General features: G+C 60.9%; 103 protein-coding genes (2 of these 103 only partly in view). 60 read left to right on the forward strand and 43 right to left on the reverse strand.

The window, feature by feature from the left end; translation table 11 throughout:
* The 5 genes from MQW23_RS01950 to MQW23_RS01970 all read right to left on the reverse strand — a co-directional run.
* A protein-coding gene (locus MQW23_RS01950) for a carbohydrate ABC transporter permease (RefSeq protein ID WP_252106727.1) crosses the window boundary here: on the reverse strand, positions 1–490 show its 5' portion. Its footprint begins 350 nt before the window's first position; the window shows 490 of its 840 coding nt (coding positions 1–490); its start codon is at positions 488–490; its stop codon lies off the left edge, out of view.
* 13 nt (positions 491–503) lie between these two features.
* Positions 504–1388 carry a carbohydrate ABC transporter permease gene (locus tag MQW23_RS01955; protein WP_252106139.1) on the reverse strand — a complete coding sequence of 295 codons (885 nt, stop codon included), beginning with the start codon at positions 1386–1388 and terminating at the stop codon, positions 504–506.
* Between the two features lie 63 nt (positions 1389–1451).
* Entirely contained in the window at positions 1452–2723 is a 1272-nt protein-coding gene (locus MQW23_RS01960; RefSeq protein WP_252106140.1) for an ABC transporter substrate-binding protein, read from the reverse strand.
* A gap of 33 nt (positions 2724–2756) precedes the next feature.
* Entirely contained in the window at positions 2757–3881 is a 1125-nt protein-coding gene (locus MQW23_RS01965) for an ABC transporter ATP-binding protein (protein WP_252106141.1), read from the reverse strand.
* An 83-nt stretch (positions 3882–3964) separates the two neighbouring features.
* Positions 3965–5362: a sigma-54 interaction domain-containing protein gene (locus tag MQW23_RS01970; RefSeq protein WP_252106142.1), complete on the reverse strand. Its 1398-nt coding sequence runs from the start codon at positions 5360–5362 to the stop codon at positions 3965–3967.
* A 217-nt stretch (positions 5363–5579) separates the two neighbouring features.
* Here MQW23_RS01970 and speB point away from each other — a divergent pair, with 217 nt between their 5' ends.
* The 4 genes from speB (at position 5580) to MQW23_RS01990 (ending at position 11123) form a co-directional block, all read left to right on the forward strand.
* A complete protein-coding gene (speB, locus tag MQW23_RS01975; protein WP_252106143.1) occupies positions 5580–6530 on the forward strand; it encodes an agmatinase in 951 nt (316 codons plus the stop codon).
* A gap of 124 nt (positions 6531–6654) precedes the next feature.
* Positions 6655–8037, forward strand: coding sequence for a YjiH family protein (locus MQW23_RS01980; RefSeq protein ID WP_252106144.1), 1383 nt, complete (start codon positions 6655–6657; stop codon positions 8035–8037).
* A 9-nt stretch (positions 8038–8046) separates the two neighbouring features.
* Complete coding sequence (locus MQW23_RS01985; protein ID WP_252106145.1) at positions 8047–9681, forward strand: 5-guanidino-2-oxopentanoate decarboxylase; 1635 nt, start codon at positions 8047–8049, stop codon at positions 9679–9681.
* Positions 9678–11123: an aldehyde dehydrogenase family protein gene (locus MQW23_RS01990; RefSeq protein ID WP_252106146.1), complete on the forward strand. Its 1446-nt coding sequence runs from the start codon at positions 9678–9680 to the stop codon at positions 11121–11123. The genes MQW23_RS01985 and MQW23_RS01990 overlap by 4 nt, the downstream gene beginning before the upstream one ends.
* Here MQW23_RS01990 and MQW23_RS01995 read toward each other — a convergent pair.
* Both MQW23_RS01995 and MQW23_RS02000 read right to left on the reverse strand, forming a co-directional pair.
* Complete coding sequence (locus MQW23_RS01995; RefSeq protein ID WP_252106147.1) at positions 11120–12055, reverse strand: hydroxymethylglutaryl-CoA lyase; 936 nt, start codon at positions 12053–12055, stop codon at positions 11120–11122. The two genes, MQW23_RS01990 and MQW23_RS01995, sit on opposite strands and share 4 nt — an antisense overlap.
* 12 nt (positions 12056–12067) lie before the next feature.
* Positions 12068–13270 (reverse strand): CaiB/BaiF CoA transferase family protein, encoded by a 1203-nt coding sequence (locus MQW23_RS02000; protein WP_252106148.1) that lies wholly within the window; start codon positions 13268–13270, stop codon positions 12068–12070.
* Between the two features lie 152 nt (positions 13271–13422).
* Here MQW23_RS02000 and MQW23_RS02005 point away from each other — a divergent pair, with 152 nt between their 5' ends.
* The 13 genes from MQW23_RS02005 to MQW23_RS02065 all read left to right on the forward strand — a co-directional run bounded on the left by MQW23_RS02005 (position 13423) and on the right by MQW23_RS02065 (position 25012).
* The gene (locus MQW23_RS02005; protein ID WP_252106149.1) at positions 13423–14319 is read left to right on the forward strand and encodes a LysR family transcriptional regulator; all 897 of its coding nucleotides are present in this window, start codon (positions 13423–13425) and stop codon (positions 14317–14319) included.
* Positions 14320–14596: 277 nt separating this feature from the next.
* Positions 14597–15580, forward strand: a complete 984-nt coding sequence (locus MQW23_RS02010; protein ID WP_252106150.1) for a TRAP transporter substrate-binding protein — start codon at positions 14597–14599, stop codon at positions 15578–15580.
* 92 nt (positions 15581–15672) lie between these two features.
* On the forward strand, positions 15673–16212 hold the full coding sequence (locus MQW23_RS02015; protein WP_252106151.1) for a TRAP transporter small permease: 540 nt from the start codon (positions 15673–15675) through the stop codon (positions 16210–16212).
* On the forward strand, positions 16209–17504 hold the full coding sequence (locus MQW23_RS02020; RefSeq protein WP_252106152.1) for a TRAP transporter large permease: 1296 nt from the start codon (positions 16209–16211) through the stop codon (positions 17502–17504). Before MQW23_RS02015 ends, MQW23_RS02020 begins: the two co-directional genes overlap by 4 nt.
* 358 nt (positions 17505–17862) lie before the next feature.
* Entirely contained in the window at positions 17863–18192 is a 330-nt protein-coding gene (locus MQW23_RS02025) for a hypothetical protein (RefSeq protein ID WP_252106153.1), read from the forward strand.
* A 186-nt stretch (positions 18193–18378) separates the two neighbouring features.
* The gene (locus tag MQW23_RS02030; RefSeq protein WP_252106154.1) at positions 18379–19485 is read left to right on the forward strand and encodes an acyltransferase family protein; all 1107 of its coding nucleotides are present in this window, start codon (positions 18379–18381) and stop codon (positions 19483–19485) included.
* Positions 19486–19575: 90 nt separating this feature from the next.
* Complete coding sequence (locus MQW23_RS02035; RefSeq protein ID WP_319022792.1) at positions 19576–20682, forward strand: serine hydrolase; 1107 nt, start codon at positions 19576–19578, stop codon at positions 20680–20682.
* Between the two features lie 80 nt (positions 20683–20762).
* A complete protein-coding gene (locus MQW23_RS02040; RefSeq protein ID WP_252106155.1) occupies positions 20763–21041 on the forward strand; it encodes a peptidylprolyl isomerase in 279 nt (92 codons plus the stop codon).
* A gap of 87 nt (positions 21042–21128) precedes the next feature.
* Positions 21129–22064 carry an ABC transporter ATP-binding protein gene (locus MQW23_RS02045; protein WP_252106156.1) on the forward strand — a complete coding sequence of 312 codons (936 nt, stop codon included), beginning with the start codon at positions 21129–21131 and terminating at the stop codon, positions 22062–22064.
* Positions 22061–22822 carry an ABC transporter permease gene (locus MQW23_RS02050; protein ID WP_252106157.1) on the forward strand — a complete coding sequence of 254 codons (762 nt, stop codon included), beginning with the start codon at positions 22061–22063 and terminating at the stop codon, positions 22820–22822. The genes MQW23_RS02045 and MQW23_RS02050 overlap by 4 nt, the downstream gene beginning before the upstream one ends.
* A 46-nt stretch (positions 22823–22868) precedes the next feature.
* Entirely contained in the window at positions 22869–23882 is a 1014-nt protein-coding gene (locus MQW23_RS02055) for a nucleoid-associated protein (protein WP_252106158.1), read from the forward strand.
* 79 nt (positions 23883–23961) lie between these two features.
* The gene (locus tag MQW23_RS02060) at positions 23962–24426 is read left to right on the forward strand and encodes a tellurite resistance TerB family protein (RefSeq protein ID WP_252106159.1); all 465 of its coding nucleotides are present in this window, start codon (positions 23962–23964) and stop codon (positions 24424–24426) included.
* Positions 24419–25012 (forward strand): exopolysaccharide biosynthesis protein, encoded by a 594-nt coding sequence (locus MQW23_RS02065; RefSeq protein WP_252106160.1) that lies wholly within the window; start codon positions 24419–24421, stop codon positions 25010–25012. The genes MQW23_RS02060 and MQW23_RS02065 overlap by 8 nt, the downstream gene beginning before the upstream one ends.
* Before the next feature lie 9 nt (positions 25013–25021).
* Here the strand turns inward: MQW23_RS02065 and MQW23_RS02070 are convergent, their stop codons facing one another.
* Together MQW23_RS02070 and MQW23_RS02075 are read right to left on the reverse strand one after the other, a co-directional pair.
* Positions 25022–26026 carry a serine hydrolase domain-containing protein gene (locus tag MQW23_RS02070; protein ID WP_442908579.1) on the reverse strand — a complete coding sequence of 335 codons (1005 nt, stop codon included), beginning with the start codon at positions 26024–26026 and terminating at the stop codon, positions 25022–25024.
* Positions 26027–26358: 332 nt separating this feature from the next.
* Positions 26359–26670 carry a hypothetical protein gene (locus MQW23_RS02075; RefSeq protein ID WP_252106162.1) on the reverse strand — a complete coding sequence of 104 codons (312 nt, stop codon included), beginning with the start codon at positions 26668–26670 and terminating at the stop codon, positions 26359–26361.
* Positions 26671–27011: 341 nt separating this feature from the next.
* On the opposite strand from MQW23_RS02075, the gene fliD (MQW23_RS02080) reads away from it, so the two are divergent.
* From fliD (MQW23_RS02080) to MQW23_RS02155, 16 genes are all read left to right on the forward strand, one after another.
* On the forward strand, positions 27012–28367 hold the full coding sequence (fliD, locus tag MQW23_RS02080; protein WP_252106163.1) for a flagellar filament capping protein FliD: 1356 nt from the start codon (positions 27012–27014) through the stop codon (positions 28365–28367).
* A gap of 152 nt (positions 28368–28519) precedes the next feature.
* The gene (gene fliD / locus MQW23_RS02085) at positions 28520–29899 is read left to right on the forward strand and encodes a flagellar filament capping protein FliD (protein WP_252106164.1); all 1380 of its coding nucleotides are present in this window, start codon (positions 28520–28522) and stop codon (positions 29897–29899) included.
* A 221-nt stretch (positions 29900–30120) separates the two neighbouring features.
* Positions 30121–30963: a flagellin N-terminal helical domain-containing protein gene (locus tag MQW23_RS02090; RefSeq protein ID WP_252106165.1), complete on the forward strand. Its 843-nt coding sequence runs from the start codon at positions 30121–30123 to the stop codon at positions 30961–30963.
* 204 nt (positions 30964–31167) lie between these two features.
* The gene (locus MQW23_RS02095) at positions 31168–32022 is read left to right on the forward strand and encodes a flagellin N-terminal helical domain-containing protein (protein WP_252106166.1); all 855 of its coding nucleotides are present in this window, start codon (positions 31168–31170) and stop codon (positions 32020–32022) included.
* Between the two features lie 283 nt (positions 32023–32305).
* The gene (locus MQW23_RS02100) at positions 32306–33160 is read left to right on the forward strand and encodes a flagellin N-terminal helical domain-containing protein (RefSeq protein WP_252106167.1); all 855 of its coding nucleotides are present in this window, start codon (positions 32306–32308) and stop codon (positions 33158–33160) included.
* A 285-nt stretch (positions 33161–33445) separates the two neighbouring features.
* Positions 33446–34312 (forward strand): flagellin N-terminal helical domain-containing protein, encoded by an 867-nt coding sequence (locus MQW23_RS02105; protein ID WP_252106168.1) that lies wholly within the window; start codon positions 33446–33448, stop codon positions 34310–34312.
* Between the two features lie 204 nt (positions 34313–34516).
* Positions 34517–35377: a flagellin N-terminal helical domain-containing protein gene (locus tag MQW23_RS02110; protein ID WP_252106169.1), complete on the forward strand. Its 861-nt coding sequence runs from the start codon at positions 34517–34519 to the stop codon at positions 35375–35377.
* A gap of 274 nt (positions 35378–35651) precedes the next feature.
* Complete coding sequence (locus tag MQW23_RS02115) at positions 35652–37964, forward strand: glycosyltransferase (RefSeq protein ID WP_252106170.1); 2313 nt, start codon at positions 35652–35654, stop codon at positions 37962–37964.
* 17 nt (positions 37965–37981) lie between these two features.
* Positions 37982–39229 carry a hypothetical protein gene (locus MQW23_RS02120; protein ID WP_252106171.1) on the forward strand — a complete coding sequence of 416 codons (1248 nt, stop codon included), beginning with the start codon at positions 37982–37984 and terminating at the stop codon, positions 39227–39229.
* 4 nt (positions 39230–39233) lie between these two features.
* Positions 39234–40223: an NAD-dependent 4,6-dehydratase LegB gene (locus tag MQW23_RS02125; protein ID WP_252106172.1), complete on the forward strand. Its 990-nt coding sequence runs from the start codon at positions 39234–39236 to the stop codon at positions 40221–40223.
* Between the two features lie 8 nt (positions 40224–40231).
* The gene (locus MQW23_RS02130) at positions 40232–40873 is read left to right on the forward strand and encodes a DegT/DnrJ/EryC1/StrS family aminotransferase (protein ID WP_252106173.1); all 642 of its coding nucleotides are present in this window, start codon (positions 40232–40234) and stop codon (positions 40871–40873) included.
* Positions 40866–42029: a UDP-N-acetylglucosamine 2-epimerase gene (gene neuC, locus MQW23_RS02135; RefSeq protein ID WP_252106174.1), complete on the forward strand. Its 1164-nt coding sequence runs from the start codon at positions 40866–40868 to the stop codon at positions 42027–42029. The genes MQW23_RS02130 and neuC overlap by 8 nt, the downstream gene beginning before the upstream one ends.
* Positions 42026–43099: an N-acetylneuraminate synthase gene (gene neuB / locus MQW23_RS02140; protein ID WP_286086806.1), complete on the forward strand. Its 1074-nt coding sequence runs from the start codon at positions 42026–42028 to the stop codon at positions 43097–43099. Before neuC ends, neuB begins: the two co-directional genes overlap by 4 nt.
* Positions 43096–43743 (forward strand): acetyltransferase, encoded by a 648-nt coding sequence (locus MQW23_RS02145; protein ID WP_252106175.1) that lies wholly within the window; start codon positions 43096–43098, stop codon positions 43741–43743. Before neuB ends, MQW23_RS02145 begins: the two co-directional genes overlap by 4 nt.
* Before the next feature lie 28 nt (positions 43744–43771).
* Positions 43772–44824, forward strand: coding sequence for a nucleotidyltransferase family protein (locus MQW23_RS02150; RefSeq protein WP_252106176.1), 1053 nt, complete (start codon positions 43772–43774; stop codon positions 44822–44824).
* Positions 44821–45525 carry an acylneuraminate cytidylyltransferase family protein gene (locus tag MQW23_RS02155; RefSeq protein ID WP_252106177.1) on the forward strand — a complete coding sequence of 235 codons (705 nt, stop codon included), beginning with the start codon at positions 44821–44823 and terminating at the stop codon, positions 45523–45525. The genes MQW23_RS02150 and MQW23_RS02155 overlap by 4 nt, the downstream gene beginning before the upstream one ends.
* Positions 45526–45759: 234 nt before the next feature.
* Here the strand turns inward: MQW23_RS02155 and MQW23_RS19400 are convergent, their stop codons facing one another.
* Together MQW23_RS19400 and MQW23_RS02170 are read right to left on the reverse strand one after the other, a co-directional pair.
* The gene (locus tag MQW23_RS19400; protein WP_286086807.1) at positions 45760–47238 is read right to left on the reverse strand and encodes a flagellin N-terminal helical domain-containing protein; all 1479 of its coding nucleotides are present in this window, start codon (positions 47236–47238) and stop codon (positions 45760–45762) included.
* 215 nt (positions 47239–47453) lie between these two features.
* Complete coding sequence (locus tag MQW23_RS02170; protein ID WP_252106178.1) at positions 47454–49403, reverse strand: methyl-accepting chemotaxis protein; 1950 nt, start codon at positions 49401–49403, stop codon at positions 47454–47456.
* Between the two features lie 712 nt (positions 49404–50115).
* Here MQW23_RS02170 and thpD point away from each other — a divergent pair.
* From thpD to MQW23_RS02190, 4 genes are all read left to right on the forward strand, one after another.
* Entirely contained in the window at positions 50116–51102 is a 987-nt protein-coding gene (gene thpD, locus MQW23_RS02175) for an ectoine hydroxylase (RefSeq protein ID WP_252106179.1), read from the forward strand.
* A gap of 464 nt (positions 51103–51566) precedes the next feature.
* The gene (locus MQW23_RS02180; protein WP_252106180.1) at positions 51567–52061 is read left to right on the forward strand and encodes a ferritin-like domain-containing protein; all 495 of its coding nucleotides are present in this window, start codon (positions 51567–51569) and stop codon (positions 52059–52061) included.
* A gap of 513 nt (positions 52062–52574) precedes the next feature.
* Positions 52575–53345, forward strand: coding sequence for a Crp/Fnr family transcriptional regulator (locus MQW23_RS02185; protein ID WP_252106181.1), 771 nt, complete (start codon positions 52575–52577; stop codon positions 53343–53345).
* A 156-nt stretch (positions 53346–53501) separates the two neighbouring features.
* On the forward strand, positions 53502–54167 hold the full coding sequence (locus MQW23_RS02190) for a fumarylacetoacetate hydrolase family protein (protein WP_252106182.1): 666 nt from the start codon (positions 53502–53504) through the stop codon (positions 54165–54167).
* A 77-nt stretch (positions 54168–54244) separates the two neighbouring features.
* On the opposite strand, the gene speA is transcribed toward MQW23_RS02190, so the two are convergent.
* Both speA and MQW23_RS02200 read right to left on the reverse strand, forming a co-directional pair.
* Entirely contained in the window at positions 54245–56164 is a 1920-nt protein-coding gene (gene speA, locus MQW23_RS02195; protein ID WP_252106183.1) for a biosynthetic arginine decarboxylase, read from the reverse strand.
* A complete protein-coding gene (locus MQW23_RS02200; RefSeq protein WP_252106184.1) occupies positions 56164–57123 on the reverse strand; it encodes a homoserine kinase in 960 nt (319 codons plus the stop codon). The genes speA and MQW23_RS02200 overlap by 1 nt, the downstream gene beginning before the upstream one ends.
* A gap of 162 nt (positions 57124–57285) precedes the next feature.
* Here MQW23_RS02200 and polA point away from each other — a divergent pair, with 162 nt between their 5' ends.
* Positions 57286–60045 (forward strand): DNA polymerase I, encoded by a 2760-nt coding sequence (gene polA, locus MQW23_RS02205; protein WP_252106185.1) that lies wholly within the window; start codon positions 57286–57288, stop codon positions 60043–60045.
* A 220-nt stretch (positions 60046–60265) separates the two neighbouring features.
* On the opposite strand, the gene MQW23_RS02210 is transcribed toward polA, so the two are convergent.
* Positions 60266–61270, reverse strand: a complete 1005-nt coding sequence (locus MQW23_RS02210; protein ID WP_442908580.1) for a Fe(3+) ABC transporter substrate-binding protein — start codon at positions 61268–61270, stop codon at positions 60266–60268.
* A gap of 224 nt (positions 61271–61494) precedes the next feature.
* On the opposite strand from MQW23_RS02210, the gene MQW23_RS02215 reads away from it, so the two are divergent.
* Positions 61495–62601, forward strand: coding sequence for an ABC transporter ATP-binding protein (locus MQW23_RS02215; protein ID WP_252106187.1), 1107 nt, complete (start codon positions 61495–61497; stop codon positions 62599–62601).
* Here the strand turns inward: MQW23_RS02215 and MQW23_RS02220 are convergent.
* The 4 genes from MQW23_RS02220 to dctP all read right to left on the reverse strand — a co-directional run bounded on the left by MQW23_RS02220 (position 62567) and on the right by dctP (position 67404).
* The gene (locus MQW23_RS02220) at positions 62567–64240 is read right to left on the reverse strand and encodes an ABC transporter permease (protein ID WP_252106188.1); all 1674 of its coding nucleotides are present in this window, start codon (positions 64238–64240) and stop codon (positions 62567–62569) included. The two genes, MQW23_RS02215 and MQW23_RS02220, sit on opposite strands and share 35 nt — an antisense overlap.
* A 179-nt stretch (positions 64241–64419) precedes the next feature.
* Entirely contained in the window at positions 64420–65754 is a 1335-nt protein-coding gene (locus MQW23_RS02225; RefSeq protein ID WP_252106189.1) for a TRAP transporter large permease, read from the reverse strand.
* The gene (locus MQW23_RS02230; RefSeq protein WP_252106190.1) at positions 65738–66253 is read right to left on the reverse strand and encodes a TRAP transporter small permease subunit; all 516 of its coding nucleotides are present in this window, start codon (positions 66251–66253) and stop codon (positions 65738–65740) included. Before MQW23_RS02230 ends, MQW23_RS02225 begins: the two co-directional genes overlap by 17 nt.
* A gap of 56 nt (positions 66254–66309) precedes the next feature.
* Positions 66310–67404, reverse strand: coding sequence for a TRAP transporter substrate-binding protein DctP (gene dctP / locus MQW23_RS02235; protein ID WP_252106191.1), 1095 nt, complete (start codon positions 67402–67404; stop codon positions 66310–66312).
* Positions 67405–67728: 324 nt separating this feature from the next.
* Here dctP and MQW23_RS02240 point away from each other — a divergent pair, with 324 nt between their 5' ends.
* Complete coding sequence (locus MQW23_RS02240; protein WP_252106192.1) at positions 67729–69888, forward strand: tRNA(Met) cytidine acetyltransferase TmcA domain-containing protein; 2160 nt, start codon at positions 67729–67731, stop codon at positions 69886–69888.
* A 32-nt stretch (positions 69889–69920) separates the two neighbouring features.
* A complete protein-coding gene (locus MQW23_RS02245; protein ID WP_252106193.1) occupies positions 69921–71387 on the forward strand; it encodes an aminoacyl-histidine dipeptidase in 1467 nt (488 codons plus the stop codon).
* A 55-nt stretch (positions 71388–71442) separates the two neighbouring features.
* Here MQW23_RS02245 and MQW23_RS02250 read toward each other — a convergent pair whose 3' ends face one another.
* The 6 genes from MQW23_RS02250 to MQW23_RS02275 all read right to left on the reverse strand — a co-directional run bounded on the left by MQW23_RS02250 (position 71443) and on the right by MQW23_RS02275 (position 78177).
* The gene (locus tag MQW23_RS02250; protein WP_252106194.1) at positions 71443–72714 is read right to left on the reverse strand and encodes a M24 family metallopeptidase; all 1272 of its coding nucleotides are present in this window, start codon (positions 72712–72714) and stop codon (positions 71443–71445) included.
* A 4-nt stretch (positions 72715–72718) separates the two neighbouring features.
* The gene (locus MQW23_RS02255; RefSeq protein WP_252106195.1) at positions 72719–73591 is read right to left on the reverse strand and encodes a HalD/BesD family halogenase; all 873 of its coding nucleotides are present in this window, start codon (positions 73589–73591) and stop codon (positions 72719–72721) included.
* Positions 73592–73679: 88 nt separating this feature from the next.
* Complete coding sequence (locus MQW23_RS02260) at positions 73680–75260, reverse strand: BCCT family transporter (protein WP_319022793.1); 1581 nt, start codon at positions 75258–75260, stop codon at positions 73680–73682.
* 25 nt (positions 75261–75285) lie between these two features.
* Positions 75286–76170: a LysR family transcriptional regulator gene (locus MQW23_RS02265; protein ID WP_252106196.1), complete on the reverse strand. Its 885-nt coding sequence runs from the start codon at positions 76168–76170 to the stop codon at positions 75286–75288.
* Between the two features lie 223 nt (positions 76171–76393).
* On the reverse strand, positions 76394–76870 hold the full coding sequence (locus MQW23_RS02270) for a Dps family protein (RefSeq protein WP_252106197.1): 477 nt from the start codon (positions 76868–76870) through the stop codon (positions 76394–76396).
* A 158-nt stretch (positions 76871–77028) separates the two neighbouring features.
* Positions 77029–78177 (reverse strand): glycerate kinase, encoded by a 1149-nt coding sequence (locus MQW23_RS02275; RefSeq protein ID WP_252106198.1) that lies wholly within the window; start codon positions 78175–78177, stop codon positions 77029–77031.
* A gap of 208 nt (positions 78178–78385) precedes the next feature.
* On the opposite strand from MQW23_RS02275, the gene MQW23_RS02280 reads away from it, so the two are divergent.
* From MQW23_RS02280 to MQW23_RS02295, 4 genes are read left to right on the forward strand one after another with little or no spacing between them, the layout of a single operon-like run.
* Positions 78386–78931 (forward strand): hypothetical protein, encoded by a 546-nt coding sequence (locus MQW23_RS02280; RefSeq protein ID WP_252106199.1) that lies wholly within the window; start codon positions 78386–78388, stop codon positions 78929–78931.
* Positions 78928–79356 carry a hypothetical protein gene (locus MQW23_RS02285; protein ID WP_252106200.1) on the forward strand — a complete coding sequence of 143 codons (429 nt, stop codon included), beginning with the start codon at positions 78928–78930 and terminating at the stop codon, positions 79354–79356. The genes MQW23_RS02280 and MQW23_RS02285 overlap by 4 nt, the downstream gene beginning before the upstream one ends.
* On the forward strand, positions 79353–80018 hold the full coding sequence (locus MQW23_RS02290; protein ID WP_252106201.1) for a DUF1007 family protein: 666 nt from the start codon (positions 79353–79355) through the stop codon (positions 80016–80018). Before MQW23_RS02285 ends, MQW23_RS02290 begins: the two co-directional genes overlap by 4 nt.
* 2 nt (positions 80019–80020) lie before the next feature.
* On the forward strand, positions 80021–81160 hold the full coding sequence (locus MQW23_RS02295; protein WP_252106202.1) for a nickel/cobalt transporter: 1140 nt from the start codon (positions 80021–80023) through the stop codon (positions 81158–81160).
* A gap of 7 nt (positions 81161–81167) precedes the next feature.
* On the opposite strand, the gene MQW23_RS02300 is transcribed toward MQW23_RS02295, so the two are convergent.
* A complete protein-coding gene (locus tag MQW23_RS02300; RefSeq protein WP_252106203.1) occupies positions 81168–81587 on the reverse strand; it encodes an HIT domain-containing protein in 420 nt (139 codons plus the stop codon).
* Positions 81588–81760: 173 nt separating this feature from the next.
* Here MQW23_RS02300 and MQW23_RS02305 point away from each other — a divergent pair, with 173 nt between their 5' ends.
* Both MQW23_RS02305 and MQW23_RS02310 read left to right on the forward strand, forming a co-directional pair.
* Positions 81761–81892 (forward strand): entericidin A/B family lipoprotein, encoded by a 132-nt coding sequence (locus tag MQW23_RS02305; RefSeq protein WP_252106204.1) that lies wholly within the window; start codon positions 81761–81763, stop codon positions 81890–81892.
* Between the two features lie 128 nt (positions 81893–82020).
* Positions 82021–82431 (forward strand): I78 family peptidase inhibitor, encoded by a 411-nt coding sequence (locus MQW23_RS02310; RefSeq protein ID WP_252106205.1) that lies wholly within the window; start codon positions 82021–82023, stop codon positions 82429–82431.
* Here MQW23_RS02310 and MQW23_RS02315 read toward each other — a convergent pair.
* From MQW23_RS02315 to MQW23_RS02350, 8 genes are all read right to left on the reverse strand, one after another.
* Positions 82428–83039 (reverse strand): LysE family translocator, encoded by a 612-nt coding sequence (locus tag MQW23_RS02315; protein ID WP_252106206.1) that lies wholly within the window; start codon positions 83037–83039, stop codon positions 82428–82430. The two genes, MQW23_RS02310 and MQW23_RS02315, sit on opposite strands and share 4 nt — an antisense overlap.
* An 8-nt stretch (positions 83040–83047) precedes the next feature.
* Entirely contained in the window at positions 83048–84052 is a 1005-nt protein-coding gene (locus MQW23_RS02320) for an ion transporter (RefSeq protein ID WP_252106207.1), read from the reverse strand.
* Between the two features lie 36 nt (positions 84053–84088).
* A complete protein-coding gene (locus MQW23_RS02325; protein WP_252106208.1) occupies positions 84089–84607 on the reverse strand; it encodes an acyl-CoA thioesterase in 519 nt (172 codons plus the stop codon).
* Positions 84608–84677: 70 nt separating this feature from the next.
* Positions 84678–85988 carry a short-chain fatty acid transporter gene (locus tag MQW23_RS02330; RefSeq protein ID WP_252106209.1) on the reverse strand — a complete coding sequence of 437 codons (1311 nt, stop codon included), beginning with the start codon at positions 85986–85988 and terminating at the stop codon, positions 84678–84680.
* Positions 85989–86096: 108 nt separating this feature from the next.
* On the reverse strand, positions 86097–87404 hold the full coding sequence (locus MQW23_RS02335) for an MATE family efflux transporter (protein ID WP_252106210.1): 1308 nt from the start codon (positions 87402–87404) through the stop codon (positions 86097–86099).
* Between the two features lie 7 nt (positions 87405–87411).
* Positions 87412–87660 carry a YfhL family 4Fe-4S dicluster ferredoxin gene (locus tag MQW23_RS02340; protein ID WP_252106211.1) on the reverse strand — a complete coding sequence of 83 codons (249 nt, stop codon included), beginning with the start codon at positions 87658–87660 and terminating at the stop codon, positions 87412–87414.
* 46 nt (positions 87661–87706) lie between these two features.
* Entirely contained in the window at positions 87707–88204 is a 498-nt protein-coding gene (coaD, locus tag MQW23_RS02345) for a pantetheine-phosphate adenylyltransferase (RefSeq protein ID WP_252106212.1), read from the reverse strand.
* On the reverse strand, positions 88201–90090 hold the full coding sequence (locus MQW23_RS02350; protein WP_252106732.1) for a beta-ketoacyl synthase: 1890 nt from the start codon (positions 90088–90090) through the stop codon (positions 88201–88203). The genes coaD and MQW23_RS02350 overlap by 4 nt, the downstream gene beginning before the upstream one ends.
* A 203-nt stretch (positions 90091–90293) precedes the next feature.
* On the opposite strand from MQW23_RS02350, the gene trmB reads away from it, so the two are divergent.
* The 5 genes from trmB (at position 90294) to MQW23_RS02375 (ending at position 96910) form a co-directional block, all read left to right on the forward strand.
* Positions 90294–90989, forward strand: a complete 696-nt coding sequence (gene trmB, locus MQW23_RS02355; protein WP_252106213.1) for a tRNA (guanine(46)-N(7))-methyltransferase TrmB — start codon at positions 90294–90296, stop codon at positions 90987–90989.
* Between the two features lie 184 nt (positions 90990–91173).
* The gene (gene dacB / locus MQW23_RS02360; RefSeq protein WP_252106733.1) at positions 91174–92565 is read left to right on the forward strand and encodes a D-alanyl-D-alanine carboxypeptidase/D-alanyl-D-alanine endopeptidase; all 1392 of its coding nucleotides are present in this window, start codon (positions 91174–91176) and stop codon (positions 92563–92565) included.
* Positions 92566–92593: 28 nt separating this feature from the next.
* Positions 92594–92965, forward strand: coding sequence for a diacylglycerol kinase (locus MQW23_RS02365; RefSeq protein ID WP_252106214.1), 372 nt, complete (start codon positions 92594–92596; stop codon positions 92963–92965).
* Between the two features lie 54 nt (positions 92966–93019).
* Positions 93020–95968, forward strand: a complete 2949-nt coding sequence (gene glnE, locus MQW23_RS02370) for a bifunctional [glutamate--ammonia ligase]-adenylyl-L-tyrosine phosphorylase/[glutamate--ammonia-ligase] adenylyltransferase (RefSeq protein WP_252106215.1) — start codon at positions 93020–93022, stop codon at positions 95966–95968.
* A gap of 48 nt (positions 95969–96016) precedes the next feature.
* The gene (locus MQW23_RS02375) at positions 96017–96910 is read left to right on the forward strand and encodes an AEC family transporter (protein WP_252106216.1); all 894 of its coding nucleotides are present in this window, start codon (positions 96017–96019) and stop codon (positions 96908–96910) included.
* On the opposite strand, the gene MQW23_RS02380 is transcribed toward MQW23_RS02375, so the two are convergent.
* A complete protein-coding gene (locus tag MQW23_RS02380) occupies positions 96907–97257 on the reverse strand; it encodes a hypothetical protein (RefSeq protein ID WP_252106217.1) in 351 nt (116 codons plus the stop codon). The two genes, MQW23_RS02375 and MQW23_RS02380, sit on opposite strands and share 4 nt — an antisense overlap.
* 273 nt (positions 97258–97530) lie before the next feature.
* On the opposite strand from MQW23_RS02380, the gene MQW23_RS02385 reads away from it, so the two are divergent.
* Entirely contained in the window at positions 97531–99162 is a 1632-nt protein-coding gene (locus MQW23_RS02385) for a BCCT family transporter (RefSeq protein WP_252106218.1), read from the forward strand.
* A 44-nt stretch (positions 99163–99206) separates the two neighbouring features.
* On the forward strand, positions 99207–99374 hold the full coding sequence (locus MQW23_RS02390; RefSeq protein ID WP_252106219.1) for a hypothetical protein: 168 nt from the start codon (positions 99207–99209) through the stop codon (positions 99372–99374).
* Positions 99375–99508: 134 nt separating this feature from the next.
* Here the strand turns inward: MQW23_RS02390 and MQW23_RS02395 are convergent, their stop codons facing one another.
* The 3 genes from MQW23_RS02395 to MQW23_RS02405 are packed head-to-tail and all read right to left on the reverse strand — an operon-like array spanning position 99509 to position 102202.
* Entirely contained in the window at positions 99509–100777 is a 1269-nt protein-coding gene (locus MQW23_RS02395; protein ID WP_252106220.1) for a GGDEF domain-containing protein, read from the reverse strand.
* Complete coding sequence (locus tag MQW23_RS02400; protein ID WP_252106221.1) at positions 100774–101475, reverse strand: substrate-binding periplasmic protein; 702 nt, start codon at positions 101473–101475, stop codon at positions 100774–100776. Before MQW23_RS02400 ends, MQW23_RS02395 begins: the two co-directional genes overlap by 4 nt.
* Entirely contained in the window at positions 101468–102202 is a 735-nt protein-coding gene (locus MQW23_RS02405; RefSeq protein WP_252106222.1) for a substrate-binding periplasmic protein, read from the reverse strand. Before MQW23_RS02405 ends, MQW23_RS02400 begins: the two co-directional genes overlap by 8 nt.
* 182 nt (positions 102203–102384) lie before the next feature.
* On the opposite strand from MQW23_RS02405, the gene MQW23_RS02410 reads away from it, so the two are divergent.
* The 3 genes from MQW23_RS02410 to MQW23_RS02420 all read left to right on the forward strand — a co-directional run bounded on the left by MQW23_RS02410 (position 102385) and on the right by MQW23_RS02420 (position 104543).
* A complete protein-coding gene (locus tag MQW23_RS02410) occupies positions 102385–103740 on the forward strand; it encodes an MFS transporter (RefSeq protein WP_252106223.1) in 1356 nt (451 codons plus the stop codon).
* A 14-nt stretch (positions 103741–103754) separates the two neighbouring features.
* Positions 103755–104267, forward strand: a complete 513-nt coding sequence (locus tag MQW23_RS02415) for a retropepsin-like aspartic protease family protein (RefSeq protein ID WP_252106224.1) — start codon at positions 103755–103757, stop codon at positions 104265–104267.
* Positions 104268–104363: 96 nt separating this feature from the next.
* The gene (locus MQW23_RS02420; RefSeq protein ID WP_089713609.1) at positions 104364–104543 is read left to right on the forward strand and encodes a PLDc N-terminal domain-containing protein; all 180 of its coding nucleotides are present in this window, start codon (positions 104364–104366) and stop codon (positions 104541–104543) included.
* A 123-nt stretch (positions 104544–104666) separates the two neighbouring features.
* Here the strand turns inward: MQW23_RS02420 and MQW23_RS02425 are convergent, their stop codons facing one another.
* A complete protein-coding gene (locus tag MQW23_RS02425; protein WP_252106225.1) occupies positions 104667–104807 on the reverse strand; it encodes a hypothetical protein in 141 nt (46 codons plus the stop codon).
* Between the two features lie 259 nt (positions 104808–105066).
* Between MQW23_RS02425 and MQW23_RS02430 the strand changes: the two genes are divergently transcribed.
* Together MQW23_RS02430 and MQW23_RS02435 are read left to right on the forward strand one after the other, a co-directional pair.
* A complete protein-coding gene (locus tag MQW23_RS02430) occupies positions 105067–105774 on the forward strand; it encodes a winged helix-turn-helix domain-containing protein (RefSeq protein ID WP_252106226.1) in 708 nt (235 codons plus the stop codon).
* 47 nt (positions 105775–105821) lie between these two features.
* Positions 105822–107429, forward strand: a complete 1608-nt coding sequence (locus tag MQW23_RS02435) for an ATP-binding protein (RefSeq protein WP_252106227.1) — start codon at positions 105822–105824, stop codon at positions 107427–107429.
* Here MQW23_RS02435 and MQW23_RS02440 read toward each other — a convergent pair.
* The 3 genes from MQW23_RS02440 to hemB form a co-directional block, all read right to left on the reverse strand.
* Positions 107392–108330, reverse strand: a complete 939-nt coding sequence (locus MQW23_RS02440; protein WP_252106228.1) for a LysR family transcriptional regulator — start codon at positions 108328–108330, stop codon at positions 107392–107394. The genes MQW23_RS02435 and MQW23_RS02440 overlap by 38 nt on opposite strands.
* A 96-nt stretch (positions 108331–108426) precedes the next feature.
* Positions 108427–110619, reverse strand: coding sequence for a polyphosphate kinase 1 (gene ppk1 / locus MQW23_RS02445; RefSeq protein WP_252106229.1), 2193 nt, complete (start codon positions 110617–110619; stop codon positions 108427–108429).
* A 112-nt stretch (positions 110620–110731) separates the two neighbouring features.
* Positions 110732–111745: a porphobilinogen synthase gene (gene hemB, locus MQW23_RS02450; protein WP_252106230.1), complete on the reverse strand. Its 1014-nt coding sequence runs from the start codon at positions 111743–111745 to the stop codon at positions 110732–110734.
* A gap of 165 nt (positions 111746–111910) precedes the next feature.
* On the opposite strand from hemB, the gene elbB reads away from it, so the two are divergent.
* Complete coding sequence (gene elbB / locus MQW23_RS02455) at positions 111911–112582, forward strand: isoprenoid biosynthesis glyoxalase ElbB (RefSeq protein ID WP_252106231.1); 672 nt, start codon at positions 111911–111913, stop codon at positions 112580–112582.
* A 78-nt stretch (positions 112583–112660) separates the two neighbouring features.
* Here elbB and tatC read toward each other — a convergent pair whose 3' ends face one another.
* Both tatC and tatB read right to left on the reverse strand, forming a co-directional pair.
* Positions 112661–113461 carry a twin-arginine translocase subunit TatC gene (gene tatC / locus MQW23_RS02460; RefSeq protein WP_252106232.1) on the reverse strand — a complete coding sequence of 267 codons (801 nt, stop codon included), beginning with the start codon at positions 113459–113461 and terminating at the stop codon, positions 112661–112663.
* On the reverse strand, positions 113458–113705 hold the 3' portion of the coding sequence (gene tatB / locus MQW23_RS02465) for a Sec-independent protein translocase protein TatB (RefSeq protein WP_252106233.1). Its footprint extends 178 nt past the window's final position; only the last 248 of its 426 coding nucleotides appear in the window; the start codon falls outside the window, past its right edge — the gene reads right to left on this strand; the stop codon is at positions 113458–113460. Before tatB ends, tatC begins: the two co-directional genes overlap by 4 nt.

Genomic DNA, 113705 nt, shown 5'->3' on the forward strand with positions numbered 1-113705 from the left:
AGGTCTGGCGCAGCAGAAAGATACCGAAGGCGCTGGCCACGTAAGGCAGCCCCATACCGGCGATGGTGTCGATCAAGCCAAGGCCGCTGGCGATACGGTAGTTCTCGACGATCAGCACCTCGGGAAATACGAACAGCTGGATCAGCACCAGCAGAAACAGCGCGTTCTTGCCGGGCACGGGGAAGCGTGCAAACGCAAAGGCCGCCAGCGTGCACACCACAAACTGCGCCGCCACCACGCCGGTGACCAGTAAAAAGGTGTTGAGGTAGTAGCGCGCGAACGGCGCCTGGGCCCAGGCGGTTTTGAAGTTCTCAAGGCTCAATGGCGCGAAGAGCTCGAAGCGCACCATGAACGCCGGCGGGTGAAACGCCGCCCATACCGCGTAGAGCAGCGGAAAGATCCAGACGATGGCCAGAAGCCAGGCGGCCAGAGTGTCCAACGAAAGCGCCGGGACCAGGCGGCGGGGAAGGGCGGCGGCGAGCGTACTCATGGGCATGAAGTCGTCATTTATAGTGGGTTCGGCGGTCGAGAAGCGTGAACTTGAGAGTGGCCACCACGGCGAGCACCAGCAGGATCACCACGGTAATGGTGGCCGCGGTGGTGCGGTCGAAAAACGCGAAGGCGTTCTCGTAGACGTAGTAGAGCAGCAGGTTGGTGGCGTTGTTCGGCCCGCCCTTGGTGAGAATGAACAGGTGATCGACCACGCGCACGGCGTTGATCAGCGCGTTGATCAAAACGAACAGGGTGGTCGGCATCAAAAGCGGAAAGGTCACCCGCCAGAAAAAGCGCGCGCGGCTTGTGCCTTCGAGATCCGCCGCTTCCTTGAGCTCCGGCGGGATCGCCTGCAGCGCCGCCAGATAGAAGATCATGAAAAAGCCGGCCTCCTTCCACACCGACATCACGATGATCGAATAAAGCGCCACGCTCGGGTCGCCCAGCCAGTTCACTCCGGAAAAGCCGAGTGCTGCGAGCAGCGTGTTGAACAGCCCGATCTGCGGGGCGTAGAAGAACATCCAGATATTGGCCGCGGCGATCATCGGCAGGATCGTCGGCGTGAAGTAGGCCATGCGCACAAGCCCGCGGCCGGGAAGTCGCCGGTTGACCAGCAGCGCCATGGCAAGCGACAGCGCGATGGAGACCGGAATGGTGCCGAGCGCATAGATCAGGTTGTTGCGCGCTACCTGCCAGAATTTCGGATCCTCGAACAGGTACCGGTAGTTCTCGAGACCGACGAATGCCGGCGGCGCGCCGCGAAAGCCGGGCAGATAAAGGCTCTGGATCACCGTGGTAATCGTGGGCAGATAGGCGAACAGGCCAAGCAGCAGCGCGGCGGGCAGTAGCAGCAGTGCCCCGTAGAGCTGTAGCTTGCGGTGGGCGGTCAGCGTCATGATGAAGGCTCGCCGGTGAGTGAGCGCCGGGCCAAGGCCCGGCGCCTGAAAGGTCAGGCCGGCTTAGCGGACGTAGCGGCGCAGGATGCGGTCGGCCTCGGCTTGCGCCTGGGTCAGTGCTTCCTCTGGCGTCATCTGACCGGTGAGCGCGGCTTGAACGGCGTTATCGAGCGTGCGGCGAATGCGCCCGCCCTCATAGGTGGCAAGCTCGGCGGTGCCGAATTCCAGCTGATCGCGGGCGACCGCCGCCGGCGGGAAGGCCTCGACGTAGTCGCGCAGCGCCTCGGTCTCGTAGGCGGCGGGGCTCACGCCCATGTAGCCGGTTTCGATCGACCAGTCTGCGGCGCGTTCCGGAGCGGTCATCCAGCGGATGAAGGTCATCGCGGCGCGCTGCTCCTCGTCACTGGTATCGGCAAAGATGTAGAAGTTGCCGCCGCCGGTGGGGCTACCGCGCTGGGTTTTGGCCGGCAGCATCGCCACGCCGAAATCGAAGTCGGCATCGCTCTTCACGGCACTCAGATTGCCGGTGGTATGCCACATCATCGCCGTGGACTGCTCAAGGAAGTTCTGGCGAAGCGTGCCCCACTCGATGGTGCCGCCGGGCATGACGCCGTCTTCGGCCAGCGATACCCAGTACTCCAGCGCCTCGATGGCGGCCGGGTCGTCGAAATAGACCTCGGTGCCGGCGTCGTTCATCAGCCGGTGGCCGTTCTGGTAAGCGAAGGCCTGAAACATCCAGTACGGGTAGCCGGTAGAGGGCACCATGACGCCCCACTGATCGCCGCTGGCTTCGCGCACGGTCTGAGCCATTTCGGCCATTTCGTCCCAGTTCTGGGGTGGGGTGTCCGGGTCGAGCCCGGCGGCTTCAAACGCGTCCTTGTTCCAGAACAGCACGATGGTCGAGCGCTGAAAGGGAATGCCGTAGGTCTTGCCGTCGAGCTGGCCGTTCTCCATCAGTCCGGGGTAGAAGCCATCGAGCCACGCGCGCTCCTCGTCGGTCTCGACCAGGTCGTCGAAGGCGACGATGGCGTCCTGTTCGATCAGCTCGAACAGATCGATGGAAAACATCACCGAAAGCTGCGGGGTATCGCCGGCCTCAATGGCGGACATCGCGCGCACCCGGGTGTCGTCGTAGTTGCCGGCGTAGATGGCTTCGACATCGATCTCCGGGTGTTCGTCCTCGAACTCCTCGACCAGTTCGTCGATTACGTCGGTCAAGGCGCCGCCCACCGACACCGGGTAGTACATCGTAAGATCGACCGCGGCGCTGGCCTGGGTGGCGCTCAAAAGGCCGGCGGCCAACGCGGTAAGGGCAAAGGGAAGACGAGACAACATGACGAACTCCTTTTAGGTGGCGAGAGAGGTGAATCAGTGCTGGAACGAGCCCACCGTCGGCGGACGGGCAACGCTTTTCGGCGCGGCGGCGAAGGCGCGGGGCGTCAGGTGCTCGTGGCGCAGGCCGTCGGCGGCGAACAGGTGCGCCTTGTCCGGCGCCCAGTAGAGCCGGCACGCCGCGCCTTCGAGCGCCGGGCGGCCGTTGACGCGCACGCGAAGGGAGTGGCTGCCCACGCTCACGTGAACGACGGTGTCGGCGCCCAGGTACTCTTCACCGCTGATGCGCGCGGCCACGCCAGGCTCGCTTTCAGCGCGAAGCGTGATGTCCTCGGGGCGAACGCCGAGCTTTCCGCCGGCGGCTTCCAGCGGCGCGACGGGCGTGGTGTCGCCGTCGATCACGGCACCGGCATCACCGGCTATCAATGGCAGTAGATTCATCGCAGGGCTTCCTATGAAACTGGCGGCGAAGGCGCTCGCCGGGCGGTCGTAGAGCTCGCTCGGGGTGGCGTCCTGAACGATGCGGCCGTGCTGCATCAAAATGACCCGGTCGCCCATGCTCATGGCTTCCACCTGATCGTGGGTGACGTAGATCACCGTCATGTCGAGCCGGCGCTGCAGCGCCTTGATCTCGCGGCGCATGTCGGCTCGAAGGCGCGCGTCCAGGTTCGAGAGCGGCTCGTCCATCAGACAGATCGGATGCTCGGAAACGATGGCGCGGGCGAGCGCCACCCGCTGGCGCTGGCCGCCGGACAGATTCGCCGGCTTGCGGTCGAGATAGGGCGACAGATCGACCAATTCCGCCACTTGAGCCAGGCGCTTGTCGCGCTCGAGCCTGGGCACGCGGCGGCTCTTCAGGCCAAAGACGATGTTCTCGGCCACGCTCAGGTGGGGAAACAGCGCGTAGGACTGAAATACCATGGAGAGGCCGCGATCCCCGGGCGGGGCGCGGGTGACGTCGCGCTCACCGATATGAATCGCGCCACGCGTGGCCTCTTCGAGCCCGGCGATCATACGAAGCGTGGTCGATTTACCGCAGCCGGAGGGGCCCAGTAGGATGACGAACTGCCCCGGCGTCACCTCAAACGAGATGTCGTCGACGGCGGCGGTAGCGCCCCACTGCTTGGAGACGCCCGCCAGTTGAATACGCGATTGGCTCATGGCTTTCACCAACGGTGGGTCGTGGCCAATCACTGTGGGTCAAGGAGGTTGCCGTTGTGTGACGCTTGTGTGGCGAAAGCGTGTCAGCGAAGCGTCAGCCCGTGGCGCTTGAGCTTGCGCACCACGCTTGACTGGCTGATCCCCAGGTGCTCGGCGAGGGCGTAGGTGCTGGCGTGCGTGCGACAGCCGCGCTCGAGCAGCTCGCGCTCCAGGCGGGCCAGGTAGGCGGGCAGGGTTTCACCTTCGATAGGCGGTGGCGCGCTGGGCGCCTGTGGCGTGTGAGGGGCGCTGGCGGGCGAAGCGGGGGATTCGAAGCCTTCGATGCGATCGAACGCGCTCGAGAGCCAGGCACGCTCCAGCCAGTTCTCGAGCTCGCGCACGTTGCCGGGCCAGTCGCTGCCCATCAGCGTCGACCAGACGTGGTTGTCGAGAAACTTCTGCCGCCCGTAGTGGGCGTTGAGCCGGGCCAGGCACGCCTCGGCAAGCGCGGGAATGTCTTCGCGACGCTCGCGAAGCGCGGGCAGCGTCACGGGAATCACGTTGAGGCGGTAGTAAAGATCCAGCCGGAAAAGGCCTTCCTGCACGCGCGCCGCCAGGTCCTGATTGGTGGCGACCACCAGGCGGAAATCGACCCGGCGGGGGCGGGTGTCGCCCAGGCGCGTCATCTTGCCGTCCTGGATCACCTTCAAGAGCTTGGTCTGCATCAACAGCGGAAGCTCGCCGATCTCATCGAGAAACAGCGTGCCGCCTTCGGCCTGCTCCAGAAGCCCTGCCTTGCCCTGGCGGGCGGCGCCGCTGAACGCGCCGGGCTGGTAGCCGAACATCTCAGACTCGAACAGGTTCTCCGGAATGGCGCCACAGTTGACCTCGATGAAGGGGCCGCCCGCGCGCTCGCTCCAGCGGTGAAGCTGGCGGGCAAATGCCGTTTTGCCCACGCCGGACTCCCCCAGCATCAGCACGCTAGCCCCGGAAGGCGCCACGCGCTTTAGGAGCCTTGCGACCTCGCGCATCGCGTGGCTTCGCACCTGAAGCTCCTCCAGGGCGCTGTCGAGCGCCGGGTCGTCGGCCACGCTCTGGCCGCGCTTGACGTGCTCGTTGAAGCGCTTTTGCAGCAGCGCGTATTCGTCCTGGAGAAGCTGTAAATCGGTCATGTCCCGCGAGCGGCTGACGATACGCTCGAGCCTGCCGTTCACAAAGACCGGGTGGGCCTCGGCGATCACCCGCCGCCCGGTGCCGGTGACCTGCATCAGCTGCGCCGGGCGGTGGGTGCGCATGACCTCCATGCTGATGGAGGGTTTGAGCACGCCGTCGCGCTCAAGCTCCCTGACGTTGCTGCCCAGAAGCGCCTCGCGTGGCAGCCCATACACCGCCTCCGCGCCGGGGCTGATGTCCAGTATCTCGCCGTCACCACTGACGATGAAGAAGTGGTCGTTGGCGGTCTCCACGATAGTCTTGAGCACGCTGCGATCGATCTCGTCCACGCCGTTTTCCTCGAACCGATAGTGACTCGTCAATGCAAAATCGACTCGATACTACGCGTTTTTGAGTCGGTTTTGCATTAATCGAAGCGCAAGAAGGCCGATTGGCGGGGCGCCGCCCGCCTGGCACGTTAAATGCAGTAGCTGGGTAAACCCCATGATCGGGCTCGGTGTTCATGACGCTGGGCTCGAGAATCGCTACAAGGAAAGGAGAAGCGCAGTGAGTGACTTCAATCAGCCGCTGGGCGGCAACAGCGTGCCGCGCTTTGGCGGGCCGGCGACCATGATGCGCCTGCCCGCTCAAGAGAGCGCGAAGGGGCTCGATGCCGCGTTCATCGGCATTCCCATGGATATCGGCACCTCCAACCGGCCCGGCACGCGCATGGGGCCGCGCCAGATTCGCGACGAGTCGCGCATGCTGCGCCCCTACAACATGGCCACTCGTGCCGCGCCCTTTGAGTCCCTGCAGGTAGCGGACATCGGCGACGTACCGATCAACACCTTCCACCTGCCCAAGAGCGTCGACATCATCACCGCGTTCTTCGACGACGTGTTGAGCCACGACTGCGTGCCGTTGACCCTCGGCGGCGATCACACCATGACGCTGCCGATTCTGCGTGCCATGGCCAAAAAGCACGGCCCGGTGGGCTTGATTCATATCGACGCCCACGCCGACGTCAACGAGCACATGTTCGGCGAGGAGATCGCTCACGGCACCACCTTCCGCCGCGCCCAGGAAGAGGGGCTGTTGGCGAAAGAGAAGGTGGTGCAGATTGGTCTACGGGGCACCGGCTACGCCGCCGAGGACTTCGACTGGTGCCGCGACCAGGGCTTTCGCGTGGTCCAAGCAGAAGCGTGCTGGTACCAGTCGCTGGCGCCGCTGATGGAAGAGGTGCGCGCGCAGATGGGCGATACACCGGTGTACATCAGTTTTGATATCGACGGCCTCGACCCGTCGGTGGCGCCGGGCACCGGTACCGTCGAGATGGGCGGGCTGACCTCCCATCAGGGCCTCGAGATCGTGCGCGGCGCGGCGGGGCTCAACATCGTTGGGGGCGATCTCGTCGAGGTCTCGCCGCCCTATGACACCAGCGGCAATACCGCGCTGATGGGTGCCACGCTGTTGTATGAAATGCTCTGCGTACTGCCGGGAGTGAAGAAAGGAGAGTGATCGCGTTGGGCGCCGTTCGGGCGCCCGTCTGAACGCGATACGGATACTACAAAAAGGAAGGTCGAACCTTTCGTATAAACGCCGCCAGCCCACCTTCGATAATCATTTCCAACAGGTGAACATCATGTCCGACCCTCAAGCGATACGCGATGAGCGCGCGCCCGACGAGGCCATCCCGCGCCGCCATCTGCTCAAGTTCCTGATTCCCTCGATCATCGGGGTGCTGCTGTTTCTGGTGCCGTTTCAAAGCGGTGAGTCGGTCAACATCGGCATGGGGATGATGGCCGATGGCCTGCAGGCGCTACTCGGCGAGGCGCTGCCGCTGATCGCCATGGTGGTGCTGTGCGTGTCGGTCGTCGTCACGCTCTACGTGAAAGCCGCAAAACCCACTTGGGCTCAAGGCGGCCACTTTGGCGACATGTTCCAGGTCGGAATGATCTGGGTGGCGCTGCGCGTGCTGGGCGCCATTTTTGTGGTGATGACCTACTTTCAGGTGGGGCCTGAGTTCGTCACCGCCTCGTTTACCGGCGGTGTCATGCTCAATGACCTGGCGCCGGTGCTGCTGACGTTTTTCTTCTTCGCCGCGATTTTGCTGCCGTTTCTGGTCGAGTTCGGCTTCATGGAATTTATTGGAAGCCTGGTGCGCAAGCCGTTTCGCCTCATCTTCAACCTGCCGGGGCGTAGCGCCATTGATGCCACCGCCTCGTGGATGGGCTCGGGCACCGTGGGCGTGCTGATTACTTCGCAGCAGTACGAGCAGGGTTTCTATAGCGGCCGCGAAGCCTCGGTGATCGCCACCAACTTTTCCGTGGCGTCCATTGCCTTCAGCCTGCTGGTGGTCAACTTCGTCGATTTGAACCACCTGTTCGTGCCGTTCTACTTCACCGTGGTGGTGTCCGGGCTGATCGCCGCGATCGTCGTTTCGCGCATTCCGCCGCTGTCGTTGAAGTCCGACGACTACTACGAGCCGGTTGGCTGTCAGATTCGTGAAGAGAACACCGGCCGCGCCGGGCTTTTCCGCTACAGCCTGCAGCAGGCCACGCGCCGCGCCGCCGGTGCGCCTGGCCCCGCGCAGCTTGCCAAACTGGCGCTGATTAACGTCATCGACATTTTCCTGACGCTGCTACCGCTGGTGTTCGCGATCGGCACCATCGCGCTGATTCTGGCCGAGTTCACGCCGCTCTTTACCTGGCTCTCCTACCCGATGGTGCCGGTGCTGGAGCTTCTGCGTATTCCCGAGGCCCAAGCCGCCGCGCCCGCCACACTGGTCGGCTTTGCCGATATGTTCCTGCCCGCGGTGCTGGCCACCAATATCGACAGCGAGCTCACTCGCTTCGTCATCGCGTGCCTGTCGATGACGCAGTTGGTGTACATGTCCGAAATCGGCGCGCTGCTGCTGAAGTCGAAGATTCCCATCGCGCTCTGGGAACTGGCGGTCGTGTTTCTGCTGCGCACCGTGATTACGCTGCCGATCATCGCATTGATGGCGCACACCCTGTTCTTCTAAGGAAATGCCATGACGGCTCACGATACGATGACCTGCGCTGAGCTTTTGATTCGCCTTCTGCGCGACACCTACGGCGTCGACACGCTCTTCGGCATCCCCGGCGTGCACACGGTCGAGCTCTACCGTGGCCTTGAAAGCGGGGGCGTTCGCCACGTCACCCCGCGCCACGAGCAGGGCGCGGGCTTCATGGCTGACGGCTATGCCCGCGCCAGCGGCAAGCCCGGGGTCTGTTTGATCATCACCGGCCCCGGCATGACCAATATCGCCACCGCCATGGGCCAGGCGCTGGCGGACTCGGTGCCGATGCTGGTGATTTCGAGCGTCAACCGTCGCGATACCCTAGGGCTCGGCCAGGGCCGGCTTCACGAGCTACAAAGCCAGCAGCAGGTGATCAGCGGCGTGGCGCGCTTCAGCCACACGCTGCTCGACGCCGACACGCTGCCTGACGTGCTGGCCCGCGCCTTTGCCGTCTTCAGAGGCGCACGACCGGGCCCGGTGCATATCGAGATCCCCATCGACCTGTTCGACGCGCCGGTCACGCCGCCGCGCTCCTGGAAGGCACCGCGCCTTTACCGCGCGGCGCCGGACCCGGAAGGCCTACGCGAGGCGGCGCGGCTTTTGGAGGCGGCGAAGCGCCCGCTGGTGCTCCTGGGCGGCGGCTGCGAGGACGCCTTCCAGGCCGCTCACTTGCTGGTCGAGCGGCTCGACGCACCGACGGTGACCACCATCAACGCCAAGGGGCTTTTGGGGCGCGACCACCCGCTGGATCTCGGCGCCAATGCCGCACTCCCTGCGGTGCGCCGGCTCGCTTTTGATGCTGACGTGATTCTCGCCGTGGGCACCGAGCTTGGTGAAACCGATTACGACGTGGTGTTCGACGACGGCTTCAAGCTTAATGGTACGCTGATTCGCGTGGACATCGACGCCGAGCAGCTGGCGCGCAATCAGGCCACTACGCTCGGGCTGGTGGGCGATGCCGGGCGAACGCTGGCGCTTCTGGCCGAGTATTTTCCCGAGCCGCTATCCCGGGGCGGCGCCGAGCGGGTCAGTCAGGTGCTGGCGGAACTCGATCAGGAAAACGATCCGGCGTTTTCCACCTTCGTGCCGCTTTACGAGACGCTTGCCGAGCATCTGCCCGAGGCGATTCTGGTGGGCGACTCCACCGCACCGGTTTACGCCGGCAATCATCTGGTCAGTCAGCCGGCGCCTCGGCGCTACTTCAACGCCTCGACCGGCTACGGGACGCTGGGCTACGGGTTGCCCGCCGCGCTCGGTGCCCAGCTTGCTCAGCCGCAGCTTCCCGTGGTGGCGCTGGTCGGCGACGGCGGGGTGATGTTTACGCTCTCGGAGATCGCCACCGCCGTCGAGGAGCAGATCCCGGCCGTCATTTTGCTGTGGCACAACGCGGGGTACGAGGAGATCCGCCGCTACATGGATGACAACGGCGTGGCGCGCCTGGGCGTGGACCTCAAGGCGCCGGACTTTTTGATCCTTGCCGACGGCTTCGGCTGCCCGACCGTTCATATCGAAAGCCCTTCTCAATTGGCGGCGGCGCTTTCCGAGCGCGACGACGCCCGCCCGCTTCTCATCGAAATCGACGCCTCCGCCTGGCAGCGCGGCGTTACCAACAAGGATGCGCCATGAAAATCCTCGATCAGCAGTTCATCGATAACCGCTGGGTGGCCACGAAAGCGACCCGCACACTCGATGTTGTGAACCCCTACCGCGAGGAAGTGATCGCCCGCGTGACCACCGGGGCGCCGGAGGACGTCAACGCCGCCGTCGCGGCGGCCCGCGCCGCCCAGCCTGGCTGGCAGGCGCTGGGTGGCGAGGCGCGAGCGCAGTATCTCGATGGCTTCGCGGATGCCCTAACGGCGCGACGCGAAGCGCTGATCGAGCTGAGTGCCACCAACAACGGCAAGCCGCTGATGGAAGCCGGTATCGACCTGGACGACGCGATCGCCTGCTACCGCTACTACGCCGGCCAAGCGCGAGCGCTGGACACCCGCCAGGGCGAGCGGGTCGAGGTCGAGATGGAAGGCGTCGAGGCGCGGGTTTATCACGACCCTGCCGGGGTCGTCGCGCTGATCACGCCCTGGAACTTTCCGCTGGTCACCAGCGCCTGGAAGCTTGCTCCGGCGCTGGCTGCCGGCTGCACCGTGGTGCTGAAGCCTTCCGAGGTAGTGCCGCTGCCCGAGCAGGCGCTGGCGGAGATCGCACTCGACATCGGCCTGCCCGCGGGGGTGCTGAACCTCTTGAACGGCGATGGTGAGGGCATCGGCGCGCCGCTGGCAAGCCATCCGGGCGTCGACAAGGTGTCGTTCACCGGCAGCAACCGCGTCGGCGAGGCGGTGATGAAGGCCGCCGCCGCCCGCACCGCTGGGGTGTCGCTGGAGCTTGGCGGCAAGTCGCCGATTCTGGTGATGGAGGACGCGGATCCTTCACAGGCCGCCGATTGGGTCATGGCGGGGATCTACTTCAACGCCGGCCAGATCTGCTCGGCGACCTCGCGCCTTTTAGTGCACGAAGACGTGGCCGAGGCGCTTTTTGAGGCGCTTGGCGAGCGTATGGATGCGCTCACGTTAGGCGACCCGCTCAGCGAGGGCACCGACTTGGGCCCGCTCACAAGCGCCAAACAGCAGGACGCCGTCAACGGCTACCTGAAGATCGCCGAACAGGAAGGGCTGACCGCGCTGCGCGATCACACTCACTACACCTTGCCCGAGCAGGGCTACTTCGCCGCCCCGACGCTCTACCTCGACGTGCCGGTAGAAAGCCGTCTGTGGCGTGAGGAGATCTTCGGGCCGGTGCTCTGCGCGCGCAGCGTCCAAAGCGAGGCGGAGGCGATCGCGCTTGCCAACGACAGCGACTTTGGCCTCGCCGCCACGGTGATCAGCGGCGACTTTGATCGCGCCAAGCGCATCGGCCGTGCGCTCAAGGCCGGCAGCATCTGGTACAACAGCGAGCAGCTGGTACTGCCGGAAACCGCTTGGGGCGGCTTCAAGCGCAGCGGCATCGGGCGTGAGCTGGGGCCCTGGGGGCTAAGCGCGTATCTGGAGGTGAAGCACGTGGTGGGGCCGGCTTAACGCGCCGGCATCGGGTAGCGCCGGTCCCATTTTCCTGCCTTGACCACCTGCCCGGGCACGTCGTGACCAACGAGCTCGGGCAGCGTGGCGGCCACTTCCAGCAGGGCATCCAGATCCACGCCGGTGTCCACGCCCATGGCTTCGAACATGTGCACCAGATCCTCGGTGCAGACGTTGCCCGTCGCGCCCGGGGCGAAGGGGCAGCCGCCCAGTCCGCCGAGCGCGGCGTCGAAGCGGGTGATGCCCGCCTGCCAGGCCGCCAGCGCATTGGCCAGGCCCATGCCGCGGGTATTGTGAACGTGCAGCGTGAAGGCGGTGGCCGGCCAGCGAGTGATGACCGCCTCGCACAGCGTTTTGACCTGCACCGGGTTGGCCATGCCGGTGGTGTCGCACAGCGTCACGCCTTCGATCCCCATGTCCACCAACTGTTCGATTAGCATCAGCACGCGCTCCTGCGCCACGACGCCATCGAACGGGCAGCCAAACGTGGTGGAGAGCGAGGCGTTGATGAACACATCATGTTCGCGCGCGGCGTCCACGATCTCACGAAAGCGCTCGAGGGACTGCGCCGGCGTCATGCGCAGGTTGGCCAGGCCGTGGCTGTCGCTTGCCGACATCACCAGGTTGAGTTCGTCCACCTGGCAGGCGAGCGCGCGCTCGGCGCCCTTGAGGTTGGGCACCAGCACGGTGATATCGACCCCTTCCCGGCGCTGAATCCCGGTGACCACGTCAGCCGCGTCCGCCAGGTTGGGAATCGCCTTGGGCGAAGTGAAGGAGGTGGCTTCGATACGCGCAAGGCCGGTCGAGGAGAGCGCGTCGATCCAGCGGATCTTGTCCTCAGCGGGCACGAAGCGTGATTCGATCTGAAGGCCGTCGCGAGGGGCGACCTCGTTGATCTCTACGCGGGCGGGGCAGGGGGATTGCATCAGCATGGAGACGCTCCTTTAAATGATGCCGGCTTGGCGCAGTTTGGCGCGGGTGGCGTGATCGATCTCCAGCTCGTCGAGCACTTCCTCGGTGTGCTGGCCGAGTTTGGGGCCGCCGTTGCCCAGCCGCCCGGGGGTGGCGCTGAGCTTGGGGAGCACGCCGGGCACCTTGAGCGGCTCGCCGCTTTCCCGCGTGAAGGTCTGGATCATTTCGCGGGCAAGATAGTGCGGATCACCCGCGATATCCTTTGCGGTGTAGGGGTAGCCAGCGGGGACGCGGGCCTCGTCCAGCGCCTTCAGGATGACCTCGCGGGCGCGCGTCTGCGTCCAGGCCTCGATGGCGGCATCGATTTTCTCGGCCTGGTGGCTGCGCCCGTCGTTATGGGCAAGGGCGGGGTCACCGGCCAGGTCCTCGCGGCCGATCACGCCCATCAGGCGCTTGAAGATGCTGTCGCCGTTGCCAGCGATCAGCACGAAATCGCCGCCTTCGCAGCGGTAGGCGTTAGAGGGCGTGATGCCGGGCAGGGCGCTGCCGCCGGGCTCGCGTACCTGGCCCGTGGCATCGAACTCGGGCAGCAGGCTCTCCATCATGGCGAACACCGACTCGTACAGCGCTACGTCGATCTCTTGGCCCAGTCCGCTCTTTTGCCGCTCCTGGAGGGCGAGCAGCGTGCCGATCACGGCGTAGAGGGCCGAGAGCGAATCGCCGATGCTCACGCCGACGCGTACCGAGGGTTCACCGGGCTGACCGGTCAGATAGCGTAAGCCTCCCATCGCCTCGCCGATGACGCCGAAGCCGGGCTTGTCGCGGTAGGGGCCGGTCTGGCCGTAGCCGGAGATGTGTACCATGATCAGCGCCGGATTGAGCGCGGAAAGCGCCTCCCAGCCTAGCCCCCAGCCGTGAAGCGTACCCGGACGGAAGTTTTCGACGACCACATCGGCCTCGCGGGCCAGCTGTCGTACCAGCGCCTGGCCCTCTTCGCTGCGCAAATCGAGCGCCACAGAGCGCTTGTTACGGGTCTGAACGTGCCACCAAAGCGAGGTGCCCTCTTCCAGTATTCGCCATTTGCGAAGCGGGTCGCCGGTGCCAGGCGGCTCGATCTTGATCACATCGGCGCCGAATTCACCCAGCAGCTTGGTGGCGAAGGGGCCGGCGATGAGCTGGCCGAGTTCGAGTACCTTGATGCCTTTTAGCGGCAGTTCACGTTCAGGGGCGGGCATGGCGGATACCTCGTGCAGGCGGATCTATTATTGTCGAGCGCCAGAATGCGACAGCCCGCCAAGCGCGACAATTAGGCAATGAATAAGCGGGGGTTCGTCGCCTGCGAAGGTATACGCTAGTATGGCAGTCTCGCTCGACAGGAGCCCTTGCGATGCGTCGGTTCGACTTCACGACCCTAAAACTCTTCATTTCCGTAGCCGACGAAGGGCGGCTCACGGCGGCGGCGGCGCGCGAGCACATGGCGCTGGCGGCGGTGAGCAAGCGTATTAGCGACCTTGAAACGCTGGTGGGCACCACGCTTTTATACCGCAAGCCGCGCGGCGTGGAGCTGACCCCGGCAGGGCAGGCCTTTTTGCACCATGCCCGGCGGATTCTCGACGACATCGAGCGCCTCGAGGCGGAGCTTTGCGAGTACGGCGACGGTGTGAAAGGCCACGTACGCATGCACTCCAACACCTCGGCTATCATCGCCTTTCTTCCCCAGGATTTGAGCACGTTTTCGCAGCGCTACCCGGACATCAAGATCGACCTGCAGGAGCGGGTTAGCAGCGAGATCATCGCCGCCGTACGCGACGGACTGACCGATATTGGCGTGTTCGCCGGCCATGTCGAGGCACCGGATTTGGAGTGTTTGGCGTACCACCAGGATCGACTCATGCTGGTGATGCCCGCCCGGCATCCGCTGGCCAACCGCCAATCCATTACCTTTGCTGATGCGCTCGATTTCGACTTCATCGGCCTGCAGCAGGATGCGTCGCTTCAGATGCTGCTGTCCGAACACTCCCAGCGCGCGGGAGGCGCGCTGCGCATGCGAATTCAGGTGCGCAGTTTCGATGCGATCTGTCGCATGATCCATCACGGCATGGGGGTGGGCATACTGCCCGAACGAACGCTCTACCGCGATTTGAACGATCTCGAGCTTGTGAGCATTCCGCTCGAGGAGCGCTGGGCACGCCGCGAGCTGGTGATCGGTATGCGCCGCTACGCCACGCTGCCTGCAACCGCTCGTCATCTGGTCGATCATCTGATCCAAAGCGCCGCTACCTGAGCCGGGTCCGGGTCGTGGCTTGAAAACCCGGCCTTCCACGGGCAAAAGCCATCACTCACGCTATTCAAACGCATCGCGGGATATCCCTCTTTAGTCTTAAGCGCCCGCACGCTTTGAAATAACCCCGCGCCACATCGGCGTTTGCAACCATCGTATTTGACGAAGTCTTCCTTCACGAACGTCGATTTGAGCCCGCCCCCCTGCTTGTCACAAGATCTAACCAGCACACTTGCTACCCCTCGATACTCAATAACGACAAACGTAGAGAGTGATGACAATGAAAAAATCACTACTGGTCACGCTGGCAGGCTTTGGCATGTTCACGGCTGCGAGTTTCGCGCTGGCCGATACGATCGAAATCCAGGTCAACAACACCATGAGCGAAGGCGGCTCGGAAAGCGCCGCCGTCGAGCGCTTCGCCGAGTACCTGGAAGAGCAGGCGCCGGGTCGCTTCGATGTGCGCCCCTTCCTGGCGGGGTCGCTGGGCGGCGAGGATTCGGTGCTCGAGCTTCTCAACCTGGGCCAAACTCAAATCTCGCTGACCGGGGGCAACTGGCGCCAGCAGTACGCGCCGGAGTATGACGCTATCACCGTGCCGTTTCTGTTCACCACCTGGGACCAGGTGGATGGCTATCTCGAGAGCCCGTCGGGCCAAACCATGGTGGAGCAGGCCGAACAGCGCGGCGGGCTCAAGTTTCTAGGGCTTCAGCACCGCGGACCGCGCCACATGACGGCCAACAAGGAAATCCACACGCCCGAGGACCTCGAGGGCTTTCGTCTACGCCTGCCGTCGCTGCCGATTTGGCTACGGGTATGGGAGGAGATCGGCGCTCAGGTAGTGAACGTGCCCGCCCCGGAAATCTATCTGGCCATGCAAACCGGTCAGGTCGACGGTCACGAGAACTCGCTCTCTTCACCCTACACGCGGCGTCTGTGGGAAGTGCAGGACTACCTGATCATGACCAGCCACGTGCAGTTCCCCTGGAGCTGGGTCGCCAGCTCGCGCTGGTGGGAAGGGCTTTCCGAAGAGGACCAGACGCTGATTCAGGAGGCCGTCGACGTGGCGCGCGAGTACGGTAACGAGCAAGAGCGTGAGCTCGACGACTACTACCTGGAAGCGCTGCAGGAAGAGGGCATGACGGTGATCGAGCCGGATACGGAGGCCTTCCGCGAGGCGGCGATGCCCGCCATCGACGAGGTACTATCGGAAATGGCCGACGGCGTGCGCGAAGACGCGATCAGCGCTAACTCTGACCAGTAACCGTCTGCTCAGTAATCATCTGTTCAATAATCATCAGGTTTGACGGCGCCTTTTCGAGGCGCCGCTCATCGTTTTCATTAAGGAGTTCACCTGTGGATGAAGCACGGGCGCCCGTACACGGGGTCGATCGTTTCGCCTTGACCCTGCTGCGCTGGGTGACACGCGTATGCGACGGGTTGGGCGTCGCGATTCTGGTCGGGATTTTAGGACTGATCGTTTTGGCGGTTTTGGCCCGGGATTTACTGAACTGGGGCATGCCCTGGACCGAGGAGGTGGTATCGCTGATGGCGATCTACGCCGTTAGCTTCGGCTCGATTTCGGCCTGGGTACGAAGTGATCATCTGGTCGTGGATCTGTTCAGCCACCGGCTGGGTGTGATCGGGCGCCAGGTGCAGTACCGGCTGATTGCCGGCGTCTCTACCGGCTTTTTCGTGCTGGCCGCTTGGGGGGCCTGGATCATGGCCGGCGTCAGCGCCAACAACAATACCGTCTCGCTGGGCATCAGCTTTGCCTACCTCTACTACGCGCTGTTCACCGGTTTCGCCGCCATGGCGGTGCTGGCGCTGTGGCAGACGCTGCGAGGCCCGGTCGACTGGCTCATCGAGCCCGCAGAGCAGGAGGCGCTTTCGTGACCGAACTTGCCATTTTTGTGGGTGGGCTGCTGGGGCTGATGATGATCGGCCTGCCCGTGGTGGTCGCCATTGGCGTTACCTCCTTTATCGCGCTGACGGTGACCGGCGCGGGTGGGCTGCCGGTGGAGCTTCTATCGCTTCGCATGGTGCAAACGCTCAACAACTTCACGCTGCTGGCCATACCGCTGTTCATTCTGGCGGCCAACATCATGAACCTGGGCTCGACCACCACGCGTATTTTTGACTTCGCCACGGCGCTGGTGGGCTTTACCCGCGGTGGGCTGGGCCACGCCAACGTAGTGGCGAGTTCCATTTTCGCTACGATGTCCGGCACCGCCGTGGCCGACGCCGCGGGGCTTGGCAGTATCGAAATCAAGGCAATGAAAGAGCGCGGCTATGCGCTCGATTACACCACAGGCATCACCGCGACCTCGAGCGTTGTCGGCCCCATCCTGCCGCCGAGCATCGCTCTGGTGGTGTATGGGTGGCTTGCCAACGTCAGTATCGGCGGGCTATTCATGGCGGGGCTGCTGCCCGGCATTTTGATGGCGGCGTTGCTGATGGGCATGACCGTGGTGCTGGGCGCCACCGGGCGAGTGGTAATGCCGGAGCCGACGCCTTTCGATATCCGTGAGGTAGGCCGCACGGGTAAGCGGGCGGCGCTGCCCTTGCTGATGCCCGCCATTATCGTCGGCGGTATCTGGGGCGGCTTTTTCACGCCGACCGAGGCCGGCGCCATCGCTTCGCTGTACGCGCTGGTGTTGGGCGGGCTGGTGTATCGCGATCTGAGCCTGAAGAGTTTGTACGATGCGTTTCGCCGCACGCTGATGTTTAGCGCGGTGATTCTTTTGATCATTGCCGTCTCGAGCTTCTATGGCTGGATTCTGGTGCGAATGGGCATCCCTCAAGCGCTGGCGGGCCAGGTCGCGAGTCTCGACATGCCCACCTTCGCGCTTTTGATCTGCTTTGCGCTGTTCTTTTTGCTCATCGGCTGCTTCATGTCGGTGATCGAAAGCATTTTGATCTTTACTCCGATCGTGGTGCCCGCCGCGCTGACCGCCGGCCTCGATCCGGTACACTTCGGCATCGTCATGGTCATTACGCTCTCAATCGGCGTCATCACGCCGCCCTTCGGCACGGTGCTGTTCATGATGGTCAGTATCACCAGGCTGCGCTACGGCCAAGTGGTCAAGGCGGTCCTGCCGTTTTTGATTCCGGTGATACTCGCGATTTTGCTGTTGATCGCCATTCCAGGGCTCGCGACCTGGCTTCCGGGGGTGATGGGCTACTAAAAGGCCTTAACACCTTTTGGAATGAGGTAAGTAAAACGCCGGCTCCCAAGCCGGCGTTTTGCTAATCCCGATTGACATGACCACCTCGGCCCATGTGCCAACCGTAAACAAAACTATTCTCATTATTTTTTTTTGAGACAGGTTTTGGCACACAGGATTTTTATTTAAGTTTATGATATTTAATGGTTTTAAAGAAGTAGGCGCCAATCTGGTACGCCCGCTGCAGTGAGTGGGCCGAGAGCGCAACGTCAGGAGGACGATTCGCTCTCGTTTCGACTCAGTAAACGTATTAACCGGGCATTTCATCTTTCGCCCACGTTTTAAAAGCAGCAAAGCGAAACGACCAGGAGGTACGATCATGAAGAAGGAATCTCTGAAAAAGCTGGGTATCCTCGGCGTCTCTTTCGGGCTGATGGCAAGCCCGCTGGCCTTTGCCGGTATGGAAGAAGACACTACCGCTCCGCAGGAACCAACGCCGCACGAAGACACCATGCAGGATGGTCAGGGCACCTACCAAAGTTATGAAACGGATCAGCAGCCGGGTGTAACGACCGAGTACGAAGAGGAAGAGCAGGAGTTTACCTACGAGGAAGAAGAGGAAGAGCAGGAGTTTACTTACGAGGAAGAAGAGGAGGAGCAGGAAGAGTGGGGAACCGATACCGAAAAGGAGTCTGACAGCAACTGGTAACCCGTTCTTGATCAAGGAGTAACTGCTCTCTGGTTCACGGACGAGCCACGAAACGCCCCGCCGATTGCGGGGCGTTTTGCGTTTAAAGGGCTTCGCTACCCCTGATTTGAGCGTTGGGCTAAGGTTAACGTTCTCCACTACGGCTTGGGGGCTCGCCTTTAAGCCGCCGACAGGGATGTACGTTACGTGCCGAGTTTTAACGAAGTGCCGGTGTTGCCACGCCTGGATGGGCGGGTCGAAGCGATCGATCTTGCCCGCGGTATCGCCATTGGCCTGATGATTTTGAGCCACACCGTCAGCGGGCTGGTGGGAATTCCCAATGTGCCCGAGTGGGGCATGGTGCCAGTGCATCTGCTCACCAAGTTCTCCTCGTCACTGTTCATTACGGTGTTCGGCATTGCGCTGGCGGTGGCGTTTCTGCCGCGCACTCAAAGCGAGGATTGGCCCAAACGGCGGCTGAAGCTCTGGCTGCGCGCCGTCGAGGTCTGGTTCTGGTACAAGGCGCTGACCATTGTCGAAATGCTGCCCTTCTACGCACCCACCGATATTCTCAACACGCTTTTATACGGCAACTTCGCCATCTGGGTGGAAATCCTCGGCTTCTACGCCATCGCGCTCGTCTGGGTGCCGCTGATACTGCCACTATGGGCCCGTGCGCCGCTCTGGTCGCGGCTGGCGGCGATCGTGGGGCTCGCCACGCTTTCCTCTTGGCTTCAGGGCTTCGATTTCGGCGGTTACGCCATTTTGAAAGCGCTACTGGTCGATCATCCCGACTACTACGCCTGGGGGCAAATCAGCCGTGCGCCGCTCATCCTCATCGGGCTTTTGATCGGCGAGGCGGCGCTTCGCTGCCACGGCGAGCAGCGCGCGCAGCGCCGGCTGGTACTGGCGTTGATCGCGCTCGGCGCGGTGATGGTCAGTGCTTTCTACGCGCTTGCGGCAGCCCAGGGCGATGTGTACGCGGCCATGACGGCGGTGGCCAACAACGTCGGCAAGCACCCTCCAGGGCTTGCCTTCATGCTCTTTAGCCTCGGCGGGGCCTTCATCCTTCTGGGCCTGGCATTGGCCGGCGGTCGCGCCGCCGCCCGGGCACTTTTACCGCTGACCCTTGTCGGAAGCGACGCGCTCAAGGCGTTCATTTTTCATATCGTGATGATCTTTCTAGTGCTGCGCTTTCTGCTGGGCTTGAACGAGACCATCACCTACCCCCAGTCCTTGGGCATCGGCGGGCTTTTGATTCTCGGCACGGCGCTGTGGATCTGGCTCACCCGCTGGATGGCAGCACGCCGGTAAAGGCCGCGTGCTCCAGGGCGACCTGAACGACACAGGCGTAACGCTACAGACGCAATAACACCACAGACGCAATAATACCGAGGTAACGCTTTGCGAGGATTGATACGCACGCTCAACTACGGGCTTTTGCTGGTGACGCTCTCAATAGCGATACCGGTCCAGGCCGACTGGTATTTTGAAGTCGATAAACAAAGTGCCTGGCAGGGAAGTTTAAGCACTCGCCTGGCCGCCATCGAAGACGCTTTTGGCGGGGCGCTGGGCGTCTACGTTCAGGATCTACAAAGCGGCGAAGCGTTCTCCTGGCAGGCGGACACCCCCTGGTATTTGGCGTCGCTGATCAAGGTGCCGGTGGCCGCCGAGGTGCTGGCCCGACGCCAGGCGGGCGAGCTAACGCTGACTGATCGCCTGACGCTTGCCCAAAGCGACTTCGTCGACGGCGCCGGCCCGGTGATTTGGCACGACCCGGGCACGCCAATCTCGATCGAGTATCTGCTCGAACAGATGATCACCGTCAGCGATAACACTGCCACCGACATGCTGATCGACCGCGTCGGGCTCGGCGCCGTTAACGCCCGGGCGGCGCAAATGGTGGCTGTCAGCGGCGGCGACCCGAGCGACGTCGGGCCGATCACGACGCTCAAGGGCGTGCGGCAGGGCGTGTACGGCGAGCTGCACCCCCAGGCGCGCTCGCTTTCCGGTACCGACTTCATCGAGCTTCGCCAGCACCGCGTCAGCCAGCGCCCCGCGGCGCTGGCGCGGCGGCTGGGCGTCCCGCGAGAGAGCCTTCGCCAGCCCGACTACGAAAGCGCCTTCGATGCCTACGAGCGCACCGGCGAAAATACCGCGACGCTGCGCGCCTACGGCGACCTGCTCGCCTCGTTCGAACACGCCGAGCAGGACGATCTCGACGCCACCCAGCGCCAAACGCTGATCGAAGTGATGACGCGTACCCATTCCGGTCAGGCGCGCTTGAAGCGCGGCTTGGGCGAGGACATTACTTTCGCCCACAAAACCGGCACCCAGCACCATCGAAGCTGCGATGCGGGGCTTGCCTATAGCGAGGCGGCCACGCAAACCGCGGGGCCCTGGGTGATCGTTGCCTGCACTCGCGGTGGGCCGCCGCGCGCCGCCCACGAACAGGCCCTGGCCCGCGTGGGTGAAGCGCTCAGAATCACCGGCGCGGTAGGCGCACCCTGAGCCCCCAGGCCGGCGGCGTGCGTGTTAAACTAAGGTTTCTAAACTAGGGCTCCCTTAAACGAATCCATTGGAGGCTTATCATGGCCAGTGCCAGCGCCCGTCATATCCTGGTAGACAGCGAAGAGCAGTGCCTCGCGCTGAAGCAAGAGATCGAAAACGGCCGCGACTTCGCGGACGTGGCAAAAGAGCACTCGAACTGCCCGTCCGGGCGTCAGGGTGGCGAGCTGGGTACCTTCGGCCCAGGCCAGATGGTGCCGGAGTTCGATAAAGTCGTCTTCAACGGCGAACTCAACCAGGTCCACGGCCCGGTCCAGACCCAGTTTGGCTACCACCTGCTCGAAGTTACCAGCCGCAGTTAATCGGCCTGTTGCCGGCCGGCGTGCGGTTGGCGCCGGCCGCTTTGGGCCGCCAGGCACCATGGCCCGCTGCGGTGTGAGGAGCACGCCTTGAACGACCCCATTATCTCGATCGAGGGCTTGAACAAAACCTACGAAGGTGGCTTTCAAGCGCTCAAACACGTGGATCTGACGATCCAGCGTGGCGAAATTTTTGCGCTGCTCGGCCCCAACGGCGCGGGCAAGACCACGCTGATCAGCCTGGTGTGCGGGCTGGTCAATCCTTCTGAAGGCCGCGTGACGGTCGACGGCTTCGATAACGTCAAACAGTACCGCCAGGCGCGCGAGCGTATCGGCCTGGTGCCCCAGGAGCTGACCAACGAAGCGTTCGAAACGGTCTGGAACACGGTGAGTTTCAGCCGCGGCCTGTTCGGCAAAGCGCCAAACCCCGCGCATATCGAAAAGGTGCTCAAATCGCTGGCGCTGTGGGACAAGCGCGACAACCGCCTGATCACGCTCTCCGGCGGCATGAAACGCCGCGTGTTGATCGCCAAAGCGCTCTCCCATGAGCCGCGCATCCTGTTTCTCGACGAGCCCACCGCCGGCGTAGACGTGGCGCTACGCCGTGACATGTGGGAGGTGGTGCGCAAGCTTCGCGACGACGGCGTCACCATCATTCTCACCACCCACTATATCGAAGAGGCCGAAGAGATGGCCGACCGCATCGGCGTGATCAACGGCGGCGAAGTCGTGCTGGTGGAAGAGAAAGCCGCGCTGATGAAAAAGCTCGGCAGCAAGCAGCTTACCCTCGAGCTTCATACGCCGCTTTCGGCGCTGCCGCCGCGCCTGCAGGTCGATACGCTGACGCTTGGTTGCGATGGCCGCTCGCTGGTGTATACCTACGATGGCCACCAGGAAGAAGAGGGCCGCGGCGTGTCAGCGCTTTTAAGCGTGCTCAACGAAGAGCAGATCCTGGTGAAGGATCTGCACACCCGGCAGAGCTCGCTGGAGGATATTTTCGTCGATTTGGTCAAGGAGCGTTCATGAATCTCTACCCCGTCCGTTCGATCTACATGGCGGAGATGGCGCGCACCCGGCGAACGCTTCTGCAAAGCATCGTCTCGCCGGTGATCTCGACCTCGCTCTACTTCGTGGTGTTCGGCGCGGCGATCGGCTCGCGTATCAGCGAAATCAACGGCGTTAGCTACGGGGCCTTCATCGTGCCCGGGCTGATCATGCTGATGCTGCTGACCCAGAGTGTTTCGAACGCCTCCTTCGGGATTTTCTTTCCCAAGTTCTCCGGCAGCATCTACGAAATTCTCTCGGCGCCCATTTCGTATCTGGAAGTGGTAGTGGGCTACGTGGGGGCGGCGGCGTCGAAGTCGATGCTGCTTGGGTTGATCATTCTGGGCACCTCGAGCTTTTTCGTGCCGCTTGAGATCGCCCACCCGTTCTGGATGCTGACGTTTTTGGTGCTGACCGCCGTCACTTTCAGTTTGCTGGGGTTCATCATCGGTATCTGGGCCGACGGCTTCGACAAGCTTCAACTGGTGCCGCTTCTAGTGATCACGCCGCTGACGTTTTTGGGCGGAAGCTTCTACTCCATCGACATGCTGCCGCCGTTTTGGCAGACCGTGACGCTGGCCAACCCGGTGGTGTATCTGGTCAGCGGCTTTCGCTGGAGCTTCTACGGCATCAGCGATGTGAGCCTGGCAGCGAGTGTGGCCATGATCGCGCTCTTTCTCGCCGCGAGCCTGGCCATGGTGGGCTGGATCTTCCATACCGGCTACCGGCTCAAGCCCTGATCCTCTTTTGACTGATCGTTCAACCGCTTAAAAGGCTCTTTTCTCTATGCCGCTTTTGCAAAGCATCGTGCACCGTTTAGACCCTACGCTGGACGGCGAACGCCTGACCGTGACCGCCGCCCCGGGGCCCGCCGACAGTAATGACGACACGATGGCCGCGCTGGTCAGCAAGCTCGCGGACACCTACAACACCAAGGCGAAGGGCTGGGGGCGGTTTGCCAGCGAAGGCGAGCAGGCCGGGCCGCTGGTGGCCTGGCTCGAAGCGTATATGAAAGGCGAGCTGGCGTTCGAAGCCCTGAGCACTCAGTTGACCGAGCGGTTGGCCCGCGAATTACAGGAGGCGCTCTCGGTGGGCGGCTACTTGGTCATCGCTCACCAGCGCCAAGGCGATACCGAAACACTGTTGTTCGCGCTGGTGCATCAGCGTGAAGGCATCGGCATCGGTGAGGCGCACCAAGCGGTGCCTGCCGCCCAACTCAATACCCAGCAGCTTACGCTGGCCGCGCGGGTCAATCTGACCCAGTGGCAACAGGGCGATGGCGCGGGTAGCCAGCAGTACGTCTCGTTTTTGAAAGACCGCGGCGCGAAGAAGCTGGCCGACGGCGTGGCGGCGGTGCTCGGCATGGAAGAGGGCATCGACGCGCCGGCGGAAACCCGCACGCTGCTCAAGGCCTTCAGCGACTATGTCGAGCGCGAAGACCTCGACGAGGAGGCCAGCCGCGAGAAAACCGATACGCTGGTGGACTACGCCCACGAGCAGATGCGCCGCGGCGAGCCGATGACGCTCGAGGAACTCTCGGGGCTGGTCGACGAGCAAGCGCCCAAAGCGTTTTATGAGCATATTCGCAACGCCGACTACGGCCTTTCGCCGGAGATTCCGCCGGACAAGAAGACGCTGAGCCAGTTTCGCCGCTTCACCGGCCGCGCCGGGGGTGTTTCGATCAGCTTCGACTCGCACCTTTTGGGGTCGAGCATCGAGTACGACGAAAGCCAGGACCGGCTGATCATCAAGCAGGTTCCCAAACAGCTCAAGGAGCAGCTCGCCAAGCGCAAGGAGTGACCTTTGTGAGCGGTGGCGGGTCAGTAGAAAGAGCGAGCAGGATCATGACAGACGCGGCAAGCGCTTAAAGGAGACCGCCATGCTGGAGGCAATTCGAGACTTCTTCCACGACGCGCTGGCCGAGCCGGAGCGGCGCGAGAATCACCACCTGACGCTGGAGCTCGCCACGGCGGCGCTGCTGTGCGAGATCGTGCGCGCCGACTACGAGCAAACCCCGGAGGAGCAAGCGGCGCTCAAGCAGATGCTGATGACGCGCTATCGGTTGAACGAGGCGCAGGTGAGTGAGCTAATGGCGCTAGCCGAGGCCCAGGTCAATGAGGCGGTCGATCACTATCAGTTCGTCAGTCTTGTCAAGGAGCACTACGACTACGGCCAGCGTTTCGAGCTGGTGGCGCTGATGTGGCAGCTTGCCTGGGCGGACGGCAGCGTCGACCCGCTCGAGGAGCACCGCATTCGCCGGCTGGCGGATCTTCTGTACGTTAGCCACAGTGATTTCATTCGCGCCAAGCTCCAGGCCAAGGAGCGCTGGCGCCCGCATGAATAACGAAAACGATGCCTCCAGCCTGACCGAGCTTTTGGACGCGCTGGATCAAATGGAAAACGAAAAGAGCCGCGTTAGCGTCGAGGACATCGTCGACGCCGTGGGGCGGCGCTCCTTCGGGCCGATGCTGCTGGTAGCGGGTCTGATCGTGCTGGCGCCGGTGGTCGGCGATATCCCCGGCGTGCCCACGCTGATGGCGGCGCTGGTGCTGCTGACCTCAAGCCAGCTGCTGCTCGGGCGCCGGTCGTTTTGGCTGCCGCGCTGGCTTTTGAACCGCTCGGTGTCGCGCAAGGGGTTCGACAAGGCGCTCAAGTGGATGCGCAGGCCCGGGCGCTGGGTCGATGGGCTAATGGGCGTGCGGCTGGCGTGGATGAGCGGCTATCTGGGCATGCGCGCAACGGCGCTGGCCTGCGTGCTGATCGCACTCGCCATGCCGCCGATGGAGTTCGTCCCCTTTTCCGCCAACGGCGCGGGCCTGGCGCTCACGCTGTTTGGGCTGGGGCTGGTCGCCCGCGACGGGCTGGTACTGGCGCTGGGCTTTCTGATTACCGGCGCCACCTTCACCGCGATTCTCGTTTACCTGCTTTAAGCCGGCGGCTCACTCGCCGTCAACCAGCAGTTTCATCACCAGCCGGTTCAACTGCTGCTGAAACTGCCCGCCGGGAGAAGGCGGGTTGGGGTTGGAGGTGATCACCACTGTCATCGCACGCTCGGGAATCACGAACAGCGCCTGTCCGCCGTAGCCGCGCCCGTAGTAGACCGGCGTATCGCCGAAGGTGGTCACGAACCAGCCGAGCCCGTAGCCATCCCCCGTCCAGGGCGACCGGCCCCGCGGCGTCCAGGAATCCTCCACGTAGCCTTCCGGCAGTACGCGCTCGCCATCGACCACGCCGTCCAAACGGTAAAGCTCGCCGATCTCGACCAGCGCCCGCGGCGAAAGCTGCATATCGTTGCCGCCGAAGTAAACACCCTGTGGGTCCTGGAGCCAGCGGGGAAGGGTGATGTGAAGCGGCTCGGCCAACAGGCGCTGGGCAAGCTCATAGGTGGATTCACCGCTCGAGTAGGTAAGCGCGGCGGACACCAGGTGGCTGGAGCCGGTGGAGTAGAGCATTCGCCCGCCGGGCTCGTCCACGAAGGGGCGAGAAAGGGCGTTTTCCACCCAGTTGGCGCTTGCCACCCAGCCGCTGTAGTTCTCGCCGGAGGTGCGCTCGAGCCCCGCCTGCATGGCCAGCAGGTTCTCCAAAGTAATGTCATTGACGCGTGGGTCCAGCCCCGCCGGCACGCGGCTACCCAATAGCTCGACCAGCGGCTGGTCGAGAGAGTTGATCACCCCGGCGTTAATCGCCGCCCCGGTAATAGCCGCCAGCACCGTTTTGGAAAGCGACTTCACGTTGACCGGCGTGCTCGTTCCCGGCCCGCCCTGGTGAAATTCATGCACCAGATTCCCGTCCACCGCTACCACGACCGTGTGTAGCCGGTCGAGCGCGCCGGCCTGCTCATCGAGGGCGCTAAACGCCGCGGGTGAGGGCGTTTGGGCCAGCACGCCGCCGCTAACGAGCGCTAGCCCCAACACGACCATCAACACCTGAGGGAATAGTCGCATGCGCATGGGCTTTCCTTTTGTCAGTGCCAACGAGGCTTTCAAAAAGCGTAGAGCGTACGCGCGCCAGAAGCACGTAAATTACGCAAAGCGCCCAAAAGCCTGCTAGGATGAGGATGTTGCCTCGATGGGTAAGCAACCCTTTGATTTTCCTAAAACGCAAAAAAGCAAGGAGCGCCGCAATGCGTAACATCATCTATATCGTGGGTCTGGTCGTCGTCGTGCTGTTCATTCTTTCGATGCTTGGCCTTCGTTAATCAACGCGCTGTGCCAAACACAAACGCCCGCAAATGCGGGCGTTTTTGCGTTCAAAAGCCGAATGGCGGCGTCTTAAATCAGGCGCAGTCCGCCGCTCCCTGACCGAACATATCGAACATGATGTCTCGCCCGAGCGCCGTTAGCACGAAGCGCCCTTCACCGTTGGTGGTACCCGCCGCGCCCGCTTCGAGCGTCCGACGACACGCCGACCAGCCGGCATCCTGATCCTCAAGCGCCGCCACCTCGCGCCGAGCCAACCCGCAGCCAGGCAGCGTCACGGTTTCAAGCACATGGCCGTTGACGTACAAAAGTTCCGCCAGTGTGAATAGGCACTGACGCAGCCGAGACGCGTCAACAGGGGCGGCGGGGGTATCACCTTCGCAGGGCATTTGATGCTCCATCGGTTAACGAACAACGTTTCCATAGTGTAATGGAGTTAGCGAATTTAGACCAAGGTCTAAGTTATTGGCGTGTTCAACGCTTGGGTTCGGTACGTATCGCGCTTTGGAGGGCAAGGGCTCGTAGCGCAATAGCGCACGGGGTCATTTCTTTTCAAGCGGCCCGCTTAACCTAAAAAGCGGTAAAGATTACAGAAAATAACCGTTTACTAAGTTAAAAGTGGGATAAAGGCTAAAGACACTGCGCGATTTGCCGATAGTCAATGCATTGACACAGGCAAATTTCAGCTCGCCTAAAGAGCAGGCGATAACATTTAAAGGGGCAGCAATCGATGGCTTCCATATCTTCACTGGGCATTGGCTCGGGGCTCGATCTAAACGGGCTATTGGATCAGCTTCAAACCGCCGAGCGCGCCAAACTCCAGCCCATTGCCGAGCAGGTTCAGTCTGCCAACACCACCGTCTCTGCCTATGGAACACTCAAAAGCGCCGTTTCCACGTTCCAGGATGCCACCCAGGCGTTGAACGATACGGAATCGTTTGAAAGCCTCACGACCAACGTTGAGGGTGACGGTGTCATTGCCATTACCTCCAGCGAAGCACAGGCGGGCCGGTACGACGTAGAGGTCGATCAGTTGGCAACTGCCGGCAGCCTAGTGACAGAACGCTTGGATAGTGCTGACGAAAGCGTTGTCAGCGGTGAGCAAACGCTCAGCTTCGCACTATCTGAAGGAAGCATGTCCGATATCACGATCGCCGATGGCAGTTCGCTTGAAGATATTCGAGACGCCATCAACGACCAGGGTGGTGGTCAGGTGACTGCCTCTATCATCAACGACGGGCAGGGGTATCGGCTTTCGATCATGTCGAGCGAGACCGGCGCCGACGCCAGCATCGAAAGCACTAATTTCTCGAGCATTCTATCGGGTGAGGTGGCTACCTCGGACGTTCAGGTCGTGCAAAGGGGCCAGGACGCGGCGTTCAACGTTAACGGTATCGATATCGTGAGCGCTTCTAATCAGGTCGAAGGCGCCATTCAAGGCATGACGTTGACGCTGACAGAGGCGGGCACGTCGAGCACTATCATGGTCGAACAGGATAACGAAGCGCTGCGTGAGAACGTGGATACCTTCGTGGAAAGCTTCAACACGCTCAAAAGCACCTTGAATACTTTGACCAACTTCGATGTAGAAACGGGGCAGTCGGGCGGCTTGAACGCTGATGCGACCACACGAGCCGTCGAGCGCGAGCTCCGTCAGGCTATTAGCGGTGTGACAGGCGGTGACGGCTTCAGCGTACTGTCCGACATCGGCATTTCATTGCAAACCGACGGTACGCTTGAGGTCGATGATGAAAAGCTGGATAACGTCATTGCCACCCAGCCGGATGCGCTGACTGACTTTTTTGCAGGCAGCAGTGAGGGAAGCGGTATGGCAGGGCAGATCAATACCTCCCTCGAGCGCTTGGTGGGAGATGGCGGCCGTCTCGATACGGCGAAAGCCAACTCTGAAAGCCGAGTCGAATCGCTCAAAGAGCGCTACACCCGCACCGAAGAGCGTATCGATCAGACCGTGGCGCGTTACCGTACTCAGTTTCAGGCAATGGACAGCATGGTGGCACAAATGAATCAGACAGGTGCCTATCTCGAACAGCAGTTGGGCATGCTGGCCCAAACCAACCAGAGCTAAGCCGAACTATTAAAACCCTTAATGCCCGGCCATAGCGCTGGGCATTTTTTTGCGGGTATCTTCTGACGATGCCTAAAGTTCGTTCTCACCCAGCCGATAGACAAGGTAATCAACCCAATCTCTTTGCTACTTATTACTCGAGGATTTAACCCATGGCATCAATCTCCGCGCTTGGTGTAGGTTCCGGGTTGGACTTGAACGGTCTGCTGAATCAGCTTAAGGCCGCAGAGAGTCAAAAGCTTACCCCCGTTTTACAGCAGCAAAGTGCCCAAAAGACAAAAATTTCGGCCTATGGGCGTCTCGAATCGGCGATGGACCGGGTCAATACCTCGGTCAAGGCGCTGAACGACGCATCGACCTTCAAGCAGCAAAAGAGCACGGTAACCGGCAGTGGCGTTTTGGCCACGGCGGGCGAGAAAGCCAACCCCGGGCGTTTTGAAATTAGCGTTTCTCAGTTGGCTCGCGCTGGAAGCGCCGCCTCACAAAGTGTCGCGCTCGACCAGGCCCTTACGACGACAGACACCAAGCTCAAGCTGGATTTCGGTGCGACCTACACTAACGGTGCGTTCGATAGCGGCGCCGCGCCCAAAAGCAGCTACGAAATCGATATCAAGGCGGGCAGCACGCTGGCCGAGGTGCGCGATCAGATCAATGCAGACAAGGAATCGGGCGTTACTGCTTCGCTTGTCAACGACGGCACCGGATATCGCTTGGCGCTCAGCTCGAAGGAAACCGGCCAGGATGCTTCGCTCATAGGGTTTTCCGGTATCGATGGGCTTGCCATGGATACTACGACGGTACGCCCAGGCCAGGACGCTGCGCTCAATGTCAACGGTATCGCGATCACCAGCAAGACCAACCGCGTCGAAGGTGCTATCGAGGGGGTAACGCTTGATGTCACCGCTGTGTCGGAATCCCCCGCCACCTTGGTCATCGAAAGAGACAACGACTCCCTGAAAGAGGCCATCAACAACTTCGTTAGCAACTATAACGAAATGAAATCGACCGTAGGGCGCATGACCAAGTTCAACGGGGAAGGCGAGATTTCTGGCGAGCTGATAGGGGACCGTACGGTACGCACTATCGAAAACCGGTTGAGTCGTGACATTAGCGACAGCCTGGCGGGCGGCGATATCACGCGGCTGTCGGAAATCGGAATCTCTATCGATGAGCGCGGGCGCTTGGAGGTCGACGAAGAAAAGCTTGACGCCGCTGTTGCCAACGACCCTGAAGGTCTGTCAGCCTTCTTCGCCGGCGACAGCAAGGAAGCAGGGTTTGCAGGGCGCCTGAGCGCTACATTGACGACCATTACCTCAGAAGACGGCCTCATTAAAAGCTCGGTCACCAGCGCAGAGCAGCGAATCGAGAGTCTCGATAAGCGCAAGGAGCGCATGGAAGCCAGCATCGAGCGCAACGTGGAGCGCTACCGCAAGCAGTTTGCCCAGCTCGATGGCATGATTGCGCAGATGAACTCCATGAGCAGCTACCTTGGCCAGCAGTTCGATATGCTTAGCTCGATGCAGAAACAGTAAACTTTGCTATCTAACCGAGCTAATGCGCTCTCGTCAGTAACCGCAATTTATCCTGTCAACGGGGCCGAAAGGCCCCGTTCGAGTTTTAAGGCCAGGTTTTTATAAAAAAATTGGTTAAACGGGCTAAAGGATCGCTTCGCTACGCCGTTAATTATAACAACGGCGATGCAAGCGCCGATTTACAGGCCTTTCCCGGGCCGCTAAGCACTGAGGATCACTCCATGTCCGTTATCAATACCAACATCACTTCCATGATCGGCCAGAACAACCTGAGCAAGTCTCAGGGCATGCTGGCTCAGGCGCAAGAGCGCTTGTCTTCTGGCCTGCGCATCAACAGCGCTTCCGACGACGCCGCCGGTCAAGCCATCGCCAACAAGATGACCGCTCAAATCAAGGGCATGGACCAGGCAAGCCGTAACGCCAGCGACGGTATCTCCCTTGTTCAGACCATGGAAGGCGGTCTGGATCAGATCAACGACAACCTGCAGCGTATTCGTGAGCTGGCGGTACAGGGCGCCAACGACACCAACACCGCTGACGACCGCGCCGCGATCACCACCGAGATCAACGAGCGTATCGCCGAGATCGACCGTGTAGCGGGCAGCAACAACTTCAACGGCACCAATCTCCTGGCAAGCGGCTCGAGCACGGCGCTCAATATCCAGGTCGGTTCTAACACCAGCGGCAACGACACCATCACTGTCGATACCTTCGATGCGACCAGTAAAAACCTGGGCGTTAGTGGTTCTGCGGCGGCTCTCTCTGGTGCCGGCGCGACTCACGCCAACTTCCAGACTCTGATCGACAATGTCGATACCGCAGTTAAAACGCTCGACACTCAACGGGCCACCTTGGGTGCCACGCTGAACCGCTTTGATTCAGTGATCGATAACCTGGCGACCACGACCACCAACCTGTCTGAAGCCCGCTCACGCATCGAAGACGCCGACTACGCGAAGGAGGTGTCGAACATGACCCGTGCCAACATCCTGCAACAGGCGGGTACGTCCATGCTGGCCCAGGCGAACCAGACTCCGCAGTCCGTGCTTTCCTTGCTGGGTTAATCGCTCGAGCAGTAGTGATAACCAGTGAAGTGAACGACGGGGCCGAAAGGCCCCGTTTTTCGTTGAGCGCTACTTAAATTTTTATTATGTAAACCGCTTAAAAAGCCTAAAGAAGTGCCGTTAGCAGCCGTTAATTATAATAACGGCGATGCAAGCGCCGATTTAAAGGCCGCTCCTGGGCCAGTAAACACCGAGGATTACCCCATGTCCGTTATCAATACCAACATCACTTCCATGATCGGCCAGAACAACCTGAGCAAGTCTCAGGGCATGCTGGCTCAGGCGCAAGAGCGTCTCTCTTCCGGCCTGCGCATCAACAGCGCCTCTGACGACGCGGCTGGCCAAGCGATTGCCAACAAGATGACCGCTCAGATCAAGGGCATGGACCAGGCAAGCCGTAACGCCAGCGATGGTATCTCGCTCGTTCAAACCATGGAAGGCGGTCTGGACCAGATCAACGACAACCTGCAGCGTATTCGTGAGTTGGCGGTACAAGGTGCCAACGACACCAACACCGCTGACGACCGTACTGCGATCACGACGGAAATTAACGAGCGTTTGGCCGAAATCGACCGTGTCGCGGGCAGCAACAACTTCAACGGCACCAGCTTGCTCAACGCCAGCGGCAGCCTGAGCATCCAGGTTGGCTCCAATACCGATGCCGAAGACGTTATTAGTGTTAAGACCGTTGATGCCACCGTTTCCGGACTAGGCTTGGCAAGCGGCAGTGAAATTACTGGCACCACATTCGTCGCTAGTGGTGGCACCGCAGCGCACAGCAGCTTCCAGAACCTGATCGACTCCGTAGATGCCGCGACCAAGACTCTGGACACCAACCGGGCAACTCTGGGTGCCACGCTGAACCGCTTCGACTCGGTGATCGACAACCTCGCGACCACCTCGACCAACCTGTCCGAAGCACGTTCGCGGATCGAAGACGCCGACTACGCGAAGGAAGTGTCCAACATGACCCGCGCCAACATTCTTCAGCAGGCGGGTACCTCCATGCTGGCCCAGGCGAACCAGACGCCGCAGTCTGTACTGTCTCTACTGGGTTAAGCCTTTCGGCAGTACAATGGAAGCAACCGAACGGGGCCGAAAGGCCCCGTTTTTCGTTTGGCTCGTTTACTGCTGGGCTTGTCTTGCACGTCGCTAGCGCGCGTTATGCAGCGAGCCGACTTGCCTTCTCAGACCAAACGTGGCGAGGGGATAGAGAAAACACTTTCTTAAAAAAACGGCACTTTCTCCTCAAGTAAACGCCTATACGGCCGTTAATTATTATAACGGCGATGCAAGAGCCGATTAGCAGGCCATAGGTCATTTACTTAACGAGGATTATCCCATGTCTGTTATCAACACCAACATCACTTCCATGATCGGCCAGAACAACCTGAGCAAGTCTCAGGGCATGCTGGCTCAGGCGCAAGAGCGCTTGTCTTCTGGTCTGCGCATCAACAGCGCTTCCGACGACGCCGCCGGCCAAGCCATCGCCAACAAGATGACCGCTCAAATCAAGGGCATGGACCAGGCAAGCCGTAACGCCAGCGACGGTATCTCGCTCGTTCAAACCATGGAAGGCGGTCTGGACCAGATCAACGACAACCTGCAGCGTATTCGTGAGTTAGCGGTACAGGGCGCCAACGACACCAACACCGCTGACGACCGTACTGCGATCACGACGGAAATTAACGAGCGTTTGGCCGAAATCGATCGCGTCGCTGGCAGCAACAACTTCAACGGCACCAGCTTGCTCAACGCCAGCGGCAGCCTGAGCATCCAGGTCGGCTCCAATACCGATGCCGAAGACGTTATTAGTGTTAAGACCGTTGATGCCACCGTTTCCGGACTAGGCTTGGCAAGCGGCAGTGAAATTACTGGCACCACATTCGCCGTCAGTGGTGGCACCGCAGCGCACAGCAGTTTCCAGAACCTGATCGACTCTGTCGACGCTGCGACCAAGACTCTGGACACCAACCGGGCAACCCTGGGTGCCACGCTGAACCGCTTCGACTCGGTGATCGACAACTTGGCGACCACCTCGACCAACCTGTCTGAAGCGCGTTCGCGGATCGAAGACGCCGACTACGCGAAGGAAGTATCCAACATGACCCGCGCCAACATTCTTCAGCAGGCGGGTACCTCCATGCTGGCCCAGGCGAACCAGACGCCGCAGTCCGTACTATCACTGCTGGGCTAAACCGCTCATTGATAAAACGAATCAAGCAAATGGACGGGGCCGAACGGCCCCGTTTTTTATGTCTTTATTCCTGGAATTAAATAGGGCGTTCACGCCTAAAGCGCCGTATGGCAAGGGTTTTGACGAGATTGCCTCTTGGTCGGTTCGGCCAGTTTTACTTTCTCTTACATAAAAAAATAACTGATTTTTAAAGGATTTAAATTAGCAGCCGTTACCAGTGTTAGCGACGATACATACGTCGTCAAGTTGGCCCGCTGGCCAGTTATACTTCAAGGAGTAATACTCATGTCTGTAATCAATACGAATATCACCTCCATGATCGGCCAGAACAACCTGAGCTCTTCACAAAGCATGCTGGCTCAGGCGCAAGAACGTCTCTCTTCCGGTTTGCGTATCAACAGCGCTTCCGACGATGCCGCCGGTCAGGCTATCGCTAACAAGATGACCGCCCAAATCGATGGTATGAGCCAAGCCAGCCGTAACGCCAGCGACGGCATTTCCCTGGTACAAACCATGGAGGGTGGCCTCGACCAGGTGAACGATAACCTGCAGCGGATTCGTGAGTTGGCGGTACAGGGGGCTAACGATACCAACACCGAAGAAGATCGTAATGCGATCGAAACTGAAATCAATGAGCGCTTGGCAGAGATTGATCGTGTAGCGGAAAGCAACAACTTCAACGGTACCAACCTATTGAACGCCAGTGGTAGCCTGAGTATTCAGGTTGGTGCAAACACCGACGATGAAGATGTCATCAGTGTTTCTACTGTTGATGCGACGGTAAGTGGGCTAGACCTGACATCAGCCAGTGGCAGCATTGTTGCCGGCACCACTTTTGATGCTACTGGTGGTGGCTCCATCGATGAACACGATGGCTTCCAGAACTTAATCGATGCGGTCGACACGGCTACTGAAACGTTGGACACTAACCGTGCCACCTTGGGCGCCACTCTCAATCGCTTTGACTCGGTAATCGACAATCTGGCGACGACTGAAACCAATCTTTCCGAAGCACGTTCGCGGATCGAAGACGCCGACTATGCGAAGGAAGTATCCAACATGACCCGTGCCAACATCCTGCAACAGGCGGGTACGTCCATGCTGGCTCAGGCCAATCAGACTCCGCAGTCTGTGCTTTCCTTGCTGGGTTAATCGCTCGAGCAGTAGTGATAACCAGTGAAGTGAACGACGGGGCCGAAAGGCCCCGTTTTTCGTTGAGCGCTACTTAAATTTTTATTATGTAAACCGCTTAAAAAGCCTAAAGAAGTGCCGTTAGCAGCCGTTAATTATAATAACGGCGATGCAAGCGCCGATTTAAAGGCCGCTCCTGGGCCAGTAAACACCGAGGATTACCCCATGTCCGTTATCAATACCAACATCACTTCCATGATCGGCCAGAACAACCTGAGCAAGTCTCAGGGCATGCTGGCTCAGGCGCAAGAGCGTCTCTCTTCCGGCCTGCGCATCAACAGCGCCTCTGACGACGCGGCTGGCCAAGCGATTGCCAACAAGATGACCGCTCAGATCAAGGGCATGGACCAGGCAAGCCGTAACGCCAGCGATGGTATCTCGCTCGTTCAAACCATGGAAGGCGGTCTGGACCAGATCAACGACAACCTGCAGCGTATTCGTGAGTTGGCGGTACAAGGTGCCAACGACACCAACACCGACGATGATCGCGCTGCAATCGAGACCGAGATTAACGAGCGATTGGCAGAAATTGACCGTGTGGCTGGTAGCAATAACTTCAACGGAACCAACCTGCTTAACGCCAGCGGCAGCCTGAGCATTCAGGTCGGTTCCAACACTGATGTTGAAGACGTTATCAATGTTAAAACTGTTGACGCTACCGTGTCGGGCCTTGGTTTGACTGGCGCATCGGGTGGCGTTGTCGCAGCGACTACCTTTACGGCTGCTAGTGGAGCCGGTGCCCACACCAGCTTCCAGAGCCTGATCGATGCTGTTGACACTGCTACCAAGACACTGGATACCAATCGCGCTACTCTCGGTGCCACGCTGAACCGCTTCGACTCCGTGATCGACAACCTGGCGACCACCTCGACCAACCTGTCCGAAGCGCGTTCGCGGATCGAAGACGCCGACTACGCGAAGGAAGTGTCCAATATGACCCGTGCCAACATTCTTCAGCAGGCGGGTACCTCCATGCTGGCCCAAGCGAACCAGACGCCGCAGTCTGTACTGTCTCTGCTGGGTTAATCCTTTCGGCGGTACAGTGGATGAATCAACCGAACGGGGCCGAAAGGCCCCGTTTTCTTTTAGGTGGCTCAGTGTCAGCCTTTTTACACGTTTCTTATCAGGCCAGCCCAAAGCCGTGGTGTCGCACATTCGGTATCGATGATTATCTCCTTCGCGGCACCTGTTCCTGAAACAGTCCAAGGAATACCTGCTTAAAAACAGGCGCATTTACCTCTTTGGTGCGCGTGATCGCGAAGTAGACTAGGCGGACTGCCACTTTTTTGCGAGCTGCCTAATGGCCAAGACGACTACCGCCACACCCAAACGAAAACCCCGTTTGTTATGGGCCAATCCGTTCTGTCTGCTGGACACCTCCAGCGGTGCCAGCATGAGCGTTCGTCAGATGTTGCTGCAGTTGGCGGCCAACGGGTACGACGTCAAGGTATTGGGCGCGACGGTATTCGACAACCCCAAGGGAATGAAGCTTCTCAAGGAGCAGTTTGGCGATCTCGATGCCCATCTACATCAGCTGATCGAGGCGGAAGACGGTCCTTTGACACACCAAATGCTGGTGAGCTATAGCCATAACCGCAATCACTTTACGACCCACGAAGAAGGCCTCTGGTATAGCCAATACGTTTATCTGCTGGACTCCTTTAGACCGGATATCGTGTGGTTCTACGGCGGTCAAACCCTCGATATGTTAATTGCCGATGAGGCGCGGGATCGGGGGATAGCCGTCGCCTTTTATCTAGCCAACGGTAACTATAAATCGCCACGCTGGTGTCGGGATGTCGACTTGGTCGTGACCGATAGCCAAGCGACAGCGGATATGTATCGAAAGGCAGTGGGCTTTGCTTCCAAGCCGGTAGGCAAGTTCATTGCCTCGGATCGCTTTGTCGCCCAGCAGCACGACCGCAAACGTCTGCTGTTCGTGAATCCCAGCTGGCAAAAAGGCGCGAGCGTATTTGTGCAGCTCGCCGAAAAACTCGAGCGTGAAAGACCCGATATCGAACTCGAAGTCGTGGAGGCGCGGGCCGATTGGTCGGCGGTTTTACGTGAAACCACTCTACGTATGGGCCAGCAGCGCAGTACGTTGAGTAACGTGACCGTGACGGGCAATACCAGCGATATGCGTGGGCCTTATAGCCGGGCGCGCGTACTAATCGCCCCCAGCCTATGGTGGGAAAGCTCCGGCCGCGTACTGGCCGAAGCCATGCTCAACGGTCTACCGGCGTTGATCACCAACCGAGGGGGCATGCCCGAAATGGTGGGGGACGCGGGCATTGCATTTGATTTTCCGGCCCAGTGCTATGAAGAGCCTTATCAGCACCTACTGGACGAAAAAGAGCTTCAGCCACTTTTCGACGCGGCGGTGGCTTTCGTCGATGACGAGACGCTCTATCAGGAGTACGTGAAGCGTGCTTTTAGGGTCGGTGAAGAGAAACATCATATAAAACGCGCCACCGAACGCCTGCTGAGCGCCCTGGATCCATTGGCGCGGGCGCGTGGGGGTAACACGGATTTTTGGATTGGCCAGAAAAAGCGTCATCGCCAGCGTATTGCAAGCGTTGCCACCCAGCCCGAGCTGAAAGTGGATCGTTCGCTGGAGCAGTTAATCACTAACAAGGTGGACGTAAGCCTCGGTGGAGACTCCTCGGCACCACGCCTGAATCTCTCCGATGACTTCACTTGGCAGTTCAAGGGCAAGATCGTCGTGCTCGACAACCGGGCAAGTTTGATCAAGAGTGGCCTGGCCGATCAGATGGCTAAAACAGGTGCCTTTGGCATCGTGGCCTTTGATCCCGCCAGCGAGATAAAAGAGCCTGGACGGTTCGAAGGCAGCGAGGCAATCCAGCTGTTCCCACATGCCCTTCTGGGCGACGGAAATTCGGCGACGCTCCACGCCTGTATTGCCACCGAGATGACCAGCACGTTGGCACCGCTACCGGCAGACCAGCTACCCGAGCGCTACCATTTGGGGGCTCAGGAGATTGCTGAAATTCCGATTAATACGGTGGCCCTGGATAGCATCACGGGGCTTGAAAGCCTCGACTGGCTCATTCTTGATGAGCTAAGCGATGCAATGGCCGTACTTGAAAATGGCGTCCAGTATCTTGAAGCGACTCTACTGATTCAAACGCGGGTTCCGTTTCAGCTAACCCATGAACGCCAGCCAAGTTTGGCAGAATTGCAGCACTGGGCGAGTCGTCATGGATTCCGCTTCTATCGCTTTCACAACATAGGCCACTACAGCCACTTACCCGAAAAGCTTAATGAGCGTTTGCCCTGTGCCAGCGAGCAAGAGAGTGCCGATGTGCTTTTCCTGCCCAACCACGCACGAATGGCGGCGCTGAGTGATGAGCAGAAAAGAAAATTGGCCTTTATATTAAGCGCCTGTTTCTCTGCACATGACATGGCGTTTGAACTATTGGCCGATGTCAGCCATGACAAGGCGCTGGAATTTCTCGAAGCGCAGCGGTTTATACCGTCTGCAGAACGCGGTAAGGAGCGTAATAAGAAGGACTTGGATTCGCGGAATGGAATGGATAGTTCACAAGCCGCTTTCCTTGGGCACGATGATGACCTTTTAGCCAAAATTGATTGAGATGAGGCACGCCTTGCATGTTTGCTTACGAAAAGTTTGATGTATTCGACGAGATCGTCTCGAGCTTGCCGGAAGGTAGTGCGCTCACCTACTCGCCCTTGATAAGAGAAGGGTTTCAATTTTGCTTGGATGGCGCAGACAAAAGCTGTGACGTTCCGGCCAGTGAGCCGCTGACGTTATCAGGTGTGGATGCAGCTCTCTATCCAGTCAAGCGAGAAATTAAAAAGGTAGGCTACTTTCACGACAAAGGCTTTCTGGACAACATTCTTACAGGGTTCATGGAACAGGATATCGAGATCGCAAAGCTCGACCTCCTCCCTGCGCAACTGAAAAAAGTGCTGAGCACCAAGCAGCGTGAGGAAATCGAGTTTTTTGATCGTCACCTTCAAGCCTCCTTCGGCTGTAGTATTCGCACTAAGCTCGAAGAAAGATTTCATCTCGTCAACGCCATGATTCCCCAGTATTACGACCTGCTCAAGAAATCAGAAGTCGATGCAGTCGTTTTCAGGGTCTACTATGGGCTGAACTACTTTCCCATCATTTTCGCCTGCAAAATGCTTGGAATTACTGTGATTGATGTGCAGCACGGAATTAATGGTTTCAAACACGTCTGCTACTCAAAGTTTAAAAGTAACGAGATCGATAGCCCATTTCTGCCCGATGTCTTTTGGACATGGGGCGATATATCAACACGAATGTTGACTAAAGAAAGCGATATTGAGTCTAGTGCACTTGTGATCGAGGGGGGCGGTCCTACCTATTTGTCTCGTCAGGTCAAACCGGGTAAGAAGATACTATATACCCATCAGCCTCAGTCTAAAGGAATTCCTGTACCCCTCGAAGAGATCAAATATGTCCACGAGCTAAAGCAGCGAGAGGTAGTGGTCAGACCTCATCCGCTACATATTGATGAAGCGCAGGAGGTAATGAGTCTGCTCAGAAGAGAGGGGATTAAAGCCAAGCTAGAAGATCCAAACAAACTCACCATCAACGACTCTCTAAAACAGTCCGGTGTCCATATTACATGGTCTTCTACATGCGCACTGGATGCGCTTAATTTTGGTGTTCCTTCTGTTCACTGCTCCGAACTCATTGATGAAGTAGAGCGTGAATTCACGACGGGGCTGCTTTTCCGTTATTCAGATGTTAGTAAAGAGAGTCTTTTGAAAGATCCTTCCAAAGCAAGGTCCTATAGCTTGGGCTCCAAGGAGCGCGTGGCTCACGGCGTCTCACAGGTATTATCACTACCCGCTGGCCAAGGATAAGATCATGACGGTTGAAAAAAAGATGCTGGTTACGGGCGCCGATGGATTTATCGGCTCACACCTCGTCGAGCTTTTGGTCAAAGAGGGCTATCGCGTCAAGGCATTGGCTCAATACAACTCTTTCAATAGTTGGGGATGGCTCGAGGATACGGATTGTCTTGATCACGTCGAGGTGGTCAGCGGCGATGTACGCGATCCACATTTCTGCAAGCACCTCGCCCAAGGAGTCGACACGGTCTTTCATTTGGCCGCCTTGATCGCCATTCCTTACTCTTATGTTGCGCCCGATAGCTATGTAGAGACCAACGTAAAGGGCACGCTCAACCTGTGCCAAGCGGCTTTGGATAACGGCGTCACGCGTATGATTCACACCTCCACCAGCGAGGTATATGGCACCGCGCAGTATGTGCCAATTGATGAGCGCCATCCACTACAGCCGCAGTCGCCCTATAGTGCCTCCAAGATAGCCGCTGATGCGATGGCCATGAGCTTTTACAATGCGTTCGATTTGCCCGTCACGGTTGCACGTCCTTTTAACACCTACGGTCCGCGGCAGTCGGCCCGAGCCGTCATACCAACAATCATCAGCCAAATAGCCAGCGGCATGAAACAGGTCAAACTTGGCGACGTCTCGCCTACTCGCGACTTCAATTATGTTGAGGATACTTGTCAGGGGTTTCTGGCGCTGGCTAATTGTGATGTATCGATTGGCGAAACGGTGAATATCGCCTCCAATTATGAAATATCGGTCGGGGATACACTAGATACGATACGGGAATTGATGGACAGTGATATAGAGTTCATTATTGACGAGCAGCGCTTACGACCTGAAAAATCCGAGGTTTTTCGCTTATGGGGAGACAATGCGCGGCTTCGCGAATTGACCGGCTTTACTCCGCAATACGGCCTTCGTGAAGGGTTACAGAAAACGATAGACTGGTTTTCTCAACCTCACCAGTTGGCGAAATATAAAGCCAATCTATACAACATCTGAGTTGCGCCATGCTGCCTAAACTGATCGACTTCATTTATGACTATTGCCGTACGGAGTCGTTCAATACTTTATATGAACTCGTATCTCGAAGTAACGAAAAAGCCTATGTGGCCGAAGCGATTGACTCTACTTTTGTCTCCAGCGTCAGACACCATGTTGACAAGCTCGAGCATAATATTACCGCTTATATGGGCAGCCCTAACTCATTAGCGACGGCTCAAGTGCCTCATCGTTATGTATATACGAACGATGAGCTGGGCTTTAACTACTGCCTGCCCACCCGGAACTCTGCGAGTAGTGATGGTCAGATCGAGCAAATCGAGGAATTTGTTGGAGAGAAGCAGTGCTTTGCAGCGAGCTACGCCGATAATCTAGCCAGTGGTCTTCACATTGTGACCGAGCCGGAAGGGGGGCGTAGCAACTATTGGCTCACTGCGGTGATTTGTAACGGGCAGGTGCAACGCGGCGAATGGTTCGAGGGGGCCAGTGATAAGGGCGTGATGACACGGCCTATCTGGAAATCGATGAGCCGTCTACCCATGTATGCTCATGCGCCCGCTGTCGATATTTGCAATGCAGAGTCGTTAGAGCAGCGAGTAGCCCATTTGCCGAGCGGTCTGCTTCCGTCAGACAGGGGGAAAGATGCGTAACGTCGCGGTTTTTACCGGAACCCGTGCCGAGTACGGCCTGCTGTACTGGTTGATGAAAGGGATCGACGCTCATCCTCGACTATCGTTGCAAGTGATCGTGGCGGCCATGCACCTCTCTCCAGAATTCGGTAAAACATCGAACCTGATCGAATGCGATGGCTTTGGCATTGATGCCAAGGTCGAAATGCTGCTTTCTTCAGATACCGGCGTTGGCGTTGCCAAGTCAATAGGTGTTGGCGTCATCAGTCTGGCAGATGCACTGGATCGCCTGAAGCCTCATGTGATCGTGATTCTGGGCGATCGATTCGAAGCGCTAGCTGCAGCCCAAACGGCACTGATGCTCAAGATTCCCATCTTGCATGTTCATGGCGGCGAGGTGACGGAAGGTGCCTACGACGATGCCATTCGCCATGCGATCACCAAAATGGCGATGATGCATGCTGTGGCAGCCGAACCTTATCGGCAGCGAGTTATCCAGATGGGGGAGGATCCTCAACGTGTCGTGAATACTGGCGCGCTTGGATTGGACCATATCAAACGCTCACCTCGTTTGAGCCGACAAGCGCTTGCCAAAACGCTCAACTTTTCACTTGAACGCCCTTTTTTCCTGGTGACCTATCATCCTGAAACCCTTGCAGACGTGCCGGCGTTGGAGAGTCTTCAAACTATTTTTACAGCACTTGATGAGTGGCCCGATCACCAAGTCATTTTGACCTATCCGAATGCCGATGAGGGGGGCCGGGAGATGATTGGTGCTATTGAGGCATATAGCGCGTGCCAGCCCCAGCGCGTTGTGGCAGTTCCGTCACTGGGATCCCAGCGCTACCATTCCGCGCTGGCCGAGTGCGCTGTCGTTATAGGTAACTCATCAAGCGGTATCATCGAAGCACCTAGCTTTTTTGCGCCCACCGTCAATATCGGTCAGCGGCAAGCCGGTCGTCTGGCCGCTGCGTCCGTGATTCATTGTGAGTCGACATTAACGTCGATTCGATGGGCCATTCAGCACGCGCTGAGCCCTGAGGTTCGCTCCGACACTCAACGTTTTCAAAACCCCTATGGGCAAGGGGATGCAGCCGGTCGCGTTATCGACATGCTGTTATCCATGCCTTTGACCACGATCAAGCGCTTTCATGACTACTTGGGGGAGCCGTATTGATATCCGATAAGGTATTTATCATTGCCGAAGCTGGCGTTAACCATAATGGCGACCGCAAGCTTGCCTTTGATCTCGTAGACGCTGCCGCCGCCTCTGGTGCCGATGCCGTAAAGTTTCAAACCTTTAACGCAAAGCGGCTAGCCGCTGATTCGGCACCCAAAGCTGCTTATCAACAGCAGGCCACCGAAGCCGGCGAGAGCCAGCTTGCCATGCTGCAGGCGTTAGAGCTGCCCCTGGAGTGGCACGAGCCGCTCCAGCGCCATGCGCATCAGCGTGGAATCGAGTTTCTTTCGACCGCCTTTGACCTGCAGAGTCTAGCGTTTCTGGAAACGCTGGGGCTGCCTTTCTACAAGGTTCCCTCGGGGGAGATAACCAATGCACCGCTGCTATGGGCTTTTGCCCATACCAGAAAGCCACTCGTTGTTTCTACAGGCATGGCATCGCTGTCGGAGATTGAGCAGGCATTGGCGATCATCAGTCACGCCATCCGAAGCGACCAGCCGCCTCAGGGGATGGGGGAAGTGTGGCGAAACTGGAGTGAGCAAGCGGCACGCGAAGTGCTATCGGATCGGGTCAGCCTTCTGCACTGCACTTCGCAATACCCGACCCCCATGGCGGAAGTCAATTTAAGAGCTATGGATACGCTTTCCAGCGTGTTTGGTCTGCCGGTGGGTTATTCCGATCATACCCAGGATTTACTGATCCCGATTGCCGCCACCGCTCGAGAGGCCACAATCATCGAAAAGCATTTTACTCTGGATCGCCAGTTGCCAGGACCAGATCACAAAGCGTCCCTGGAACCCGATGAACTCACCCATATGGTCGATGCCATTAGACAGGTAAGTCTCGCGCTGGGCGATGGTTACAAGGCGCCTCAACCAAGCGAATGGCAAACACGCGATGCCGTCCGCCAGCAGTTAGTAGCTCGTCGCTCGATAAAATATGGAGAGACATTCACGCTGGACAACATGACCACCGCCAGGGCTGGTCGAGGCGAGCCTGCCTACCTCTACTGGGATTATCTGGGCAAACAAGCGATCCGCGATTATCGAGAGGGTGAAATGTTGTGAATGCCCCTCCCGTCATTCTTTTGGGAGCCGGAGGTCACGGCAAGGTCGTTCTCGATCTTTTACGACGTATCGGGCGCCCCGTCATCGGCGTGTGCGACCCAATATTTGAACACAAAGCGGGTGGCTTCTGGCGAGGTATTCCAGTATTAGGCGGCGATGGCGACTTGTTATGCCACGCAACTGACACGGTAGAACTTGCCAATGGAGTCGGAAGTTTGCCCGGCCAGTCCACGCGCCACCATCTGCACGAGCGACTCATTGCTCTGGGTTACCGCTTCGCGACCCTGGTTCATCCCTGTTCCGTACTTTCTGAAAGCGTGATTATGGGGCGCGGCGCACAAGTCATGGCCGGATGTGTCATCCAGGCTGACGTGCAAATAGGAGAGGGCACCCTGGTCAATACAGCTGCGCATATCGATCATGACTGTCAGTTGGGTAGGCATGTGCATATCGCCCCCGGCGCTGTGCTATCGGGAGGTATCAGGATCGCGGATAACGTTCATATAGGCCCTAATGCCACGATCATTCAGGGGATCACTATCGGTGCCGGCGCCGTCATCGGCGCGGGGACAACGGTGCTGCACGACCTGCCCGAGTATCATCAACTCATCGGTCAGGCACCGCGTTCGCCAACCCCCTTATGATAAACAATGGATGGAGGCACTGTCGTTAATGAAACAGTGGGAAAAAGCGCTGGTCAGCACCGGCACAAGCTTAAACGACGCGATCAAGGTACTGGATGGCGCCGCCCTGCGTATTGTTCTCGTGGTCGATCAGCAGCGAAAGCTTTTGGGTACACTCACCGATGGCGATCTACGCCGTGCCTTGATCAGTCATCAGCCGCTCGAGTCGGCGGTAGATGATGCCATGAATCCTAATCCCAAGGTGGCAACGCTGAACTGGAGCCGTGAACGGCTACTTCACGTCATGGAGCAAGGGCAGCTTCTGCAGCTGCCGATTGTGGATGATCACCAGCGCCTCATTGGGCTGGAAAGCCTACATGACTTGCTAAACCCCCCAGCTTATAGCAATCCAGTTTTTCTCATGGCGGGCGGATTTGGTACACGTTTACGGCCCTTGACCAACGATTGCCCCAAGCCGATGCTCAAGGTGGGCGACAAACCTATTCTCCAAACAATTGTCGAAAGCTTCATCAAAGCGGGTTTTCACCGTTTTTATATTTCGACCCATTACATGCCCGAAATGATTCGCGCGCATTTCGGGGATGGCCGCTTGTGGGGAGTATCTATTCAATATATACATGAAGAGAGGCCGCTGGGAACGGGAGGCGCTTTGGGACTTTTACCCAAGGCAGAAATAGACCAGCCGCTTTTCATGATGAACGGTGACTTGCTCACCACGCTCAACTTTGAAAGTTTACTCCAGTTTCATCAGGATCATCCCGCCAGTGCGACCATGTGTGTACGGGAATATGAGCATCAGGTTCCCTATGGTGTCATCGAAGGTAAAGGCCATCACATTATCTCCATGGTAGAAAAGCCATTGCAGCGCTTTTTTGTTAATGCGGGCATTTATTTACTTGACCCTGAACTAGTGCAGCGGGCTTTGCCTAATCACCCCATTGATATGCCTACCGTACTTGAAAATGAAATAGCGGCTCAGCGCAACGTCAACATGTTTCCTATTCATGAATACTGGTTAGATATAGGTCGAATGGAGGAGTTTACGCGTGCTCAAAAGGATATAGCCGGTAGCCTGCAATGAGAGAACATATAAAGCGCATTGGTACACTGGCCATCATTCCTGCACGTAAAGATAGTAAGCGGCTACCTCGGAAAAATGTGCTTGCTTTGGCAGGAAAACCGTTAATAAGCTGGTCGATTGATGAGGCTTTGAAAACACACTTGGTGGATCTGGTGGTAGTGACCTCTGATGATGAAGACGTCATTTCGATTGCCAAGGCTTATCAGAGCCCAAAGGTCGCAACTATCCAGCGACCAACAGAACTCGCTACCGATACGGCTAAAAGCATCGACGTTGTTATTCATGCTTTAATAGAGATGGAAGCGCGAGGAGTTTATCCTGAGCGTGTCGTTTTATTGCAACCAACGTCTCCATTAAGGACAGTAAGTGACATCGAAGGCGCCGTTCGGCTGTTTGTCGAGATGCGGGCTACAAATGTCGTATCGGTTTGTGAGGTAGATCACCCCACCGCTTGGTGCGGCAAGGTCGATGAAAGTCTGAGACTTGTGGGAATTGATCTTTCAGTCTCGCGTTCTCAGGAAGCTGAAAAAGAATATCGTTTGAATGGTGCTATATATATCGTGACTCCATACGCTCTCAAGGAGAAGCGCCAGCTGGTGACCGATAGTGCAAAGGTATTTATAATGGATAAAAAGAAGTCGCTGGACATCGACGATATTTTTGACTTTAAACAGTGTGAGTTTTTTTTAAATCATTTATAAAGTGAAGTAAGAAATAGTGTGTTCCAGCACTTTTGCGAGCGCCTTGATCTTCCATATGTTGTTTACGCATTCAGAAAAATAGTGATTGAATAGAAGAGTTTGGCTTGAATTTTAAAACCGCTTTTTAAGTTTGGTCAAACAGCTTTCGATAAATTTTAGGGGAAGCTACTGAGCATCGCTATTTTACGAGTTACAAGAGGGCATGGCATTTTGAGCTTTCCAAAAAATACAGTATTAGCGAATAAGATTAAGTAATTCCAAAACGTTCTGCGATGACTGGTTTGCCTGAGCCAAAAGAGCATCACCAGCTTGTTGTAAAATCTGGCTCTTGACCAAACGGCTGCTTTCTCTCGCATAGTCGGTATCCATGATACGAGATTGGGCGGCATACAGCGTCGTGGTCTGGTTTTCGCTGCCTTCAATCGCACTCTCAAGTCTATTTTGCTTGGCGCCATAATGTCCGCGGTAATCATCTACGGTTTGTAGCGCGGATTGAAGATGTGACAGCGCCTCGCGCGCACCCTCAATCGAGTCCAGTGAAATATCTTCTAGCCCTAGCGAACGGTGGTCGGCAGGGGTCGCCTTGATAGTCACGCTTTCAAGCTCGTTGCCATAAGTTGCGCGCGTGATGATGGTCGTCGGCTGGCTGATAGGCGCTGATGTGGGCTCAGGCTCTACTAACTCGATGGGCATCTCGTCCCAGGTCGCCTTGGCGTAAAATATCCCGCGCCCAACCACCAGTAGCATTAAAGGCTCGGTGGTCTTGTCGATGGTGATAACTTCATCCATCTCCGGTGCGGTGACATTAGAAAGATCGCCGTTATTGAAGTCCTCTCCATCCTCTGGATCAAACGCGCGGTCTCGATCGCCGCTATAAGTAATTCTCATGCCGTTGTAATCAAAATCGACGGGTGGATTGTCGATATCATACTGACCTGTTGCGTCATGAAATACCGAGGCATCGTAAGTAGCCCCCGGCAAGAGACCATTCTCGGTCGTCATCAAACTATTCGCCGAGGCAATGTCATCAATGTTACGCGATGCCCAGACTTCGTCGGTCGGGCTTTCATTCGAACCAATGATCGGCGTACCGACCAGGTGTTTACCGTCCAACGTAAAAAGCTGCAAATCGTCATCGACCTTGAGGGAGTCCATTTCGATACGCACCTGAGTGGCCCCGGCTGGAATATAAGCAAGCGGAACGATGCCGGAGTGGAAATTCTGGATTTCATCGTCCAACTTGGCCGTAATATGCTCAGTATTTCCCAGACGGGCCGGTGCCGGTGCCGGTTTGGACGGCGCCAAAGGCGTTTTGCCAAACGCTTCTGTCGTATTGGCGATACGGTCGATCTCTTCCCGCAGTTGTATGTATTCGCCGTTAATAGCGGCGCGGTCACTTGAGGAAAGCGTTGCTGTCGCGGCCTGGACGGCTAAACGATTGGCGCGATGGAGCAGGTTATTGATGCTATTCAGTCCGCCTTCAGCCGTCTGTATCAGGCTGATACCATCATTCATGCCTCGCTGTGATTGGGCGTTGGCTCTAATACTACTTTCCATTTTGTTGGCGATCGCACGTCCCGCGGCATCATCCTTGGAGCTGTTGATGCGCAAACTGGATGACAGGCGTTGTATTGCTGTTTGAGCAGAATTTCGAGCCGTGACTCGATTGTGCTGTAAAGCAAGACTCGTCATATTGGTGGTGATGCCCATCATGGAGTAGCTGCTCCGATTGCTTCTAATCCTGGATTACGAAACCGCTCTACAGAAACCTGGTGACGTACTGATCGCTTCCCCCATAGTAAGGACGCTCCATGCGATTACGCGTGGAAGCCTTCGCACTCCACTGTACTGTTATTACTGCGTTTTATATCGTTTATTAGCGACAGCATTGCCCTCTAATTTCCCATTTCATGGATTACAGGCGCTTACTAGGAGCCGCTGTGGGCCAGCTCCGGCGTATATTCCTTTTCACCCACCTTGAATCGCCCCACCATTTCCGCCATATCCACCGCTTGGTCATCCAGCGAGCCGCTGGCGGTCGCCACTTCCTCAACCAAGGCTGCATTTTGCTGAGTGACTTCGTCGAGCTGGGCAAGCGCTTGATTGATTTGCTCGATACCCGATGACTGCTCGTTCGAGGCGGCGGATATCTCGGTGACCAGAGACGCCGTGTGCTGGGCGCGTTCGGCGATGGTCGTAAGCGCCTCGCTGGTCGAGTTCACCAGGTTTGAGCCATCTCTAATGCTGTCGACGTTGTTGTCGATTAAAAGCCGGATCTGCTTGGCTTCTTCTGCGCTGCGGCTGGCCAGATTGCGCACTTCCGACGCTACCACCGCAAATCCGCGACCTTGCTCTCCGGCGCGTGCTGCTTCAACGGAGGCATTGAGCGCAAGAATGTTGGTCTGAAACGCGATGTTATCGATTGCCTCGATGATGGTAGTGACTTTCTGGTTCGCCTGATGGATCTGCTCCATGGCCGTACGCGCCTGCTGGGCGACGTGGCTTGTTTCATTGGCCTGGTCGGCCATGTCTTGGGTAGACAGACGCGCCTGCTGAGCAGTATCCGCACTTTGCCTGACGTTGGCGGTGATCTGCTCCATGCTCGAGGCAGTTTGTACCAGCGAAGAAGACTGCTCTTCGGTGCGCTGGGCAAGGTCGGCATTACCCTTGGCGATTTCCTTACTGGCAAGCTCAACGGAAAGCGCACTCTGTTTGATGCTGGCGACCAGCTCTTCGGTTTTGGACGTCGAGTCGTTAAAAGCCAGATAGAGCGTTGAGAGCTCGTCGCTACCCGGCACCGCCAGGCGCTGGGTCAAATCACCGCCGCGATTTTGAATGTTTTCCAGCGCGGCTTGAAGCGGGCGCGTGATGCTGCGCACGATTAAAAACGCCAGCAGCAGGGCCAACAGGGTGGCGGCAAGAAAAGCGACCAGATAGAGGATCAACCCACGGATCGCCTCGCTGTGCAGCTGCTGGGCCGTACCGAGCAGGTGGTTCGAAGCCTGCTGGGCTACTTCGTTGATTTGATCGATGAATTGGGTTTGCTGATCGAACCAGGTCTGGTGATTGACGCCAAAGCCACCGGCCACGCCGCGCTCCATGGCGATCTGGCGCATAGCGGCTAGGCTTTGTGCCAGCGGGCTTTGACGTACCTCGGCCAGCCGCTGCGAAAGCTCTGGCGTTGCGAGCATCTCGAAGCTGCGAAGATAGGCGCTCGAGCGGCCCGCCAGCGAGAGAAAGTTGCTATAAGCAGCGGGAGAGAGCGTATCGGTACTAAAAGCGGTGGTTAGCACCGCGCGCTCGATGCCGGCGAGCTCTTTGACGTTGAGCAGGTGGTAGTTGGCGTTGAGCTGACGAACGATCTCGCCGCGCTCTACGCTGAACGTCAGGCGGCTAACGATATCGATCAACAGCGCGTTGATCCCGGAATAGTAAGCGGTCGACTGGTCGCCGCTCACGCCCAGCCGGTCGACCTGTTGGCGTACGGTGGCGAGTTCGCTTAGCTGCTGCTCGGCTTGTGTCACCTGCGTTTTGAGCGCGGCATCGGCGTCGGTAAAGGTGAAATCGGCCAGATACGTGTCGAGGTGATCGAGCTCCTGGTCGGTTTGGCGACGCTGCTCGGGAAGCTCGACGCGAAAGTTCTGCCCGCCGCTGCCCAGGAAGGCGGCCGACATGCCGCGTTCGCGCTGAAGCTCGTGTACCAGCTCGCCGGCGTGCTGGCTCAGGGTTGTCATTCGTTGCAGCGCGTTCATTCTTGCAGCCGTCTCACTGCGCTCCAAAATGCCGGAGGCCGCCAGCCACACCATCGTGAGCAGCGGTAGAAACAGCACGAGAATGAATTTACGTCCCATGGGGATACGGTGTAATGCCTTGAGCATTTGCCTATCTCTTGCACGGTGGCGGGAGTGGGTATGCCTTTGGAATTAATCGATGTTAATCCAGAAGTTGATTTTTTATCGGCAGGCTATAGGCGAAATTGAGCAAAATAATACAATTTAGATAGAAAGGAATCGATTCAAACGTTTGATTTATCTCGAATCGTGGGCTTGGGAGAAGGCGCAATTGGAGTCGATACGACTAAAGCTCGCCCCAGGTTGAAAAGCGGTTAGACAGCGCTATGTGGCAAGTGACGATTCGGTTGAAAACTTTGCTAACGTAGAGATAAAAAGACATCTTTTCGACAAATGGAAAACCAAACAGTGGCGTGTTTTTTATTTATCAAATATTAATAATAATCGCCGATTTATTTAATCCATGTTGTATCTTTTAATACCGTTTGATGAGTTTTGCCTTATGCAAGTACAAGAGCGCTCAAAATTGGCCCGATTTCTATACGAGCTTTTTTAAATTAACAGGTTGAATAGGCGTAAATAGCAGCTAAATAACGGTAAAAAGCGCTTTGACTGCGGGGTTGATAGGTTAAAGTCGTTGAAATGAGCAAGTTGGCGTTGTGATCATAACGTGCGTTATAGGGTAGTCGTTTACGGGTTGCAAGCCTTTTTATATTGGCTACCTTAACACTACACCTTTATAGCGCTTTTAAAGCGTTATTTATCGATCTGAAGTTTAATCATACAAGGAGTGGATTAGATGACAGTCACCAACACACCGCTTAATGTTGTGACCGCCCATAAACAGTTCAGCGAACTCGGCGATATGCCGTCGACGCAAGCGACCAGCGCGCAGGATCTCTATCCTACACGACTGGCCGAAGCCCCGGCCTCGTTGACCCAGCCCCGACAGGATGCGGTGGTAAAAGGGGGCACGCTCGATGGGCCGCTATCCGAAGCGCAGCTTGAAGAGTTCGAGCAAAAGGGCTTTCTATTTATCCCCAACCTGGTTAGCGGCGATGAGTTGGACGCGCTTTGCGATGACATTACCGAGCTGATGAACCGGGATGAGTTTCGCAACCGCGAGTTCAGCATCACCGAGCCCGAGAGTAACGAAATTCGCTCGCTGTTCGCCGTTCACAAGCTTTCCGAGCGCTTGGGCGCGCTCGCCTCGGACGAACGTGTCGCCGGTGCGGCGCGCCAGATCATCGGCGACGACCCCTACATTCACCAGTCGCGCATCAATTACAAGCCGGGCTTTGCGGGAAAAGGGTTCAACTGGCACTCGGACTTTGAAACCTGGCACGCCGAAGACGGCATGCCGCGGATGGACGCAGTTAGCGCTTCGCTCATTTTGACCGATAACCACGAGTTCAACGGGCCGCTGATGCTGATTCCCGGCTCGCACAAGGAGTTCGTTCCGTGCTTGGGTGAAACGCCAAAGGATAATCATAAAAGCTCGCTGAAAGCCCAGGAAGTGGGCGTGCCGAGCGCCGACGCGCTAAGCGAGCTGGTGGCCAAACACGGCATCGAAGCCCCGAAGGGCAAGGCTGGCGGGCTGCTGCTGTTCGATTGCAACACGCTGCACGCTTCCAACGCGAACCTCTCGCCGGACCCGCGCAGCAACGTGTTCTTCGTGTTCAACCGTTTGGATAACCGCTGCGGCGAACCCTTCGCGGCACCCAAACAGCGCCCCGGCTTTCTCGCCCATGGCCCGGATGCCGACTGGTCGCCGCAGTCGGACTAACCGTTCTACCAGGCCGCTCGCCAAGCGGCCATTTTAAGAAGCGCCGCTCTCATATAGGTAGATAAGAGCGGCATTTTGGCTTTAAAGCGCCACTCGAGGTTTTTGGTAGGCAAGGGGGATGGGCACTCCTTTAATCAAATACCAGGTGCTCGGATATCCGCTATGTTTACTTGTCTTGCTGTTAGGCAAGGCCCGCCTATGCTGAAGTGAACGGCTATTATTTCATTTAAAGGCCCCCTGCTTGGGAAAAAACGAGCGGGTGAACGCCTTGACTATTTCTTATGGAAAAGTGAGGTCGCAGCGTGAAAGCGGAGTCTCTCAAAAGCTGTCGATCGATCGGGCTCAGGGATGAGCGGCCATCCTCTGCCAGAGCAAGGACGTGCTGGCAGCCTCGGTTCAAGACGAGACCGTCGCGGCATTAAGGCAGAGAGAGCCGTGCCATCGTCGGTCGACGAGAGGTCGCCATGGAAAGCAAGCACCTGTTGAGCTGGCTGCGTAACGCGCATGCCATGGAATTAGAGGCCGAGCAGATGCTCGGCGCCCAGGTTCAACGACTCGAACGCTACCCGATTCTGCAACAGCGTATCGAAGAGCATCTTGAAGAGACAAAAGGGCAGATAAAAAAACTCGAACACTGCATGGGGCTTTTGGATACCGATGCCAAGGATTCCAGCGCGCAGCCAGCAGCACCGCACCACACCCTGAGCGCTGCCGTGGATGACGATGACGTTGTCAAAAGCAGTATTGCCGCCTACGCATTCGAGCATTTTGAAATCGCCAGCTACAAAGCGATCATCAAGGCGGCGGATCACGCAAAAGAGGCGGAAATCTCCCAAATTTGCCGCGAAAGTCTCGAGGAAGAAGTGGCCATGGCAACATGGCTCAACAAGCATTTTGATGAAACCACGCGCGTCTTTTTGGAGCGCTCCCAAGACGGCACGCTAAACTCTACCGAGTGATTCGAATTTTAAAACTTACTTTTTTGCTAAACCTCGGTTTTAGGCCGAGGTTTGGCTTTTAATTCGTTTGGTTCAAGTGTCTTTAGTTATTGTGGCTCGTTAAGTTGCCGTTGAGTGGTTTTTAAAGCGCACTTGTTTATTGTTTTGTGCTATTTCGTTGGTCCTGGTAGTTGCTTTTCTACATAAAGATTTTGTTTCAATAACATAAGTTATTATTTTTAATAGCTCTATTCTTTGACAAAGAATTCCCGATGCTCAATTATCATCTGCCTGATTTAAAACGCCTGCATGGGTCTTTGATCACCTTGGATAATTGCCGGTTGTTTAATCCTTGTTAAGTTTATCGGGCGCAAAGGTGTGCGGTTTCCCGTGATGGGCCAGTGTGCTGCTCGCCATGCTTTACCGGACTCGGTTTTACTCGGGCGCGTGAATAATCGCCGTAAAATAGAGCGTCCCGATCTACGCAGGCCTTCGGCAGTGCGCAATAAGTAGAATGTTTATGGATACGATTTAATGGAAGCAGGTAGCTCTACACCGCTACTCGACGATCGCGGTTCCAAGGATAAGCGCATCACGCTCGCTAACACGCTGGGGCTTTACAGCCCTATCGGCGCTTCTTCAAAGAGCCTGTTGGGTAGTATCGGTGTGAAAACCGTCGCACTGCGCAGGCATCAAAAGCTTTTTTTTCTGCAGGAGGGCAAACCCCGTCTTTTTGTCGTGAAGAAAGGCTGGGTGGGCATTTGTCAGTCGGTGAAAAATTACGGCCAGGATATCGGCAACGTCTATATGCCCGGCGATATCGTGGGCCTGCGTGAAAGCTTTTTTAATCATCAGGACGTGGCCATTCTAGCGCTGCAGCACTGCGAGCTCGAAAGAGTCGCGGCCGAAGATATGCATGCGTTGTTCGAGGCGCACGATGATATAAGAAAGGCGATCATTTCTTATGTCATGGTGAACGACAATATCGCCATCGCCCGGCTAAGAAGCTGCACCCACCACAAGGCGGAGGAGCGCGTTGCCCACTACCTGCTGGAAGTCTACGCGCGCTACCGCTTCAAGCAGGATGGCGATGCCGATACCTTCTCGCTGCCCGTGACCCAGGAAGTGATCGGCGAGCTTCTAGGCATGACCAGCGTCCACGTCAGCCGCTGCATGACCGCGCTCGAGCAAAAAAAGCTGATCCGTAAAAGCCGCACCGTCGTCAAGCTGCTCGAGCCTGAGCAATTGAAAGAGCAAACCGGCTTCGACGAGCGCTTGATGTACGGGCACGTCTACATGAGCTGAGCGGCCTGCGAGGCGGCGGATAGCCGTGTGTGGATCGCTGGTAGCCGGCAAAATGGCGGTCAGCAAAAAAGCGGGGCGAGTTGTTGTGCCGGCGCTCGGGTGGGGTAGACTAGTGCGCCTGCCCAGGCACGTATAACGAGAAGGAGAGTACCCGCCATGCGTTTTGTTTCCCGGTTTACCGATGGCCAGGAGTTTCCCCACGCGCTGGGTAAAATCGTGTGCGTTGGCCGCAACTACGCCGACCATGCCAAGGAGCTCGATAACCCGGTTCCCTCCGAGCCGCTCTTGTTCATCAAGCCGGCGACCAGCGCGGTGGACATCACCCAGCCGCTGGAGCCGCCTTTCTCGCGCGGCGAGGTACATTTTGAAACCGAACTGGCGCTGTTGATCGGCGAGCCGCTGACCCACGCGACTCACGAGCAAGCCGAGCGCGCCGTTGTCGGAATTGGCCTGGCGCTCGATCTGACCCTGCGCGACGTGCAGACCAAACTCAAGGAGAAGGGCCACCCTTGGGAGATCGCCAAGGCCTTCGACGGCGCCTGCCCGCTCTCGGCGTTTTTGCCGCTAAGCCAGGTACCCAACTGGAACGCGCTAACGTTTACTCTCGAGATCAACGGCGAGCAGCGCCAGTACGGCGAAGGCGCGGACATGCTGTTCGCAATCCCCACGCTGGTGGCGGAGATGAGCCGCCACTTCACCCTCGAACCGGGCGACGTCGTGCTGACCGGCACGCCGGCTGGCGTCGGCGAGCTGCCCCGCGGCGCTTCACTCAAACTGACGCTGACCGGCGGGCTCGAGGTCAACACCTCCGTCGTCGAGTAACGGCGCAAACGTAAAAAGGGGCCGCCGGCTCAGTGCCGGCGGCCCCTTTTTCATGCCTGCAAATTTAATCAGCGGCGCTACTCGAGGTAGGTGTAGCCCTCCAGCCCCTCGTTGAGGCTCGCCGCAAAGCGCGCCTGCTCCGCCTCGGAAAAGCCGCTTTTAGTCAGTTGGTCGAACAGCTTACGTTGCAACACGCGGGCGTCGAAGTTGACGTAGCCCAGCACGTTGGCCACCGAGTCGCCGGCTTGGGGGTTGGAGAAGACCCACTCGCCGCGCTCGTTGAGCGCAGCATCGACGGAGTCGGTGTCGCCGAACAGGTTGTGTAGGTCGCCGAGAATTTCCTGATAGGCGCCGACGAGGAAAAAGCCCAGCCAGCGCTCGTTGTCGTCCGGCCATTCGGGCAGCGGCAGGGTGCTCTCGACGCCCTGGCCGTCGACGTAGCTATCGATACGCCCGTCGGAGTCGCAGGTGATGTCCTGAATCACCGCGCGGCGGGTGGGTGGGGCGTCGAGGCCGGTCAGCGGCAGCACGGGGAAAATCTGCTCGATGCCCCAAACGTCCGGCACCGACTGAAACAGCGAGAAGTTGACGAACAGCTTGTCGGCGAGCTTTTCGGCCAGCTCGTCGAGAATCTCGCGGTGGGCGCGATTGCGGCTGTCGAGCTGACCTTTTAGCCGCGCGCAGGCGGCCATGTAGAGTCGCTCGCCTTGGGCGCGGGCGTCGATGTTGGAAAGCCCCAGCACGAAGCGCTCGTGCAGCTCGCTCACCGCCTGGAGTACGTCGTGCCACGCCTCGACCAGCACCCGCGGCTCCTGAACTTCCTCGAGCTGGTCGAACACCCGCCACAGCGCCTCGACCTGCGGGTCGTCGGTTTGATCGCGCGCCGGCGGCGTGTCGTCGACGCGCTCCTCGCCGATCACGTTGGTGATCAGTACCGCGTGGTGGGCGGTCAGCGCCCGGCCGGATTCGCTGATCAAGTGCGGCGCGGGCAGATCCGCCTCCTGGCAGAGCTGGGCGAAGGCGTTGACCACGTTGCGGGCGTACTCGCGCATCGAGTAGTTGACCGAGCAGTCGCTTCTCGAGCGCGTGCCTTCGTAGTCGATGCCTAAACCGCCGCCGACATCCACCGTGTCCACCGGCGCGCCGAGGGCCACCAGGTTCTGGTAGAAACGGGCGCACTCGCGAAGCCCGCGCTGGATATCGCGAATGTTGGCGATCTGCGAGCCGAGGTGGAAGTGCACTAGCTGCAGGCTTTCCAGCGCGTTCTGGCTTTTGAGCGTCTCGACCACCTCGAGAATCTGGCTGGCGGTGAGGCCGAACTTTGATTTCTCGCCGCCGGTGTTCTGCCACTTACCCTTGCCCACCGAGGCGAGCCGGGCGCGCAGGCCGATGCGCGGGGTGACCTCAAGCTCGCGCGCCTCCTCGAGGATCATCGAAAGCTCGGAGAGCTTCTCGACCACCAGATACACCTTGTGACCGAGCTTCTCGCCTAAAAGCGCCAGGCGCACGTACTCGCGATCCTTGTAGCCGTTGCACACGATCAAGGACGAGCCGGCATCGGAAAGCGCCAGCACGGCGAGAAGCTCCGGCTTGCTGCCTGCCTCGAGCCCCACGCGGCCGCTGCCGCGCTCGGCGGTGGCCAGTATCTCTTCGACCACGCGGCGCTGCTGGTTCACCTTGATCGGGTAGACCGCGGTGTAGCCGCCAGCGTAATCGGCTTCCTGCATGGCACCGTCGAACGCGCTGCAGAGCTGCTCGACCCGGTCGTGAAGAATGTCGCTGAACCGCACCAGCACCGGCAGGCGTAGCCCCGCGGCCTGAAGCTCGCGGGCCAGCGCGTTGAGCGGCAGCACCGGCCCGTCGATGTCGCTACCCAGCGGCCTGACCAGTGCCTGGCCCTGGTCGTTGACGTCGAAGTAGCCGCTGCCCCACTGGTCGATGTTCCAGGTACGGCGGGCGCGCTGGGCGGCGTTCGGGGCGGTCAGCGATTCACTCATTAAGCAGTCACCTCGGGTAGCGGCAGCGCGCCGTGTGCGATGCGCGCCTTCAAAATGGTGCGAAAACGCTCCGGGTCGTGGGGCGTCAGGTCATGGGCCGGCGGGTCCACGTAAACCACTAACAGCCGCGAAAGCCAGTAGCGAAGGGCCGTCATGCGTAGCATCACCGGCCACAGCGCGCGCTCGTCATCACTGAACGGGCGGCGGGCCAGGTACGCCCCGAGCACGGCGTCGTAGCGCTCACGGTTGAGCGAGCCATCCTCTTCGGTGGCCCAGTCGTTGATCACGATGGCCACGTCGAACAGCAGATCCCCGGTGCAGCCGTTGTAGAGATCTATGATACCGCCAAGCGTATCGCCCTCGAACAGCGTGTTGTCGCGAAACAGATCGCCGTGCAGCGCCCCGGTGGGAAGCTCGTCAAACTGATTGAACGCGGCCTCGAAATCATCGACCTCGTTTTTCATCAGCGTCTGATCTTCCGGGCTCAGGTACCCTAGCACCTTGTGGTGGACCGCCTGCAGCCAGTGAAGATCCCGCGGGTTGGGGCGCTGGCCGGGAAAGTGCTGGGAGACCACGTGAAGCCGCCCCAGCGCATCGCCCAGCGCTTGGCACTGGGCCAGGTTCGGGTGGGCGGGGTGGCTGCCCGGCATGCGCGGAAATAAAAGTGCCGGCTTGCCTGCCAGGCTCTGAAGCGCAACGCCTTCCCGGTCGTGTACCGGGCCGGGGACCGGAATGCGGTGCTCGTCCAGGTAATCCATCAGCTCGACGAAAAACGGCAGCTCCTCGTGCTCGCCCTGCTCGAACAGCGTCAGTACCAGCTCGCGCTGGTCGGTGGTGACGAAAAAGGTCGAGTTTTCCGTGCCGCCGGCCACGCCCTGGAGCGCGGTGAGCCGGCCTGCGTCGAATTTTTCCAGAAAGGTAGCGACCTGCGCGTCGCCAAGCGGGGTGAATACTGCCATCGTTTTCTCGCCCGAATTTTTGAGCGCCCATTGTAGCGAGTCAGCGCGCCACTTGGCAGCGTTAAGACGATTTCCTCGCCGTCTCTGCATTAGCGCAAAGGAGCGCGTATCATAAGGCCATCCGCATTTTGCGACCGCTACTCATCAATAGGGAACCCGGTTATGGCCCGCGCTCCAATCGTGCTCGTCGACGGCTCGTCGTATCTCTACCGCGCCTTTCACGCGCTGCCCCCGCTCAACGCCTCCAATGGCCAGCCCACCGGCGCCGTGAAGGGCGTTATCAACATGCTCAAGCGCCTGATCAAGGACTACCCGAAAAGCCCCATGGCGGTGGTGTTCGACGCCCCGGGCAAGACCTTTCGCGACGACATGTACAGCGAGTACAAGGCGCATCGCCCGCCGATGCCGGACGACCTGCGCGGCCAAATCCAGCCGCTCCACGACTGCGTGCGCGCGTTGGGCCTGCCGCTTCTGTGCATCGAAGGCGTCGAGGCGGACGACGTGATCGGCACGCTCGCCTTTCAAGCGACCAAAGCCGGGCGCGACGCGGTGATTTCCACCGGCGACAAGGACATGGCGCAGCTGGTCAACGGTCACATCACGCTGGTCAACACCATGAAGGACGAGACGCTGGATGAGGCCGGGGTAGAGGCGAAGTTTGGTCTTCCGCCCAGCTTGATCATCGACTATCTGGCGCTGATGGGCGACAAGGTCGATAACATCCCCGGCGTGCCCGGCGTGGGCGAGAAGACCGCAATCGGCCTGTTGCAAGGCATGGAAGGCGGGCTCGACACCATCTACGGTGATCTGGAGAAAGTGACAACCCTGAGCTTTCGCGGCGCCAAAACGCTGCCGAAAAAGCTCGAGGAAAACCGTGAGCAGGCGTATCTGTCGTACCAGCTCGCCACCATCAAGACCGACTGCGAATTGCCGGTGGGCCTCGATGATCTCGAGATCGCCCACCCGGATCGCGAAAAGCTCACCGAGCTCTACCAGGCGCTCGAGTTCAAGCAGTGGCTTGCCGAGCTGCTCGAAGGCCGCGACGAAGGCGTCGACGACGTGGCCGGCGGCGAGCCCGCCCCCAGCGAAGTAGATGAGCCCACGCCCAGCGCGGCGCGGGAAGACCACGTCATCACCGATCAGCAAACCTTCGACGCGTGGCTTAAGCGGCTCGAAAAGGCCGAGCGCTTCTGCTTCGACCTGGAAACCACCAGCCTGAACTACATGGAGGCGGAGATCGTCGGCGTGGGCCTGTGCCTCGAGGCGGGGGAGGCGGCCTACATACCGCTGGCCCACGACTACCTCGACGCCCCGGCCCAGCTCGACCGTAGCGAGGTGCTGGAAGCCCTCAAGCCGATTCTGGAGGGCACGAAAGCGGTCAAGATCGGCCAGAACTTGAAGTACGACATCTCGGTGCTCGCCAACTACGACATCACGGTGGCCGGGCCGCTTGCCGACACTATGCTGGCGTCTTATGTGCTCAACTCCACCGCCACCCGTCACGACATGGACTCATTAGCGCTCAAGTACCTGGGCGAGACAACCATCTCGTTTGAAGAGATCGCCGGCAAGGGCGCCAAGCAGCTCACCTTCAACCAGATCGCCTTGGAGGAGGCCGCGCCCTACGCCTGCGAGGACGTCGACATCACGCTGCGCCTGCACGACACTCTGCGTCCGCTGGTCGAAAAAGAAGGACGTCTTTCTGATGTGCTCGACCACCTAGAGCTGCCGCTGATCAAGGTGATCTCGCGCATCGAGCGCAACGGCGTGGCCATCGACGACGAGCGCCTGCACCAGCAGAGCCAACAGCTCGAGTCGCGCATTCGCGAGCTCGAGAAAAAGGCGTTCGAGCTTGCCGGGCGCGAGTTCAACCTGGGCTCGCCCAAGCAGCTCGGGCAGATTCTGTTTGAAGAGCAGAAAATCCCGGTCATCAAGAAGACACCCAAAGGCGCGCCTTCCACGGCCGAGGCGGTGCTCGAGGAACTGGCGCTGGACTATCCGCTGCCCAAGGTGATCATGGAACACCGCGGGCTTTCCAAGCTCAAATCCACCTACACCGACAAGCTGCCCCGGCTGATCAACAAGGCGAGCAAGCGGGTCCACACCAGCTACCACCAAGCGGTCACCGCCACCGGGCGGCTGTCGTCGAGTGACCCGAACCTGCAGAACATTCCCATCCGAACGGAGGAGGGCCGCAAGATCCGCCAGGCGTTCGTGGCCCGGCCCGGCTACAAGATCGTCGCCGCCGACTACTCGCAGATCGAGCTGCGCATCATGGCGCATCTTTCTGAAGACAAAGGGTTGCTGGAAGCGTTTGCCGAAAATCGCGATATCCACACCGCCACCGCAGCGGAGGTGTTTGGCACCTCGCTTGAAAAAGTCACCAGCGACCAACGCCGCAGCGCCAAGGCGATCAACTTCGGGCTGATCTACGGCATGAGCGCCTGGGGGCTGTCGCGCCAGTTGCATATCGAACGCGGGCAAGCGCAGACCTACATCGACCGCTACTTCGACCGCTACCCGGGCGTGGCGCGCTACATGGAGCGCATTCGCTCTCAGGCCGCCGAAGACGGGTTCGTCGAAACCGTGCTGGGTCGGCGTTTGTACCTGCCGGAGATCCACTCGCAAAACCGTAACCGCCGTCAGGGCGCCGAGCGCACCGCGATCAACGCGCCGATGCAGGGCACCGCCGCCGACATCATCAAGCAGGCGATGATCGACGTCGACGCCTGGCTATCTGAGAGCAAGTTCGACGCGCTGATGGTCATGCAGGTACACGACGAGCTGGTGTTCGAGGTGAAGGTAGAGCAGGTCGAGACCTTCATCGACGAGATCCGAACGCGCATGCAAGGCGCGGCGGAGTTGAAAGTGCCGCTGATCGTCGAGGCGGAAACCGGCGATAACTGGGACGAGGCGCACTGACGTGCCAGGTTCTCGATAAGTGAGGGCAGTAGATTCATAGCGGCGTCGCGCAGCCCTGTGCCAGGGCGCTGTGAACCCTTCCCTGGGCGCTACTTTCGCCATCCCTGGCGAAAGACCCTCGCTACGGGCTGCCCGACGCGCAAGCCTGGTGGCTTTTTGATCGAGGCGTTAGAACCAAAACGGCCCGCCATCAGGCGGGCCGTTTCTTTGGGCTCAAGGCTTAGCGCCAGCCCACGCGATCGAAAATGCGCACCGCTTCCGGGTTGTTTTCGCCTAAAAGGCTCATGTTGATGTCGTCGCGCTTGAACTCGCCCCAGGAGTCGAGCAGCGGGTCCTTGGCCACGTTGTCCACCACAGGGAACTCGTAGTTGCGCTCGGCGAGAATCTCCTGAGCTTCATCGGAGGCCAAAAACTCCAGGAAACGAATGCCGTTTTCCGGGTTCTGGGCGTTATTGACCAGCCCCGCGCCGCCGACGTTGACGTGGGTACCGCGATCATCCTGGTTGGGGAACAGAATCTCCACGCGCTCGGCGGCCTCGCGTTCGGCGTCGTCGTCCGAATTCAGAAGGCGCGCGTAGTAGTAGTGATTCGCCACCGCTACGTCGCACTCGCCGCTGGCCACGCCCAGAATCTGGTCGGTGTCGCCGCCTTCCGGGTCGCGGGCCATGTTGTTCACCACGCCCTGGGCCCAGACTTCGGCCTCTTCCGCGCCGTGGTGCTCGATGAGTGAGGCGAGCAGCGACTGGTTGTAGATGTTGTTCGACGAGCGAATGCACACGCGGCCTTCGAGACCGGGCTCGGCCAGCGCCTCGTAGGTGGCGATCTCGCCTGGATCGACGGTTTCCGGGTTGTAGAAGATCACCCGGGCGCGCTGGCTAAAGCCGAACCACAGGCCGTCGGGGTGGCGCATCGCCTCGGGCAGGCGTTCGTTGAGTACCTCGGAGTCGACGCTTTGGAACAGGCCGTCCTCTTCGGCGCGCCACAGCCGGCCCGCGTCCACGGTCAGCATCACATCGGCGGGGCTGGCGATGCCTTCACGCTGCATGCGTTCCATCAGCTGGTCGGAGTCGCCTTCCAGCACGTTCACCTCGATACCGGTTTCATCGGTAAAGGCCTGATAAAGCACCTCGTCGGAGTCGTAGTGACGAGCCGAGTAGATATTGACCTCGTCGGCCTGGACGCTGGCCGCGGCGCCAGCACCGATCACGGCGGCGGCAAGGGGCATCAAGGTGAGCGTTCTCTTCATCGTTGTTCTCCGGTGGACAAATGGTTAGAGGGCTTATTTTTTGATAATGGTTTTCATTCGCCGACATTGAAACGGTTCCCTGCGCGCGGGTCAAGTCAAATGAAAACGAGACGCATCCGTTGAGGTAAACGGATGAAAGCGCGGCGGATTGAAAATACAATGGCGCTTCTAACCCTGTGGCTTGCCCCTTACCGAGAGAGACCATGACCTCGTCTACCGCCCACACCTTCATTGCGCCGGCGCTCGCGCTTCAGGACATCGAACACGCCTTCGGTGATCACCGCGTCGTCAAGGGCGTCGAGCTGGTGATCAATCCGGGGGAAGTCATGTGTCTGCTGGGGCCTTCCGGCTGCGGTAAAACCACGCTATTGCGCATCGCCGCGGGGCTCGAAGCGGTGCAGAAGGGGCGGGTGAGTCTCGATGGCGAGGCGATCGCCGGGCCCGATTTGGCGCACCGGCCGCCGGAGAAACGAAGCGTTGGGCTGGCGTTTCAGGAGTCGGCGCTGTTTCCACACTTGAGCGTGCTCGATAACGTTACCTTCGGATTGAAGCACCTGCCAAGGCGCGAAAGGGCGCCGCGGGCGCAGTCGCTGCTCGAGCAACTGGGCATGGCGGATCACGCCAGCCGCTACCCGCACATGCTCTCCGGCGGCCAGCAGCAGCGGGTGGCGCTGGCCCGGGCGCTGGCGCCCCGGCCCAACCTGATGCTGCTCGACGAGCCGTTTTCGAGTCTCGACGCCAGGCTTCGCGATCAAATCCGTGACGATACGCTCCACGTGCTCAAGCATCTGGGCACCGCCACGCTGCTGGTCACCCACGACCCGGAAGAGGCGATGTTCATGGCGGATCGCATCGCGCTGATGCGCGACGGCCAGATCGTCCAGACCGGCACGCCCTATGAGCTTTACTGCCTGCCGGTGGACCCGTTCGTAGTGACCTTTTTTGGCGAGGTCAACGAGCTGGAAGGGCGCGTGAAAAACGGCCAGGTCGAGACGCCGGTCGGCGTTTTGAAAGCGGACTGGCTCGACGACGAGACCCCGGTGCAGGTGATGATCCGCCCGGAGGCGCTGCGTCTGAAGCCGCTCGACCTGCCTATGGGGGAACACCGCCACAGTCACGTGGTGATGGCCAAGCTTCTGGGGCGGGCGAGCCTAGTGCATCTCTGCGCCCACGCCCAAAGTGGGGCGGAGTCCCACCTGCATGCCCGGGTGCCCGGGGTTTACCTGCCCGCGCCCGGCCAGCCGATAGAGATCGACCTGGATCACTCCCAGGTCTTCATTTTCCCCCGCCGCGGCGCATCGCCACGCTGAGCAGAATCACCGGCACGATGCCTGCCAGCACGATGGCAAGCGAAGCCGTCGAGGCCTCGGCCAAACGCTCGTCCGAGGCCAGGCTGTGGGCGCGCACCGCCAGGGTGTCGAAGTTGAACGGGCGCAGAATCATCGTCGCCGGCAGCTCCTTCATCACGTCGACGAACACCAGAATGCCCGCCGCCAGAAGGCTCGAGCGCATCAGTGGCGTGTGCACCCGCCGGAGCGTGGCGCCTGCGGTGTGGCCAAGCGTTCGCGAGGCGGCGTCCATGCTCGGCGTCACCTTGCCAAGGCTCGCTTCGACGGCGTTGAACGACACCGCCAGAAAGCGCACCACGTAGGCGTAGATCAAAATGAACGCCGAGCCGCTGAACACGAGCCCCACGATCACCCCATAGCGGGCGTGCAGCCACGTATTGAGCGTGCTGTCGAGCCAGGCGAAGGGAATCAAAATGCCCACCGCCACCACGGAGCCTGGAATCGCGTAGCCCATCGCCGCCACGCGGGTGAACAGCCGGGCCGGGGCGGTGTCATGCAGCCGCACGCTGTAGCTCAGCACCACCGCCAGCCCCACGGCGATCAGCGCCGCGATACCTGCCAGGCTCAGGCTGTTGAAAGCGAAGCGCAGAAAGCGGGTGCCCAACAGCGCATCGCCCTGGGTGAGTGCCAGGTGGAGCAAAATGCCGCCGGGCAGCAGAAAGCCGACGATGATCGGCACCACACACGCAAGCGTGGCCGCCGCCGAGGCGCCGCCGCCCAGCCGATACTCCGGCAGTGGCTGGCGGTGGCCGGCAGCGTGAAAGTAACGCCGCTTGCCGCGCGATACCTGCTCCAGCAGCACCAGCACGATCACGAAGCTCAAAAGACACGCCGCCAGCTGCGCGGCGGCCACCGGCTCGCCGAGCCCGAACCAGGTGCGGTAGATGCCGGTGGTGAAGGTATCCACACCGAAGAACTGCACCGCGCCGAACTCGTTCAACGTTTCCATCAACGCCAGCGACACCCCGCCTACCAGCGCCGGACGTGAAAGCGGCAGCGCCACGCTGAAAAAGAGCCGCCAAGGCCCGCGCCCTAGGGTGCGGCCCACGTCCAGCATACCCGCCGACTGCTCCAGAAACGAGGCGCGGGCCAGCAGGTACACATACGGGTAGAGCACGAAGGTGATCAGCGTGGTCGCCCCGCCCAGCGAGCGAACGTTGGGAAAGTAATAGTCGCCGTACTGCCAGTCAAACCACGCCCGCAGCGCGCTCTGAAACGGCCCCGCGACCTGGAAAAAATCCGTATAGGCGTAGGCGATCACGTAGGTCGGCACCGCCAGCGGCAGTAAAAGCGCCCACTCGAAGATTCGCCGGCCGGGGAAGCGGCACATTACCACCAGCCAGGCGCAGCCGGTACCGATGATCAGCGTCCCCAGCCCGATCCCGAGTGTCAGCCACAAGGTATTGATCAGATAGCGCGGAAGCACGGTGCTGGCCAGGTGCCCCCAGATACCGTCGGTCGGCACCAGCACGTGCCCGAGCACGATCAAAATCGGCAGCGCCACCGCCAGGGCCACGCCAAAAAGCGCCAGCGACCAAGGCGACAGGGCGCGAGCGATACGGCCCGCGGCCCGCGGCAAGCGGTGAGGGAGCGTCGACACGAAAGGCCTCCAGGGCGGCGCGGTAGTCCTTGAAATGGAAAAGCTTAAAACGAGAAAAGAGTGCGGCCGAGAATAGTATCACCGCGCGGGAAGCGGCGCAGCTAAGTTAGGGGCGGTGTGACAAGAGAAGAGTGAGCAGCTCGAAAAAGACGCCGCCGCCCGAAGGCGGCGGCAAGTGCTCAATAGCCGACCATCAGCCCCGGCAGGCCCGTGACCAGCACCGGGAAAAACGCCATCAGCACGCAAGCGATCAGAATCAGCGCGCAGAAGGGAATCACCGCCTTGTACAAGTCGACGATCTCTACCCCGGGCGGGGCGACACCCTTGAGATAAAAGAGCGCGTAGCCAAACGGCGGGGTGAGAAACGACGTTTGCAGTACCACCGCGACCATGACCACGAACCAGAGCGGATCGATCCCCATCTGCTGGATGATCGGCAGCATGATGGGAAAGCTCAACAACACGATGCCCGTCCAGTCGAGGAACATCCCCAGCACGAACACCAGCAGGAACATCATGATCAGCGCGCCGGTGTTGCCGCCGGGCATGGCCAGCAGCAGATCCTGGATCACCTGCATGCCGCCGCCCCTTGAGAACACGCCGGTGAAGGCAGTCGCGCCGACCAGCACCAGCATAACCATGGTGGTGGTCTTGCCCGCGTCGATCAGCGTGCGGTAGCAGGTCGAAAGCTTGCGATCACCAAAGATCAAAAACAGGATGAACGCGATCAGAACGCCAATCGCCGAGGCCTCGGTGGCGGTGGCGATGCCGGTGAAAAGCGCCCCTAAAACGCCGAGAATCAGCGCCATCGGCGGCACCACGTACTTGCCGAGCATCTTCAAGAGCTCGCCGGTACTCACCTCCGCGCGCTCCTCTTTTGGCACAGGCGGTCCATAGGAAGGCTTGAAGTGGCAGATCAAGAGCACGTAAAGCGCGTACATCACCCCCAGCATGACGCCGGGCACCATGGCACCTGCGAACAGCGCGCCGACCGAGACCGGCGAATAGCTCGCCATCAAAATCAGCATGATGCTCGGCGGAATCAGAATGCCCAGGCAGCCGCTGGCCATGATGACCCCGGCGCTCAGCTCCTTGTTGTAGCCGTACTTGAGCATCGGTACCAGCGCGATCATGCCCATCACCGCGATCGACGCGCCGACGATGCCGGTGGTCGCCGCCAGCAGCACGGACACGATGACCACAGTTAGCGCCAAGCCCCCGCGCAGGTTAGCAAGGAGCAGGCGCATGGCGTCGAACATACGCTCGGTGACGCCGGAGTCGTTCAAAAACCTGGCCATCAGCACGAATAGCGGAATCGCTACCAGCACGTAGTTGTCCATGGCGTTGCCGAAGATGTTGTTGATCAAGGTGCCCAGCACTCGCTCGCCAGGGCCCAGAAAGGCGCCGATCACCGCCACGCCGCCGAGTACGAAGGCGAGCGGATGGCCCATGAACAGCCCGACCAGCAGGCCACCGAACATCGCCAGCGCCAATAGCTCAGGACTCAAGTTCATGGGAGCGCTCCTCTCGCAGGGCAATCACGGCGCGCAGCACGATCGCAATCGCCTGCAGTAGAATCAGCGCGGCGGCAACGACGATCACACCCTTGATGGGGTAGACCGGCAGCGCCACCATGCCGTACGTCGTTTCGCCCCGGCTGAAGGCGCGATCAAAAAACAGCCAGCCGTATTTCAGCATCATCCAGATGAAAGGCACGAAAAAGATCAGATAGCCCAAAAGCGTGAGCACCGCCTGGCGCTTTAGTGACAAAAGGCGCTTGAGCACGTCGACCTCGACGTGGGCGTGGTGTTTGAGCCCGTAAGCGGCCATCAGCATGAAATGGGCGCCGAACAGCATCTTGGTCACATCGAAGGCCCAGTCGCTGGGCCGCCCGAGAAAAAAGCGCGAAGCGATATCGTAAAGCACGATCAGAGTCATCACGGCGATCAGCGGCGCGATCAGGCGCCCGAACAGCTCGTTGATGGCGTCGATCGCTCTGGCAATGGCATTCATGGACGCCCTCCGCAGTCAACTAAAAGCCCCGGCTTGGCCGGGGCGGTAAACGCGCCTTACAGGCAGGCTTCGATCTCTTCCAGTGACGGCAGGTTGTCCATGGTGCGGCTCATGTTGAAGGGGTAGGAAACGTCGCGCCAGGTGGCGTAATCCTGAAGGTAGGCGACCATCGATTGATACACCTTGGCGTGGTCCGGGTTCTCGCAGGCGCCCTGGACGATCACATCGTTGGTGACCTGCTGGATCTGCGCCAGGTCCTCGTCGGAGAACTGGTTGATGGTGACGCCATCCTCGACGAACTTGCGGGTCGCCTCGTTGGATTCACGCTCGGACCAGGCCAGCGACCAGGCCATGGTGGCGTCGGCGGCGATGCGAAGCTTCTGCTGGGTATCCTCGTCGAGCGCGTTCCAGGCGTCCATGTTGATCATCACGCCGAACACGCTGGCGGACTGGTGCCAGCCGGGCGTGGCCCAGTTGTCGGCTACCTCGGCGAAGCCGGCCTTATAGTCGACGCCGGGGGTGGAGAACTCGCCGGCGTCGATCACGCCGCGCTCAATCGCCTGGTACACCTCGCCGCCGGCCAGCGTCACCTGGGAGCCGCCCAGCTGCTCGAGTACGCGGCCCTGGTCACGCCCGGAAAGGCGCAGGCGCTTGCCTTCAAGATCCGCGATGCTCGCGATCGGCGTGCGGCCCATGAAGCCGGACTCGTTGTTGGTAATGCCGTAGGGCAGGTACATCATGTTGAACTGGCCGTAGATCTCCTCGTACATCTCGCGCCCGCCCCACTGCTGGATCCAGTTCAGGTAGTCCACGCCGTTGAACAGGCTCGTAGTGGTGGCCAGCGGTGAGAATGCCGGGTTGAGCCCCGCCCAGTAGCCGGGCCAGTCGCCGGAGGCTTCGATACTGCCGGTTTCGGTGGCGTCGAACACTTCGGTGCCGGGCATCAGGGTGCCGCCGGCGCGAAAGTTGATTTGAAGCTCGTCGCCGGCCAACTGGTTGACCAGCTCCACCCAGTGGCGGTCGATCTGAATCAGATCCAGGTTGTCCGGCCAGGTAGACGTCATGGTCCACTGCTCCTGAGCCTGAGCGGTGGAGGCGAGCAGCATGCCCGTGGCAAGGGCGGTCAGGGTAAAGCGAGAGGCAAGTTTCATGATGTGTTCCCTGTTAGCGTGTGGTGTTGTTGATATTGGCAAACGGTCAGGAAAGCGAGCGCAGGTTTACGTATACGTAAATTTGGGTGCGCCACAGCGATAAGCTAGCATACTCACCGAGCCCGCGCGCCATAGCCGATGGTGGTAGACAGCCCGCGCTTTGACGTTTATCAAGGAACTCGTTTATACCTCTGAAACAGCGGCTTGGAATCAATCAAACGTCACTCGACCCAGTGAGCCGATAGTGCAAATCCTAAAATCGTTGAAAGATCGCTTAATTTACTTTGGGCGGCGGTCGTTGGCTGCTCTCTTAAGAGAACCGCTGTGAGCGAGCCGCTCGAGCGTCATATCAAATCGCTGGTCGCCCACTCGCACCGTCTGGAGCGGCGCCGCTGGCGCCAGCTGGTATGGCTCGAAGGCGAGCCCACGGAGTGCCGCCAGACGGCGCTGGCGCTTTGGCAGGCTCGGGCCTGGCGCACGCCGCTTTGGGTCGCGGATTTTAGGGAGGCGCCGGTCGAGGCGCTGTCGAACAAAAAGGCGCGTCGCCGGCTTGGCGGCGAGCACCAGCTGGTTGTCCTTGACGTAAGCGGAAGCCAGGGGTTGGATCCGGATATTCTGGGCGTGCTGACGGGGACGCTGAGCGCTGGCGGTCTCTGCGTGCTGATCACGCCCGCCGGGTGGGGCCGCGCGCCGGACCCGGACTACGCCCGCCTGAGCGACTATCCCCACGTTTGGACATCGCTCACCGCGCGCTATCTCGAGCGCCTGGCCGGAATATTAAACGCCTCGCAGGACATCGTTCGCTTGCAGCCCGGCGGCAGGCTTTCGCTTGCCAGGCTCAAAGCCAGCCCCGCGCGCGCATCCGTCACTCAGGATGTGGAGTGTCGCACCGATGACCAGGCGCAGGTGGTCGATCAGCTCATTCGTTTGAGGCGCCGCCGGCCGCTGGTGATCACCGCCGACCGCGGGCGGGGCAAGAGTGCGGCGCTCGGCATTGCCTGCGCGCGGCTTTTGAAAAGCGGCGTGAGCGAGGTCGTCGTCACCGCGCCGTCGCGTGAGGCGATTCAAAGCCTCACGGAGCGCCTGGAGGCGCTCTGCCCGCAAGGCGCGTGGCGCTCGCCGGACCACTTTGCGCTGCCCGGCGGCCAGGCGCTGCGCTACTATTCGCCCGCCGCGCTCGACGCGCAGGTGCAGGCGGGCCACTTGGGCGGCGACGGCGCGTATCTGTTGGTCGACGAAGCGGCGGCGCTTCCCGCCGCGCTGCTCGCCCGCTGGCTCGACGCCTTTCCGCGCGTGGCTTTCGCCACCACCGTGCATGGCTACGAAGGCTCTGGGCGCGGCTTCGCGCTGCGCTTTCGCGACGTGCTCGACCGCCGCACGCCGCTTTGGCGCGCCGCCAGGCTGCAAACGCCGGTGCGCTGGGCGCCAGGTGATCCGCTGGAGGCGGCAATAAAGCGGCTACTGCTGCTCGACGCGCCGCTGCCTACCGCCGAGCCCGCGGGCGCGTTGGTCGCGCGCCCGCTTTCGCCGGCGTCGCTGGCCGCCACCCCGGCACGCCTCGAGAAGCTTTTCGGGCTGCTGGTGCAGTCGCACTACCGCACCGCGCCGTCGGATCTTCGCCAGCTGATGGACGGCCCTAGAGTTGGATTTCGCGTGATCGATGAAAACGAGCCCCAAGCCGTGCTGGTCACGTTCGAGGAGGGCGGCTTCGACGCCCCACTTGCCGACGACGTGGCCCGGGGTGAGCGCCGCCCGCGCGGGCATCTGTTGGCCCAGTCGCTGGCCGCCCACGCCGGCAACCGCGCCGCGCTCGAAGCTCGCTGGCGCCGTGTAGCGAGGGTGGCCACTCATCCCGAGCGTCGCCGCGAAGGGCTCGGGCGCGCGCTGATCGAGGCCGATGTGTTTGATGCCCAAGCGCAGGGCATTGGGCTCTACGGCGCTACCTTTGGCGCCGAGGCCTCGCTTTTGCGTTTCTGGCGAGCGCTCGGATTCGCGCCGGTGCGCCTGGGCGTCACCCAGGAAGCCTCTACCGGCGAGTACGCGGTGATGGTCGCCCGCGCGCTAAACGCCCAGGGTGAAGCGGTGCTGGAATCACTCAGAGCGGGCTTCGAGGCGAGCCTTTCGAGCCTTCTGGCTTTCGAGCTGGCCGCGCTGCCCGCCAGCGTCTTCACGCAGCTTTTGAGCGACGCCGCGCCGGCGCTTAACGCGCGCGAGCAGCAGGACGTGCGGGACGTCGCCTACGCGCACCGCGACCCGGCGCTCGCCCGGGCCTCGCTCCAGGCGCTGGCGCGGTGGGCGAGCGCGGAGATCGAGCGCATCAATTGCGTCGAGGAGTCGCTTCGTTCGAGCCTCGAAACCCTGGCCGCTTGGGCGTTTCAGAACCGCGCGGCCGCGCGCGCGCCGCGGGAGGCGAGCCAGCGGCTGCGCCAGGCGGTGCGGGCGCTGTGTGAGGCCACTCTTTCGCCGGGCGAGCCGCAGCGGTAGAGTAGGGCGGTTACGGATCAAAAAGAGCTCACATGAACGCACACCTGGACGCGCTGGAACCCACGCTGGTATGGCGCCACTTTCGTACGCTGTGTAATACGCCCAGACCCTCCGGCCGCGAAGCCGCGCTGGTCGCGAAGCTCGAAACCTGGGCCGAGGCGCTCGGTCTGACCCACGACCGCGACGATTTCGGCAACCTGCGCATCAAAAAGCCGGCGAGCCCCGGGTGTGAAAGCGCCCCCGGCGTGATCCTTCAGGGCCATCTGGACATGGTCGCCCAGGCCAACGCCGACACGCCTCACGATTTCGAAAGCGACCCGATCCGCACCTACGTCGAAGATGGCTGGCTGCACGCCGACGGCACGACGCTCGGCGCGGACAACGGCCTCGGCGTGGCGGCGATTCTGGCGGTGCTCGAAGACGACACTCTCACCCACGGCCCGCTGGAGGCGCTCTTTACCCTGGAGGAGGAGACCTCCATGGGCGGGGCGCTGAATCTGGCCGAGAACTGGCTGGAAGGGTCGCTTTTGCTCAACCTGGACAGCGAAGAGCGCGGCGAGGCCTACATCGGCTGCGCTGGCGGCGCCGACGTCATTGTCGATGCGCGCCTGCCGGGCAAGGCGCTGGCCGAGAGTGAGGCGGTGATCGAGCTGGCGCTCACCGGGCTCAAGGGCGGCCACTCGGGAATCGATATCCACAAGCCTCTGGGCAACGCCAACCGCCTGCTGGTGCGGGCACTGCGGGCTCTCGATGTGCTCGATGCGCGCCTGATCGATTACAAAGGCGGCACGCTGCGAAACGCCATTCCCCGCGAAGCCTTCGCCTCGCTTGCGCTACCTGCCGATGAGGTCGACACCGCTTTCGACAAGATCGCAAGGCTCGAAGCCGTGCTGCGGGCAGAGCTTGGCAGCGGCGACCCGAACGTGTCGCTCAAGGCGCGCCGTGTCGAGGCCGCGTTGGAGGCGGAGCCCTTGACCCATGATGCCAGCGCCATGCTGATTTCGGCGCTTTACGCCGCACCCTGCGGTGTCGAGCGCATGAGCGCCGACGTCGAAGGCGTGGTCGAAACCTCGAACAATCTGGGCGTGTTGAGCCTCGATCAGGGTCGGCTGCACCTGTGCGCTTTAGTCCGCTCGCTGCACGACAGCGCCGCGGAGGCGCTGGCCGACCGCTTTAGCGCCCTGTTTGGTTTGATGGGCGCGCGGGTCAAGGTGGAAAACGGCTACCCGGGCTGGGCGCCGAACCCGCAAAGCGCTTTGCTTGCGACCTTCAAGGCGCGCCATCAGGCGGTGCTGGGCAGTGAGCCCGCAGTGAAGGTGATTCACGCCGGGCTCGAGTGCGGCATTCTTGGCTCCAAATACCCGTCGCTCGACATGATCTCCTTCGGCCCGCTGATTCGCGGCGCCCACTCGCCGGACGAGCGGGTCGAGCTTGCCTCCGTGACGGAGTTCTGGACGATGCTGCGCGCGCTGATCGAGACGCTGGCAAAATCCCGGTGAAACGCAAGCGCCCACCGCCCCGAAGGGCGGCGGGCGCTTTGGAGTGACACCGTGCTTAGCGGTTGGTCAACTGGTCGGAGTAGCCGTAAGTCGACATGCGGCGCACGCCGGTTTCGGTCACCAGCACCTGCTCCTCAAGCTTGACGCCCTCGCCGCCGTCGCGGTGGCCGCAGAAGGACTCGACGCACAGGGTCATGCCCGGTTGGATGATGCCGTCGTAACCGACTTCGTTCCAGTCCATGCTGTGGGAAATGATCGGCCACTCGCCGGTCATGCCGCAGCCGTGGACTACGGCCAAGTAGCGGTTCTCCCGGTAGCCTTCCGGAATCTTCCACGCCTTTTCCGAGTATTCGCGAAACGACATGCCCGGACGCATCAGGGCGATGTTGGTCTCGATCTCATCGCGGGAGAGCGAGTAGAGCTCTTTCTGCTTGGCGCTGGGGTTGGCATCTTCACCGCCGACAAAGAATGTGCGCGAGAAGTCGGTGTAGTAACCGTAGACGCCGACGGTATCGGTATCGAAGGCGACAAGCTCACCGGCGGCAAGCTTCTTGGCCGACGTCTCTTGGAACCACGGGTTGGTCCGGTCGCCTGAGTTCAAGAGTCTAGTTTCCATGTACTCGCCCCCGGTCTCAATGACCTTCTGCTGGAAGATCGACCACAGGGCGTTTTCGCTCAGCCCAGGCTCGATGGCGCGCTCCATCACAATCATGGCCTGCTCGGTCAGCTCAACGGACTTGGCGATCATCGTTAGCTCATCGAAGCTCTTGATCGACTTGGCGATCTCCACTGGACGTGAGGCGTCGCTCAGTGTGTAGCCCTGCTCGGCCAGCGCACCTACGATTTCCGTTGGCGCGCTCTCGATTCCGATACGCTTGCCCCCCGAAGCGGAGCGACGCATGACGTCGTCGATCTCGGCGACAAAGTTGCAGACGTGGCGCGACGAGTGCGGGCCACTATGCAGCGGCATGATAGGTGACGCGCCGTGGATCTCGTCGATCGTCGGCATGTTTTGGGCGAGGTGGCCGCAGGAGCGGTACTCGAACAGGGCCACCGGGCCCTCCGCGGGCACCACCAGGTAGCGCGCTGGGTTACGCTGGGAGTAGACCTGCATGTTGCGCACGTTGCACGCGTAGCGGATGTTTATCGGGTCGAAGAGCACCACTGCGTTCAGGTCGTGCTCCTTGATTTGTTGGCGCAGGCGGCCCAAACGGTAAAGTGCGACGCGACGCTCCAGCGCTTGATCGATCGGAGTGTCCTTGAGATCTACAGTGTCGTAGTTGAGCGCCGAGTGAGGCTGCGCTGGAGTTGAGTAGGTCGTTGTCATGCGATTAACCTGCCAGTGAATCGTCGCGATGCGCGTTTTCGGCATCGATGTGGGCTTGGGTAACGCGACCGTAGACGTCTTTGGTGCGCTTGACGCGACCGATCATGCCCGGCTCCTTGGCGTAGCCCAGCAGGGTGCAGAGACGCTGGCCCCGTGCGGGAGCGACGCGGTGCATCGAGTATCGGCCCTTGAACAGCTGAAGATCGCCGGTTTCGAGCGTCAGCGCCTTGACCCTGGAGTGGTCGCCGTCGAGCACCCTCTTCACCTCTTCGAAATTCTCGTTGCCCGGCGTGCGGATATCCGGCACGTATTCGAAGTCGCCTCCAGATTCGGGGCGGCGCGTCATCAGGCTGACGATGAATTCGTTTGTATCGAAGTGCCATGGCAGCGTCGTGTTCTCGGGCATTACGTTAATCACCAGCCCGGCGATCGGATCGGCATACTCATGAATGCGCTCTTCTTGCAGGCAGTCGGCGATGAACTGCTTGAAGACCGGATTGCTGTAGAGACGCTGAACGAGCTTGTCCTCGTCGATCAGGTCCTTGGCTACGAAGCCGTTGCTGAACGCTTGAAAACGACGCATCGGATGATCTTCCGGGTAGCTGTCGTCATCGGCGGTGGCATAGGGCGTGACTCGGTTGCTGTGGTAGTGCGCCTTGGGCGCTACTTCCTCGCTCTCTTCGCGCAGACGATCAATCAGATCGCTGCGGATGAAGCTCGCGAAGTGGGCGCAGCCGTCGTCATCAAGCTGCTGGCGAATCTGCTCGACACACTCGCGGTACTTATCGGAATCAGGAGCATTGAGCGGATAGCGCTCCAAGTTGACGATCTCTTCGAGGGTGGCCATGTCCTGTGTCGTCTGCTGCTGTGAGCTCATATCGATATCTCCTTGAATGATAGCTTCATGCTACTGAAGCTTTGCTGAATTAATAATGAAAATTCGGCCCGTACGGGTGACGTAAAACTTATACGTCGTCGCGTTCGGCGCTGGAGGTCTCCATGGGCGAGGGCAGAATATCGCTTTTAATTTGCGGTAGCAGGGTAGGCCAGCAGGCGATGCGCACCAGCGAGGCGGCGGCGCACATGACGATCAGAAGTCCAATGAACCCTCCCACTGTAGAGATCATCTTGAGCGCCTCCAAGCCGCCGCTGACGGTCAGTACCAGAGTGATAATGGAGATGATCGCGCCCCAGACCAGCTTGATGTAGTAGGGAGATGAGTTCACCTCGCTGTTAGCGTTACCGTTGCAGCACATGCCGGAAATGGCGTCGATAGTGGAGTCGGCGGCGGTCACGTAGGAGACCAGTGACAGGCCCAGGAATAGTGCCACGAAGAGCATGGCCATCGGCAGTTGCTCCAGCAGCACCCAGATTACGTCGCCTGGGCCGCTATTTTGCAACGCTTGGCTCAGGATATTGGCGCTATTGAGCTCGGTGAATACCGACAAACCGCCGAAGGTGGCGCACCACACTAGCACGAACGAAGCCGGAAAAATGAAGTTGAACAGCAGGAACTCGCGCACCGAATAGCCGCGGGAGATTTTGCCCAGAAACATGCTGGTGACTGGCGCCCAAGCGAACCAGTTAGCCCAGAAGAACAGCGTCCAAGCCCGTGGCCAGCCGTTTTCGTTGATTGTGCCGGTATTGAGGCTGTTCTTGATGAAGCCGGACAGGTAGCGCCCCAGCGCGTCGATACCGCCGTTAGTGATAAAGGAGGTTGGGCCGAAAATCAGCACCAGCGCCGCCATGACCACCAGCGCGCGGGCGTTCCAGCTCGAGAGAAAGCGAATTCCTTTGAGTAGGCCCGTGGCCGCAGAGAGCGCCGAGGCGAGCATGACGATCATGCAAAGCGCGCCGATCAGCGTATCGGTGACCTCGATGCCAAACAGGCGATTGATGCCGCCGCCCAGCATCATGGCGCCGGTACCTAATGAGGCGACCATGCCGGCTACCAAGGCAATCAGCGCCAGCGCATCAACAATCTGGCGCGTGATCGGGCCCATGTTGATCGGTAGAGCCGCCGTCATGGCCGATGAAATGCTGAACTTCATGCCTAGGTTATAGTGGGCTATCGCAAACATGAGCGCGGGCACGGTGTAGATAGCGTAGGTGGTAAAGGACCAGTGCATGTAGAGTGAAGCGATGCCGTTTACCCCGCTTTCGGTCGAAAACGCCTCAACGTCCATCGTTGAGGGCGGCGCGGACATGAAGAAGATCGGCTCCGCGGCAGCAAAAAAAAGTAGCCCAATGGCTACCGAACTGCACAGCGTGATGGAACACCATTGCCACTTGGACAATATGGGCTTTGCGCTCTTGCCCCCGATACGCAGTCTGGCGATCGGCGAGAACAGCGTGCCCGCCGCAACGAGCACCAAGGCAAAAGCGGATAGCGCATAGAGCCAGCTGAACTGGTCCATCAGAAATTCATGGACAGCGCGGGTTAGCTTTAAAAGAAAAGCGCTGTTTACTAGGGCGAGAATCGTCATTCCCCCCAGTAGCGCCAGCGAGGGGTAAAACGTGGCTCTTCGTAGAGAAACGTTGCTCATTCACGGACTCCGTTATGCTTGATTGTTAGGCACTCTTCATGGCGTTTTGAAATACGGTCTTCAGTTCGGGCAACTGCTCTTGTACGTTCTCTTTATTGAGGTAAGCGAGATACCATGTGACGGGAATTTTCACGCCATTGAGCGGAAGCGCCTTGAGCTTTTGCTGCGCTTGGGTCTCGTCGACGATCCAGGAGGACAGAATGCTCACACCACGCTGTGTGGTCGCGATGACGTCCAGAATCGTGCGCACGGACTCGATGATCTGAATTGACTCCGGCGCTTGGCGCTCAGGATGAAAAAACAGGTCGAACTCGTAGCCGGGTTCTCGGGCTGCACTGAACGTCAGATAGGGCTCGCGTGAGATTTCCTCGGCGCTGACGACGTTGCGGCAGGCTAGCGGATGCGTCGCCGGCACCACCGCCTTGAGTTCGTCTTCGAACAGACAAACTGTCTCGATGCCTTTCTGTACCGGCGGGTTGGTCGTCAGCATCAGGTCGATCTGCTGATCGAGCAGCGCGCCAAGGATCGTGTGCGTAGAGAATCGGTAGAGCTCGATCGGAGGAAGGTTCTGCTCTAGGCTCGCGCTCAGTATGCTATCCACGATGTCGTGGGCGTCTACTCCCCAGCGCAGAGCTTGGGTATCGCGGCGTGACAGCAGAGATGCCTCGCTCTCGGCTTCCATCAAAATGGGAATGATCTCGCGGCCGGCCTCGAGTAAGCGCTTCCCCGCCGGGGTGAGAAACAGGCGCCGCCCGCGTTTTTCGAACAACGAAACGGCCAATCGCCGCTCCATTTCACGAATCCGGTGCGTGGCGGCCGGCTGGGTCAGGCCGATCGCCGCTGAAGCTGCCTGAAGCGAGCCGTGGCGCTCGACCGCATCAATCAGCACGTAATATTTGATATCGAGCATGGGTCTCGAACCTGGTGAACTCACTAATCCATTAATTTTTCATCTGCAATCATTTCATATTTATAACGGTGTATTATCAAATTAGTATTTGGGGGGATAGGTGTCGGTTTTTTTATATATCGTTCATCAGTAGCGCTGGCGATGGGCGAGCGCGCACACAAAAAACGGCGCCTTGAGCGCCGTTTAGATGTTTCAAAAGTTGTACGTCAAAGGTGGTTTTATATCAATTGCTCAAATAGGCGTTGAGCATCCACACGGTCTTTTCCTGCTCACGGATGTAGTCACCGGCTTGGGAAGCGGTGCCTTCATCGTCGGCGTCAGACGCCAGCGCCAGCACTTCGCGCTGCAGCGCGATCAGCGTCTGGTAGCCGTCGAGCACGCCTTTCACACAGGCCTGGCCGTCGTGGACGTCCTTATCTTCCTTGAGCCGCGAGAGCTTGGCATAGTCGCTGTAGGCGTGCACCGGCTTGTGGCCGAGGGTCAGGATACGCTCGGCGACCTCGTCGACTTTGGTCAGCAGGTCGGTGTAGAACTCCTCGAACTTCTCGTGCAGCTGGAAAAAGTCGTTACCCTTCACGTTCCAGTGGTAGCCGCGCACGTTCATGTAAAAGATCTGGTAGTTGGCCAGCAGGTGGTTTAGCTTCTCGGCGAGCTGGCTGGCGCTATCTTCGTGTAGACCAATGCTGTTGAACTCGGACATCACTACGTCTCCATGTAAGCCGTTAAACGGGTGTCGATTCGTTCAAAAAGGTTAGCGCACGCTGGCGACGCGTTAAAACGAGTTTTGCGTATCGCCTTCATAGCGTAGCGGTATCGCGCGCGGCTACTCTTTGAATGTGCAGGCGAACTCGCGGGTTTTCAACCGCCGCTTGCCGTAAGGCGGCCCTGCCAGAGCCGCACCACGCCTTCACAGCGCGCGCTCAAAAGCTCGGCGGTGCGCGGTAGCGCCTCATCGAGGCTCATCGGGCCGTCGGCCAGCGCGAAGGCGGCGGTGACGCCCTCATCAAAACACGCCTGCCACCCGTCGCCCAAACTTCCCGCCAGCACCACCACGGGTTTGCCCAAACGCTTTGCCGCCCGCGCCACGCCGATCGGCGTTTTGCCGGCCAGGCTTTGGCCATCCAAACGGCCTTCGCCAGTGATGATCAGATCCGCCTGCTCGATCAGCGCGGGCAAATTCGCCTGACGCATGATGATCTCGATGCCGGGCTTGAGCGTCGCGCCGAGAAAGCTCGCGGCGGCAAAGCCCATGCCGCCGGCCGCCCCGGCGCCGGCAAGCTCGCGAAGATCGCCGCCAAGCGCCTGGGCGCTGACGTCGGCAAAGCGCTCAAGCGCGGCGTCGAGCGTCTCTACATCGTCCGGGGTGGCGCCCTTTTGCGGGCCGAACACGGCGCTGGCGCCGCGCTCACCTAAAAGCGGGTTGTCTACGTCCACCGCCGCTTCCACGGCAAGGCTTGCCAGGCGCGGGTCGAGCCCGGAGAGATCCAGCGTTTCGAGCTCGGCTAGCGCCGCCCCACCCGGGGCCAACGCGTTGCCTTCGCGGTCTTTTAGCGTGGCGCCCAGGGCTTGGAGCATGCCGGCGCCGGCGTCGTTGGTGGCGCTACCGCCGAGCAGTAGCAGCGCCTTCTCGGCGCCGGCGTCGAGCGCGGCGCGAAACAGCTCGCCGACGCCGAAGGTGCTGGTGTGCAGGGCGCTGCGCTCGGCGCTCGACAGGTGCTGCAGGCCGCTCGCTTCTGCCAGCTCGATAAATGCGGTACGCTCGCGGGCAAGCCAGCCCCAGCTTGCCAGGCGGGCCCGACCGAGGGCGTCCTGCACCTCGAGCTCGCACCGCTCGGCACCGGTGGCGCTGATCAGCGCCTCAAGGCTTCCCTCACCGCCGTCGGCCAGCGGGCAGGGGTGCACGCTCGCCTCAGCGCACGCCCGCTTGACGCCTTCGGCCATGGCGTGGGCGGCAGCGTTGGCGCCAAGGGCATCCTTGAAACTATCCGGGCAAAGCACGACGTTCATTAACGCGATCTCCATAAAGCCTTATAGTGAATTTATTGTCTGGAAATGATTATCTGGAACCAGCGCTTGGAAATGGGGCTTGAAAACAGGGCTTGTAAATAGGGGTTTGGAACCACCGCTCTGGCAGTGAGCTTAGCGCGGCGCTCCGCCGCATACCAGGCATGGCTCGCCCAGCACAAAAACCGGCGCGGACGCCGAGGGAGCACCGATGAAGTCACGACCGATGATGCTGGTCTTGCTGCTGGCGCTGGCGGGCTGTCAGACGACGCCGGACCGGCTGCCCCGCGCCGAGCCCGCCCCCGCGCCTTCGTGCTACTTTCCCACGAACGGCGTGGCCGGTGAGGAGGTTCTGCGCCAGAGCGTAGCGGTACTCGAAAACTGGGAGTTCGAGCTCGACAATACCGATACCACGCTTGGCCTGATCACTGCGAGCAAGGAGCGCGAGCTGATCGGCTACTATGACCCTTATGACGACTACTACGGCCCCGGCGTGCGCTTCTTTGGTGGCTTGGGCCTTGGCCATCGCTCATCGATAGGGCTCGGGCTCGGCTTTGGCGGGGGCATCGGCCAGCGCCCGGTGGAGAGCGAACGGGTGAGCGTGCTGGTGCAAAACAATCACGTGCGCCTGTCCCGCGATATCCGCCGCTTCGATCACCTGCGCGATCTGCGCGAGTCGCGCAGTGCCAGCGACGACGATTTCTGCCGGCGCTTTCAATCGGCGCTGCCCGCCTTCGACACCGGGAGTCGCTTATGAGGCGTTCATCCAACATTAGAGCGGCGGCGCTGGCGCTCGCCACCGCGCTACTCGCCGGCTGCGCCACTCCTCAGCCGGCGGATCCGCGCGAGCTTCGCTTCAACGCCACGCCAGAGCGCACCTTTCGCGAGGCGGTGGATTTGATGGTGGCCCAGGGCTACGTGATTCGCCACGCGGACTTGGCGCTTGGCCGCGCCGAGGCCTCGCTTGCCCGCTGGCCGGAGTATCGCCTGCTGCTGCGCGTCGAGCCGTTTGGTGCGCCCCAAAGCGCTGCCTTGCAGGGCACTTCGAATCAGACCGCAGCGAGCCAAGCCGCATCGAGCCAAGTGAGCGTCTCGGCGCTGCGCGGCGCTACGCCGCTGGCGCCGTACCTGCTCGACCCCTGGCTCGTCGAACTTCAGCAGCGGCTAGGAGAAGCGCCTTGAACCGTTCTGCGCTAACACGCGCCTTTCTTGCGGCCGGCTCACTTTTGTTGGCCAGCGACGCGCAAGCCCACCCTCACGGCTGGATCGATCTCAGCGTGAACGTCGTGACCGACGCGCAGGGCCGCGTTACGTCGCTCGACCAGATCTGGCGGATGGATCCGTTTTACAGCCTGATCGTGTTCGACGAGCTGCGAAACGTGGCGGACGCCACCTTCGAGGAGGGGCTCGACCAGCTCGGTCAGGACATTCGCGCCAACCTCTCGGCGCAGCACTACTTCACCAGCGTCTGGCTCGACGGCGAGCCCCAGGCGTTGGGCGAGGTGAGCGAGTACACCACTTATCAAAGCAATAACCGCTTGGTGTACATGTTCTCGCTGCCGCTGGCTGAGCCCGTGGCCCTCGACGATGGGCGGCTTGAATACCAGATCTATGACCCGACCTACTACATCGAAGTGGTCCACGAGGAGCAGGACGGCGCCCCTGCCGAAAGCGCGCTGGCGCTTGTTGGCGACGAGACGTCCTGCACGCTGAGTATCACCCCGGCGGACCCGGACCCGGAGCTCGTGCTGCAGGCCGCGCTTCTGGACAAGGGCGAGCAGGGCGAGCCGGAGCTTGGCCGCTACTTCGCCGAAACCGGCCATATCGACTGCACTGAATCCTGATCATGCCTAACACCGCCCGAAACGCCTTCGCCAATAAGCCTCAAGCTTCCAACGCCTCGCCTTCAAGCGCACGCTTGAAAACCGGGCTCAAGGTTGCGCTAGCGATCGCCCTGGTCGGGCTTGCGGCTTGGGCAGTCACGCTCTGGTTTCAAGGCGCGAGTTTTCAGATCCTTGCCTGGCAGCGCGAGCTTCACCGGGCGCTGACGCTCTCCATCACCGAGCTTGCGCGCACGCCGTCGAACTCGGCGTGGCTAACGCTTATGGGAGTGAGCTTCGGCTACGGCGTGTTTCACGCCGCGGGCCCGGGCCACGGCAAGGCGGTGCTGGCGACCTATCTCGCCTCCCATGGCGGCGCGACCCGCCGGGCGCTTGGGCTCTCCTTTGCCGCGTCGCTGCTTCAAGGGGTGACCGCCATCGTTATGGTCGGCGTGCTGGTGTTCGGGCTGGGCTTTCTGACCCGCCAGGCGATGGGGCAGGTGGTGTGGGTCGAGCAGGGCAGCTTTTTGCTGGTGGCGCTTTTGGGCGCCTGGCTCTGCGCTCGCGCGGCGCGCAAGCTGCGCCAGGCCTATCGCTCTGAGGCCCCGATGTTTTTAACGCCAATTTTGACGCCGGTTTCGAAAGGCGTAGGGCTGCTCTCGGCGCCCAGCCACGGCCACTTCCATCAGCATCACCACCATCACGGCGAGCATCATGAACACGGTGCGCACTGCTGCGGCGGCGCCCACCACGTCGAGCCGGATCAGGCGCTTGATTGGCGCACCGCGCTGATGACCGTCGGCGCGATCGGCCTGCGCCCCTGTTCCGGGGCGGTGCTGCTGCTCGGCGCGGCAGGGCTTTTAGGCCAGTTTGGGGTTGGCGTCACCGCGGTGGTCGCCATGTCTGTCGGTACCGGCATCACGGTATCGGCGCTGGCGCTGGCCAGCGTCTTCGCTCGCGGCTGGGCAACCCGGCGGCTGGCGCGTCAGTCGCAAAGCCGCGCGATAGAAAAAATCGCCGCCTGGGCGGCGCTGGCAGGCGGGGCGGTGATCGTGGCGCTGGGCGTGTCGCTGTCGGTCGCGGGCTTCAACCAGCCGGCGAGTTCGCCGCTATTTGGCGAGCCGCCGGCGCGCTCGAGCAGCGCACCGTTCGGTCCTTCGTCGTAAACTCGCCCTAGACGTCGAGCTTGTCCATATGGGCCAGAATCAGCTCGCGGCGCTCGCGTTGAAGCGTCGGGCTGTAGGGCTCTGCCTCACCCTTGCCCCACACCGGCGCCGGCCAGGCGTCGTCTTGCTCGAAGCGCACCACCAGATGCACATGAAGCTGGCTGACGACGTTGCCAAGCGCGGCGACGTTGAGCTTGTCGCCTTGAAAGGCCAGGTGAAGCGCCTGGCCAAGCGCGGTGGTCTCGCGGTGAAGCTGCGTTTGGTCGTCGCTTGAAAGCTCGAATATCTCGCGCACGCCCTGGCGGCGCGGCACCAGAATCACCCAGGGGTAGCGTGCGTCGTTCATCAACAGCGCGCGGCAAAGCGGCAGGTCGGCAAGCGACAGGGTGTCGGCGGCCAGGCGGCTATCCAGCTCGAAAGTGCTCATGGGTGGGGGCTCCGGGATAAAACGTTGACAGTTCAGGGGCGCTGCCATAAAAATCGATGCGTGTGGCAGCGTTAAACGGGCAGAATCGTTAAAACGCTGTTACGCTGACTATACGCCTGCGTGACAGAGACAAGCGAAGGCTTTCCGACCCCGTGAATGTTAAGGAGAACATGATGAAAAAACTACTCGCCGTAAGCTTCATTCTGCTGGTCAGCGCTTCCGCGTTGGCCGGTTGCAACACCATTTCCGGCGCAGGCAAGGACGTGCAAGCGGGCGGCCAGGCCGTGCAGGACGCCGCCGAGTAAGTTCGGTCGGGCGCTACAGGAAGCAGGCGGGAGATTCTCTCGCCTGCTTCTTTCGTTTGGGGCCGCCGTCAAGCGCTGCTTGAACCGGTTAACGGCTCTTTCATCGCGCATTCACAAGGAGTCGTGGCATGCCTACCTTTTATCGCTTCAATCCACATTGTTCTCAAAAACATCGTTTCTTCAAAACCGCTCTGATGGCCACCGGCGCGCTGACCCTCGGTGCGCTCCTGAGCGCCTGCGCGACTCAGACCGGCGTCGCCGAGGCGCCGAGCAGCCCGGACGTTAGCGCGCCGCCGCCGCCTCGGGTCGCCGATAGTGCGCCGGAATCGAGCCGGCAGGGCGCCTGCAACATCGCTTCGCTCGAAGCCGTGGGTGAGCCGCTGACCGAGGCGCGCTCGCGCGAGCTCATGACTCAAAGCGGCGCGCGCGACGTGCGCGTGTTGCCGCCGAATAGCGTCGCGACCATGGACTACCGCGAAGACCGGCTCAATATCGAGCTCGATGAAGACGGGCGCGTCACCGCGCTGCGCTGCGGCTAACGCAGAATCAGCACCACGCAGGCGGCGGTCAACAGCCCCATCGTCACGTTGAACGCCCGCCAGGCGGCGGCGGTCTTGATGAAGCGCCCGATCGCCACGCCAAACACCGCCCATACCAGCAAACATGGCAAGGCGGTGAGTTCGGCCATTCCCACCAGCAGCACCGCGTTGAGCAGCGTCGGGCCGCTGTCCGGCAAAAAACCGGCGATCAATGCAAGCCCCAGCACCCAGGCCTTGGGGTTGGCGAGCTGAAAAAGCGCCGCCTGGCCAAAGGTAAGCGGCTTGCCCCTGGCGCGGGTATCGCTCAAGTTCGGCGGCGGCGCCGTGGCGATTTTATAGGCCAGGTAGAGCAGGTAAGCGCTGCCCGCCCAGCGCAGGCTCCACTGAAGCGCCGGAAAGCGCTCGAATAGCGTGCCCAAACCCAGCGCAATGGCCAGATACAGACAAAAGCAGCCGCCGACGATGCCGCCCATGTGGGGCAACGTGCGGCGCACGCCGAAGTTCGCCCCGGAGGCGGTCAGCATCAGGTTATTCGGCCCCGGCGTTAGCGTCATCGACATCATGAAAAGCGCCACCGGCCCCAGCAGCAGTAGCCATTCACTGACCATGGGATGGCCTACTCATAGCGGTCCTTCCAGTGCTGATGGCGCACCTGCTCCTTGAGCATTTCGATAAGATCGTAAAGCACCTGCTCGGTGACGTGGGCGCTGGTTTCATCCACGGTCAGCCAGCTTTCGAAGCCGCTGTCCGCGGTGCGCTCGATGAAACGGCGAAAATCCGGAGAGTGGATGCCGAGCGCCAGTTCGTCCACCAGCCGCTGGGCGACGCCGCTCAATGAGGCCTGCATGGCGCTGGAGGCGGTTTCGCCCATGGGTAGGCGATTGAGCCGCTGGATCTCCGGGCTATCGTTGAGCGTGCGCGTGATCAAGGCGTCGATGGAGGTCATGATCGACTCGCGATTTCGCTGGTATGCCTTGCCCACGGTGGACTCCAAGCGCTGGGAGATCTCCTTGATGAGTTCGCTCTTGCGCGGCATGATCACCCGGTCGACGAGGCGCTCGGTGAGCGAGTCGGCGGCCAGAATCTGCTGCTGCACGTTGCCCATCAGGCGCAGCGCGATGCGGTCAGAGAGCTCCTCGAGCAGGATATCGTAGTACTTCATGACGAACTTAAAGCTCGACCAGTTGCGCACGTCGATCAGCCCCAGCCGGTGAAGTCGGTTGACCAGCGAGAGCACTCTGAGCGCGCGCAGCCAGCGAAAGCCCGCTAGCGGAATGCAGCCCAGTACGTCGTACCAGTGGATGAACGGATAGAAGAACCAGCGGTGATAGCGTCGTTCGATGATCGCTGCCGCCCACCCCAGCAGCACGTCGATGACGAAAACCGTGACGAACACCAGGTCGATGGCGAAAAAGCGGCTGTGAATCTCGGCGTCGTAAAAGCCGTGAAAGCTCGGCGAGGCGCTCTGAACGAGCTGCTCGAACCAGCCGAGCAGAAACAGCGAATCGAACAGCAGGAGTGCCAGGTTTGCGATCACCGCGGCCAGAATGAAAAAGTCCCAGCCGATGTGCGCATATTCCACGGCGCGGGGTAGTTTGTGGTGGCGCTCTCTGGCCAGCATGGTGACTCCTTTCGGTGGGGGCGAGGCGACGGCGGGCTAGTCGTCCTTGAGGTGCTGCTGGGCGCGCTTCTCTTCCTGCTCGGCCTGCTTTCGAAGCTTCTTGCGCAGCGCCGCCTTCTCGAAGCGCAGCTTCTGAAGCGGCGTATTCAGCGCCAGCGGTGCCACCTGAGCGGGCTGGCCCTGTGGGTCGATCGCGACCATGGTGAGATAACAGCTGTTGGTGTGGCGAATCAACTTTTCGCGGATGTCTTCGGCCACCACCTTAATGCCGATCTCCATCGAGGAGCGGCCCACGTGGTTCACGCTTGCCAAAAAGGTGACCAGCTCGCCGACCATGATCGGCTGCTTGAACAGTACCTGGTCCACGGAAAGGGTGACCACGTAGTGGCCGGAGTAGCGACTGGCGCAGGCGTAGGCTACTTCGTCGAGCTTTTTGAGAATCGCGCCGCCGTGCACCTTGCCGCTGAAGTTGGCCATGTCCGGTGTCATCAATACCGTCATGGAGAGTTCGCGCTGGCCCGGCAGGGCGCTATCAGCGCTTGAAGTGTCCGTCATAAGCTGCTCTTGAAAGCCTGAAAGGGCGACCGCCTCGCGCGGGGCACCCGTGAAGTGAAACCGCCGGCGCTTAAAAGTACACAAGCCCTACGGAAATGATCGCGCCGGTTAAAAATAGCTGAACCAGGCAAAAGCCCATAATGTCCTTGGCCTTGAGCCCGGCGATGGCGAGCACCGGCAGCGCCCAGAACGGCTGCAACAGGTTCGTCCAGGCATCGCCCCAAGCGACCGCCATGGCGATACGCGCCACGTCCGCGCCCAGCGCTTCGGCGGCGGGCAGCATGACCGGCGCCTGCACCGCCCACTGACCGCCCCCGGAAGGCACGAAGATATTGACGATGCCAGCGCTAATGAACGACCAGAACGGCAGCGACGTGGCGCTGGCAAACGAGACCAGCCACTGCGACATGCTTTCGGCCAGCCCCGACTGCACCATGATCGCCATGATGCCGGCGTAGAAGGGGAACTGGATCACGATGCCCGCGCCGCCCTTGATCGCCTCGTTCAGGCTGTTCAACAGGTTACGCGGCGTGCGGTGCAGCACGATTGCGGCGAACAGAAACAGAAAGTTGACCACGTTCAGGTTGAGCCCGCCGCCGCGCAGGAAAAAGTGGTCGAGCAAGAACAAAAGTCCTGGCACGCCCACCAGTAGCGCCAGCCCCATGCTGTTTTCGAGCTTCTCCGCCGGGCGGGTGGCACGCTCGACCGTCTCCGGCTCGTCGTCGAGAAGCGCGCGGTCGACGTAAACGCTCTCCTCCTCCGGCGGCAGCATCAACCGGTTGATCAGCGGGATGGCCACGAACAGGCAGACGACGATGGCGAGATTGAAAAACGCAAAGATCGTCGAGCCGGTGCCGATGACGCCAATCTGGTCGGCGGAGAAGTGGCCTTCGGTCGCGATGGTGAGCGGAATCGAGCCCGCCAGGCCCCCGTGCCACACCACGAAGCCCGAATATGCGCTCGCCACCAGCAGGCGGTAATCGACCCGCACCAGCCGCGCCAGCTCCTTGGCGAACAGCGCCCCGACGACGAGGCCAAAGCCCCAGTTGATCCAGCTCGCGGCCAGCGACACCAGGGTGACGAGAATGATGGCTCCGCCGGCGCTTTTAGCGGTGCCCGCCAGCTTTGCCAGCAGGCGTTTGACCGGCGGCGAGCTTGCCAGCATGAAGCCGGTGACCAGTACCAGCAGCATCTGCATGGAGAAGGTCAAAAGCCCCCAGAAACCGTCGCCCCACATGCGCAGCACCGCCAGCGGCGTCTGGCGCTCCACGGCGATGGCTGCCACGGAGGCGATCAAGGTGAGCAGCAACACGAAAATATAGGGGTCGGGTAGATAGCGCTCGACCAGCTTGACTGCAGGCCTGGCAATAAACCTTAGCATAAGAGGCTCGCTTTATTCGTTATTGGGAGTGCCCGCTCAATATACGAGCCCGGGGTAGTTTTTTCATCCCCGCCGATGGGTTAACCGCTGATGGGCCACCGCCCGCGATCAATACGTTGCCGGGGCGGCGCACCAGCGGCTTCGCCGGTAGCGCACGTAGTAGCCGGCGAGTACCGCGGAGCGGGTGAGCATAAAAAGGGTAAAGGCGAGCCACAGCCCGTGATTGCCAAGGCCCTGGAACAGCCACCAAGCGGGCAGGTAGACGCCGAGCCCGGCGAAGATGCTGTTGCGCATCTCACGCACCGCGGTCGTGCCGATAAATACGCCGTCGAGCAGATAGCTCCACACCGCGATTAGGGGCATGGCGACCATCCAGGGAAGGTACTCGGCGGCGGTGGCGCGTACTTCCACCAGGCCGGTCAACAGTGCGATCAGGGCGTTACCGAACAGCGCAAAGCCGAGCGCGGTGGCCAGCGCCGTGTAGAACGAAAAGCGCGCGGCGGCTTTGACCGTGGCGGCAAAGCCCGCCCAGTCGCGCCGCCCAAACGCGCGGCCGGTCAGCGACTCGGCGGCGTGGGCGAAGCCGTCCAGCGCGTAGCTCGTTAGCATGATGAACTGCAAAAGTACGGCGTTAGCCGCCAGCACCGTATCGCCTTGGCGTGCGCCCTGGGCGGTGAAAAACGCGGTGGCGAACAAAAGCCCGAGGGTGCGCACGAACAGGTGCGCGTTGACGCTGAAAAGCGCCTGGTAGGCGCGAAGCCGCCAGAGCCTTGTGCGCTCGAAGGCGCCGTCCAAAAGCCGCAGCTGGCGAGCCACCAGCCCGGCGCCGAAGACCAGCGCGCTGTAGTCGGCGATGACGCTGGCCAGCGCCACGCCGTTGCTGGTCATGCCAAGGCCCACCACGAAGGCAAGATCGAGGGCGATATTGACGGCGTTGGTCAAAAGCAGCAGGTAGAGCGTGACGCGGGCGTTCTGCTGACCCAGAAACCAGCCCAGAATCGTGTAGTTGGCCAGCACCGCCGGCGCCGACCAGAGCCGAATCTCGGCGTACTCCCGGGCAAGCCGCTGGGCCTCTTTGCTTCCATCGAGCAGCCACAGCCCAAGGTCGATCAGCGGCGAGCTCAAAAGCATCAGCACCGTGCCAATGAAAAGCGCCAGCAAAAGCGACTGCCCCAGCAGGTTTTTGACCTCGCTGGGCGCCTGGCGCCCCACGGCTTGGGCGACCAGGCCGGTAGTGCCCATCCGCAGAAAGCCAAACCCCCAGTAGAGAAAGCCGAACAGCGTAGCGCCCAGGGTCACCGCGGCGAGATAGCGCGAATCCGGCAGGTGGCCGACCACGGCGGTGTCCACCAGCCCCAAAAGCGGGACGGTGACGTTGGAGAGAATGATGGGCCAGGCGAGCGCCCAGATGCGCACGGGCGGGTCAGGCGGCGGTGATGAGGTGATACTTTTTCAACAGCTGCTCTTTGGTTTCCGGGCGGTTCGGGTCGAGCGGAATGCAGTCCACCGGGCAGACCTGCTGGCACTGGGGCTCGTCGAAGTGGCCGACACACTCGGTGCAAAGCCCCGGGTCGATCACGTAGATCTCTTCACCCGGCGAGATCGCATCGTTGGGGCATTCCGGCTCGCAGACGTCGCAGTTGATGCATTCGTCGGTAATCATCAGGGACATGGCTATTACCTCGTGAATGACGGGTTCGCCCGCCGGGGCGTGGGGCTCAGGGAGTGTTGAAGCGCTCGGCCAGCGCCTTTGCGACGTTGGGCGGCACCAGCGCCGACACGTCGCCGCCAAGGCGTGCGATTTCGCGAACGATGGTCGACGAAATATAGGAGTTCTCGACCGCCGGCGTCAAAAACACGCTCTCAAGGTCGGGGTGCTGGGCGCGGTTCATGTTAGCAAGCTGCAGCTCGTACTCAAAGTCAGAGGCGGCGCGAATCCCGCGCAGCAGGATGCGCGCATCGAGATCCGTCATCAGGGTAGTCAAAAGCGACGAGAACCCCACTGCCGACACGTTGGGAAGCGCGTGACAGGTCGACTCCACCAGCGCGATACGCTGCGCAAGCGACAGCGCCGGCTTTTTCCCCGGGCTTTCGGCCACGGCGACCACCACGCGGTCGAACAGGCGCGCGGCGCGCGCGATCAGATCGAAATGGCCGTTGGTGATCGGGTCGAAGGTGCCGGGGTAGACCGCCACCCGGGGTTGCTCGGCGCTCATGATGAGCCCTCCTCGTCGTCGAGCCGGCCGAAGGGGTTGTCCACCGTCAGCGACACCGGCTGGGCGTAGCCTGGAATCTGGATGCGATCAGCGTCGATGCCAAGCTCCGGGCCTTCGAGCACGGCTTCACCGAACTGATAGCGCGGCGCGTATTGGCCGCGGTCGGCTTGGGCCAGGTACGCCTCTGAGCGGGCGCGGACGTCTTCGCGGCGCGCTCGCCACGCCTTCATGGCCTGGCCGCCGTGGCGCTTTTCGAGCAGCCGCTCGGTGACGCTGGGCGAGAGCACAACGCCGGTGGCGTTGTTGCCGCCAAAGCCCTTGGCGTTGATAAAGCTGGCATCCGCTTCAAAGGCGAGCGGCGTTTGGAAAAAGCGCAGCCGCTCGGCGTGGACGTCGCTTGCCACCGCGTCCAGCGTGGGAATGCCGGGCAGCAGGCCGTGCTGAAAGCTGCCCAAGGCGCTGGTCAACTGATCGCCCGCCGCCGAGCCCTGGGAGTGGCCGATGAACGCCTTGATCGCCACCACCGGCCAGGCATCGATACCGTTGGCGCGGGCGATTTCGTGCAGCACGTGGGACTCGGTGGTGCGGTTTTTCGGCGTGCTGGTGCCGTGGGCGTGGACGAACGTGCGCTTTTGCAGCGCCGTTTCGCCGAGCATGTCGCGCACCAGCGCCGCCGCCTTGCCCAGAGTAATGTAGTTGCCGATGCCGGGGGCGGAGATCGAGCGTTTGAAGCCGTCGGCGTTGACGAACACGTCCGGTACCGCGCCGAGGATATCCGCGCCGGTTTCGAGCGCCAGCGCATCGTCCATCAGCATCACAAACTGGCTCGCCTCGGCCATGGTGAAGCCACAGTTTTGCGCGAAGGGGCGGCAGGCGCGCTGGTAGTCCGCGTCGGTCAGAAGCTCGAGGGCGTCGAGCGCTTTCAGGCTCGCATCATCGGCCAGCGCCCCCATGGCGCGAAACCCTTCGATGATCTCCGGGGTGATCGGCGCATCCGCGGTGCCGACCATCACTACCCGGGCGCGGCCTTCGCGAATGTCCCGAAGCCCCAGGCGCAGGTTGTAGAGAAAGCTTGCGCAGGCGCCGAGTGCGGCCCCGGTGCTGCCGACGCTTCCCAACACGTAGGCGTTGAGAAAGTCCGCCGGCATCTGTGCGTAGCCCAGCGGCATCTGCTTGGAGGTGGCGCGGTTGCCGCTCACCAGGCTCTTCATCAGCCCGCCCCAGCCGGCCTCGTCGAGCTGGCCGATGGAGTTGCCGGCATAAACCGCGATCTTGTCCGGGTCCAGTCGCTCGCGCAGGCGCTCCCATTCGAGGCCGCTGGCGCCCAGGCAGTCGCTGGCGGCGAAAATGGCCATCGACAGCCCGCGCGGATGGTGCACGCTGCGATAAAGGCTTGCCGGGTCAAAGCCGGTGGGCAGCTGTGCGGCGGCCACGACCTTGGGCGTCTGGGCATCCGGCAGCAGCGCGTTGAGCGCCCCGGCAGGCACGCTGACCTTTACGTGGCGGGCGTCCTCGGTATCGCTCACTTCCCAGTTGTCCGGCAGCTGCTGTGGCAGCTGGCGCCGGCGCAGTGTGAAATGCAGCGGGGCCTCGAGGGTCATCTCTGCCTGGCGGCTGGCGGGCATGCCGGGGGCGAGAAAGTGCGGGTCTTCGTTGCGCCGGATCAGCGTGTGGTTCAAGACGCGCTTGGAAAATGCCTCGGCGGGCGCCTCGATCGGCTCGCCCTGGTCATTTTGCCAGCCCTGCTCGGTGTGGATCGCCAGGCGCATCAGCGCCGCCAGACTCCCAAGCGTGTGGCGCTTTTGATCAGTAGGTAGCGCATCAAGCACGGTGCGGCGAAAGGCCTGATGGCCCGAGGTTCTGCCAGCAGGATTGATGCCGCCCATGCCGACAATTACCGGTAAGTGTGACAAGCCGGATTCCTCGTGGTGCGATAGTTGGGTAACGTACGCCTCGGCGGGGCGCTTGAAAGGCCCCGGCCGAGTGTCCTGATATTCATGGGCACGATCATAGCACCAGGGGTGCAATGGCGTCATGCCGCGCGCGCCGGAGAACTGGTAGAATCGTGGTTTTTCCATCAGAGGATGGCATGCAGCACGCGTCTCGAGTCGTTACCTCCAACCAGTTTGGGCCGCACCAGGATTTGGCCCGGCGCGTTCAGCGCGCGCTCGCGCATCCGCTCAAAAAGCCCGTGGCGGAACACAGCCGCCAAGCCTTCGAGCGCGCCGAGGCCTGGCGTGCAAATACGGACGCGCCGCTGATTCTCGATGCCGGCTGCGGCGTGGGCCTTTCGACAAGGCGGCTGGCCGAGCGGTTCCCGGAGCACGCGGTGATCGGGGTGGATCGAAGCGAAAGCCGGCTGAGCCGCGAACACGGCGCGCTGCCGGGCAACGCGCTGCTGGTTCGCGCCGATCTCATCGATTTTTGGCGGCTGGCGCTGGCGGCGGGGTGGGCCCTCGAGCGCCACTATCTGCTGTACCCCAATCCGTACCCAAAGGCCGCGCACCTTAAGATGCGCTGGCACGGCCACCCGGTGTTCCCCATCGTGCTGGCACTTGGCGGGCGGCTCGAGGTGCGCTCGAACTGGCAGATCTACATCGAGGAGTTCGCCCAGGCGGTGGCGTTTGCCACCGATCAGCGGGCAGCGGTCGAGTCGCTCACGCCGGGGCCCGATTACCTGACGCCTTTCGAGGCGAAGTACGCCCAGAGCGGCCAGCCGCTTTGGCGCCTGACCTGCGAGCTTCGCGGGCAGCCCTCGGGCGAAGACCCGCTTCACTCGTCATGAGAGCGGGCAAGGGCTGACGCGGCGGATATTTTTTAATTCGAACATGTGGTTTTGAACATATAGCTTTGAATATCCATTTTTGAACATTCATTTTGAATATGCATTAAGGACGGTGAGAGTGAGTCGTTTATCAACGTTTGTTCGGCCGGCGCGGCTGGCCGGGGTGGCGCTGGCCGCGCTGCTGATGAGCCAGCCGCTGTGGGCGGATTTCACCCGGCTTGGCCAGCTCGAAAGCAAGGGCTTTTCGATCAGCGCCGAGGCGCGGCTTTTAGGCCCGGATGCCAACCAGGTGCTGGGGCGCATCAACCCGGAGCGCCAGCTGTCGCCGGCCTCGGTCACCAAGGCCTACATGAGCGCGGCGCTTTTGAGCCGCTTCGGGCCTCAGCACCGCTTTACCACGTCGCTGGTCAGCAGCGCCCCGGTCGAGGCCGGCGTGCTGCGCGGCGATCTGGTGTTCGAAGGCGGCGGTGACCCGGGGCTGACCACCGAGGATCTTTGGCGGCTGGTGCAGCGGCTCACGCTTGCCGGGGTCGAGCAGGTCGACGGGGCGCTGGTGGTCAGCCAGTGGCGCTTTGGTCCGGTCGAGTGCGCCACCACCGACCGCTGCAACGCCCAGAGCCGCGTGACCAACGCCTATAGCGCGCCGCTCACCTCCGCCGGCATCAACTTCGGCGCCTGGTGTGTGAACGTGGCGCCGGCACCTGGCGCCAATGCGCCGGCGCGCGCCTCGCTGTGCGATAGCCCCCAGCCGCTGATCACGATCGACAACCAGGTGCGCACCGTGCCCGCCAACAGCGGCACCGAGCTAAGCGCCGTCCGCATTACCGACGAGCGCGGCGACGTGATGCGCGTGACCGGCCAGATTTCGACCAACGCCGCGGCCCGGGACGTCTACCGCGGCGTCGGCGACCCGGCGGAGCAGACCGCCCAGACGCTTTTGAGCATGCTCGGCCAGGCGGGTATCAGCGTGCGCGACCCTTGGCGGGTCACCTCGGCGCGGCCGAGCGGGACGAGCCGGCTGGCGGCGGTGGACAGCAAGCCGCTTCAGGAGCTTTTGCTGCGCACCATGAACTACTCCAACAACTACATGGCCGACGTGCTGGCGCTCGATCTGGTCGAGACGCCCCAGGCCCAGCTCTACCAGGCCGGCCAAGCGCTGGAGGCCTTCGCCCACTCGATTCCCGGCCACGGCCCGGTGACCCTTGAAAGCGGCAGCGGCCTGACCACCAGCAATCGCACCTCGGCTCACGGCGTCACCGCGATGCTCGAGTCGATGTTCAACGAAAGCGCGCTGTTTCCAAGCTTCGTGGCGGCGTTTCAGTCGCCGGCCAACGGCGTGATGCGCTTCATCCGCCGCGGCCCGCCGGGCTTTCAAAACAACGTGATGCTGAAAACCGGTACGCTCAACGAGCCGTTTGCGGTTCGCGCCGCGGCGGGCTACTTTCGTACGGCCCAAGGGCGCTGGGGGGTATTTAGCGTATTGGTGAATGGCACCGGCACCACGCCTTACTTAAGCTGGTCGGAGGTGCTCGACCCGCTTTCGCTCGACCTGGACGCCATGATCACGGCCAACTAATCCACATTGATGAGAGCGACATGGCGCGATGAAGCCAAGGCATACCGGAATAACCCACCTGATTCACTCCACGCGCTACTCGTGGAAAGGGCTCAAGGCGGCCTTTAAAAACGAAGCCGCCTTTCGCCAGGAGCTGGTCATCTGCACCATCATGCTGCCGCTGGCCTGGTGGCTGGCGGACACGGCGATGGCGTGGCTGATGCTGGTGGGCAGTCTGTTCATGGTGCTGATCGTCGAGCTATTGAACAGCGCCGTGGAGAACGTGGTGGATCGTATTGGCACCGAGCATCATGAGCTTTCCGGCCGGGCGAAGGATATCGGCTCGGCGGCGGTGATGCTCTCGCTGATCATGGCGGGGCTGACCTGGGGCGTGCTGGGGTGGGTGAAGCTGGCCGGGTAGGCGACTACATTTTTAGACGGCACCGACGGGGTCGGTGCCAGCCAGGAGGTGGCTATGCAGTGGAACGCAGCGGTACTCGCGAAGGCGCCCGAGGCGGTCACGCCGATTGCCGAGCAGGCACTCAACAAGCTTGGTGAGGCGCTCGACAAGGCGGACAACGTCGCCTCGATGACCGATAAGCCGCTGCCCTCATCCTTCTTCGCGTCGCTTTCAAACGCGCGGCTGGCCGAGCTCTACCGGGTGCTGACGGTGTCGCACTTCGCCGCGCAAACGCTCAGTCGCTACCCGGGCTGGCTCGAAACGCTGTCAGACAGCGGCGAGCTCGACGCCAAGCCGGACAAGGCGCGCCAGCAGGCCTGGCTGACGGATGCGCTGGCCGGCGCCGAGGATGAGGAGGCCATGCACCGGGTCGTGCGCCGCTTTCGCCGCGCGCGCATGCTGGGCATCATCTGGCGCGATCTCAACCGGGGCGATGGCACCACCATGTGGGACACCGCCCAGGCACTCTCCTGGCTTGCCGAAGTGACGATCGATGCCACCCTGGGCTGGCTTGAAACCTTCTACGCCCCGCGCTGGGGCACGCCGGCGCCGTGTCGCGACGGCCGCCCCCAGCGGCTGGTGGTGCTGGGCATGGGCAAGCTCGGCGCCGGCGAGCTCAATCTTTCTTCCGATATCGACCTGATCTTCGCCTTCGCCGAGAAGGGCGAGACCAGCGGCGGGCGCAAGCCGCTGGCCCATCAGGAGTACTTCACCAAACTTGGCCAGCGCCTTATCGCCGCCCTCGATGCGGTGACCGCCGACGGCTTCGCCTTTCGCGTCGACATGCGCCTGCGCCCGCTCGGCGACGGCGGCCCGCTGGTGGGCAACTTTTCGATGCTCTCGAGCTACTACCAGGACCAGGGGCGCGAGTGGGAGCGCTACGCCATGCTCAAGGCGCGCCCGGTCGGTGGCGACATCGAAGGTGGCCAGGCGCTTTTGATGAGCCTGCGCCCCTTCGTCTACCGGCGCTATCTCGATTTCGGCGCGATCGAATCGCTTCGAGAGCTCAAGTCGATGATCAACCGCGAGGTGAAGCGCAAGGGCATGGAGAGCAACATCAAGCTCGGCCCCGGCGGCATTCGCGAGGTCGAGTTCGTCGTGCAGGCGTTTCAGCTGATTCGCGGCGGCCGCGACACCGAGCTTCAGGTCGCCTCGCTCCGGCGTGCGCTGGCCGAGCTGCCAAAGCTTGAGCTGTTGCCGGACGAGGTCGTCGACGAGCTTTTGGCCGACTACGCCTTTTTGCGCGATGTCGAGCACGCCATCCAGGCGCTCGACGATCGTCAGACCCAGACGCTTCCGGAAGACGACGACGAGCGCGTGCGCGTGGCCTACGCTTTGCACATGGACTGGTCCGAGCTTTTAAAGGCGCTCGATGCCGCCCGCGAGCGCGTGCGCCGCCATTTCGACGCGGTGATCGCCGACCCGGAGGAGGAAACCGCCGACCCGGAAGAGGGCAGCATTGGCCTGGAGCAGTGGCGGCTTTTGTGGCGCGATGAGCTGACCGAGGACGAGGCGACGGCGCAGCTCGAAGCCGCAGGCTTTGGGGATCCGGCCGCGGTGTTGAAGCGCTTGAAAAGCTTCTACCACTCCCGTCAGGTGCAGAGCATGCAGCGCATCGGCTTCGAGCGCCTGGACGCGCTGATGCCGCTGCTGCTCGACGCGGTATCCAACCACGACACCCCGGATACGGCGCTTGAGCGGGTGCAGCCCTTGATCGAGTCGGTGTTGCGTCGCACCGCGTACCTGGCGCTTCTGCGCGAAAACTCCCACGCCCTCGAGCATCTGATGCGCCTGTGTGCGCCGAGCCCCTGGATCGCCCAGCACCTGGCTCGCTACCCGATTTTGCTCGATGAGCTCCTGACGCCCCAAACGCTCTACACGCCGGCGGATAAAGACGCCCTGGGCGATGAGCTTCGCCAAACGCTCAACCGCCTGCCGGAGGACGACGAGGAGGCGCAGCTCGAGGCGCTCAGAGTGTTCAAGCACGCCAAGACCCTGCACGTGGCCGCCTCGGACATCGCCGGCACACGCCATTTGATGAAAGTGAGCGACTACCTGACCTACATCGCCGAGGTCATACTCGACGCCGTGCTGGCCATGGCCTGGAAGCACGTGGCGCGCAAGCACGGCGTTCCCGAGGGCGCCAGCGAGTTCGATCCGGCGTTTCTGATCGTCGGCTACGGTAAGCTGGGCGGGATCGAGCTGGGCTACGGCTCTGACCTGGACCTGGTGTTTTTGCACGACAGCGACGGCAAGGGCACGACCAACGGGCCACGCCCGCTCGATACGCCGGTGTTCTATACGCGCCTTGGGCAGCGCATCATCCACCTGCTCACCGCCACCACGCCCGCCGGCAGCCTTTATGAGGTGGATATGCGCCTGCGTCCGTCCGGCAACGCCGGGCTGCTGGTGACCTCACTCAAGGCCTTCGGCGATTACCAGCGCCAGAACGCTTGGACCTGGGAGCACCAAGCGCTGGTGCGCGCCCGCGTGGTGGCGGGTAACGAGGCGCTGGCTGAAAAGTTCGTTGAGCTTCGCGCCGAGCTCATGACCACGCCCCGTGAGCTCGAAGCATTGAAGAACGACGTCATCGGTATGCGTCGCAAAATGCGCGATCACTTGGGCACGCCGCCGGGTAAGGCGCAGGAGACGACGTTCGATCTGAAGCAGGACGCCGGCGGCATGGTGGATATCGAGTTTCTCTGCCAGTACGGCGTGCTCGCGCTCTCCCACAAGACGCCGGCGCTCGCCACCTACCCGGACAATATGCGCATTCTGGAAACGCTTGAGGAGCACGGCTACCTGGGTGAGGAAGAGGCGCTGGCGCTTCGCGAGGCGTACCTGGCTTACCGCAGCCGCACCCACCGCGCGGCGCTGACCGGTGACAAGCCCCTGGGCGATGTCGAGGCGCTGGCGCACCACCGCGACGCGGTTTCCCGCCTCTGGCAGCGTTTTCTGGGCTGATACCATGAAAGAGCGTTTTAAAAAGGCTTCGAGGCGGCGGGCGCGTCGATGACCGGACATATCCTTGCAACGCTTTTGCCGGTGTTTCTAATCGCCGCGGCGGGGGCGCTTTATGGCCGCCTACGCACGACGAACATCGCCACGCTCAATACGCTCAACATGGAGCTGTTCGTACCGCTTCTGGTGTTCGCCGTACTGGCGGACCGCCAGGCGCCGCTGGCTGACTACGCTTGGCTCGGTGGGGCGGCGGCGCTGGTGGTGCTCGGCTCCGGGGCGCTCTTGTGGCCGCTGGCGGGGCGTCTCAAGCTCGACCGCCGGGTGTTTTTGCCGTCGATGATGTTCAACAACTCCGGCAACATGGGGATACCGCTTCTGGTGTTCGCCTTTGGCGAGGCGGCGCTGCCGGCGGCGGTGGTGGTATTCATCGTCGAAATGCTGCTGCACTTCTCGGTGGGCATTTACATGGTCGACGCCCGCGCCTCTATCGCGCGGATGCTGCGCATGCCGATCGTCGCGGCGAGTATCGCGGGCCTTGTGGTCAACGGGGCGGGTATCGACCTTCCGGGCTGGCTGCTGGAAGCGATGCACATGCTGGGCGAGGTGTGTATTCCGCTGATGCTGTTTGCACTCGGCGTTCGCCTGCTGGAGGTGGACTTTGGCGAGTGGCGCACCGGGCTTTTGGGGGCGCTGCTCTGCCCGCTTTCAGGGCTTGTGATCGCGCTTCCACTAATGGCGATGCTGCCGCTCGATTCACTACAGCTAGCAACGCTTCTGGTCTTTGCCGCACTCCCTCCAGCGGTGTTGAACTACTTGGTCGCCGAGCAGTACGACGTCGAACCGCAGCGGGTCGCTTCGCTCGTGTTGATCGGCAACCTCGGGAGCTTGGTCGTAATGCCGCTGGTACTGGGCGCGACGTTTGCCTTTATCCGCGCGCCGATTTAGGACTTCTCCTTTACCTCGAAGCTACCTTCGATGGCGTCCATTTCACGCTCATGGCTGCCTTGGGTAAAACCGCGGCCGCCGCCGATATCCTGGGCGTTGTCCGCGCGCATCTGCTCCATCCGCTTTTTCATTTTATGGCGCATGAACGGCATCAGCGCCCATCCCACCAAAAGAAAGAACAGGCCAAACACCAAACCGACTACCATCAGCGCGCCGAAAGTGAGCCAGACCAGCGTGAGCTTTAACGCGCCCAGCAAGCCGTTGGACGAGGTATTGGCCGCGCGGGCTCGCCACTGGTGGGCTGCCTGCCAAGCCGCATTTTGCGACTCGCGTTGGGTATTGGTCATGAAAAGCCTCCAAAAAGTATGGGCACGCATTGGAACGCCGCTAGCGGCGAGAGTTCCCCCGTGCGCCATCTTGCCCCAGGTGCCTGGTGATCGCCACCGCCTGCTCGAAAGGGGAAGCGTTGAACAGCGGCGGGGCCAAAACGTGATGCCAGCGCCCTTGGCAACTATGCTGAAGCCCACGGTGTGCGACTCGCGCCGTGAGGTTAGATCAATAATACATTCGACATGGGCAGCCGGCAGGGATGGTGAGCTCCAGGCACACAGGGAAACGCTATGGTTCGTAAAGAAGGCAAGCTGGTATTCATCGCCTCTACCGTAATCATCTTTGGGCTGGTCATCGTGGGCGCTTCGTTCCCCGAGCGCTTTGGCAGCGGTGCCGAAGCCGCGCTGGGGGCAGTGACCGAGTATTTGGGGTGGTTCTACCTGCTATCGGTGTTTGGCTTCGTGCTGTTTCTGTTTGGGCTGGCGTTCAGCAAATACGGCAAGGTGCGCTTGGGCCCTCAGGACTCTAAGCCGGACTACACGTTTTTCTCCTGGATCAGCATGCTGCTCGCCGCCGGTTTCGGCGTGGGGCTGGTGTTCTACGGCATGGCCGAGCCGATGAGCCATTTCATCGAGCCGCCTTATGGTGATTTTGAGCCGGAAACCGAAGCCGCGGCGCGCTACGCCATACAGTACAGCTACTTCAACTGGGGCATCCATCAGTGGGCGGCTTTCTCGGTGGTGGGTCTGATCATCGCTTACTTTCAGTTTCGCAAGGGCCAGGCCGGGCTGGTCTCCTCGGTGCTCTCGTCAATCGTGGCGAAGAAGCCCGTCCTTCGCCCCTTCGTTTCCTGGATCGACGTGTTCGCGGTGGTGGCCACGGTGATGGGGGTGGCAACGTCGCTGGGCTTGGGCGTTTTACAGATGAACGGCGGGCTCAACGCGGTGTTTGGCGTACCCGAAGGCACGCTTTGGCAGTTCATCATTTTGGCGGTGATGTTCTGCGCCTACATGCTCTCGACCTGGTCGGGGCTCGACAAGGGCATCAAGCGGCTATCGAATCTGAACCTGGCCATCTGTATCGGTTTAATGCTCTACGTGCTGATCACCGGCCCGACGCTTGCGATTCTGGAAACCATTACGCTGGGCATCGGCGACTACATCCAGAATTTCATCGGCATGAGCCTGCGTATTTCGCCCCATAACCCGAATACTTGGGCGAGCGAGTGGACGATCTTCTACTGGGCCTGGGTCATCGCCTGGTCGCCCTTCGTCGGTACCTTCGTGGCGCGGGTTTCACGTGGGCGCACGATCAAGGAGTACGTATTCGGTGTGCTGATCATGCCGCCGCTGCTTGCGTGCCTGTGGATCGGCGTTTTTGGCGGCGCCGCGCTCACCATGGAGCTCAACGGCGACAACATCGGCCTGGCTGCGGCCACTCAGGAGAACATCACCGTGGCGCTTTTTGAGATGTACGAGCTGATGCCGTTCACCAGCGCTCTCTCGCTGGTCTCGATTCTGCTGATCTTCATCTTTTTGGTGACTTCGGCGGACTCGGCCTCTTACATCGTGGCGCAGATGACCGATAACGGCTCCATCAACCCGCCGCTTTACAAGCGCGTGACCTGGGGGGTACTGATCGCGGCGATCTGTTTGACGCTGATCGCGGCAGGCGGCCTAACCGGGCTTCAGTCCGCGGCGGTACTGGCGGCGCTGCCCTTTACCTTCATTCTCTATTTGATGGTGTACGTACTGGTGCGCGAGCTGCAGGCGGATCGCCGCTCGATGCTGACCCAGCTCTATCGCCGTCACGGCGATACGCCGGTGGGGGCCGACGCCTTCGAAGCCGACGAGCTGAGTGACGCCGAGCGCGAACGCCTGCGCCGGGCGCCGCTCGTGGTCAATCGTCGCATCAAGGGCTAAACTTGACGTATCATTCAACGAACCGTTCACAGGAGTAAGCGCTCATGGCTCGACCACGCCACGGCGCCACGCGACGACAGCCCAAGGGGGCGGCGCTCGAACGCTACAGCGCCACCTTCGATCGGTGGCTGGATCTGGTCGTGATCGTGGCGGTGTTGACGGCGCTGGTCATCGGCTTCTCCGCAGTGCTGGCGCACTGGCTGCTCACCTGACGGGGTGGCGCCAGCACACGTTCGCTCGGCCTTGCTAAACATAACGATCAGCGCCGAAGGTACGTTAATCCGAAGCTATTTCAAGCAGAACGTACCTTAAAAAGGGCCATCACGGCCCTTTTTTCGTGGGCGGTTCAGGCCTCGGGAAATACCGGCCTGAACGCTTCTATGCGGTTTCGCCCGCGGTTTTTGGCATGGTAAAGCCGCGCATCGGCAAGCTTTAGGAGCTGACCTGGCGACTCATCGCGGACCGGGTGTTGGCAGGCCACGCCCATGCTCAGCGTCAGCACGCTGTCGGTGAGATTTCGGGCGTGGGGGATCGCGAGTGCCAGCACTGCTTGGCGCATGTAGTTGGCGGTGTTCAGCGCGGCGTAAAGGTCCTTGCCCGGCAGCACGCAGACGAACTCCTCGCCGCCGTAGCGCGCCAGAAGGCCCGTGTTTGAATCGATGCAGCGATTGAGCGTGCGCGCCACGCTTTTGAGCGTCTCGTCGCCCGTGGTATGGCCGTAGTAGTCGTTGAACGCCTTGAAGCAGTCGATATCGATGAAGATGATCGCTAGCGGCGCCTGGGTCTGTACGGCGCGCGCCCACTGGCTTTCCAGAAAGGTGTCGAAGTAGCGACGGTTGGCGATGCTGGTCAATCCATCGTGGTGCGAGAGCTGGTGCAGATGGTCGCGCTGCTCCAGCCCGCGCTGAAATTCGCACAGCAGGTGATCCATGCTCTCGACCAGGTGGCCCAGTTCGTCGTTGCGATGGCCTCTGAGCTGCGGCTTGGGCCAGTGGGCGGGCAGCGCCGGGTCGGTTTCGATAATGGCCGCGTGTACCTGTAGCAGGGGCCTGGTGATGAAGACGTGAAAAAAGAGCACGAACAGAAGGCTCAGTAGAAAGGCTTCCAGAATACTGACGCCCACTACGCTGAAGCCGCGCGCCAGAAACCGAGCGGTGAGGTGCTCGTGATCGAGTGCCAGGTGGATTTCGCCGACGCGCGACGCCGGGAGCGCGTCGTCCACGTAATAGCGAAGCGGCGCTTGGTACTCGAGCATGTCGCCAAACAGCGCCTCGCCGAGCCAGCCAAGCGGCCCTGAACGCGCATCGAAATCGGCCAGCACCCGACCGAAATCGTCCCGGATCATGACGTAGGCGACGTCGCTGTCGTTGAACAGTCCCGAGGCGATCTGCTCGGCAAGCTCGGGGTTGAGCTGAAACGCCGCCTCCGCCGCCGCGCCGTTGATGATCGCGATCTGCTGCTCGGTGCGCTGCTCGATGTCCTGGCGCATGGTGTGGGCGTGGCCCAAAAGCTCCAGACTACCCGACACCAGGCTGATCAGGGTGGCGATCAGCAGCGTTAACAGCGCCTGTTTGAACGTCAGGCGTCCTCTGACGAGCCCGGCGCGATTTTTCATGGCGTCGCTCGCAGGACGTGCTGAAGCCGCATCATCACGTGATGGGGAACGCTTGGATGGCAGGCGAGGTAAAGCGGCATGTAGGCGAAGGTAAACAAGTGGCGCAGGGTGAGGTGGCGTTCGGCGGCGATGGCCTTTGCCGTTGCCCGGCCGGTAACGATGACGTCCAAAAGCCCGGCCTCCAGGCGCGCCACGTTCACCCGCTCGCTCGGCGCTCGAATGACGCTGATGCCACGGCTTTCGACATAGTCGCCAATCGCGTCTTCGCGAAAGCTGCCCACCCGCAGGCCGCGAAGCTCCTTGATCTGTGTCGGCGTAAAGGGTGTGTCTGTACGCGCCAGCGCCGCCCATTCGTTGATCGCCAATGGCCCGGCCCAGCGAAACATCAGCTCCCGCGCGGGCGTGCGGGTGGTGGAGTAGACGCAGTGATCCGGGCGAAAGCGCGCCTCGGTGTACGCTCGCGCCCAAGGAAAAAGCTGAAACTGGGCGTCGATGCCGACCTCTTCGAAGGCCCGGCGCAGCCGCGCGGTGGCGTCGCCAACGATCTCGCCGTCGATTTCATAATTGAACGGGGGGTACTCTTCGGTATTGACGCTCAGCCGGTAGGTCGGCGTTTGCGCCGACAGCGGCGAGCAGGAAAGCATCGCCGTCAGCCAAGTGAGAAAAGTGAGCCAGTGAAGGCGCCTTGCGCTACTCATCCTCATGCACCAGCGAGGGTTCTTCAAGCGCGTGCAGCTCGGCCAGCGCCCGTTGAAAGTGCGCCACCAGCGCCGGGTCGCTTTGTGTGTTGATCGCGAAGTAGAGCGGGTAGCGGCTTAGCGTATGGATCGGCTCGAGCGCGGTGGGAGCGTGGCCGGCGCGCTCGGCCAGCCAGTCGACCACGCTCGTGCTGTAGGCCCACAGATCGACACGCGCGTTCATTAGCATGGCGAGGGCGCTTTGGCTGTCCAGCGCCCGGTGAATCAGGTGATCCGGATAGCCCGCCTCGACCAGATTGAGCTCGCCGATATCCCCGCGTATGGCGGCGATTCGAAGGCCGGCTCCGGCCGCCTCGTCGAGGTTGTCAAGGGTCATGCCGGCCTCCCGGCGGGCGATCAGCGCGACCCGGTCGATGGCAATGGGGCCGACCCAGTCGAAAAGCGGCTCTCTGGACGGCGTACGGTTGGTCGAAAACAGCACTGTATTCGGCGTTTCAAGCGCCATTTGGTAGGCGCGAAGCCATGGGTAACTCTGAATGAGGGCCGGGTCGAAGGGGGTATGCGTATGCTGAAACAGTTGCCTGAGCAGCTCGATCGTCTGCCCCTTTTGCGAGCCCTGATCGCGGTGATTGTAGGGCGGGTACTCTTCGGTGACGTACGAGAAGTGCGAAAGCGAGGGGGCGTCGTCGCCAAACGCCGCAAAACACCACGCAAGCCCAACCAGCAACGATACTCTTTTCGTCAGTGCTGGCTTGTGTGCAGCGACTCCGTGTGGCATTGGGCAGTATCCCGGCATGGCTTCTCAGAAAACTAGAGCAACTTTCTCCCTCTGTCATCCCATTTTTACCGGGTTACGCGTTACTGTAGAGCATTGTCACTCTGTTGAAGTCTGTCAGCTCGAGAGCCTCCATGTCCCTGAATACGTCATCTGAAGCGTCGAAAAACGCGCCGGTCTACGCCTCCCGCCGCGAAATCTTTGGCTGGGCGATGTTCGATTTCGCCAACCAGGCCTACACGCTACTCATCATCACGGTGGTGTTTGGCGAGCTGTTTACGACCGTCATTGTCGGCGACCGCGGCGACGGCTTTCGCTTGGCCAACTTTCTGTGGAGCCTGGCGCTGGCCACAAGCTACCTGATGGTGGTAGTGAGCGCGCCACTTTGCGGGGCCATCATGGATTACCGCGCCGAGAAAAAGCGCTTTTTGCTGGCAAGCTACCTCGCGACGGTGGCGACCACCGCCATGCTGTACTTCGTCGAGCCCGGCTACGTGGTGGCGGGGCTTTTGCTGATCGTGCTTTCCAACTACGCCTACTCGATGGGGGAGTCGTTCATCGCCGCCTTTTTGCCTGAGCTTGGCCCGCCGCAGTCGCTGGGAAAAATCTCGGGCTTCGGCTGGGCGTTGGGCTATATCGGCGGGTTGCTGGCGGCGGGCTTCACCCTGGTGGTGCTGGGGGAAGCCACGCTCGACAATTTTGATCGCATCCGCTGGGTGGGGCCTTTCGCGGCCGGCTTCTTTTTGGTGGCCGCCATCCCGACCTTTTTGTGGCTCAAGGAGCGCGGCGTGGCAAGGCCCGGCGGCGTGTCGTATCGGCAAATCGCCACGGCGCAGCTTTTTTCCACGTTCAAGGAGCTGCGCCATTTTCGCGACCTGACGATCTTTCTGGTATCGCTGTTGTTCTCGATGGCCGGGGTTTACATCATCATCGCCTTCGCCTTCATCTACGGCGCCCAGGTGATCGGCTGGGATGAGAGCGTGCGCAACATCATGTTCATCGTCGTGCAGGTGACCGCCGCCGTCGGCGCGGTGGGCTTTGGCTTCATTCAGGACACTTTCGGCGCCAAGCGCACCTACCAAATGACGTTGGCGCTCTGGGTCGTTGCCATCATCGCTATCTGGGCGACGCCGGAGCTGACCGACTGGGCCAACGCGCAGTTTGGCTGGCAGTGGCAGGCGCAGTACGTCTTTTTATACGTCGGGTGCCTGGCGGGGCTGAGCCTTGGGTCGAGCCAATCGGCCAGCCGCGCGCTGGTGGGCGTGTTTTCACCTTTGGCCAAATCGGCGGAGTTCTTCGGCTTCTGGGGGCTCGCCAACAAGCTGGCGGGGGTTCTGGGGATTGTCGTGCTGGGCGTGCTGCAAACGTTGATTGGCCTTCAAGCCTCTATCCTATTATGTGCAGGACTCTTTTTAACGGCGATGCTGATCTGTGCTGGCGTCAACGAAAGGCGCGGTCGCGAGGCGGCGACGGCATGGCAAAGCACCTGATGATGGGGGTGCGTATGACATCGCAACGCGCGCAGCGCGGCGGCATCGTGATGATGCTGCTTTTCTGGGTGCTGCTGATCGGCGCCGGCACCTGGCTGATCGACGGCGGTTTCAACAACCTGACCACGCCCAACGCCCACGTCATCAACTCGGCACCCGACGGCGCGCCGGTGCGGCTTTCGCGCAATCGCTCCGGGCATTTCGAGGCGCCCGGGCGCATCAACGGCGAGCCGGTCACGTTTTTACTCGATACCGGCGCCACCTACGTGGCGGTGTCCACCGAGCTTGCCGAGCGGCTCTCGCTCGTTTCCGGTCGCAGCGCCTGGTTCAATACCGCTAACGGTCGGGTGAAGGGCCATTTGACCGAACTCGACGAGGTGACACTGGGGAGTTTGCAGGCAAGTAACGTGCAGGGCTCGATCAGCCCCGGGATGGAGCGCGACACCGTGCTTTTAGGCATGAGCTTTCTGAATCTTTTCACCATCGAAATCGCTGGCGGCGAAATGTTGCTACGCCTTCCACCTTGAGGACTGCACGGCGTCGATTCGTGGCCTCGCATGTTGAACACAAGGTGCTATGCTAAGCGAATCACACAGGGACATCAGTACACAAGGAGAGTCGTTATGGGAATCGAAGTCGGCGGACTGCTGGGCCTCATTTGGTTGATCATCGTTATCTGGGCGATCGTGAAAGTCGCCAAAAGCTCGGCGGGCGGTCTTGCCAAGCTGATCTGGATTCTGGTGCTGCTGTTTTTCCCGCTCATTGGACTCATCATCTGGTTCTTGTTCGGGCCCAAGGGATAGCGTCGTTACCGCAACACGAAAAAGCAGGCCCATGCGGGCCTGCTTTTTTTGTGCCTGTAAAACGTTGGTGCCGGTAAATTCAGGCGCGCCAAACCTTTATAGCAGGTTCAGGCGCCTGGAGCATCAATGCTGGGCGTTGTCGTCGCTGGACGGCGGGGCCTTGTAGTGGCCCGGAATGGTCAGCTTTTCGCCGTTGGGCAAATCGCGAACCTGGGTCGGTACATAAACCCGTTTGATGACGCTTTTGGTCTTGTGATTACTCATCGTTTTCTCCTGCCAGTAGCCAAATGAAAGGTTGACAACCGATAAAGGCCACATTAGCGCGGCCTGAAATGGTAATCAAGCGGGGGCGTGCTGAAAACGAGCGGCGCGTGAGGAAGTACGTATCGATGCCCAATTGCAATTTAAAACACAAACGTTAATAAATGGTAAGCAAGTGTTACCATGGAAGGGGGCTCCGTGTTATTAAGAGAGCCTGGGCCACTGAGGCAATGATCCATTATCAAGGAAGCGGGAGCCGCTCATGAACGACTGTCCCGATAAAGACCACGTGCTCATCATCGAAGACGATCAGCGCCTGGCCGGGTTAACCCGCGATTATCTGGAAAACAATGGTTTCAAGGTTACGGTGGAAGCCGACGGCGGCAAAGGGGTCGAGCGCATTCTCGAGCTGCAGCCGGATCTGGTAATTCTGGATCTGATGCTGCCCGGGGAAGATGGCCTGTCGATCTGCCGGCGGGTTCGCCATAACTTCGCCGGGCCGATCATGATGCTGACCGCGCGTACCGACGACCTGGACCAAGTGCTGGGGCTCGAAATGGGCGCCGACGACTACGTGCCCAAACCCGTGCAGCCCCGCGTACTGCTGGCCCGCATGCGCGCGCTGATGCGCCGCGCCGACGTGCCCACCGCCCCCAATGGCGAAGTACGGCTTCAGTTTTCCAATCTGGACATCGACAGCGCCACCCGCGAGGCATTTCTGGACGGCGAGCGTATCGATTTGACCAGTGCCGAGTTCGATCTTCTGTGGCTATTGGCGCGCAACGCCGGCAACGTCCTAACCCGGGAAGAGATATTCAGCGATCTGCGCGGCATCAAGTACGACGGCCAGGACCGCTCCATCGACGTGCGCGTGTCGCGTATTCGACCCAAGATCGGCGACGACCCCCATCAGCCGCACCGTATCAAGACCGTTCGCAGCAAGGGCTACCTCTTTGTCAAGGATAGCTGACGGTACTGTTGCCTTCGCAGCGAACGCGTACCCGCGAGGTAGGTCTCATGCCGCGCGTGCCTAGCCAGGGATCCTTTCTCCGCTTTTACGTGCTGCTGGGTCTGGCCCTGTGCGTCGTCTTTTTGCTCTCCATCGGCGGGCGTACTTTCATCGAGCAGGTGCGCCGCGAGGAGTTTCGCGAAGAGCTCGCAAGCCTGCCCATGACGCTGATGACCCGCCAGCTTGCCACGCTCGCGCCCGAGCGCCGCGCCGAGCGGCTGGAAACCTTCGCCCGCCAGTTCGGCATGCAGCTCACTCTCATTCCCGTGGCGGACGCCGCGCCTGGCTATTTCGAGGCCGCCCGGCTGCAGCGCGGTCGCCTGGTGATCGACGAAGACCCGTGGCAGCTTCGCCAGCTCATTCCCGGCGACTCCTTCGAGCAGGGAACGCTTTTGAGTGCGACCCTCATGGGCTGGAGCGAGCGCCAGTGGCAGGCAAGCGTGGCGCTGCTTGGCGACTGGCTCGGCCAGACCCCGCCGGACGAGCGCCCGGCGCTGCTCTCCGAGCTGCGCTTGTCCCACTGGCCGCTGACGCTACTAACCACGCCGCCCGAAGACCTGACGACCCTTCAGCGTCAAGCGCTGGCGCGCGGCGAGGTCGTGACAAGACTGGTCACCGAGCAGCTGACGCTATCGTTTCTCTACAGCGTGCCTGGAAGCGACGAGTGGCTGAAGGTCGGCCCGATCCCGCGCCACGAAACCATGCCGCTGGGGCTTCACCTGCCGCTACTCATCGGCGTCATGGCGGTGCTGAGTCTGATCATCTATCTGATTATGCGCAGCATCGAGGCGCGCATGGCGCGTTTGGAGCTTGCCGCCACCCGCATCGCCAGCGGCCGGCTCGAAACTCGCGTGAAGGTCGAAAGCGGTGACTTTTTGGGCCGGCTGGGAATGGCCTTCAACGCCATGGCAAGCCAGGTACAGACGCTTTTGAAAGGCCAGCAGGAGATGATTCGCGCGGTGTCCCACGAGCTAAGAACGCCGGTGGCGCGCATTCGTTTTGCCGTTCAGATGGTCGAGGACATGACCGAAGAGCCATCGATTCGCCATCAGCTCCAGGGGATCGACGCCGACATCGCCGAGCTCGACGACTTGGTCGACGAGATTTTGACCTACGCTCGCTTGGGCGGCGGGCCGGATCACGGTGACCCGCTGGAAATGGTGCCAATGGAGTGCTGCGCCATGGCGAGCCGCGTGATCGACGCGCTGACGCCGCTGCACAAGTCGCTGTCGATCACGCTCGAAGCGGACAGCGACATCGAGCTTCTGGCCGAGCCGCGCTATCTACAGCGGGCGCTGCAAAACCTGGTCAGCAACGCCTGCCGCCACGGGCGCACTCAGGTCGTCATTCGGCTGTGGGACGAGCCGCAGCTGGTGCGCTTCGACGTCGAGGACGACGGCCCGGGCGTGCCGGTAGAGGCGCGCAGCGACATCTTCAAACCCTTCGCGCGGCTGGACGACAGCCGCGCGCGAAGCTCCGGCGGCTATGGCCTGGGGCTCTCTATCGTACAGAAAGTCATGTCTGGCCACGGCGGCAGCGTCACCGTCGACGAAAGCCCCAAGCTTGGCGGCGCGCGCTTTACGCTGTTGATTCCTCGTCGGGAGTCGCCGGTTTGACGCCGCTGAGCACCGCAAACGAGGTTTCCCGTGCGGTGCGCAGAAAGTCGCGCATCCAAGGCGTGGCGCGGGTTTCTTCGCGAATCGCCGCGAACAGCGTGCTCCAGATCCCCGTTTCGCCGAGCGTCACTGCGCTTACGTAGTCGCGCTCCAGATACTCGGTCAGCGCCCAGTTGGGCAGCGCACACACGCCGCGCCCGCTGGCCACCAACTGCATCATCATGATGGTGAGCTCGGCGGTGCGAATCTCTTTCGGACGTACCTGGGCGGGGCTCAGAAACTGGGTGAAAACGTCCAGCCTTGAGTGCTCCACCGGGTAGGTGATCAGTGTCTCTTCGGCTAGCTCCTGAGGGGTGACGAAGCCCTTTTTGGCGAAGGGGTGCTGGCGCGCCACGGCTAGAAGGCCCTCGTAGCGAAACAGCGGCGCGTAGTGGATGCCGTCGATCGGCTGCGGGTCGGCGGTGATCACCAGATCGAGCTGCTCGCGGGCCAGCGCCGGTAGCGGGTCGAAGTGGTGGCCGCTCGGGATGTCGATCTCGATTTCCGGCCAGTGATCGCGAAAGTAGTCCACCGTCGGCATCAGCCACTGAAAGCAGCTGTGACACTCGATCGCCATGTGAAGCCGGCCCTGCTCGGTACCGGCAAGCCTCGCCAGGTCGCGCTCGGCGCGGCGCACTGCGGGCAGAAGCTCGTCGGCCAGCGCAAGAAGGCGAAGCCCCGCGCGGGTGAACTCCACCGGGCGTGTCTTGCGCACGAACAGCGGGCTTGCCACCCGGTTTTCCAGATCCTTCAACTGATGCGATAGCGCCGACTGGGTGAGGTGAACGCGCTCGGCGGCCTCGACCAGCGAGCCGGTTTCGCGAAGCGCGATCAGAGTGCGCAAATGGCGTAGTTCGAGCATGGCAAAAATTCACGATTAGAGATGAACGTATTAGTGTCGTTCATTCTAAGGCAGAGCGCGTTGTAACACACCTCACATCTTATCCCTCATACCTCGCTAGCTTTTTGAAGCATAGGCGTACAGCAGTGTCTCCTGAGCGCTGATCGGGTCGCTCTTGCCCGGGCTTTGCAGGTGGTAGCTGCCGTCGCTTTCCAGAATCCAGCTCTGGCAGTTGTCTACCAGATAGGTCTCCAAATCCTTGCGCACGCGGTTGGCGAGCTTTTTGTCCTTGAGCAGAAAGCAGGTTTCGACCCGGTGGAACATGTTGCGCGTCATGAAGTCGGCGCTGGCGCACCAGGTCTCCGGTTTGCCGCCGTTGTGAAAGTGGAATACCCGGGTGTGCTCGAGAAACCGGCCGATGATCGAGCGCACGCGAATGTTCTCCGATACCCCCTTTACCCCAGGGCGCAGGCTGCACATGCCGCGAATGATCAAATCGCACTCCACGCCGGCCTGGGAGGCGCGGTAGAGCGCCTTGATCAGCTTGGGCTCGGTCAGCGAGTTGCACTTGATGATGATATGACCGCGCTTGCCGCGGGCGGCGAACTGCGCCTCGCGATCGATCATTTCGATCAGCCGCGCGTGCAGCGTGAAGGGGGCGTGGAGCAGGGTATCGATCTTGCGCGTCTGGCCCATGCCGGAAAGCTGCTGGAAGACCCGGTGAACGTCGGCGCAAAGCGCCTGATTGGCGGTCATGAGGCTGTAGTCGGTGTAAAGCCTTGCGGTTTTGGCGTGGTAGTTGCCGGTGCCCAGGTGGGCGTAGTGTCTGAGCTCACCGCCTTCGCGGCGCACGATGTGGATCATCTTGGCGTGAGTTTTGTAGGCCATGATGCCGTAGATCACGATCGCGCCGGCCTCCTGCAGGCGCGAGGCAAGCTGCAGATTATCGGCCTCGTCGAACCGCGCGCGCAGCTCGATCACCACGGTGACTTCCTTGCCTTGGCTTGCCGCCTCCACCAGCGCGCCGACGATGGAGGAGTCCGCGCCGGTGCGGTAAAGCGTCTGCTTGATCGCCAGCACGTCCGGGTCGCGAGCCGCTTCGCGCAGCAGATCCTCGATCGGTGAGAACGCCTGGAACGGGTGGTGCAGCAAAATGTCCTGCTGGCGAATAGCGTTGAAGAGGCTGCCCTCCTTCAGCCCCTTGGGCACGCTCGGGATAAAGGGGCGGTACACAAGCTCCGGGCGATCGACGTCGCCCAGTACCGACATCATGCGCGTCAGGTTCACCGGCCCCTCGACCCGGTACAGGTCATCCTCGGTCAGGTCGAACTGGTGCAGCAGAAATCCGGTCAGCCTTTCTGGGCAGTTATTCGCCACCTCCAAGCGTACGCCGCTGCCGTAGCGCCGCGCCAGTAGCTCGCCTCTGAGTGCCGAGGCGAGATCCGACACCTCTTCCGGGTCGACGCTCAGATCCGCGTTGCGGGTCAAGCGAAACTGGTAGCAGCCCAGCACGCGCATGCCCGGGAAAAGCTCCTCGGCGTGGGCGTGGATCATCGACGAAAGAAACACGTACTCGGAGAAGCCCTCGGCGCAGAGTTCACGCGGCAGCGCGATCAGCCGCGGCAGCGAGCGCGGTGCGGGCAGGATCGCCATGCCGCCGGCGCGACCGAACGCGTCCTTGCCCTCGAGCTCGACGATGAAGTTGAGGCTCTTGTTCACCAGCCGGGGAAACGGGTGCGACGGGTCGAGGCCGATCGGGCTGATCACCGGCATGATTTCGCGATCGAAAAATGCGCGCACCCAGGCGCGCTGCTCGTCACACCACTGGTCGCGGCGGCGAAAGCGCAGCCCCTGGGCTTCCAGCGCCGGCAACAGGGTGTTGTTGAGAATTTGATACTGGCGGCGAATCTGGCGGTGCGCGGTGTCGGAAATTTCGGCCAGCACCGCCTTGGGCAGCCGGCCGTCGGCGGAGGCGGCGTTGTCGTTGAGTGCCACCTGGTGTTTCAGCCCGGCCACGCGAATTTCGAAAAACTCGTCCATGTTCGAGGAAAAAATCAGCAGAAACATCAGCCGGTTCAACAGCGGGTGAGCGTCGTCGAGGGCCTGTTCGAGCACGCGGATGTTGAACTGCAGGTGGGAAAGCTCGCGGTTGAAGTAGAGCGCCGGGTCGTCCAGATCGGTCTGGCCGAGCGCCTCCTTAGCCTGGACACCGGTGGGGGTGCGGTTGATACGAAGCGGAAGGCTCTCGCCTTCAGCACTTGACGGCTCGGCACCGGAAAGCGGTGTCGCGTCGGACGGTTGCATCTCCATGACGGATTCCCCGCAGAATGGGCGGCGCGCCTTGTCGGCGCTTCCTTTGACCTTAGTGTGTTGCGCCCGATTCTGCAGGAGAAAGATGACAGTTGCGTGTCACGCGCCCTTGTCAGCGTGGCGCGCTTAGCAGCCGCGCGGCGTCGAGGGCGAAGTAGGTCAGAATGCCGTCGGCGCCGGCGCGCTTGAAGCACATCAGCGATTCGAGAATCACCGCGTCGGCGTCGAGCCAGCCGTTATCGAAAGCGGCGCGGTGCATGGCGTACTCGCCGCTCACTTGGTAGGCGAAGGTGGGCACACCAAGCTCGCTTTTGACCCGGCGCACCACGTCCAGATACGGCATGCCGGGCTTGACCATTACCATGTCGGCGCCCTCAGAAATGTCGAGCGCGACCTCGTGGATTGCCTCGTCGGTATTGGCCGGGTCCATCTGATAAGTGCGCTTGTCGGCTTTGCCCAGATTGCCCGCCGAGCCCACCGCGTCGCGAAACGGGCCGTAATAGGCGGAGGCGTACTTGGCGCTGTAGGCCATGATGCGAATGTTGTGCAGGTTGTCCTGCTCGAGCACCCGGCGAATGGCGCCGATGCGCCCATCCATCATGTCCGAAGGGGCGAGCACGTCGGCGCCGGCTTCGGCGTGAGAGAGGGCCTGCTTCAACAGCGTGTCGACGGTGCGGTCGTTCTGCACGTAGCCGTGCTCGTCGAGAATACCGTCCTGGCCGTGGCTGGTGTAGGGGTCCAGCGCCACATCGGTAATGATGCCGAGCTCCGGCAGCGCCGCTTTTAGGGCGCGCACGCTGCGCTGGATTAGCCCGCCCGCGTTGTAGGCCTCTTCGGCGAACTCGCTTTTATGCTCCGGGCCGACCACGGGGAACAGTGCCAGCGCCGGAATACCGAGCTCGAAGGCCTCGCGCGCCTGCTCGATCAAAAGATCGATGGAGAGGCGCTCGACGCCGGGCATGGAGGCGACGGCTTCGCGCTGGTTCTCGCCTTCCAGTACGAACACCGGCAGGATGAGGTCGCTTGGCGTCAGCGTGGATTCCTGCATCAGCCGGCGGGAAAAGTCGTCACGGCGCATACGGCGCATGCGGGTGGCGGGAAACTGACGGGGGCCTGGTGTGCTCAAATGTACTCTCCGCTCGAAGCTGACAGGAATGTCCGTGGCCTTGAGTATATCAGCCATGCTCTACGGCGAAAGCCGCCTTGTAGAGGGTGTGAAGAGTGATTAGAGTGTCGACTCCACACTATCGCTCGCCGTTAAAGATCATGGGTATTACCAAGGGAGACAGGCATGAGCAAAAAAGTAGCAGTGATTCTGGCCGGCTGCGGCGCTTATGATGGATCGGAGATCCATGAGGCGACTCTGACGCTGTTGCGCCTCGACCAGCTCGGCATCGCCTACCGCGCCTTTGCGCCGGATATCGATCAGCATCACGTGATCAATCACCTCTCCCAGGAGGCCGAGGAAGGCGAGACGCGCAACGTGTTGAAGGAGTCGGCGCGGCTCGTGCGCGGCGATATCCAGCCCATCACCGAGCTCGACGCCGATGACTTCGATGCGGTCATCGTCCCCGGCGGCTTCGGCGTGGCCAAAAACCTCTGCGACTTCGCCGAGAAGGGCGACGCCATGAGCGTGCTCGAAAGCCTAAAAGCCCCGCTTGCCGCTTTCAAGGAGGACGCCAAGCCGATCGGGTTGATGTGCATCGCTCCGGTTTTGGTGCCCAGGCTGCTGGGCGACGGCATCTCGGTGACCATCGGGCGCGACCCAAGCGTTGCCGGAGCGATCAGTGCCATGGGCGGACTGCACAAAAGCTGCGACGTCGACGATATCGTCGTCGACCTGGAGCACCGGGTCGTGACCACCCCCGCCTACATGCAGGCCCAAAGCATTGGGGAAGCCGCCACCGGTATTTTCAAGCTGGTCGAGCGCATCGGTGAGATGATCGATCAGACCAACAAGTAGCCAGCGCTAACGCTTTGACAAAGCGAAAAAAGCCTCTGCCGACGCAGAGGCTTTTTTATGGCGACAAGAGGGAAACGACTACTCGCCGCTCTCCTCGGCGTCGGCACGCAGTTGGCGCCGGCGCACCAGCCGGCCGAACAGCAGGCCGACCTCGTAGAGCAGGTACATCGGAATGGCCAGCAGGCTCTGGGAGATGATGTCCGGCGGAGTAAGCAGCATGCCGATCACGAAGCACCCCAGGATGATGTAGGGGCGCTTTTGCGACAGGCTCTGCACCGTGGTGGCGCCGGAGAGAATCAGCAGGAAGGTGGCGATGGGAATCTCGAAGGCCACGCCAAAGGCGAAAAACAGCTTCAGCACGAAGTTCAGGTACTGATTGATGTCGGTCATCACCGCCACGTTTTCCGGCCCGGTCTGGGTGAAAAACTCAAACAGCAGCGGGAAGACGACGTAGTAAGCGAAGGCCGCGCCGGCGTAAAAGAGCGCTACACTCGACACTAGAATCGGAATCGCCAGCGCCTTTTCGTTATCGTAGAGCCCGGGCGCCACGAACGCCCAGGCCTGGTGGAGCACGAAGGGGATCGCCAGAAATACCGCCACCACCAGAGTGAGCTTGAACGGCGCCAAAAAAGGCGAGGCCACTTCCGTGGCGATCATCTGCGAGCCCGCCGGCAACAGCGCGATTAGAGGCTCGGCGACGAAGCCGTAGATGTCGTTGGCAAAGGCGTAGAGCGCCAGAAACATCACCAGTACCACCGCCACCGCCTTGATGAGCCGCGAGCGCAGCTCGATCAGGTGCTCGACCAGCGGCGCCTGGCTTAACTCCTCGCGCGGATGCTGGTCTTTATGCGAAGGGGGATAGTCGCCCGGGTTGCTCATGGCTGGGTGCGGTCCTTGTTCGGGTCGGCGGCCTCGACGGGCGGGGTATCGCTTTGCGGTGCTGGCGTCTCGTGAACGTTTTCGAGGGCATCATCGAGCCGAGCGCTGGCGCGGGCGGCGCGTTCTTCGGTGTCTTCGCTGGTCTGCTTTGCGTGCGAAGCGGGCGAGGCGATGCTCTCCACGTCACGCTTGGCCTGCTTTAGGCTCTGGTCGAGTTTTTTCTGCTGCTCGCTGATTTTCTGGC

Origin of the sequence: Halomonas sp. S3-1-1 (assembly GCF_023757625.1) — a bacterium.
GTDB lineage: Bacteria > Pseudomonadota > Gammaproteobacteria > Pseudomonadales > Halomonadaceae > Vreelandella.

What these genes read in the sequence shown, in the direction of transcription:
- MQW23_RS02415 (WP_252106224.1), top strand. Translation starts at nt 103,755, where the DNA reads ATGACATCGCAACGCGCGCAGCGCGGCGGCATCGTGATGATGCTGCTT.
- MQW23_RS02000 (WP_252106148.1), bottom strand. Translation starts at nt 13,270, where the DNA reads ATGCCCGCCCCTGAACGTGAACTGCCGCTAAAAGGCATCAAGGTACTC.
- MQW23_RS02040 (WP_252106155.1), top strand. Translation starts at nt 20,763, where the DNA reads ATGGCCAGTGCCAGCGCCCGTCATATCCTGGTAGACAGCGAAGAGCAG.
- MQW23_RS02365 (WP_252106214.1), top strand. Translation starts at nt 92,594, where the DNA reads ATGAAGCCAAGGCATACCGGAATAACCCACCTGATTCACTCCACGCGC.
- MQW23_RS02440 (WP_252106228.1), bottom strand. Translation starts at nt 108,330, where the DNA reads ATGCTCGAACTACGCCATTTGCGCACTCTGATCGCGCTTCGCGAAACC.
- MQW23_RS02130 (WP_252106173.1), top strand. Translation starts at nt 40,232, where the DNA reads ATGCTGCCTAAACTGATCGACTTCATTTATGACTATTGCCGTACGGAG.
- MQW23_RS02430 (WP_252106226.1), top strand. Translation starts at nt 105,067, where the DNA reads ATGAACGACTGTCCCGATAAAGACCACGTGCTCATCATCGAAGACGAT.
- coaD (WP_252106212.1), bottom strand. Translation starts at nt 88,204, where the DNA reads ATGAGCGCCGAGCAACCCCGGGTGGCGGTCTACCCCGGCACCTTCGAC.
- MQW23_RS02350 (WP_252106732.1), bottom strand. Translation starts at nt 90,090, where the DNA reads ATGGGCGGCATCAATCCTGCTGGCAGAACCTCGGGCCATCAGGCCTTT.
- MQW23_RS02435 (WP_252106227.1), top strand. Translation starts at nt 105,822, where the DNA reads ATGCCGCGCGTGCCTAGCCAGGGATCCTTTCTCCGCTTTTACGTGCTG.
- MQW23_RS02190 (WP_252106182.1), top strand. Translation starts at nt 53,502, where the DNA reads ATGCGTTTTGTTTCCCGGTTTACCGATGGCCAGGAGTTTCCCCACGCG.
- MQW23_RS02375 (WP_252106216.1), top strand. Translation starts at nt 96,017, where the DNA reads ATGACCGGACATATCCTTGCAACGCTTTTGCCGGTGTTTCTAATCGCC.
- MQW23_RS02285 (WP_252106200.1), top strand. Translation starts at nt 78,928, where the DNA reads ATGAGGCGTTCATCCAACATTAGAGCGGCGGCGCTGGCGCTCGCCACC.
- fliD (WP_252106163.1), top strand. Translation starts at nt 27,012, where the DNA reads ATGGCTTCCATATCTTCACTGGGCATTGGCTCGGGGCTCGATCTAAAC.
- MQW23_RS02110 (WP_252106169.1), top strand. Translation starts at nt 34,517, where the DNA reads ATGTCCGTTATCAATACCAACATCACTTCCATGATCGGCCAGAACAAC.
- polA (WP_252106185.1), top strand. Translation starts at nt 57,286, where the DNA reads ATGGCCCGCGCTCCAATCGTGCTCGTCGACGGCTCGTCGTATCTCTAC.
- dacB (WP_252106733.1), top strand. Translation starts at nt 91,174, where the DNA reads ATGAGCCAGCCGCTGTGGGCGGATTTCACCCGGCTTGGCCAGCTCGAA.
- MQW23_RS02005 (WP_252106149.1), top strand. Translation starts at nt 13,423, where the DNA reads ATGCGTCGGTTCGACTTCACGACCCTAAAACTCTTCATTTCCGTAGCC.
- MQW23_RS02010 (WP_252106150.1), top strand. Translation starts at nt 14,597, where the DNA reads ATGAAAAAATCACTACTGGTCACGCTGGCAGGCTTTGGCATGTTCACG.
- trmB (WP_252106213.1), top strand. Translation starts at nt 90,294, where the DNA reads ATGCAGCACGCGTCTCGAGTCGTTACCTCCAACCAGTTTGGGCCGCAC.
- tatC (WP_252106232.1), bottom strand. Translation starts at nt 113,461, where the DNA reads ATGAGCAACCCGGGCGACTATCCCCCTTCGCATAAAGACCAGCATCCG.
- MQW23_RS02090 (WP_252106165.1), top strand. Translation starts at nt 30,121, where the DNA reads ATGTCCGTTATCAATACCAACATCACTTCCATGATCGGCCAGAACAAC.
- MQW23_RS02260 (WP_319022793.1), bottom strand. Translation starts at nt 75,260, where the DNA reads ATGAGCAACGTTTCTCTACGAAGAGCCACGTTTTACCCCTCGCTGGCG.
- MQW23_RS02295 (WP_252106202.1), top strand. Translation starts at nt 80,021, where the DNA reads ATGCCTAACACCGCCCGAAACGCCTTCGCCAATAAGCCTCAAGCTTCC.
- MQW23_RS02155 (WP_252106177.1), top strand. Translation starts at nt 44,821, where the DNA reads ATGAGAGAACATATAAAGCGCATTGGTACACTGGCCATCATTCCTGCA.
- MQW23_RS02100 (WP_252106167.1), top strand. Translation starts at nt 32,306, where the DNA reads ATGTCTGTTATCAACACCAACATCACTTCCATGATCGGCCAGAACAAC.
- MQW23_RS02055 (WP_252106158.1), top strand. Translation starts at nt 22,869, where the DNA reads ATGCCGCTTTTGCAAAGCATCGTGCACCGTTTAGACCCTACGCTGGAC.
- MQW23_RS02050 (WP_252106157.1), top strand. Translation starts at nt 22,061, where the DNA reads ATGAATCTCTACCCCGTCCGTTCGATCTACATGGCGGAGATGGCGCGC.
- MQW23_RS02425 (WP_252106225.1), bottom strand. Translation starts at nt 104,807, where the DNA reads ATGAGTAATCACAAGACCAAAAGCGTCATCAAACGGGTTTATGTACCG.
- MQW23_RS02390 (WP_252106219.1), top strand. Translation starts at nt 99,207, where the DNA reads ATGGCTCGACCACGCCACGGCGCCACGCGACGACAGCCCAAGGGGGCG.
- MQW23_RS02385 (WP_252106218.1), top strand. Translation starts at nt 97,531, where the DNA reads ATGGTTCGTAAAGAAGGCAAGCTGGTATTCATCGCCTCTACCGTAATC.
- elbB (WP_252106231.1), top strand. Translation starts at nt 111,911, where the DNA reads ATGAGCAAAAAAGTAGCAGTGATTCTGGCCGGCTGCGGCGCTTATGAT.
- thpD (WP_252106179.1), top strand. Translation starts at nt 50,116, where the DNA reads ATGACAGTCACCAACACACCGCTTAATGTTGTGACCGCCCATAAACAG.
- MQW23_RS02250 (WP_252106194.1), bottom strand. Translation starts at nt 72,714, where the DNA reads ATGACAACGACCTACTCAACTCCAGCGCAGCCTCACTCGGCGCTCAAC.
- MQW23_RS02150 (WP_252106176.1), top strand. Translation starts at nt 43,772, where the DNA reads ATGAAACAGTGGGAAAAAGCGCTGGTCAGCACCGGCACAAGCTTAAAC.
- MQW23_RS02225 (WP_252106189.1), bottom strand. Translation starts at nt 65,754, where the DNA reads ATGAACTTGAGTCCTGAGCTATTGGCGCTGGCGATGTTCGGTGGCCTG.
- MQW23_RS01965 (WP_252106141.1), bottom strand. Translation starts at nt 3,881, where the DNA reads ATGAGCCAATCGCGTATTCAACTGGCGGGCGTCTCCAAGCAGTGGGGC.
- MQW23_RS02170 (WP_252106178.1), bottom strand. Translation starts at nt 49,403, where the DNA reads ATGCTCAAGGCATTACACCGTATCCCCATGGGACGTAAATTCATTCTC.
- MQW23_RS19400 (WP_286086807.1), bottom strand. Translation starts at nt 47,238, where the DNA reads ATGATGGGCATCACCACCAATATGACGAGTCTTGCTTTACAGCACAAT.
- ppk1 (WP_252106229.1), bottom strand. Translation starts at nt 110,619, where the DNA reads ATGGAGATGCAACCGTCCGACGCGACACCGCTTTCCGGTGCCGAGCCG.
- MQW23_RS02185 (WP_252106181.1), top strand. Translation starts at nt 52,575, where the DNA reads ATGGAAGCAGGTAGCTCTACACCGCTACTCGACGATCGCGGTTCCAAG.
- MQW23_RS02070 (WP_442908579.1), bottom strand. Translation starts at nt 26,026, where the DNA reads ATGCGACTATTCCCTCAGGTGTTGATGGTCGTGTTGGGGCTAGCGCTC.
- MQW23_RS02230 (WP_252106190.1), bottom strand. Translation starts at nt 66,253, where the DNA reads ATGAATGCCATTGCCAGAGCGATCGACGCCATCAACGAGCTGTTCGGG.
- MQW23_RS02315 (WP_252106206.1), bottom strand. Translation starts at nt 83,039, where the DNA reads ATGGTCAGTGAATGGCTACTGCTGCTGGGGCCGGTGGCGCTTTTCATG.
- fliD (WP_252106164.1), top strand. Translation starts at nt 28,520, where the DNA reads ATGGCATCAATCTCCGCGCTTGGTGTAGGTTCCGGGTTGGACTTGAAC.
- MQW23_RS02215 (WP_252106187.1), top strand. Translation starts at nt 61,495, where the DNA reads ATGACCTCGTCTACCGCCCACACCTTCATTGCGCCGGCGCTCGCGCTT.
- MQW23_RS01995 (WP_252106147.1), bottom strand. Translation starts at nt 12,055, where the DNA reads ATGCTGATGCAATCCCCCTGCCCCGCCCGCGTAGAGATCAACGAGGTC.
- glnE (WP_252106215.1), top strand. Translation starts at nt 93,020, where the DNA reads ATGCAGTGGAACGCAGCGGTACTCGCGAAGGCGCCCGAGGCGGTCACG.
- neuC (WP_252106174.1), top strand. Translation starts at nt 40,866, where the DNA reads ATGCGTAACGTCGCGGTTTTTACCGGAACCCGTGCCGAGTACGGCCTG.
- MQW23_RS02340 (WP_252106211.1), bottom strand. Translation starts at nt 87,660, where the DNA reads ATGTCCCTGATGATTACCGACGAATGCATCAACTGCGACGTCTGCGAG.
- MQW23_RS02210 (WP_442908580.1), bottom strand. Translation starts at nt 61,270, where the DNA reads ATGCCCCTTGCCGCCGCCGTGATCGGTGCTGGCGCCGCGGCCAGCGTC.
- MQW23_RS02410 (WP_252106223.1), top strand. Translation starts at nt 102,385, where the DNA reads ATGTCCCTGAATACGTCATCTGAAGCGTCGAAAAACGCGCCGGTCTAC.
- MQW23_RS01980 (WP_252106144.1), top strand. Translation starts at nt 6,655, where the DNA reads ATGTCCGACCCTCAAGCGATACGCGATGAGCGCGCGCCCGACGAGGCC.
- MQW23_RS02065 (WP_252106160.1), top strand. Translation starts at nt 24,419, where the DNA reads ATGAATAACGAAAACGATGCCTCCAGCCTGACCGAGCTTTTGGACGCG.
- MQW23_RS02105 (WP_252106168.1), top strand. Translation starts at nt 33,446, where the DNA reads ATGTCTGTAATCAATACGAATATCACCTCCATGATCGGCCAGAACAAC.
- MQW23_RS02270 (WP_252106197.1), bottom strand. Translation starts at nt 76,870, where the DNA reads ATGTCCGAGTTCAACAGCATTGGTCTACACGAAGATAGCGCCAGCCAG.
- MQW23_RS02200 (WP_252106184.1), bottom strand. Translation starts at nt 57,123, where the DNA reads ATGGCAGTATTCACCCCGCTTGGCGACGCGCAGGTCGCTACCTTTCTG.
- MQW23_RS02395 (WP_252106220.1), bottom strand. Translation starts at nt 100,777, where the DNA reads ATGAAAAATCGCGCCGGGCTCGTCAGAGGACGCCTGACGTTCAAACAG.
- MQW23_RS02310 (WP_252106205.1), top strand. Translation starts at nt 82,021, where the DNA reads ATGCCTACCTTTTATCGCTTCAATCCACATTGTTCTCAAAAACATCGT.
- speA (WP_252106183.1), bottom strand. Translation starts at nt 56,164, where the DNA reads ATGAGTGAATCGCTGACCGCCCCGAACGCCGCCCAGCGCGCCCGCCGT.
- MQW23_RS02245 (WP_252106193.1), top strand. Translation starts at nt 69,921, where the DNA reads ATGAACGCACACCTGGACGCGCTGGAACCCACGCTGGTATGGCGCCAC.
- MQW23_RS02400 (WP_252106221.1), bottom strand. Translation starts at nt 101,475, where the DNA reads ATGAGTAGCGCAAGGCGCCTTCACTGGCTCACTTTTCTCACTTGGCTG.
- MQW23_RS02060 (WP_252106159.1), top strand. Translation starts at nt 23,962, where the DNA reads ATGCTGGAGGCAATTCGAGACTTCTTCCACGACGCGCTGGCCGAGCCG.
- MQW23_RS01960 (WP_252106140.1), bottom strand. Translation starts at nt 2,723, where the DNA reads ATGTTGTCTCGTCTTCCCTTTGCCCTTACCGCGTTGGCCGCCGGCCTT.
- MQW23_RS02300 (WP_252106203.1), bottom strand. Translation starts at nt 81,587, where the DNA reads ATGAGCACTTTCGAGCTGGATAGCCGCCTGGCCGCCGACACCCTGTCG.
- MQW23_RS01985 (WP_252106145.1), top strand. Translation starts at nt 8,047, where the DNA reads ATGACGGCTCACGATACGATGACCTGCGCTGAGCTTTTGATTCGCCTT.
- MQW23_RS02320 (WP_252106207.1), bottom strand. Translation starts at nt 84,052, where the DNA reads ATGCTGGCCAGAGAGCGCCACCACAAACTACCCCGCGCCGTGGAATAT.
- MQW23_RS02305 (WP_252106204.1), top strand. Translation starts at nt 81,761, where the DNA reads ATGAAAAAACTACTCGCCGTAAGCTTCATTCTGCTGGTCAGCGCTTCC.
- MQW23_RS02255 (WP_252106195.1), bottom strand. Translation starts at nt 73,591, where the DNA reads ATGAGCTCACAGCAGCAGACGACACAGGACATGGCCACCCTCGAAGAG.
- dctP (WP_252106191.1), bottom strand. Translation starts at nt 67,404, where the DNA reads ATGAAACTTGCCTCTCGCTTTACCCTGACCGCCCTTGCCACGGGCATG.
- MQW23_RS02115 (WP_252106170.1), top strand. Translation starts at nt 35,652, where the DNA reads ATGGCCAAGACGACTACCGCCACACCCAAACGAAAACCCCGTTTGTTA.
- MQW23_RS02330 (WP_252106209.1), bottom strand. Translation starts at nt 85,988, where the DNA reads ATGCTAAGGTTTATTGCCAGGCCTGCAGTCAAGCTGGTCGAGCGCTAT.
- MQW23_RS02075 (WP_252106162.1), bottom strand. Translation starts at nt 26,670, where the DNA reads ATGCCCTGCGAAGGTGATACCCCCGCCGCCCCTGTTGACGCGTCTCGG.
- MQW23_RS02120 (WP_252106171.1), top strand. Translation starts at nt 37,982, where the DNA reads ATGTTTGCTTACGAAAAGTTTGATGTATTCGACGAGATCGTCTCGAGC.
- MQW23_RS02325 (WP_252106208.1), bottom strand. Translation starts at nt 84,607, where the DNA reads ATGACGGACACTTCAAGCGCTGATAGCGCCCTGCCGGGCCAGCGCGAA.
- MQW23_RS02095 (WP_252106166.1), top strand. Translation starts at nt 31,168, where the DNA reads ATGTCCGTTATCAATACCAACATCACTTCCATGATCGGCCAGAACAAC.
- MQW23_RS02420 (WP_089713609.1), top strand. Translation starts at nt 104,364, where the DNA reads ATGGGAATCGAAGTCGGCGGACTGCTGGGCCTCATTTGGTTGATCATC.
- MQW23_RS02275 (WP_252106198.1), bottom strand. Translation starts at nt 78,177, where the DNA reads ATGAACGTCGTGCTTTGCCCGGATAGTTTCAAGGATGCCCTTGGCGCC.
- MQW23_RS01955 (WP_252106139.1), bottom strand. Translation starts at nt 1,388, where the DNA reads ATGACGCTGACCGCCCACCGCAAGCTACAGCTCTACGGGGCACTGCTG.
- MQW23_RS02265 (WP_252106196.1), bottom strand. Translation starts at nt 76,170, where the DNA reads ATGCTCGATATCAAATATTACGTGCTGATTGATGCGGTCGAGCGCCAC.
- MQW23_RS02180 (WP_252106180.1), top strand. Translation starts at nt 51,567, where the DNA reads ATGGAAAGCAAGCACCTGTTGAGCTGGCTGCGTAACGCGCATGCCATG.
- MQW23_RS02125 (WP_252106172.1), top strand. Translation starts at nt 39,234, where the DNA reads ATGACGGTTGAAAAAAAGATGCTGGTTACGGGCGCCGATGGATTTATC.
- MQW23_RS02280 (WP_252106199.1), top strand. Translation starts at nt 78,386, where the DNA reads ATGAAGTCACGACCGATGATGCTGGTCTTGCTGCTGGCGCTGGCGGGC.
- MQW23_RS01990 (WP_252106146.1), top strand. Translation starts at nt 9,678, where the DNA reads ATGAAAATCCTCGATCAGCAGTTCATCGATAACCGCTGGGTGGCCACG.
- MQW23_RS02380 (WP_252106217.1), bottom strand. Translation starts at nt 97,257, where the DNA reads ATGACCAATACCCAACGCGAGTCGCAAAATGCGGCTTGGCAGGCAGCC.
- MQW23_RS02025 (WP_252106153.1), top strand. Translation starts at nt 17,863, where the DNA reads ATGAAGAAGGAATCTCTGAAAAAGCTGGGTATCCTCGGCGTCTCTTTC.